Below are 91,495 nucleotides of genomic sequence, written 5' to 3' on the forward strand. Positions count from 1 at the left end.
GGGATGACGTAGATAAGTTCGGGATGACGTAGATAAGTTCGGGACGATGTAGATAAGTTCGGGACGATGTAGATAAGTTCGGGATGACGTAGGGTGTTCAGGATGAGGTGCTTTGGGCGTTTGAGCTACTTTAAGCGAAAGTGATTTGACTTAGAAAAAAATCGTACATAAACTAAACATATTATCAATACAAAAGTTCATAGGTAATCAGGAAATAAGATCACATGACGCAGTTATTTTATTGTGAGTTAAAACAAAGGACTGCAAAATGTATGTGGCAAAAGAAAATCAAAAAAAAATAATCACAATTTGCATCGTAATTTTTCTTGCTACTGTTTCTATAATCACCGGAAAAACACTTGCAAATACGGTTATTCTAACATTTTATCCTACCTGGATTTTACCCTATTTTTATTTTGCTTTAGCAATATCAACGATGATTACCACCGTAATTTCCAGTAAATACCTGAAAAAATCGGAAAAAAAATTTTCCATCATTTTCAAAATTATTGTTCTTTGTTCATTGCTGGTTTTTATTCCAACCCTGAATAGTGGATGGTTGATAGCGCCTTTTTGTATTTCTATTTTACTATTAACCTATACTTCTGTTATTTCACTCATTGCTTGGAATTATGCTTCAGATATTTTTGATATCCAGGAGTTCAAGAAATTTAGCAAAGCAATGCAGGTATCTTCTACCAGCGGAGCTATTGCGGCGGGATTGTTGGTCGGAACGCTTTCTGAAAAGTACAGCTCGTCTAAACTGTTGGGATTAATTTTTCTCGTTGAATTAATGAGCCTGTTTTTTATAAAGCCACTTGCAAAATATGCTGCTTTACGTGTATCTGCTACTCAAAATAATTTAGTCCTTTCCTCTTCAATTAAACAAAGTTCTATATTTAAATATTTGGCATTAATAACATTTACTTCACTGATTGTTGCCACCCTTATTGATTACAATTTAAAGTTAGAGTTAGTGGCTGATATAGACAAAGAAAAAATCGCCCATATTCTCAGTATTATTTTTGTGATCAGTACAACATGTATATTAATAGTTCAATTCTTTCTCCTGGATTACTTCTTTCGCGTTCTGGGTAGCAAGAAAATCATCATTATTTACCCCATAGCGATATTAATTGCAGCCCTCGTGACGGTGTTTCATTTTAATTTTATCTCTATGGCGGTTTTGTTTATCATCAATGATGTATTTGCATATACCACATCTTCTTTATCTAGAAATCTATATCTTAATGTTTTACCGCAGGCGATGAGACTTCTGGATAGGCTAAAATTGAATGGCACGATTACGCCTTTGGCTATGATGAGTTCGTCGCTCATTGTTTTTTGTATCACTTACCTAAGACATAAATCGATGCTGGCTTTGGTATTGGTTATTCTCATCTGTATCTATTCACTTTTTTTAGCAAGAATTCTAATTAATCAATATCGTATCCAACTAAGTCAATCAGTTTATTTGCGTCGCTTTAATCGTGATTTAATCAATATGTCTCCTGTAGATAATAAAGACATGGACGATTCGATAAAACAGGCATTAAATTACCCGGATCCTGAGGCAGTTCTTTTTGGTTTACAACTGTTGTCTAATTATAATTCCTTAAATTTACCTGATTCGTTAATTGATTTATTAACTGGAGATAATCCTGCCATTGTACGAGAGGTCGCTCGAATATTAGCTAGTCGTAGAAACCAACAGCAATTTAAGAAAGCAGGGCAGATTGCCTTTTTAAAATCACAAGACGAAGAAACAAAATGGTATCTTGCTCTTTATTTAATTGAATCGGATGACGAGTATTTTCTCTTTGACACGATGAATAAAGCAATAAATAACACAGGTGTGTCATTAGCAATATGGTGTTTAATTAATGTTAAGCAAGGCGATCTGGAGCAACAAATTAGGGCTCTGCACTCTCTTTTGCAAATGCTTCACTCTCAAGATATTGAACAAAAGAAATGGTTTTTATATGTATTAAACGAAATTACCATGCTCCAGAAAGAAAAGTATTTAATTCAATTTATTAATCAGGACAGTTCCACTTTACAAATTTTAGCTTTGCAGCAAGTAGGGCCTAATCCAAGTGATAATTTATTAGCGTTCATGGTTGACCATTTGGGAGAGCCTAATATTTCCTATGTGCTGAATGCTTGTTTTATTGAAATTGGCGATAGAGTAATTGACCCAATAGAGAGTAAATTTAAAAAAGCGACCGCTTATACTATTAAAATGTCTTGTGTTAGAGCTTTGAGCAGTTTAACCGGTAGTAAAGCTGAGATTTGTCTCATGAATCTGTTATCTACCAGCCAGGACGTGGTAATTAATACGGTGATAGCAAAATACATTGCGTATCGAGGCGTCAAAATTAAAATTAGCCAAGAATTGATTAATTTTTTAATTGAGAAAATGAAAATCGAAGTAGAGTTCTATTCCCAATTATCGGCACAATTAAGCCGTTATAAAAATCCATTAATTCAAGAGGAAATCAATTCTCGCCGTCTGTTTATTAAGAAAAGAGTACTCTATTATACAGCGGCTGTGATTGGTTCTCTTGATATATTGAATAGTATCCCTTTATTAACTTCATTCCGTCCGGATAAAAATCAACAAGCGATTGCCCTTGAGTTAATTGATTCCACGATTGAAAATAGAAAAATTGTTCTGTTTTTAATGGCATTATTTTTAGAGGATAAAAGAAAAGACTTTACAACAAACCTGCCAATGGATGATCCTTGGTTGAGTAAATACATTCAAGATATTGAGAGTAAGAATATGGATTTAATTTATATGCTCACCAGATTAAGAAAAATTGATTTATTCAAAAATCTGGCTGCTGAAACATTGCAAGTACTGGCCGAATGTTGCTCATCAAAAGATATGGCCAGTGGTGAAATTATTTTCAACGAAGGCGATGCTGGCGATGGATTGTATATTATTGATTCCGGTGAGGTCAGTGTTACCAAAAATGGAGTTTTAATCTCCAAATTATCTGAAGGAGCATATTTCGGTGAATTGGCTTTATTAGCGGATATACCAAGGTTTGCCACAATAACCGCGCTCTCTGAAGGGGGACTCTTTTTTATTAACAAACAAGACTTCGATAAAATCACCGATGAGATACCTGAGATTATGAAAAGCATAAACAAACAGGTGATTAACTACCTTATAGCCAATGCAGAACAAGAAGGGATTTAACAACGGAGTTGTAATCTTTTAGAGCCGGTTATTTATTAAAATAACATATCCCGATATTCGTCCTCGCGAGCGGAGTGAAGCAATTGTACAGAATTCTAATGAAATATCGTTTTGGATTGCTTCGCCAAGGCTCGCTACGACGGAATTGAATACTCCATGAACAGTTGCAGATTTAAGACACTGATCAGGTTTACCCCCAACTTAGCTTGGGTACTGAACGGACATTACTGTCCCTTCAGTACCTTGATTGGAAAAGGGGGTAATTCGGTATGGGTCTTTAAAAAGGCGGTGATTTGATTCACATCATTAACTGTAGTTGAAGAATAAATTTTACTGGTGCATGAAGTTTTATGATGGCTATCTGGGATGATCACATAATTACCCTTGTTTTTCACTAAGGAACAAATACAGGATGCTTTGCTCGGATCATTGGGATTAACCACACAAGGACTGTCTAAACAAAATGCCCAGAATCGATCATTGGCACAACTTTTATAGGCTTTTATGGGGAAGTAGCGAGAGCTAACTACTTGTCCTGCTTTTGTTTTGATGATGCCGGTGCATGGTTTAGTTCCTGCAGAATAGCCCGTTTTGACCTTACAAGCACAGGTTGCAAAGCCTGCTTTGCCTGGTAAGGGCTGGCAAACTGCCGTGGTACATAAGGCATAAGTGCTTCTACATACGGTAAAATCAGATGCTGAGGCATGTGAGTTGAAATGAATGCACAGCAGTAAAAAAGTAATTAGAATTTTTTTCAATTTTGAAACTCCGTGTAATTCTTGATTTTCCGGAAAGTGTAACATACCCAAATAGAGTGTTTTAACTAAAATATTTATACTACCTGGCCTGCAGCCCAACCAGAGGACCACGCCCATTGAAAATTATATCCGCCTAACCAACCGGTAACATCTAAAGCCTCTCCAATAAAAAAAAGTCCGGGTACCTCATTCGCTTCCATGGTCTTTGATGAAATCGCATTGCAATCGACGCCACCTATGGTTACTTCCGCAGTGCGATAGCCTTCAGTCCCATTCGGTTTTACCGCCCAGGCATGCATTTGGTGAGCGATAGTTTCTATATCGCGGTTTGAAATTTCTGCAAGTTTTTTTTCTGCCAGATTTTTGGGAATAAATACTTCTATGACCCGTTTGGGTAAATAGAGGGAGAGGATGGAACTTAATTGTTTTTGAGGCATATCCATACGGGCTTCTTTTAATTCTTGCAGAAGGTTTTGTTCCGGTAAAAAATTAATATTAATTACTTCTCCGGGCTGCCAATACGAGGACAATTGTAAGATTGCCGGACCACTTAACCCCCGATGAGTAAATAATATATTCTCGCGAAATTGGTTTCGTTCATTTTGAACATGGCTATCAATACTAATACCCGACAGTCCGGAAAGTTTTTCTTTTTCAATGACATCTAAAGTCAATGGTACAAGACCTGCTCGGGTTGGCCAGACTTTTATTCCAAATTGTTCGGCTACCTTATAAGCGAAAGGACTGGCCCCCATGGTGGGAATGGACAGACCTCCAGTGGCAATTACCAATGATTTGCAGCGAAACTTGCCTTTGCTGCTGTAAATTTTAAACTGTTGATCCTCAGTGCGTTGAATTTTTTCGATGGAGGTGTTGAGATGAATTAATGCACCTCCTAGATGACATTCGGCAACCAGCATATCCACTATATCTTTTGATTTGTTATCACAAAATAATTGACCTAATGTTTTTTCATGAAATGGAATAGCATATTTTTTTACCAGCTCAATGAAGTCCCATTGAGTATAACGGGTTAACGCTGATTTAAAAAAATGAGGATTATGAGAAAAGTATTTGCTTGGTTCAATGTAATAGTTGGTAAAATTACAGCGACCCCCGCCGGACATAAGAATCTTTTTTCCTACTTTGTTCGCATGATCCAAAATGAGAACTTTACGACGGCGTTTACTGGCCTCAATAGCGCACATCAAACCGGCAGCACCAGCTCCAATAACAATAACATCAATTTGTTCCATATCTCATAAAACTCTTAAAAGGGCTGCAGGAAGCTAGGTTGTAAGGGTAAACTAAAACGATAAAGATTTAAATGGGCCTTCTTTTTGTAGGTTCAGGTTCTTGAGGTATTTCTTATTATATTATTATTAATTCAATAAGTTGATATTATAGCCACTTTGGTTGATTTGTATTGACTTTTATGTAGATAATTTGTACAATTTGTTATTCATTAACAACTTATTGAAGAGTACAAATGACTTATCTTAAGCGTCTTTTTGCGATGTTATTGGGTATTACCGTATTACCTGCTCGAGCAATTTATTACGGTTTAGAGTTTGGAGTCGTTGCACTCTTTACTGGATTTACAATATTGTTCGCAGCACCTGTTGTAGCTGCTTATCTGCTTCATAGCATCGGTATTTCATGGTCTTTGAATCTTTTCCTGAGCCTTTTTTTAGCTATTCCAACTGCGGTTGTCGTGGTTCCTGTCGGTCTTGCTGTTGCTGCATTTTACATGATTGCTACCACCATCGTTGATGTCTTTAAGATGGCCTGGCTTGGTTTAGAAAATGGTTTAGTTGATGGTTTGGACGGTTTTCGGCGCACATGGAATAACCAAAACTCTCCTGTGCAGCGTGTTTCCAGTGCTATTTCCAATGCTGTTAGAGCTTATTCCCATAGAATGGAGAGCGTTGCAGATCAAATGAATAATGAAGATGATTATAATTTAATGGCCTTCGTTGATGTGCCAAAACAACCACATGAAGTTCCTGATATGCAGGAAGAACCAATATCGGATTCAGAGGCAAATTTACTAACCGCTGAGGAAATAAAAGCAGCAGAGGAATTGATTAATGAGTTTTCAACTTTAAATATTGCTTTAGCTCCAAGGCTAAAAGAGCAAGTAAATTTACTTTCGGTGAGAACGGCAAGATATAAGGACTTGTCCAGCCTTTTGGATTCAGTCAAGAAAGCATTAATTGCCAATGATCTATCTGAAGTTGAAGATCAACTCGTATATATGGATGTCACCACTCCTATTCTTTTGGTTAAGCAATATCAAACTCCTGATAACAATTGGCATAGTGTTCCTGCTAATAGTTATGTTGGGGATCACGATAATTTTTATCAGGCAGTAAGAGAAAATGCCAGACATCCGTTGAACAGGGACTATGTGGCCAATCCCACTGCATATGAGGGGCTGCCTACCCGTTATCGATGGCATTACCTTACCGCTAATGCTTGTTCTGCACAAGAATTGCATGAAGGGAGTGAAGAAATTCGTACTTTATTAGAAACCCTGCCTGAGCAATTAACAGCAGCGAAACAAAAAGCCTCTAGCCCAGGCTCTTCTCCTCATGCTCTGTTTAGTACTGTTTCTTTACCACAGGTACCCACGGTTAATGAGGATTTATTCCTTCAACCGCCGCGAGAAGCGAGTCTGTTAGGGTAACTAGATGGATAATGATTTAAATGAGCCCGATTTTTGTAGGTGGATACTCCTGACTCAATTTTTATTTGCGCTGAATAAATAATCAAAAAGTTCAGATAATAAATTGTGGGCTTGATTTATCTTGATTGTTATGCGAATTTTTTGTACAATTAGTTTTCCTAAACTACTTTTTGAAGTGTAGAAATGAATTATCTTAAGCGTCTTTTAGCTATGTTATTGGGTGTTACCGTATTACCTGCCCGAGCAATTTATCACGGTTTTGAGTTCGGAGTCGCGGCACTCGCCATTGGTGCTGCTGCCTTGCTGGGAGTGCCTGTTTTTGTTGCTTATTTTCTTCGCGCAATGAGAGCTGCGTGGCCTCTGAATGTTCTTCTGACCACTTTAGCGATTCCTGCTACGGCTGTAGTGGTTGCTCTTGGTCTTGCTTTTGCTGTACCTTACATCATTTATACCACTGCCGTTGATGTCTTTAAAATGGCGTGGTCGGGTTTAAAGAGCGGTTTTGTTGATGGCTTGGATGGTTTTCGACGCATATGGAATAATCAACGCTCGCCAGTAGAGCGAATTTCCAATTATGTAAGAGCCTATTACAATGGGGTTAGCGTAGAAAATCAAATTAATAATGAGGATGCTTTCAATGCGCTGCAAATGAATCTTGTTGATGTGCCACGCCAGCCACTTGAGGTTCCTGATCTGCAAAGTCCGCTCTTACATCACACAGATTTACTAACTCGCGATGAAATAAACGCAGCCGAACAGCTACTAAAGGATGTTGCAACAATAGGCATTCCTTTATCACCAGACCTAAAAGGAAAAGTACAGCTGTTTTCCACGAAAAAAACAAATTACCAGGACTTGTTAACTCGCATGGAGTTAGTGCAGGACGCCTTACTTAACGATAATCCGTCTGCTATTAATGATGAATTAATGTCGATGGAAATTACTACTCCTCTTATTATCTTTAAGCAATATCAAACTCCTGATAACGTCTGGCATAGTGTGCCTGCAAATAGTTATGTAACGGATAGAGAGAATTTGCTCACTTGGCTAAGAGAAAAATCTACTCATCCTCTTAATAATGATGTCATAATGAGTCCTCCTCCTTATGAAGGAATGCCTACACGTTATAAATGGGATGTACTTACTACTAAAAATTGTTTTTTAGCACTGGAATTACAGGAAGGGGCTGCAACAATTCGCGATCTATTAAGTACTTTACCTGCTCAATTAGTAGCAGCGAAACAAAATCCTTCTAGTCCGGGTTCCACTCCTCAGACGCTTTTCCGAACTGATTCATCAGCGATAGGTCAAAAACCACAAGTTGATGAGCAGCTTAACCCCCTTACTGAGCAAGACGCTCTCGTTTTTTAAGATCTTATTTGTTGATCTTGGCCAACCCAACAGTTGACCAAGATCTTCTTTTAGAGGGCGTCATCTCTTGTTGCAATTTACGGAATGGGGGGGAATGGCTGTACTTGGGGATTCATTGAGAGATTTTTCGGGCTGGCGATAATAGCCATCTTTTGTTTTTTGGAAAGTTTTTTAATCTCTCGTTCTAACTGCATTGCTAATAATTTATCATTCCTGACTAACCAGCATTGGGCCATCGCAAGAGGTTTAAAACTTCGCGTGTATTTGCAACCTCCCGTTCCATTAAGGTGTGAACGATAGCGTTTTTCAAGATTATCAGTATACCCGGTGTAATAGCTTTGGTTTTCACAAAGTAAGATATATACCCAATAATCTTTATTCTTCACAATCAATATCCTTAGGGCTTGTTCCCAATAGTTCATCGGTATTTTATAGTAAAATCAATAGTTCTCCATGGTGAGCCAGTATTTCAACGTATAGGATTGATCTAATTACTTTTTAACCTGTACAGAGAGACGAAATACCCTGCATAATAATTTGATGATAAAGACGTACTCTCTTTAATTGACGATCGTTTTCAGCAAAGACTTTATTTTTAACAATAACCCCAAAAGGATTGGCATGAATATTTCATTTATTGGTCTTGGGAAAATGGGCTCCGCTATGGTTGAGCGACTTCTTTATTCTGGTTATGAAGTGACCGTATTTAATAGGACAGCATCAAAAGCTCAACCTCTTATAAAATTGGGGGCCAGACACGCGGATAAGCTTGTTGAGGCCGTTAAGAATGCCGATGTGATAATGAGCTGTCTATTAAACGATCAGGCAGTACTTGACGTGACTAAAGAAGCGGTTCTTCACATGAAACCCAATGCAATTCATGTGTGTTTATCCACCATTTTGCCAGACACCTCTTTAGTGCTGAAAGAATTGCATGAAGCAAGGAATAGCTGCTTTGTCTCCGCTGTCGTTTTGGGCATACCTAAAGTAGCCGAGGAAGGAGGACTGACTTGTTATTGTGCTGGAACGGAAAAAAATCTGGCGGAGGTTCTCCCTCTCTTAAAATCCTTTTCAAAAGATGTAATTACTCTTGGTGATAATATGAAGGCAGCAAATATTATGAAAATTTGCCTCAATTACAGTTTATTGACCACCATTGAACTTATTAGTGAACTGTATGTATTTGCAGAAAAAAGTGGGCTTGATACTGAATGTGTAAAACAGGCATTGCATCAGATTTATGGCCATCCAGCTTTTAAACGTTATATTGATAAAATTTATGAGCAAAATTTTGATGAGGTTAATTTTGATATGGTGGGGGGAAACAAAGACATTACCGTTTTTCAAGAGGCTTTTGCGCGGGCCGGCGTTGTACCTGAGTTAGGTAATGTCATTAAATCCCGATATATTTCCGCTTTAGCGCATGGAATGGAAAATAAAGACTGGAGCGGTATTTATGAAATGGTGCGAAGGCAATCGGGTTTAGAGGGGTGAGCTCAGTTTTACTCTGAGGAGGCATTTACGCCATCTCGAAGCTTACATCAGGATCGATAAGGCTTCGAGACGGAGCAGAGCTCCTCCTCAGCCCGAGCGGATCGAGATACTGCAAGGAAAAATATTTTTAGCCTGACGGCTATGAGACATAGGCACAAGGTGAGTAAGAGACCGCCGCGATCCGTCAGGATGTCACTCAGTGCTTAAGGCGCGTTATTGAAGATCTGGGTTCCATCCTTATTCACTCTAATAGAGGACCCATCGACATTCGTAATTGTTTTTGAACCATCCGGGTTTGTGGTTATTGAGCTACCGTCTTTATTTTTGATAACCACTCCCCCATTAGGACTGGTTATGACTACTGAACCGTCATTTTTTTGCATAATCTTTGTGCCGTCAGGATTAGTTTGAATCACCGTACCGTCGTTATTCATGATGATTTTTGTACCGTCTGAACGGGTTTGGGTAGTAGTCCCATCTGCATTTTGAATAGTAACGGTGTCGTTATGTGGTGTGTCAGTAGGATTTGACTGTATTGGCAGGTTAGGGGCAGGACTATTGCCAGCAAAGAGTACTGTGCTCAAAGGCAATTCTATCAATAACAGTCCTAAAATTAACAGAAACAATTGGATTTTTGTGGATGAGATGAGTTTGTTCATTTCTTAATTCTCTCCATGTAATTAAAAATGCTAAGGAATCCTTTTTACCTAATCCAAGGTATGTATAAATTATACTCCAATTGGTTATTTAATTCCACCTTGTGTTATTTTTTGTGTTCTTTCCTTGTATTTTTAACAGGTTCAGTTCTATTACTACCCACACGTCATCGAACCCCACATTACCCCGAACCGTTTTTACGTCATCCCGAACGAAGTGAGGGTTCTCCCTCGGTGTGGCATGTACTTAGTCACGATAAGCTGAAAATTTATACGGTAAGGTCCAAGATTTTATCAATGACGCTGTTACGTATCGGAGCTATTTGTAGGAGATCCCTCACTTCGTTCGGGATGACGTAGCGTTGTTTGAGGTGCTGCACCCGCAACCTAACCCAAACAGGTAGTTAAATTGAATGATTCAACTACCGAATTTGATTAAAAAAGAATACTGAGGCTATGACATAAAGAAATTGCAACATAGACAATAATGGGAATGCTTTTAATTATTCTATAATTATTATTCACGGCGCTCTCCAATTCTTGTTTTGGAATAAAATTTATTCAAGAATTGTGCCTGATTTACCAAGTTTTAAATAAAAAAGTGAGGCAAGGTGAGTAACATTAATTATATAAAGAGTTTTTCCGGATGCAAACAAGTGGTAGCACCTAGGGGTTTAAAAGATAGCTAACAGTTCCTGGTTGTTATAAAAATTCTCTAAGAATGATTTTCAGAATAGCAATTAAAATCTAATGCTGCCATAATTTGGCAGCTTGTAGATTAATCATGAGGTATTCCAATTTGTCTCGTACGGAACGTTTGTTTGAGCTGATTCAAATTTTACGACGTCATCGTTATCCCATTAGTGGTGCAAAATTGGCTACGGAACTGCATGTTAGCCTTCGCACGCTTTATCGCGATATAGCCACCTTGCAGTCACAGGGAGCTCAGATAGATGGGGAACCTGGTTTGGGTTATGTGTTACGCCCAGGATTTATGTTACCTCCTTTAATGTTCTCTGAAGAAGAAATTGAGGCTCTGGTGCTTGGCTCGCGTTGGGTTGCCGATCGAGCCGATAGCCAGTTAAAATCTGCAGCCTGTAATGCTCTTGCCAAAATTGCCGCTGTTCTTCCGGCAGATCTTCGTCATCAATTAAATGCCACTGCCTTGTTGGTTGGGCCTGGCCAACCTATAGCTGCTGGTGATGAAGAGATAACGACAATCAGACAAGTGATTCGATCAGAAAAAAAATTATTGATCAGTTATAGTGACGTTAAAGAAAATGAAACACAACGGACCATCTGGCCTTTTGCCATAGGTTTTTTTGAACGAGTACGAATTGTTATTGCCTGGTGTGAGTTACGCCAGGAGTTTCGTCATTTTAGAACAGATAGAATAATAAAATTAACGGTTCTGGAAACTCGTTACCCACAACGTCGGCAAACTTTGTTGAAAAAGTGGCGTGAGATTGAAGGCATTCCTAGTCAATAATTAATCATTCACTACTGACATAATCTGTCAGCAGTGTCGTGTAAACTAGCTAAGTTTTCTTAATAAACCTTCTATAAAATCATAGATTTTGGCAGGTTATTATCTTATGCATGGGAGAGTGGGCATGGGTGGAAATTGGTTGGCAATTGCATCTGCAGAACATGTACGTCATGGTCGTCACTTGGGTATTATGCAGGTATGTCATGGAAAAGCCACGCCTTTGCGTCGCATTAAACCCGGAGATTATGTTATTTATTATTCACCTACAGTTATTTTTCGAGGCAAAGACAAATTTCAATCATTTACTGCAATAGGAACGGTGAAGCACGGAGAACCTTATCAAGTGAATATGGGAGAGGGGTTTAGCCCATTTCGGCGAGATGTAACCTGGTGTGTTGCTAATGAAACCCCGATATCAACGCTTCTTAATGTATTGGACTTCACCCGAGAAAGAAACAACTGGGGATATCAGCTGCGATTTGGACTGCTCCAGATTAGTGAACATGATAGGCGGGTTATTGCTTATGCCATGAATGCTTCGCTAGAAACTCTTTAACTAAATGACTTAGAGGATTACGAAAATGATTTACCCTGAACCCAAACTGATTGAGATCGACAGTTTTACTGTGGCGGGATTAAGTGTACGTACGATTAACAAAGATGAGTTTAACCCTCAAACTGCTAAATTGCCCCAGTTGTGGAATGATTTTTTCTCTACAGGTTTAGCTGAAAAAATACCCAATCGTATACCTCAAACTCCTGTTTTTGGGGTGTATTCCAATTATGCTTTGGATGCCGCAGATTTTTACACCGTTACTGCTGGGGTCCGGGTTAGTTCCGAAGTGACGGATTTGAAATTAAATACGATTACTATTCAGACAGGACATTATCTGGTTTTTAAAGATAAGGGACCCATGCCGCAAGTTATCATTAAAACTTGGGAACGAATTTGGACCTATTTTGAAAGCAATCACCAGCATCAACGCTGTTTTGGCACTGATTTCGAGGTCTATCCCGGTTCAGATGAAATTGCTATCCATATCGGAATAATAAATTAATTCAACGAATTAAACTCAGGCTTTATCCATTTATAGAGTCTGAGATCCTGAAAAAGCAACTCACCAGAGTGCCATTCATAAACAGAACTTTAGTGAAGGATGGGGCCAAAAACTTTCCAGCCAATAATGGCTAATAAAATGAATAACAACAAATGACCGCCAACAAGTCCATAGCTGCCACGTGTAAACTCATTTCTATGCCAATAAACACCAAAAATCAACCAAAAAATCATCAGTACCCAAAATAAAACTCCAATAGGCATTTTGCTCTCCTTAGTCGTTTAGTCAAATCAATCAGGTATGTTGTTTCCCATGAAAAATAGTTTATTAATCAAAGTATAGTGTACGTTGCAATAAAAAAGAGGAAAGCACTCATCAAAGAAGAAGCAAATTAGTTTTCTTATTCATAAACGAAGAGCGATAAAAAATAAAATTAATCTATAATATAAATAGTTAGGCTCTAATTTAGTTGCTGCTCATAGGTACTTCTCAATAGCCTGAGGAAATTATGATGTTAGAAGTTACCTACTTTAATGGAAAAAATGATGAATGAAATGGATATTTTGAGATTATTTTATGATGAGATGACAGCTCACAGTATGACTCGTGATATGGTGTTTTTGAGCATCGAGGAGGATGCTGCTGCCAAACTTTCCCAAAAATTAGGGAGGATAGTTCCTGTCATTGAAGTTCAAAAATTAACAGATATTTGCATCGCCAATGAATGGTTAGAACGGACTACTGCAGATCCAAACTATAAATATTTATCATTAACTGAAAATGGATTACAGGTACTTTTAGCTTATTTATATACATAATTCCTTGATTTGTTAAATTTTATTTAAAGATTGTAAATCAAGGGTATAATCTTTAGGCAAAAATCGGTAAAATACATCACTTTTATTCTTTTTTTTGTTGTCACTATGCCAAAACGAACTGATATTAAATCCATCCTTATCCTTGGCGCAGGCCCTATAGTTATTGGCCAAGCCTGTGAGTTTGATTATTCTGGTACTCAAGCAGTACGTGCTTTAAAAGAAGAAGGCTATCGGGTGATATTAGTCAATTCTAATCCTGCAACCATTATGACGGATCCTGAACTTGCGGATGCTACTTATATAGAGCCCATACAATGGAAAGAAGTCGCACGAATTATCGAAATAGAACGCCCCGATGCTCTTTTGCCTACCATGGGTGGTCAAACTGCCTTAAATTGTGCTTTGGATTTGGTGCGGGAAGGGATTTTGGCCAAGTATTCTGTTGAAATGATAGGTGCAACACGAGAAGCCATTGATAAAGCAGAGGATAGAGAAAAATTTCGCCAATTAATGATTCAAATTGGTCTGGATATGCCGCGCTCAGCTATTGCTCATAGTTTGGAAGAGGCGATTCAGGTTCAGGCACGATTGGGCTACCCTGCAATTATTCGTCCTTCCTTCACTATGGGGGGAAGCGGGGGCGGAATTGCATACAATAGAGAAGAGTTTGAAGAAATTTGTACCAGAGGTTTGGAGTTATCACCAACCCATGAACTTTTAATTGATGAGTCAGTTCTCGGTTGGAAAGAATTTGAAATGGAAGTGGTACGGGATAAAAATGATAATTGCATCATCATTTGCACCATAGAAAATATTGATCCTATGGGGGTGCATACCGGGGATTCCATTACTGTTGCACCAGCGCAAACGTTAACGGATAAAGAATATCAACGGATGCGTGATGCAGCAATTAAGGTATTAAGAGCTGTTGGAGTGGATACAGGCGGCTCTAATGTGCAGTTTGCTGTTAACCCTGAAGATGGCCGGATGCTGGTAGTAGAAATGAATCCGCGGGTTTCTCGAAGTTCTGCTTTAGCTTCAAAGGCTACAGGTTTTCCTATTGCCAAAGTTGCGGCTAAATTAGCAGTAGGTTATACCCTGGATGAATTAAAAAATGAAATTACTGGCGGTAAAACTCCGGCATCTTTCGAGCCCAGTATTGATTATGTAGTGACTAAAATACCGCGATTTAATTTTGATAAATTCCCCCAAACTCCTACTACCCTCACCACTCAGATGAAGTCAGTGGGAGAGGTTATGGCTATAGGTTCTAATTTCCAGGAGTCGTTGCAAAAAGCCATTAGAGGTTTAGAAATTGGCCGCAGTGGTTTACATTCCCTTTTTGAAAAAGGGGATATGGCACGCTTGCGAGGCCATTTGCGTGAACCTACGCCTGATAGATTATGGTATGTAGCCGATGCGTTCCGCCAAAAATTATCCCTTGAGGAAATTCATACTGAAAGTCGTATTGATCCTTGGTTTTTGGCTCAGATAGAAGAGCTGGTTCTTTTAGAGCGGTCTGTATTTGGAAAATCCATTCATGAATTAGATAAAACCACTTTGCGCTTATTAAAACGCAGAGGGTTTGCCGACAGTTATTTGGCCAAGCTCATGTATTGCACTGAAGCTCAAGTGCGTGAAAGACGTTTGGAGTTGGGCATTATCCCCGCTTATAAACGGATTGATTCTTGTGCGGGAGAGTTTCCCAGTGATACTGCTTATTTATACTCTTGCTATGAAGGCAGTTGTGAGGCGCGACCAGAGAAGGATAAGAAAAAAATTATTATTCTTGGAGGCGGGCCTAATCGTATTGGTCAGGGGATTGAATTTGACTATTGTTGCGTTCATGCTGCCATGGCACTAAGAGAGGCTGGTTATCAGACCATTATGGTCAATTGTAATCCCGAAACCGTATCAACAGATTTTGATACTTCCGATCGTCTGTATTTTGAACCAGTTACTTTGGAGGACGTTTTATCCATAACCGATGTAGAGCAGCCAGACGGGGTGATCGTGCATTATGGTGGACAAACCCCTTTAAAATTGTCTCGCGCTTTAGAGGCAAACGGCGTAAAAATAATAGGAACTTCTCCAGATGCTATTGATAGAGCTGAGGATAGAGAGCGATTTCAACAGTTGGTTACTGAATTGAAGTTACACCAACCGGATAACGGCACCGTTAGAAGTGAAGCCGAAGCAATAGAATTAGCTAACCGAATTGGTTATCCCCTGGTAGTTAGACCTTCCTACGTATTAGGGGGGCGAGCTATGGAAATCGTCTATCAGGAAGAGGATCTACGTTATTATCTATCGCATGCGGTCTCTGTTTCCAATGACTCTCCGGTTTTATTGGATAAATTTTTAAACGATGCGATTGAAGTGGATATTGATGCAATTTGTGATGGTAAAGAAGTTTTAATCGGCGGCATCATGGAACATATTGAACAGGCGGGCATTCACTCAGGTGATTCTGCCTGTACGTTACCTCCTTTTAGTTTGAGTGTGGTAGTACAACAGGATTTAATAGAGCAAATCCGCCAAATGGCATTGCAATTAGGGGTAATCGGTTTGATCAATGCCCAATTTGCTATTCAGGCTGATGATATTTATGTGTTGGAAGTCAATCCCCGTGCTTCACGGACTGTGCCCTTTGTTTCTAAGGCTACGGGCTTACCTTTGGCTAAAATTGCAGCCTTGTGCAAAGTCGGTATCAGTTTAAAAGAGCAGGGATTAAGTCAGAACAACCAAAACCATATGCCTTCATTTTATTCTATTAAATTACCGGTATTTCCTTTTATCAAGTTTTCTGGAGTAGACTGCATTCTTGGTCCTGAGATGAAATCTACTGGTGAGGTAATGGGTATTGCCAAGCGGTTCGGACAAGCTTATGCTAAAGCTCAGTTGGGCGCGGGTTGTCATATCGCCAAGCGACGACGGGCTTTTGTTTCTGTTCGTGATGCAGATAAAACACGAGTAGGGGAGATAGCAAAGAGATTAATTGAATTGGGTTTTGAAATTTTTTCAACACGTGGGACGGCTTTGGCATTGCAAGCGGCGGGCGTAGATTGCCGGCGAGTCTTTAAAGTCGCTGAGGGAAGACCACATGTGTTGGATTTCATAAAAAATAATGAAATTGATTTTATTGTGAATACAACTGAGGGCAAGCAAGCTATTGCGGATTCTTTTGCGATGAGGCGCTGTGCCTTACAGCATAAGGTTAGTTATACTACGACATTATCAGGAGCTGAGGCAGCTTGTCTTGCTATGAAATATGAAGATAGGGAAACAGTAACTCGATTACAAGATTTACATTAGAGGTGGATATGAGTAAACATCCGATGACCGTATTGGGTGCAGAAGCACTTAAAGAAGAATTGCAACGCTTAAAATTTGTGGATCGTCCTCGCATTGTTGAGGCTATTGCTGTAGCAAGGGCTCATGGTGACTTGAAAGAAAACGCTGAATATCATGCTGCTCGTGAACAGCAAAGCTTTAATGAAGGGCGCATTCAAGAGCTTGAGGCAAAATTGTCGAACGCACAAATAGTCGACATCAGTAAACTGCCAAACAATGGAAAAGTGGTTTTTGGCGCTATAGTTACCGTATGTCATGTGGCAACTGATGCTGAACTGACTTATCAAATTGTTGGCGAAGATGAAGCCAATATTAAACTGAATAAAATATCATACAGTTCACCTATAGGCCGCGCTCTGATTGGTAAAGAATTAGATGATACGGTCACTGTAACCACGCCAGGTGGTTTAGTGGATTATGAAATTATTGATGTGCAGTATAGTTAATTTAATAGTTGGGCGGTAGAGCCCGGTTGTAGCGAAGCGTAATCCGGGCTCAAGGTTTGAATCAGGTTTCGATCCCGGGTTACGGCTGCGCCTTCACCCGGGCTACATCTTGCATCCCTTAGGGTTGAACAACTTCTTGCTGGATCCCACCGACTACCCATTCTTTATTGGTTCCAAATTGACGGAAATGCCAAATTTCATCTAACTGAATGGCCGGGTCGTCATTTTCTTTAATCGTTCCAGTAAAACGAACACTGGCTATAGTGGAATCGAATTGTTTTGAAACATCGAGTAACTCTGCATTTAAATTAATTACTTCTGTTTTATTAGGTGCATCGCCCCGCTCATCCAGTTGCATTTTGATTTCTCCAAATACTTCGGGAGCAGTAAAAGCAGTTAAATCTTGCAGGTTTTTTTGATCATAAGCGGCTTGAAGGCGGATAAAACATACTTTCGCGTCGCGTAAAAAATTCTCGGGAACAAAGCCTGTTGGATATTCTGAAATATTATTATTGCCATAGCTCCCGCTGCTGTTAGCGAAAGGTTGAGTAAAATTGTTAAATGAATTTTGTCTGAATGCGCTGGCACCCGCTGATTGTATGCCAGGCTGCATTCTTCTACGAAAGAAACTGACAATGAAAAATACTGCTGCTCCAAGGATTAGCCAGGTTATTATTCCAGTGCCTAAGCCATGTCCCATGAACAGACTTGCCAGTAAGCCACCTACTAAGAGTCCGCCTAGCATTCCGCCCCATTTATTTCCAGTCGATCTTTGTCCTAACGATGCAGTATTTTGCGCTTTATTCGATGAAAAAAGACTGCTTTGTGAACGTTGGACACCAAAGCTTCTGCCTCCGCCAAAGCGTTTGGCTGATGCTTCATTGACTACCAAACCGAATGACAGCAATGCTATTAGTAAACATGAAAAAAGATTACGCATTTGACTAGCCCCTTCTTTATTAAGTCTCCATAGTATAACCGAACCAAAACGAAGTTGCTTGCGATCTATTATGAATAAGAATCTATTTATTGTGAAAAGAATCGTCAGCATGGATATATACCCAAGCTTTTAGGCCCGAAGCAAGCTGAACGCTAACCCGTTTGTAATCGGCTACTTCATATTTATCCGCTTCTTTTATCTCCTTTTGACTGACATTAAATACCATACCTTTTACTGTATCAGAGGGGTTGCCAGTATAAGTAATAATAGGGTGGGTACTCTCTCCACTGGTGGCGATAACTTTGGGGTCCTTAATTTCAACCGTAGATAATTCAAATCCAGGCAGGATGTCCTTATTTCCTTCCAATTTACGGCCAAAACTGGCAAGTTGTACGGCCTCATATTGTAAGGTCCCATAAGAAAATAACTTTTCAGTAGTATTCGTATTCATGACTAATTACTCATAAAAATAGAAAAGAATATAGTATTTTAACGGTTTTGTTAGGTGGTGTTAATCAATTCATTTAATGGCGTCAACTTAAAGGAACCACGTCACCAGGGTATGCCCCGGATTACGGATTTAATCAGATTTCGATCCCGGGTTTCGGCTGCGCCTTCACCCAGGCTACACTCTACATTCCTTAAGTTGACGCTATTACGTGGATAAGGCTAATTGAACATCTAAACGTTAAATTTTATTACGTGAAATTACTCCAGATTTGTTATACTTGCCCTACCTCATCCGTGATGAAAATAAATAATGCAGCCAGGTCGTAATATTGTTGCCTGTATCATCGGGAATATTCTGGAATGGTATGAATTCAGTTTATTTGCCTATCTGTCCCCCATTATTGCTCATTTGTTTTTCCCTAGTCAAAATGAAGTAATCAGTTTGTTATCGGCGCTTCTAGTATTCGCTGCCGGATTTGTTATTCGTCCCTTAGGGTCAATTTTTCTAGGGCATCTTGGCGATCGTTTTGGACGTGCAAAGACATTAAAAATAACTATTTTTCTCATGTCTATTTCTTCGGTACTAACGGGATTTTTGCCTACCTATCAACAGATTGGAATAGCAGCACCGATATTACTTATGGTGTGTCGTTTACTGCAGGGGTTTTGCATTGGCGGTGAATTTGCAGGATCGATGATTTATTTATCTGAGTCAGCGCCGGGTAAACACCGCGCGCTGATCAGCAGCATGGCTAATAATGGATCCAACATCGGGGTATTAATTGCCGTAGTTGCCTGTACGATCATGAGTGGTTTGCTGAATAATCATGATTTATCCCTCTTTGGTTGGCGTATCCTGTTTATTTCAGGAGGAATATTAGGAATTATTGGGTTATGGCTAAGGCGGGATCTTGCCGAATCAGAAACCTTCCTCCAATTACAAAAAAATATCAAAGAAGCGTACTTTCCCCTAAAGTATGTATTTCGTCACCAACGTCAGCGCATGGTGCATGTCATCTTATTATTATTTATTAGTGCCTGTGGCAGCTATACTTTAATGGGTTATATTTCTACTTATCTCCATGAGTTTTTGGGTTTGTCTCTTAATCAGGCCTATCAGATGCAGACTTTGTTCATTATTTTATCCTTGTTATTTCTGCCTTTTTTTGCTTATATTTCAGATAGAATAGGCAGGAAACCTGTTTTACTTTTCTCAACGGTTGGTTATTTAATTTTTACACTACCCGTTTTTTGGTTTCTTCAATCAGTTCAGGTTTGGTGGGTATTATTGCCTTTGGTTATTTTTTACAGCGCAGAACAGGCAGTAACTCCTGCGGTTATTGTTGAAATGTTTCCGGGAAAAGGACGTTATACTGGCATCTCAATGGGATATAACATTAGTATGGCGTTGGTGGGAGGATTTTCCCCGGCAGTGAACACTTATTTAATTCATTATTTTAATAACAATATGATGGTTGCTTATTACGTTTTCTTTTGCGCTTTTGTTTCGTTGGTTGTTATCTTAAAAAACTTACCTGAAGAGTATGGGGCAAAGAATAGTTTAACAATGGCGTAAATGACTTAGTTCTATGACGGAGTAGAGCAGATTATTGCCTTAAGAAACGTCATCCAGAGCGAAGCGAAGGATCTCTCAAGTTTGGCACATGCCTATTTCAGGAGATCCTTCGTTGCAAACTCCTCAAGATGACGGAAAGCGGCTTAAGTCAGTGGCAGTGCTTCTCAGGTCCACTGCCACGTCATCCAGAGCGAAGCGAAGGATCTCCCAAGTTTGGCACATGCCTATTTCAGGAGATCCCTCGTTGCAAACTCCTCGGGATGACGGAAAGTGGCTTAAGTCAGTGGCCGTGCTCCTCAGGTCCACTGCCACGTCATCCAGAGCGAAGCGAAGGATCTCTCAAGTTCGGCACATGCCTATTTCAGGAGATCCCTCGTTGCAAACTCCTCGAGATGAGGGAAAGCGCAGTGAAGCAGAGGCTTCGGAGAGCCTCTTGGCGTTGAGATGATAAAAACTAAAGACTTAAATTAAATTTCAAGTCATCATCTTCAGCTTTACTCGCAGACACAACTGATTGGAATAAATTATTATGGGGGCTAAATTTTGAAGCCGTGGGATGATAGCGGAGAGGAAAAGCAAAAAAGCGAGTGATTTCGGCAAACAGTCTTTCGTTAAGTTGTTCATCGGGTTTTAGAGAGAGTAATGGTTTTAATCCCTGGTTTAATTTCACAAGAGCCCGCTCAGAAGAGTTTTCTATCATTGCCTCAAGCTGTAACACTTTGGACTTATCGCCGTTCATTAAAAGTGAGAATGCCATCACAATATTCCCATATAAATTACAGTCTTCAACAAAGTGATCTAACTCGGTTATAACACGACAATAGTTGAGTATGCCCTCCAATTCAGCGATAAACTCTTCCTCTGGCGGATTCTGACTAATAAGTTTCTTCAGTAGCTCTTCATTTGTCTGCATTACTTTGGGGTAATCCTTATGAGGATAAGGATGTTCTGTATCATACAAATGATAATATACCTCTAGTAGGGTCATGAGCAGGCTGAGTTTTTTAGATAAGTCCATAACGGCCTGAACATTGTTCCAATCAAGATTTTTAATTGATTCCTCAATTGCCTGAGGACTGAACGCGGATTGATTTAACACTGGAAAAGCCTTAAATAGAGGATGGGGTTTTTCCTTAAAAGAACTAAAATTAATTAAGAGACTCGCCAGAATATGGTACCTATCAAAATATTCATCGACATCGCTTGGGAACTTTCCGTTAATTGCGTTATCGCATATTCTTTGAGCCCAAGTATTAAATTCCTGGGAAAAATTTTCTTTTAAAGAGAATACCTTGTTTAATTGCAGGTATAATTTACTTATATGTCCCATACACGCATACTGTTGATTAAATGAGCGGGCAAATGAAGGCAATTGCTTCACCCACTGGTCAAATGGCATGTCTGCTTGACGCTTAAGAGCCTCATTCATGTTCCAGAGCAAGGATGCTTTATTGTCTTGAATTGAAGTATTTAAAATATCACTGACATTTCGTTTAAATTCCCTCATTTCCTCACAAAATGAAACGTCTTCTGTCGTCAATTGGATGGGTAATTGATTCAGATACATGTCAAAAAATTTATGCCATGCAAGGGGTAAAGGGTAGAACTCTCTTAAGGGCGTAGTGACTTGCTCGTTGCGAAGCAATAAACGAACACAGGCATTAGTATCGTACTCTCTGAATAAATCAAAACGGATCAAATTGTAAATGTATCTGCTTTTTATTGCGGGACTTTGTTTGGCAGATAGAGTATTAAATCGCTCCATTTCTTCCTTACTTGTCCTAAAGCGTAACTCTCGAAAATGTTTGATCCATTGCCTGAGAGTAGTGCGTTTACTTTGTCCTTCTAGCTCTTTTTGCGCAATGATGGAATCCAGCGGTTGTTCTACCCAATTTTTCAGTTCTTCAGCAGTTACTCCTTGTTTCTTTTCGGGTTGTACTGGTATTGAAGCCGAACTTGTACTATTTGCCGATAGCTCACTGTTGTTTTTTTGAACGTGAATTAATACTTCTTTAAATTCATTTAAGGCCTCCTCACGTGATATTCTTTGTTCTCTATCATCACAGAGCATCCTTTCAATTAAATGGGTCAGTTGCTGCTTGGTCGATGGATCAAAATCCATGCGGTCAAATATACCGGCAAGATTAGGTTTTTTTAAATCGGCTAACATCTCTTTATTATTTAATGAATCTCGCGATGGGGCACCAGCGAGCTCGGCTATTGTCACATATAAAGCATATAAATCAGTTTGAGTATTATAGGTGATGGGAGTATGGCTGAGAGCGGCAAGAAGCATTTTACTGTCCCAGACCAACATGTTTCCGTGGCAATATGAGGTACGATAACTATCGTCTTTCATGGTGGTTTTAGCAAAACCCATATCAACGGCGGTGACCGTCCATTTGTTTTCTTTCCACTCGGCCATAATATTTTGTGATTTCAGGTCACAGTGAACAATGATTTTTCCTTCATGTTTTCCTGAGCGTACGGTTTGATGAATTTGCTGGGGAATGTCTTCTAATAAGGCACAAGCAAGAGACAAAAACTGTTCTCCACTTAGTTTGTTAACATAGATGTGCAGCGGAAAACCAGGCGCGCGATTCATGTGTAAGTAAGAGGCGCGTTCTTCTTTTATTAATCCATAACGCATGCCTAAGGTGGGCAAGTGACTTCCTAGATAATGTTCTCTGTTCGCTGCTCGAACAAACCAGTTGGGTTTGTTGGGTTTATCAGGAAGGCCATTTTGATTTGCATAGATCTCTTTGACGACATAGCCCCCCTTGGGATCAAAGACAGGCTCTCCATGGTTTGAAATAATGGATTTAACAACGGATAAAATACAACCGAATTGCCCTCCATCCTCAGCTGTAGGCTCCACGATGTCCAGGCGATATTCTGGTGACTTTAAATCCGGATCAGAATTATCGATGAATTGAAATACAGGTAGCGTTAATGCAAAGGATGATTCTCCCCCCATGCCATCATCTAAGGTATAGACTTCATAAGCGTGTAATCGGCCGGGGTTTGTACCGTGTTCTGATTTCATCAGGGCGACAACGGTTGGGATATTTTTTGATAATGTTGGGTTTAATAGCTGAACTTTAGGCATAATTCTCACTTATAGCTGTATATAAAAAACAAATAGTGGGCAACATCATACCATGTCTGTTCATTCTAATCGATTTTTTCAAACTGTAATTTGGATAAGGTGAAAAAATTTTACACTTTTTGTCGGTTAAAAAAGATACGGAAATGTTACTTTTTTTATTTATTGCATTTACATTGGCTCTTGATATGATGCTTAAGGGTGTTTAATTAAAGGGACGTAATGTATGAGTAAACTAATAAAAATAGCAGTCTTTTCTTTATCTTCTTCACTTGTTTGTGCCAGTCAAGTTACTTTAAAAGGTGAGGTTGACGTTCATATCACTCCTAATAAGCAAACAGGGGGGGTGCAGCAATTGAAATTCCGCTTACCAAAATACGAGTTATCTGCCAGTGCCAAATCTTATTTGCATGACCAGTTAGCGCAATACCCCAAAAACTCAATCAATTCGGCTGCTTTTTCTTCAGAATTACCGTCAAAAGTTAAAGTAGGCATGCAACTGACTCCCGTGTTGGATCAGGGATATCACGGAAGTTGTGTTACCTTTGCCGTAACTGCTGCGTTAGATGCTGCCTTAGGCGCTGGCGATTATATTAGCCAATTATGTAATCTCGAATTAGGCAGTTATTTAGCAATTCATGACAAAATAAATGCAAGTGGCTGGAATGGTTCTTCCGCGCCCTGGGTTCTGCAACAAATCTCTGATTACGGCATTATCAGTCAGAATTATCAAAAACTGAATGGTTGTGCTGGTGTGAGGCAATATCCGTTACATAATGAGACTGATGAAGGAACGCCTATGGCGGAAAGTGAATTCCTCGCCCACAGTATTCCACTGTCTAATTTAATCAGCTGGGAAGCATTATTATCTGATGAGGAATCTTTATCGTCTCAAGTCAATATGAATCAGGTTATTTACCAAATTAAAGAAGAATTGGCCAAAGGTAATCGTCTGAATGTAGGAATGTTGCTGGATATCAATTACGGTGATGCTGGAGCAGTAGGCACTAATCGGGCATTTAATGACACCTGGATGTTAACCCCCGAAATCGTAACCGATGCAATGAACGGTGACATTTATGCGGGACATGAATTAGTCATCACCGGATACGATGATAATCTGGAAGTGACCGATAATAATGGTCATATTAATCGAGGCGTATTTACCTTGCGTAACTCTTGGTCGAGACTGGCCGGAGATTCTGGGGATTATTATGTTTCTTATGACTATCTGAGATTTTTAGCCTTGGAAGTCATGGCCATTCGGATGAAAGCTAAAGCAGCTTAGTAACTGTCATCACGAGGATAAACGTCATCCTGAGGATGAACGCCATGCGAGCAAAACGTTATCCCGAATGTTACAACGTCATCCCGAACGCAGTGAGGGATCTCCTGGCATGAGCACTGTGCCTGGCATTTGGAGGTCCCTCACTGCGTTCGGGATGACGGAATACCGTTCGGGATGACGGTGTACCGCTCGGGGATGACAGTATACTGTCGAGGTGACGTTTTCTGTTACTGGCTTGATGATTCTCAGGGTAAATAATAATAAGGGTTAGGTAACTTAAATCCTTTTTTGGCGTACCCGCCACGAATATCGCTGCACTGATCACCTATTGATGCAATAATTGTATAGCCTTGCTTGCTTATCATTGCTCGTGCCTGTGATTTAAAAGGAATAATTGATGAGGCCGAATATTTATTAGGGCGCAAATAGAGACCAGTCCAATTTTTGTATCCCGCCCTAGCTAAATTTTTTTCAGTTGCGGCGCGCTCTGATTCGGTTCTTCCGGTGACGAAAAACACCTTGACCCCATGATTTATCGCATCTTGATAAAGCGCTAACATGGGCTTTATTACAGGGGAGTCAGCACCCAGGATTTCTTTATGAATCTCTTCACGTGTGCCGGTAAAATCGTGTTTCACCATTTTATCATAATTGGATAAGCTGGTTTCATCGATATCTAATACCAGTGCCAGTTTTTGCTGTTCTTTTTGTTGGGCATTGAATCGCGCTTCTTGAATAATGTATTGATGGGCCTGTTGAATTTTTTTCGTCAGTTCTTGTTGATACAGTCCTGAGTCGTGATAGCGAATCAGCTCTTTTTTAACTAAAGCAAGATTGGGGGGCTCGGAATATATTGGAGCTGAAAAAACAAGGGAAAGACCGAAGGTCATTAAAACGAAAGGCAATATACTTAATCGGCGTTTCATTAGCCATCCATCAAGAGAAAAGTGGTTGCATTATATAAGGATAAATCTGTTTGTCAATTGCTCATGTTGACTTTAACTATTGCAGAAATTATGAGCACCAAACCCTAAAATAGTCATCCCTCTCTTCCTCAGTTATAATAGGCGATTATTATTCCTATGTCGCCATCAATATGCATCTGAAGCAATTGAAATTAGCTGGTTTTAAATCGTTTGTCGATCCCACCGTGGTTCATTTTCCCAGTCAATTGGTGGCTGTTGTTGGCCCTAATGGTTGTGGCAAATCAAACATTATTGACGCCGTGCGTTGGGTTATGGGGGAAAGTTCCGCTAAAAATTTGCGGGGCGAATCCATGACTGATGTCATTTTCAATGGTTCATCTAATCGTAAACCTGTTGGTCAGGCATCAGTTGAGCTGGTATTTGATAATAGTTTAGGCCGCTTGACGGGGCCTTTTGCCAGTTACGGTGAAATTGCGGTGAAGCGGATTGTCACGCGGGATGGGGATTCTTCCTATTATTTAAATGGCAGTCGATGCAGACGCAGGGATATTACCGATATTTTTTTGGGCACCGGGGCTGGGGCTCGAGGTTATTCAATTATTGGTCAAGGGACTATTTCACGCCTGATTGAAGCCAAGCCTGAAGAATTAAGAGCCTTTCTGGAGGAGGCAGCCGGCGTTTCAAAGTATAAAGAGCGACGTCGTGAAACGCTGCAGCGTATCGACCATACACGTGAAAATTTAACTCGGGTTGCAGACATCAGAGAGGAGCTTGATAAACAATTACAGCGCTTGGAACGCCAGGCAAAATCTGCCGAGCGCTATACTTTGCTTAAAGAAGAGGAAAAAATATGTCGTGCGGAAATTCTTGCCCTTAAATGGCAGGAGTTTACGGCGCAACAATTAGTGAAACAACGTGAATTACAGGATTTGGCGGTACGCCATGAACAGCAACAAAGTTTATTGACGGGCTCGACTAAAGAGCGAACGCTTTTAAATGAAAAACTGCAGGATGCAAACGAGCACTCCCAGCAAATCCAGGCGTCCTTCTATCAGTTAGGTACGGAGATTGCGCGTCTCGAAGAAACAATTCAGCAACAAGAGCGCGAAAAGAAACGATTAGAACATGACAGACAACAAATGCAGGAGGATTGGCAGGTTGCTGAGGAGCAATTAAAGCAAGATAAAGAAGCTTTGCAAAACAGCCAGCAGCAGTCCCAACATTTGGAGGAAGGATTAAAACAATACAGGATGCAATTCAAAGAAAAAGAGTTGCTGTGGCAGGAGACTCAAAAGCAGCAGTTACAATGGGAAAGGCGTTGGCAAGAGGTACAAAGTGCCACCAGTACCGTTAAAAGTGAATATCAAGTTGCTCAGATTAAGGCGCAACATTTAGAACAAAGACATCAGCAAACCGTATTAAGGCTTGAAAAGTTAAGTTTGGAACAAACGGCCATTTCTCTGACAGATTTGCAGCAAACGAAACAGGATTTGGAACAAAAACAAGTTAAATTACAGGAAACGCAACAATTTGATGAGGCCCAGTTAAAGCAAGGTAATGAGAATTCGAATCTATTGCGTACTCAATTGCAGGAAACAGAGCAACAACTGCATCAATTGCAGGATGAGTTTCATCGCTTGAATAGTGAGTATGCTGCATTAACCGCTGCGCAAAAAGCTGCCAGACAAGGGAATGCGTTGAATAAGCAACCGATTAAAGAGTGGGTTGATAAACCGAAACTTATGGATATTTTCCAGGTTGACGCAGAATGGCAATCGGTATGTGAAATGGTACTGAATGATGCATTGCACTCTTATGTTCTGGATGACTTCGAAGAGTTATGGCCTCAATGGTCTGCTTGTGAAAGCCAAGGGCAAAGCATTGTGACGATGCGAGCGTTGCTAGGTAAACAGCAATCATATCCCAGACTTGCTGATAAAATTAAAGGAAGCATTCCTGCTTCAGTACCTAATCTGGAGCATATATATACTGCGGAACATCTTGAGCAAGCAATTAGTTGGTTACCTCATCTGGCAGAACACGAATCTATAGTGACTGCGAATGGTTTTTGGATAGGCAAAGGTTGGGTGAAGCTGGCCAATCCAGGAGAGCAGGATGAGCTTGGTTTATTGAGCCGACAACAAAAAATTGTTGAGTTAGCAGGCGTTGTAAGCGAATTGCAACAAAAAATTGAAGAGGTAAGAACTCAGCGCGATCAATGCCACACCCAATTACAGCAAAGTTTAAGTTATATAGAACTCTTCCAACTCAATCTTACTGCCAGTAATGAGGCGCTAAGAGGCAATATTAATGCACTCAATGTCAATGAGAAATCTATACAACATGCCGAAAGGCTTATCGCAACGATGTCCTCAGAAATTGAGGAATTGCATATTTTGTTGGAAGAAACCACAGCAGAACGATTGGAAATCACCGAAAAACTGGAGCTCTTAGAGAATCGCTCAAAAGAGTACGAGCAGCAGCAAATTCAATTTGTTAAGGAAAAAGAAATTTGGCGCGAGGACTTGGAGACCAAAAATAAAGAGATGGAAGAGACTCGTGTTTTATTACACCAGGCAGAAATGGAGTCAGATAGAGAGATCACTAAAACACAACAGTTAACTGATAGAATTCATAGAGAACAAGAACGATTGGATGTATTGCAAGAACGGTTAGAACATTTGGCTCTTCTCTGTTTACAGTCTGCTACACCGGAAACAACATTGCGTGAGCAACTGGCCGAGCAATTGATGAAGCATAACGAAGTGGAAATGCAATTGACTTTAAGCCGTGAACAATTAACGCAATTAAGGAAAGAACTTGAACATCTTGAGCAATTTACTTTAAACTATGACCTTGAAGTGAAGCGTGTGCAAGAACTTATTGCTCAAACGAGAATGCAGGAACAAGAATTGGCTGTCCGGGCAAGTTCTGTACAAGAGTCCCTTGATGAGTCCGATTTACGTGCGCAGCTTTTGTTGGAACATATTCCTGAGGGCACTACTCAAAGCATGCGCGAAGATGAGTTAATTGTCATTTCTGAGAAAATCAAACGTTTGGGGGCAATTAATCTTGCCGCTATTGAGGAGTTTGCTACCGAACAGCAGCGTAAACTTTATCTTGATGAACAATATGAAGATTTAAGTCAGGCTTTAGCTACTCTAGAAACAGCTATTGAAAAGATGGATAAAGAAACCCGCACACGACTTGAAAATACCTTTGATGAAGTGAATACTTCGTTTAAGGCGCTTTTCCCCCGGCTTTTTGGCGGCGGAAGAGCGCAGCTTGAATTGACTTGTGATAATCTGTTAGAAGCTGGTATTGTAGTAATGGCACAACCCCCCGGAAAACGAAACAGTACTATTCATTTGTTGTCCGGTGGCGAGAAAGCCATGACTGCTGTTGCATTGGTGTTTGCGATTTTTCAGTTAAATCCTTCACCATTTTGCATGTTAGATGAAGTGGATGCTCCTTTAGATGACGTAAATGTGGGACGGTTTTGCGATTTGGTAAAAGAGATGTCACAATTCGTACAATTCCTCTTTATTACTCATAATAAGGTGACTATGGAATTGGCAGATCATTTGATTGGGGTAACCATGCGTGAGCCAGGGGTGTCGCGTTTGGTTGCGGTTGATGTGAAAGAAGCTTTGACTATGGAGTAAATGATGCAGGCAAATTGGAGTTTAATTCTTAATGTCCTGTTGTTAATTGGCGTTATAGTGGCTATTGGGCGCTTAATGAAAGCGAGAAAACAGAGCTTAAATTCAGACCGATATCAGCCATCTCTGGGTCAAAAAGAAAAGAGTTTTGATGCGCAGCCTTATAATGATGATATTATTGCGGTGCGCAAGGTGAACGTAGATAATTTGTTTAATATGGAAACTGAGCCTGAGCCTGAGTCCGAATCTGAATCAAAATTATTCATTAAACCGATAATCACCTCGTCGGAGCCGCAGTTAATGCCGAAAGACGAGTTAGTAACAGAATCGAAAGAAGAGCCAAAAGCAGTAGCTTCGTCTACTTTAATGATGTTTTTGTTAGCAAAAGAAAACAGACAGTTTGCAGGATATGAACTCTTACAAACCGTTCTTGCCGCGGGTTTACGTTTTGGAGAAGGGCACTTATTTCATCGCCACCAATTTGCTAATGGTCAGGGGCCGGTTTTATGTAGTTTGGCTGCAGCGACGTCAACAGGGGTTTTTGATTTGCAAAATATAGGTGCTTTTAGCGTGCGTGGTTTATGCTTATTCATGCAAGCCTCAAAGAATCCCAGTATTGATGAAGAGCGTTTTTCTATAATGTTGGAGACGGGAAGACAATTAAGTGAAGGATTGGACGCTCACTTGCTTGATGATCAACGTAAACCACTGACTGAAGAGCGTATTGCCCGTTATCATCGTTTGCTACAAATTGAGCAAAGAGAGCTGGAATTTGCTACGGCTTAAGTAGTCCATATTTCAGGCAAGCCACTAGGTAGCCTGGGTGTGCTGCAACTGGGATAGGCGTAACTCGGCACCTTATTCATTTATAGAACATCAAAGCTCGGTTGCGTAGAGCCGTCTCGTGATTACCTCCACGCCCCGCGACATGTCCGCGGAACGTAGAGGTAGGGCTGGGATGGATTTTCAGAGATATGTATAAGATTAAGCTGCAAGCAGCCAGGCTACGCTTGACTGATCACCACTTTTCTGAAGACTTGCTCTATAAATTAAATCTTTCTTATAGCGATTCATCTTGAACTATGAGCGCTAGTGTTAGTACACTAGACTTTTAGCCTTATCTTAATACTATGAACCTAAATACCATTGCAGCCCTTCTTTCCCAATCGTGTCAGATAAATACTGATATTACCGGTATTTGTACTGATAGTCGCCAAATCAAACCTGGGAATTTATTTATAGCGATTCCGGGGGAACATTTTGATGGCCATAATTTCGTCAAAGAGGTAGAGGCAAAAGGAGCCTTGGCGGCAGTGGTTAATCATTTTATTGAGGGTGTTCAAATTCCCCAATTTATTGTTGCAGATCCATTACTGGCTTTAGCCAAAATTGCAGCGGCCCATCGGCAAGATATTTCTTGCCCAGTGATTGCTCTAACCGGATCTAACGGCAAGACCACGGTCAAAGAAATGATCGCGGCTATTCTGCCTTCTCCGTCGCACGCCACCAAGGGGAATTTAAATAACCATATTGGTGTGCCTTTAAGCGTGTTGGAATTAAATAATCAGCATCGTTATGCGGTTTTTGAATTAGGAGCTAATCATTTAGGGGAAATTGCTCATACTGTGGCCATAGTACATCCTGATGTTACTTTGATTAATAACATTGCTCCGGCACATGTTGAGGGCTTTGGTTCTATTGATGGTGTTGCACGTGCTAAAGGGGAAATTCATCAGGGCTTATCTTCTACAGGAATTGCGGTAGTTAATGATGATGATGCTTATGCTCATTTTTGGGATGATCTACTTGCAGATAAAAGAGTGCTACGTTTTTCCGCAGTTCATATTGCTGATATTTATGCTCAGGACGCAAGATTAGATTCTCATGGTCGTGGGCAGTTTTCTTTAGTGTTACCCAATGGTCGTGCTGATATTGAATTGCAGGTTCCAGGACTACATAATGTGCGCAATGCGTTAGCTGCAGCAGCTTGTTGTTATGCTGTAGGCATTTCGATTAAAGACATCCAAAGAGGTTTAAGTCATTTTGGTGGCGTAAAAGGACGTATGACCATTTTGACTGGTAAAAATCAGGCAACAATTATTGATGATACATATAACGCGAATTTACGATCTGTCTTAACCGGTCTTGAGGTGTTGGCGGCACGCTCAGGAAAAAAAGTCTTTGTATTCGGCGATATGGGTGAGTTGGGAGCATGGGCTACACAACATCACCAAGAAGTAGGTTTGGCTGCGCGTCAATTGGGAATTGATCGGTTATTAAGTTGTGGTTCATACAGTGCATTAGCCTCTGAAGCATTTGGGGACGGAGGGCATCATTGTTCCAGCCAAGAGGAGCTAGCCCAAATTGTACTCAAAGAGTTGACTTCTGATACTACTGTTTTAGTAAAAGGCTCACGTTCCAGCGCTATGGAAAAAATTGTGCATAAACTGCTTAATTGATGTTGAGTGAGTATGATATGCTTGGTCGCTTTTTGCCCCCATCATGGGGTTGCGCTTAATTTTGTGAATTGACCACAGTCTTTATTAACAAGAGGAACAATTATGCTCTATTGGCTAACGCAGTTATTTCAAGGACAGTATCATGCGTTAAGAGTTTTTCAATATCTGACATTTAGATCCATTTTAGCATCTTTAACTGCTCTTATGGTAGGTTTATTGTGCGGCCCATTGATGATCCGATGGCTGCGTGGGTTACAAATTGGTCAGATGGTTCGAGATGATGGGCCTCAAACCCACTTATCAAAAGCAGGAACTCCTACCATGGGGGGAGTTCTAATTTTATTAGCGATTACCGTCAGTTGTTTGCTTTGGTGTGATTTACAGCAATCAAGTTTATGGCTTGTTCTTTTGGTCACTTTAGGTAATGGCCTGGTTGGATGGGTCGATGATTACCGTAAACTCGTATTAAAAAATAGCAAAGGTTTACCAGGCCGCTGGAAATATTTTTGGCAGTCAGTGATTGCCCTTCTGGCCGTGATTTATCTCTACATGAATGCAAGTTTGCCCGTACATACCCAACTGATTCTTCCTTTTTTTAAAACAATAACCTGGGATCTGGGTCTTTTATTTCCTGTGCTTGCTTATTTTGTTATTGTGGGATCCAGTAATGCGGTGAATCTGACGGATGGATTAGATGGTTTGGCCATTATGCCCATAGTCATGGTCGCGGGTGCCTTAGGTATTTTTGCTTATGCTTCCAGTAATGCGTTATATTCTAATTACCTGGCCATACCTTTTGTTCCCAATACCGGTGAGTTAACTATTTTTTGTTCTTCTATAGTGGGCGCGGGTTTAGGCTTTCTTTGGTATAACAGTTATCCTGCGCAAGTTTTTATGGGGGATGTCGGCTCTTTAGCTCTGGGGGCGGCTCTTGGCATAGTCGCTATAGTCGTCAGACAGGAACTTGTGTTATTAATAATGGGAGGTTTGTTTGTTATCGAAACTATTTCCGTTATTTTGCAGGTAGGTTATTTTAAATATACTCACGGCAAGAGACTGTTTCGTATGGCTCCCTTACATCACCATTTTGAATTGAAGGGATGGTCAGAACCTAAGGTAATCGTCAGATTCTGGATTATTACAGTTGTATTTGTGTTATGCGGATTGGCTACTTTAAAACTTCGATAGGCAAGGTGCATTCATGGATCATTCTTTATATTTAGTTGCGGGTTTAGGTAAGACTGGACTTTCTATAGCGCGTTATCTGCATAGAAATAACAAATCGTTTATAGCATTTGATACACGTAAAGAAGCGCCTGGTTTAGCAGAGTTTAATGCCGAATTTCCCAATGTTCCGGTTTATCTGGGACAAATACCAGCAGATGTATTAAGTAAGTTAACTGATATAATTGCCAGCCCTGGATTATCACTTGATACTCCTTTCCTGAAAGAGGCGCGACAAGCAGGTGTGGCCATCTATGGCGACATCGAGTGTCTGGCTCGAGAGGTCAATGCTCCTATAGTTGCGATTACCGGAACTAATGGCAAGTCGACAGTAACTACCCTGGTGGGGGAGATGGCCAAAGCGGCAGGATTCCGTGTGGCTGTTGCGGGAAATATTGGCACTCCGGTATTGGATCTGTTGGATGATGAGCACCAATATGATTTATGGGTTTTAGAGTTATCCAGCTTCCAGCTCGATTTAACGTTCTCTTTGTCACCGGTCGTTGCAACTATTCTCAACGTAACGCCCGACCATTTAGACAGGCATCATACTTTAGAGGCGTACACACAAGCCAAGCAACAAATTTATCATCAGGCAAAAATCGCATTATTTAATCGTGATGATCCTTACACTACTCCAACCGTTCAAGATAATTCCAACCAGCAGTGCATCTCTTTTGGTAAGAGTCGTCCTGCGACTGGAAACTGGGGGCTGATTGACCAAGAGAATAAAACTTATCTGGCCAAAGGCGATGATTGCCTCTTACCTGTAGAGTCTTTATTAATCAAGGGCGTACATAATTGGCTTAATGCCCTGGCCTCATGTGCTTTAGCTGAAGCAGCCGGGATACCCATTCAGCATATAATTAAGGTTTTAAAAACATTTGGGGGATTACCTCATCGTTGTCAATGGATAAGAACTTTAGACGGTGTCGAGTGGATCAATGATTCAAAAGGGACCAATGTGGGGGCGACCATCTCGGCCATTAATGGAATAGGAGGCTCTATGCAAGGAAAAATTGTTCTTATCGCAGGTGGACAAGGGAAGGGAGCGGATTTTCAGGAGCTTGCGCAACCTATTGCAGATTTTGTTCGTTCTATAGTACTGATTGGGGAAGATGCGGATAAAATGGATGCAGCGCTAGCTCATGTGGTGCCTATAGTGCGCGCCTCTTCGCTGGAAGGAGCTGTCACGATGGCGAGAACTCAGGCTAAACCTGGTGATGTCGTTTTGTTATCTCCTGCCTGTGCGAGCTTGGATATGTTTCGCGACTTTAATCATCGAGGTGATGTGTTTGCGTCCTCCGTTGTCGGATTATAAGTACTATGCGACCGAGACATCTAAATCAGCGAGGTAAACCCGTCAGTAAACCAATTTCACTCTATGACAAATGGTTAATAGGAGCAGTTTTTGGTTTGTTGATTATTGGTTTAATGATGGTAGCCTCTAGCTCGGTTATGATTTCTACAAAATATTTTCATCAACCGTTTCATTTTTTGATTAGGCAGGCCTGTTATTTATTTGCAGGTTTGATGGTTGCTTTAGTTGTTATTCGAACCGACAGTAGTTTCTGGGAAAAAATCAGCATGCCCATGCTGATTGTCTGTTTGTTTATGTTGCTTATTGTCTTAATTCCAGGAATTGGACGAACTGTAAACGGCAGTCGACGGTGGTTGGCGTTTGGACCAATAGGGATTCAAGTCTCTGAAATGGCCAAGTTGACCATGATATTTTATCTTTCTGGTTATTTAGTGCGTCAACAAAAAGCAGTAAGCGAGAGTATTGTGGGTTTTATTAAGCCGATGATGATATTGGGCGTTGTGTCAGTATTATTGCTTCTTGAACCTGATTTTGGTGCCACAGTGGTCATTTCAGGCACGGTAATGGCTTTGCTTTTTTTAGCAGGAGTAAAGTTACGCTATTATATTGGTCTGATGTTATTGGTAATCAGTGCGCTTGCCTTATTAGCGGTCTCTTCTCCTTACCGGGTTGCTCGTTTAACTGCATTTTTAGATCCCTGGGCCGATCAATACAACAGTGGTTATCAGCTCACACAATCTTTGATTGCTTTTGGACGGGGCGGATGGTTTGGTTCTGGTTTGGGCGAGAGCATACAGAAGTTGTTGTATTTGCCTGAAGCACATACTGATTTTTTATTTGCGGTATTAGCTGAGGAGCTGGGGCTCGTTGGAATTTTAGTTGTAATGGCTTTATATAGTATACTAGTTATTAGAGGACTTACAATCGGATATACCGCCCATACCCAAGAACGCTTGTTTGCATCGTTTACTGCTTATGGTCTGACCTTCTGGTTGGCTTTGCAAGCTGCGATCAATATGGGAGTAAATGCTGGTTTGTTACCAACAAAAGGATTAACACTGCCATTACTCAGTTATGGTGGTGCCAGTATGGTAATTAATTGTGTGGTCATCGCATTATTATTGCGTATCGATCACGAAAATCGTTGGCAGTCTCTTGGATTGAGAACGCTGGCAGCATAAGGGGGAATTGTGAATAATTCAGGACAATTTGTATTTCCACGGATGGGACATGTAGAGCAAATTCATTTTGTTGGTATTGGTGGGGTCGGTATGTGTGGTATTGCCGAAGTATTGCATAATCAGGGCTACCGCATTACCGGCTCTGATATTGGCGAAAGCGCTACTGTGCAACGCTTGAGATCCTTGGGAATTCAGGTTTATATCGGACACCGGGTAGAAAATATCAAAGGTGCTGATGTGGTGGTTCGCTCTTCAGCGGTTGATATGAATAATCCTGAAATTTCAGCAGCACGGGAATTAATGATTCCGGTAATCCCAAGAGCTGCGATGCTTGCCGAATTAATGAGATTCCGGCATGGGATTGCTATAGCTGGAACTCATGGTAAAACAACAACTACCAGTCTGGTGAGCAGTCTACTGGCTGAAGGGGGATTAGATCCCAGCTTTGTTATTGGTGGTAAATTAAATAGCTGTGGTACTAATGCTCAATTAGGTAAATCAGCCTATTTTGTTGTTGAGGCTGACGAAAGCGATGCTTCCTTCTTGTTTTTAAAACCCATGATGGCAGTGGTTACTAATATAGATGCTGACCACATGGATACTTATGAAGATAGTTTTGATAAGTTAAGAACAACTTTTGTTGAGTTTCTCCATCATTTGCCTTTTTATGGTTTAGCTGTGGTGTGTATTGAAGATGAAGAGATTTGCCGAATTCTCCCGGCCATTCAAAGACCCACTTTAACTTATGGATTCAAAGAAGAAGCGCATTATCGTGCGGTGGATTGGACCCAAAACGAGATGTTAAGTCAGTTTACAGTCATCAGACCGGCACCTCATTTACCATTAACCATCCAGTTTCAGTATCCTGGCCGTCATAATGTACTAAATGCCTTGGCTTCAATTGCTATTGCTACGGAAGTGGGTGTTGATGATGATTCCATTATACGTGGTCTGAAAAAATTTCAGGGGGTAGGGCGTCGTTTCCAGATGTTGGGTGAAAAACAATTTGAGAACGGTTCTGCTATTGTGGTTGATGATTACGGACATCATCCTCAAGAAATTTTATCCACCATCGATGCCTTCAGACGAGTTTGGCCTAATAAGCGTTTAGTCCATGTGTTTCAACCGCATCGTTATACCCGAACTCAATCGTTGCATAGTCAATTTGTTGACGTGTTGAGTCTCGCTGATGAATTATTATTATTTGACATTTATGCGGCAGGTGAAACCGCCATTCCGGGTATCACGAGCGAAAGCCTGGCGGATAAAATCAGGGCTAATGATAAAAAAGTAACTTTGGTGAATGAACAATCGCTTAAAGCACGGCTGGATGAATATATTAAAGATGGTGATGTTATTCTGATGCAAGGTGCTGGAAGTATCGGTCAAATGGCAGTGAACCTGATGAAAAAAATGTGAGAGTCGGCATGAGCATAATGGAGAAAGGCGACGTTGCTAATTTTATTATCAATCAACACGGTTCTGCATCAGCTGCTGATATTGAAGCATTGATTCATTTGGTGCAAACTAAAGTTCGTGAGCAAACAACTATTGAGATGATTCACGAAGTACATATTATTGGAGACTGTTAATGTCTAAATCGGTCAACCTCGTTTTGCTGTACGGTGGAAAATCTGGAGAGCATGAAGTTTCATTAATTTCAGCAGCATCGGTTCTTGCTCATTTGAATGCTGATAAATACAACATCATTCCAGTGGCCATGGATAAAAATGGTCAATTTCATTTGCACCACTACCATGATTTGCTGGCTTATAAAGAGAAGCTTCCTGTAGTAACCGAACATTCAAAACCTTTGGAAAGTTTGCTTATTAATGGGCGTTTATCTGTTGAGGCTGATGTTGTATTCCCCGTAGTGCATGGGCCTTTATATGAAGATGGCTGTTTGCAAGGATTGCTTGAGTTGGCTGATGTGGCGTATGTAGGCTGCGATGTATTAGCTTCTGCTATTGGTATGGATAAGGATATGGCCAGACGATTAGCCTGTATTAATGGTCTTAAATCAGCAAAATATAAATTACTCTCCTGGCACACTAGCGCGAGTGAAAGACATCAATTTTGCAGTGAAGTCGCAGCTGAATTCGGATGGCCACTATTTGTTAAACCTTGTTCTTTAGGTTCCAGTGTCGGGATTCACAAAGCAAAAAATATGGCCGAATTAGTTGCTGCAGTTGATGATGCTTTACGTTACGACGAAGAAATTTTAATCGAAGAATTTATCCAGGGCCGCGAAATTGAGTTAGCCGTATTAGAAAATACGCTCCCTTCTGCCCAGCCAAGAGTCTCTAATGTGGGTGAAATTCGAGTAAACCATCCTGATGGTTTTTATTCTTACACTGCGAAATATTTAGAAAGTGGTCAAACCGATTTAATTATTCCTGCTTCTTTAAGCAATAAGCTGAATGAACGATTAAAACAGGCCGCAGCAGATATTTTTACTCGTTTAAAATGTAAGGGCATGGCTCGAGTAGATTTCTTTGTCAATGATAAGACAGAAGAGATTTATTTTAATGAACTCAATACCCTGCCGGGCTTTACTTCCATCAGTATGTATCCCAAATTATGGCAGGCAACCGGTTTGGCCTATCCTGATTTGCTTGATGAACTGATTAATATTGCTACAACCCATCATCAATGCCGTCAACATTTAGTGACTAATTACCTGTGAGTGAGCATATTAAAAAAAGAGGGAATAACTCAAGTGGCCTTGGTTACACAGGGGTATTGCTGTTATTGATCGTCAGCGCCTTGTTTTTAGCTGGTCGTTTAGGTTATTTGTATCTAGCAGACTCCGAACGCTTTCCTATCACTACGATTAAAGTGGCTGCAAGTTATCAACATGTGACTCATAAGGAGTTAGAAACGGTATTAGCCAAATATTTGGATGCCAGTTTTTTTTCTTTACCGGTTAGCCGATTACAAAATGAATTAAATGCTATTAATTGGGTTGATACTGCCTATGTAGAGCGTGTATGGCCGGATACCTTAAAAATAAAGCTTGTTGAGAAGACTCCTGTCGCAGTGTGGGGGGATGCTTTAATGACTGAAGATGGCAAATTATTTAATCAAGGGGGAATTCCACCCGATTTGAATATACCCAAATTAAAAGGTCCACCATCTCAGCAGTTAGAAGTCTTACAAGTTTATGAAAAATTGAGTAAGATATTATCAGCGTATGGATTAAAAGCGTCTGGATTGCATTTACGCGACAATCAGACGTGGATATTAATCCTGGGTAGCGACATAAAAATATACTTAGGAAAGAAAGAGTTAGAAGCGCGATTGCAGCGTTTTTGTAAAGCATATCCTGCAGTATTTGCTGAAAAGGCAGATCAGTTGGCTAGCGTGGATTTACGGTATCCACGTGGAATGGCAGTGCAGTGGAAACAACAAACGGGACGATAATGGCTAAAAAATCAGAAAAAAATATTATCACTGGATTGGATATTGGCACTTCAAAAATTATTGCCTTAATTGGTGAAGTAACTACCGATGGAGCCATTGAAATCATTGGAATTGGTCGTCATCCTTCTCGCGGATTAAAACGCGGGGTTGTTGTCGATATAGAAGCCACGGTGAACTCTATCCAACGAGCGGTGCAGGAAGCAGAGCTAATGGCGGGCTGTGAAGTAAGAACGGTGTATGCGGGCATTGCTGGCAGTCATATACGCAGTTTAAATTCACACGGTATTGTCGCCATTCGTGATAAAGAGGTATCTCAAGCTGATGTGGAGCGGGTCATTGATGCCGCGAAAGCGGTGGCCATACCCGCTGATCAAAAAATTCTGCATATACTGCCGCAGGAATTTATCATCGATCATCAGGGAAGTATTCGTGAACCCATAGGCATGGCTGGGGTGCGGCTCGAATCTCGAGTGCATATAGTGACTGGGTCAGTCAGTTCTGCGCAAAATATCGTGAAATGCGTGCGTCGCTGTGGCTTAGAGGTTAATGACATCATTCTTGAGCAATTGGCATCAAGTCATGCGGTGCTTACTGAAGATGAGAAAGATCTGGGGGTGTGCCTCATTGATATCGGTGGTGGCACTACCGATATAGCCATATTTTCCGAAGGAGCGATTCAACACACTTCGGTAATACCCATAGCTGGCGATCAGGTAACCAACGACATCGCCATGGCTTTACGCACCCCAACAAAAGCTGCAGAATCAATTAAGATTACTCATGCCTATGCTTTACCCGAGTTAGCCAATGCGAATCAAATGTTGGAAGTTGCCAGCGTCAACGACAGGCCCGGAAGAAAAATTTCCGCTAAAGCATTGTCTGATGTGGTTGCGGCACGATACGAAGAATTATTTTCTCTGGTACGTAATGAGTTACGTCGCAGCGGGTTTGAGGATCGAATGGCCGCAGGTATTGTTTTAACGGGGGGCGCTTCAAATATAAGAGGTGCCATTGAACTTGCTGAACTTTGTTTTGAGATGCCGGTAAGAAAGGGCTGCGCTCATTATGTATCTGGTTTGGCGGAGGCTACTGAAAATCCTTCTTTTGCTACAGGTGTTGGTTTATTGCTTCATGGATTCCAACAGCAGTATGAAGGAAGTTATAATGTGCCTGCAATGAGCGATAATTCCAAGAGCATGTGGTCGCGAATGAAAGAATGGTTTCAAGGCAATTTTTAACGAATTATCTATATTTTTACCAACAGTTTGAAATATACTCAATCACAATGAGTATAAGATCTGGGGTTGCATCGTTATGCAACAAAAACGTATTAAGCAGAGAAAAAGCAGCACACTAGGGGAGACAGGGGTATGTTTGAATTAATGGAAAGCAGCCAACTAGATAATAATGCCGTAATTAAGGTGGTTGGTGTTGGCGGTGGCGGTGGAAACGCTGTTGAACATATGGTTGCTGAAAATATAGATGGCGTCGAATTTATTTGTGCCAATACTGACGCACAAGCATTAAAGGCATCTAATGCCAAAATCCACATTCAATTAGGTGACGAGCTGACTAAAGGTTTAGGTGCTGGTGCCAATCCACAAATTGGTCGTGAGGCAGCAGAAGAAGACCGAGATCACATTAGAGAAATCTTAAGTGGTGCGGACATGGTCTTTATTACTGCCGGAATGGGGGGCGGTACAGGCACAGGAGCGGCTCCGGTTTTTGCAGAAATAGCAAAAGAACTTGGTATTTTGACCGTTGCTGTAGTAACCAAACCTTTTTCTTTCGAAGGCAAACAACGTGCATTGGCCGCTGAAGAGGGTATTCGTCGTCTGGCAGAACATGTGGATTCACTCATTACTATTCCGAATAACAAGCTCTTAAGTGTTTTGGGTAAAAACATTAGCTTACTCAATGCGTTTAAAGCAGCGAACAATGTTTTACTTGGAGCAGTAAAAGGAATATCTGATTTAATTACTCGTCCAGGTTTGATCAACGTCGATTTTGCTGACGTACGTACTGTGATGTCTGAGATGGGCATGGCAATGATGGGTACTGGTAGTGCGGTAGGTGAGCAACGAGCACGTCAGGCCGCTGAAGCAGCTATCGCATCCCCCTTATTAGAAGACGTCAATTTCTCAGGTGCTCGTGGAATATTAGTCAATATTACCGCAGGCCTTGATATGTCAATCGGTGAATTTGAAGAGGTGGGTGACGTTGTTAAAGAATTTATTTCAGATGATGCGACTGTGGTGGTAGGAACAGTAATTGATCCGGAAATGACAGAGGAAATGCGGGTGACTGTAATTGTAACCGGATTAGGTGACGCAAGACAGCGCCATCAACAGCAGCAGCCTCAGCAGGCACAACAACATCATAGAGCACGTTTGATTGAATCCACAAGAAGCGATGGCTCTTTGGATTATCATCAATTAGACAGGCCTGCCGTTATTCGTAAACAAGCGCAAACGGCAACCACGTCTTCAGCAAGTGCTACACCAAAACAAAATAATGATGGTGTTCCAGATGTTGATTATCTTGATATCCCTGCTTTTTTACGTCGTCAAGAGGAAGTCCAGTAACGAGCTATTTGGTGCAGATCGAGCAACTTAGAGGAACAAAAAAGCAAAACATTTTGAGAGACTCTAGTTGCTCAAGCCGCACCGAACCTGATTGTTGATGAGATTTAATAAGTTTCTGTCGGTTTGAAAAAAAATGTATCTTTGCTGAGTGCTTTATTGATTAGGATAATAATAAGTCAAATATTGTGGAAAAAGATAAAAAAATTAGACTAATCAATAAATTGTTGCTAAGATCAAGAGGTTTTTGCGCGCAAAATAAATACAGAAGAAAGGTGAGCACTGAATGACAAAACAAAGAACTCCTAAAAAGGTGATCCAAGCTACGGGTGTTGGATTGCATTCCGGTGAGAAAGTGCTTTTAACCTTGCGCCCGGCCCCTGTGAATACAGGTATCGTTTTTAGAAGAGTCGATCTGTCACCAGTAGTAGAGATCCCTGCATCTTATGAATATGTTGGTGATACCATGCTATGTACTACGTTACATCATGGAACAGTCAAAATTGCTACAGTAGAACATCTTTTATCTGCGTTGGCAGGTTTGGGTATCGATAATGCCTATATTGATGTCAATGCACCCGAATTACCCATTATGGATGGTAGTGCCGCTCCTTTTGTCTTCCTTATTCAATCTGCAGGTATTAAAGAACAGCATGCGGCTAAGAAATACATTCGAATCCTTAAACCCATTCGGGTTGAGGACAACGGAAAATATGTCCAATTTAAACCCCATAACGGATATAAAATTTCATTCACTATTGATTTTGACCATCCTGTATTTAATGACAAGCCGCAAACAGTCAGTTTTGACTTTTCTGGCACCTCTTATGTGAAAGAAGTCTGCCGAGCAAGAACATTTGGATTCCTTTCCGATTATGAAAAATTACGCGAATGTGATTTGGCTAAAGGTGGCAGTTTGGATAACGCCATAGTTGTTGATGATTATCGCGTTCTTAATGAAGATGGTTTACGTTTTGAATCAGAATTTGTTACTCATAAAGTACTGGATGCTATTGGAGATTTATACCTCTTGGGTTCCAGTTTAATTGGAGCATTCGAAGGCTATAAATCAGGTCACGAGTTGAATAACAGGTTATTACGTGAGTTAATGGTAAGACAGGATGCTTGGGAATATACCTATTTTGATACAGAAAATTATTTATCTATCCCACAACCTGATTTTTATCCTGTTGAGGCCTAGCCAAGATTAGGTTAAGAGAGTTCCTCTTCCTCATTATTGTCAAAGTTTATTTTGCATGACTTAAACTCATTGCATGCCAATGAGTTTGATTTTACTGCGCTACTGCGTTGATTTAAAAATAGGATATACATCATCGCATCGCTAATACCTGAAAAACAGATCTCATGAATTAAGATATACTGTGAAACATATCAAAATTAAATGGTTAATCATCAATTTTAGACGCTACGGAGTTGCCGAATGAAACTTAATATAAGACTTTTAACCCTTAGTTTGATTTGTGGTTCTTCAATCAGTTATGCAAGTCCTGATATTACAAAAACGCAACCCAATGACCCACTTCATCTTGATTGGCTAAATACCAGTGTATCACCCGCACAGGATTTTTATGCTTACGCCAATGGTAACTGGCAAAAGAATCATCCTATTCCGGCCGAGTATTCATCCTGGGGTACGTTTAATCTGGTCAATGAGAAAGTTTTGGATATCATTCACCAAATGCTTATAAAAGCCTCGGAAAATAGCAAAGCCAAACCAGGGAGTATAGAACAGAAAGTAGGTGATTTTTATTATAGTGGTATGGATGAAGCAAGTATTAATCGACTGGGCATTACTCCTTTGCAGGCCGAATTTGCTAAAATCGATGCTATTAAGACTTTATCTGATCTGCAACAGGTGCTTACCCATCTGCATCAGATTGGTGTGGATGCTTTGTACGGTTTTGGCAGTATGCAAGACTTTAAAGACAGCAATTTAATGATTGGCGCTTTGGTGCAAAGTGGTCTGGGACTGCCGGATAGGGATTACTATTTGAAAGATAATCCTAAATTCAAGCAGATACGCGAAGCATATGTTGACCACATTACTAAAATGTTTGAGTTGCTAGGCGATAATCCGGACAAGGCAGCAAGCGAAGCAAAAACAGTAATGGATATAGAAACCAAATTAGCCACTGCTTCTATGTCGCAAATTGATCAACGCGATCCGCATGCAATTTATCATATGATGACCCTCGCCGACTTGGAAAAAACAACTCCTAATTTCTCCTGGCCCCAGTTTTTTAAGGCCGTAGGTCAAGAAAAGAATAAAAATATTAATTTGGCCATGCCAGAATTTTTTAAAGCGGCAAATGAACTCTTAAAAACAATTCCTATTGACCAATGGAAAACCTATTTGCGTTGGCACTTACTCGATAGCTTTGCTGCTTATCTATCAAAGCCATTTGTTGACCAGAACTTTAAGATGGTAAGTGCCTTAAATGGCGCAGAAAAAATATTACCTCGCTGGAAACGGGTGGTTAATGTTGAAAATGCGGCTTTGGGATTTGCCATTGGAAAATTGTATGTCGAAAAATATTTTTCCCCTGCTTCTAAAGAAGCGGTCCTGGAGATGCTTAAGAATATCAGAGCGGTTCTTCGCGAAGACATTAATACTCTAAACTGGATGACACCAGAAACTCGCCAAGCCGCACTTAAAAAATTGGATTTGATGGAAGAGCGTGTCGGATATCCTAGCAAGTGGTGGGATTATACCACTTTAAAAGTGGATAGAGGTCCTTATGTATTAAACGTCATCAGAGCAAATGAATTTTTGATCAAGCGTGATCTGAATAAAATCGGTAAACCTATAGACAGAAGTGAATGGGGAATGACGCCACAAACAATCAATGCTTATTATGATCCCTCCATGAATAATCTGAATATACCGGCAGGAATCTTGCAAACACCATTTTTTGATCCCAATGCCCCTGCAGCGTTGAATTATGGATCTATTGGTTTTGTGATGGGGCACGAAATGACTCATGGTTTTGATGATCAGGGGGCAAAATTTGATGGCCACGGTAATTTAAAAAATTGGTGGACCCCCAGTGATTTAGCCAAATTCAATAAAGCCACGGAATGCATTGTTAATCAATTTTCTGGATATGTAGTTGATGGTGATATGCATGTACAAGGAAAGTTGGTTGTGGGTGAGGCTACGGCCGATTTAGGCGGTATTACCATCGCTTATCGAGCATTTCATCGCTCAAAGGAATATAAAAATGCCAAGACCATTAATGGTATGACCCCTGATCAGCAATTCTTTTTAGGCACAGCGCATGTCTGGGCAACGAATATCAGACCTCAGCAACTGCGCAATCAAGTGACTACTGATCCTCACCCTCCTGCTCAATACAGGGTAAATGGAAGCCTAGCAAATATTCCCCAATTTCAACAGGCCTTTAATATTCCGGATCATAGTCCTATGGTTAACGAGAACCGCTGTGTTATTTGGTAAAGTCGTAGCCCGTATTAGCGCAGCGTAATACGGGAATGTCTTTGGCTCAGTGCAGCGACATCCCTGATTACGCTATGCTAATCCAGGCTACAAACCATGTATACAGTGGCTCGTCAGCAACATTTAAGTAAATAGTGTTTAGCGCAGTTTAGGGGCGCTTTCTTCTACATTCTCAAATCCTTGGCGAAAAGCTACTTTAAGTGCGAACAAGGTAATTTTATCTACTTCTTTAACATTTTCTAGAGAGGCTTTATTAATTATATTTTCTAATTTTGTCGCAACTTGTCCTTTTTTTATAGGTTCAATAGCTGCATTATTTTCTGCATCCTCATAAGAGCTACCTACATCCCAGCGTCCCAACTTGCATTCATAAAATCTCCTTTTTAATGTTGAAATACTAACACCGAGAACTTCAGCTGCTTTATGTTGCCGAAACATCGAGACACGCGCTAAATCTGAGGTTGAAAGATGTATTTTATTTTTTCTCTCGTGAGGCTTTTCTATGCCTACAATAGCGGCACTACTTTTTCTCTTGTCGGTACTTTCTTTAGTATGACCAATATTTTTATTTGTCATTTTAGATTCTCCTCAAAAACACAGATGAATAATATAAATTAATATAAATAAATTCAACAAGTTGGCTTGAATTTGGAACTTTATGAAAAAAATTGGCTCAGTAGCGTAGGGCAGTGTCTTGTCCTAATAATGGATTTTAAAGCATGACTAAATCGTAGGGGCACAAGCCAACTACAATGACCACGCAAGATGATGATAAACTTTGCTATAGTTAAATTATTAACAGATAGAAAAGCCAAACATTCTTGAAAACGGACAAGGAATTTAAAAGAAGGGGCTATTATTATGTGTCGAATTGTTGCGTATTTAGGGCGTCCTGCCGTACTCCAGGATATCTTGGTTACTCCTAAAAATTCCATAGTGATGCAAAGTCTTCATGCACGTGAGACTGATTTACGGGTTAATGGAGATGGTTTTGGATTAGGGTGGTATGTTCCTGCGATTAGTCCTGAGCCTGCTTTATTTACGTCTATTTCTCCGGCCTGGAATGACAGAAACTTACTGAATTTAACGGCAAAAACTCAATCCCCCTGTTTTTTTGCTCATGTACGCTCCGCCAGTTCCGGAGGGGTGACCAAATTTAATTGCCATCCCTTTATTCATGGTGAATGGATGTTTATGCATAATGGGGAAATTAACAATTTTGTTTTAGTAAAACGACACATACGCCATTTATTAGACGATGATATCTATGATTGGATACAAGGAGAGACTGATTCAGAACATCTGTTTGCTTTATTTTTACAACTGGCAAAAGGTCGGGATTTAAATCAATTATCTGTTGTCGGAGATGTGTTACAGGAAACATTGCAAAAAATTGCTGAGGTAATCAAAGAGTTCGGCAAAAAAGGCCCCTCTTATTACAATATTTGCATGACTGATGGACAAAGAATAATCGCGACGCGTTACTGCACCCATGAAAAGAAAAAAAATCTTACCTTTCATTATCTTGAAGGATATATTTTCGCCGAAGAAGGTAAATGGTTAAAAGAAGAGGGACCTCCTTCATTCATTATCGTTTCCTCTGAAAAATTTAATGATTTGGCTGAAGGTTGGGAAGATATACCGCCCCAGCATATGATGCTAGTTGACGAAAACAAAATGATCCAATTGCGTCCTTTATAGACATTAGGTTAGACTAGGCAATTAATAAATTGAAGAGATTATGATGACTCAAGAAGAAATGATATGTCGAATCGTTCGTTATATTACACAAAAACCCAGTGCTAAAAAATCCTGCTGCAGATAATGAATGTGAATTTCCCTGCTCTGCTCCAATATAAAAATGAGCAGGTAGTTACTCATTTTTGTCATTTCCACCCCGCGTTTTCCTTGAGCGAGGCGCAACAGCTATTTGAAGATTTATTGGCTTGGATGGGGCTTAGTTGGCAGCGAACTCTACTGGGTAAAAAGACCTATCTTTTTGGTCCCTTACTGATTATGGATGAAATGTGGCATACGTTCATTTTACATACCCAAGACTATTACCACTTTTCAATGACTTATTTTGGCGAGTATGTTCATCATCATGTCGAACCCATTGGCTTTGAGCATGTCCTGGAAGAAGATGAATTAACTGATTTTCTGCAGGACTGCTTTAACTATCTGGATGCTGCATGGGTTGAGCGGCGTTTTTCAGGCGCGCTCGCCTAGATTATTTAAGTAGATGAAAGCTCCATTCAGCATACTCATGCAGAATATTCTTTATAAACCCATATCCGGAGCCTGGGTTTCTCCTGCATCAAGCTCTTCCTGATTACTGGGCTCTGCTGTCGTTTGCGGCCTAGAGGCGAATAAGCCTAGGGTGGTTAAAGGCGACTGCTGGCGAGAATAATTGCGATACAAATATTCAACGTATTTTTTGGCATCGCCAATGTAAACGTCTTGCCAAATATCGCTGTCCTTGTTATCCAGTTGTTCAAAGTCAATTTCATAATACTCTTGCAACCAGGGGATTATAAAATCAGCTTGGTCTTGCCAAGAGAGTTGTAGATATTCAGCTAGCCACTGAAAGTAACGAACGTTTCGTTCCGGTGTTTCATAGTTATAAAAAATATCCCATTTGTATTCCGAAACGCAGTTTTTTATTTGCGATTTTACTTTATCTCTTATCATTGTCGTGTGTTGATCTTGAGGATGTGCAGTAATCTCTTTAATGGACAAACACTCACACACAACGTAATGATAGTCATATAAGGGCTTTATTGTAACCTCAGTAATATCAACATTTAATTTTTTAACTAATTTAGCAAATAATTCCACATCATCAAAAAGGGTATAAAGGCAAGATACCTTTTTTGCAAAGGCCACCCAATTATTGGGTGACATCTCACCAAAAGAATCATCTATCACTAAAGTGATTGGATAATCATAATTAAACCATTGTGATGCGACGTTTTTGACACGCTCTTCAGGAAAATTTGATGTTTTAGCGAGTTTTAAATAGACTAAAAACTCCTCATTACCAACCTTGCCATCAATGAGTTGTTGTTCCAGCGTATCGACTATCTCCATTAATAACGAAGATTTTTCTGCAAAATAAGTAGGAAGTTTATCTAACAGAGTCTCTAAGGAAATCCATTTTTTGTTCGTCTCTATATTCTCAAGCAATGCAACGACGTTCTGATCGAAAGAGGTGGTCAGATTAAATGTTGTCGCAAATTGATAGAGTCGGTTTACCGAGTCTAACTGGCCATTAGCCGTGATCTCAACAAATTGACGGCTTAACAATTCTAACGCTTTGTTTTCTATGCTTGTGGCTGTTGTCCTATTAAACTGACATAAAATTCGATAACTTATTTTAAATACATTGTTTTGAGCTAAATTAATCATTCTATCCAAATCAGCTGAATTTATCACTATTTCAGCTTGTTTCATTAATTCTTTTGTTAAGTCTTCATCGATAAGATTCTGTTCCAACGCCAATAGAACCTCTTTATAGTTACTATTGGTTATACCGCTATGCAGTGAGGTCATTAATTGTTTAATAAAATTTTTTTTAAAGAGGAGTAATGCATTATCTTTTGCGTTTTCAATAGAAAGCTCAATTTTCTTCTGTAAATCAATAGGATAATTGGAATAGCCAGGCACAAATTGATTCGGGTCTTTTACTTTTTGGCCATATAAGGCATAAATTCCTAATGCATGTGTCGAGATGTGTTTTATATGTTCTACTTTGCCAACCTCTTTTAATTCATTATTGATATAATCAGTACAAAGCGTTGTCCACATTTCAACGAGCTCATCATCGCTGTGCACCGGTTCTTTCTGTTCGGTGTTATGGAGGCATGATATTTGATAAATAGGCAAATCAATTCCGAATTTTAGAAATTCGTTTTTAATAAAAATAGCTTGTAACAAGGGAGATAAAGGATGAATGGGATCAACATTTTTTATAGGATCTAACGTATAATAGATATCATCATAGGCAGTTACATCATAAAGAAGCTCCGTGTGTTTCATCCCATTAATCTCAGGCTCAATACCCATTTTATGCTTTCGGATTAACTCTAAAATTTTTTGTTGTTTCTCATCAGTGGTAAGTGTTTCTAATTCAAGATTACGTTTTTTACCTGTTCCTGTTAACGCATTAGTTTCATAAATGGCTTTGAGATCCTTCCAATTAAAATCAAGAATCCTGCCGCCTGCACTGCCAAACAAATCTCCACCTCTCAGCAGTAAAGAGGTTGAGCGATTCACGTTTCCACGTTTACAATAACCTTTAGACGAACGTGTTAATTTATCCAGCGAACGAGCGGTTTTGCGACATTCAAGTTCAGCTGCTGTTTCTGTTTTTTTCCCTTCTTTATCTACTTTTTTGTTACTGAAATTTAAAGATCTGACTAATGCCCTTCCTTCAAGTGCATCCAATCCGCCTTTTGGGATTTCCTGTTGTAATTGTTCATCTGATAATAAAGTTCCATTTCCATATAAAAATGACAGAATTTTATAATCTTCATCCTCTAAAAAAGTATTGATAACCTTGGTGTATACGTTTTCTGTTTCATAATGGGACTTAATTGCTGCCTTGCCCCTCTTAAAAGAATCACCTTGTTTTTCGATGAGACTTTTTATTTCATTAACCAGGGCTGACATCTCTGCAAAAGCCCTAGGATCAAAAGAGGCAATTTTTTGATAAAAATCCAAATAGGATGAATGAAACGTTTCACGAACACGGGTTACGTCTAAACAATCACAATCATGAATCACGAGCTGTTCTGAACATTTGGATGCAGGAGGGTCTACAGAGCGCCACGATAATTTTTCAGCAGTTACTTCCAAGCGTGAATATTTTTTTTCCGCCGTCATATCTTTATTGGCAACACATTCACATAAAAAACGTGCCAGCTCTTCGTCAATCTCTAATACATTGACTAAATAGGCATAAAGCAATAGAGAACTTTGCTCATCCCACAGATCCTCCCCGTCATACAGGCGTGCTGAATCATGAAACAGCATGCTAATTTGAATCAATTTTAAGAGATCATTGGTAATCTCTGGGCCATTCATCTGGCCGTAACGTCTAAAAAAATTGACCATGATTACAGCATATGCTGCGGTTCTGGAGACATGCAGAATACTATGATGGGATCTGGAAGAGCCATTTGGAAAAGGATGGGAATAAATATGTGTATTGACCCAAACTGCATGCAAACTGATGTCATCTTCAAAGCGAATATCTCGCGCTTTAAACATATCAATATTTAATTTTCTCTCTTTGAGAAGAGCTTGAATTTGCGTGTATTGTTGCTGAGTTAACATGGATTATTCTGAACATTGATTTTGTTATGTACAATTGTAGTATTTGCTGCCTTTATGTTCAAGAAATGGTCAATTCGGGGTGCCCCCGTACTCTAGTGACGATTAGCAATAAACATGCTGGTAAAGGGGATAACAGGATTAAAAGAAAGTGCTGGACCTGGAGCTTAACCTACTCACCTTTGGCTAAATGAAGCAATGCCTTTTGCAGCGGCTGATAGGTGCAATGCTCACTTTCACTGATGATCGTTGCTTTGGCTTTTTCTGATAATTCGTGAGACTTGGGTTGAGCGGTTTTTTGATAGGGGGCGGCAGATTCGCTAATGTTTACTTTTATTGAGGAAAGCTGATACATGCCTGCTTCTTTGCGCAACCTGTCGCGTAGTTCGGGGATGGCGTAGCGTAATTGAGAGGCCCAGGCTGCATTAGTGGTCGTTAGAATCAGGCAACCTTTATTAAAACTGCCAACATGGCATACCGAAGCTAAATTAGCGGGAAGCAATTGAGTGACTTTATTAGATAATTCTTCCAATTGCACCGAGCGTTGGCATAGATCCGCAAGTTGTTTATTCAGGCAGCGACTGATAGCGCGCATTTATCTTTGCCTTTTATTTTTATATGAAGTTTTCATTTACTGGTGACCAAAAGTTTGGAGCTATCGCTAAATAAGCTGTTTTGTGTATAGAATAGCAAATTATTGCTAAGTGCAATATCATATTTTTTTAGAACATCTGAAGGTGAGCAATGACGGTAACTAAAACGGACAATACAATCGACAATAATACGATTTATTTCACCAGGTTACACTGGATTATATTTTTTTGGCCCATAGTGGCTTTATGTTTTGTTTTTGCAATTTATGTCCACATTGTTCAACTTCGACAGGTCAGCATGTTTTTAGCCCTGTTTTGTCTCGTTTGGATAGCAATGACCTGGGTGACTTACTATTTTTCATCAATTACGATAAAAAGAAAACAAGTCATTTTACGGACAGGTCTTATAGTAAGGCAAACGGTTGATATCCCTTTAAGTAAAATTGAAACCATAGACATCCGTCAATCCATTTTAGGCAGCCTGATGCGCTATGGTGCATTAATCATTACTGGAACTGGCGGAACACGTCATTTAATCAATTATATTGATAAACCATTGACCTGCAGACGTTACATCGAACAGATGATGAATGAGCCGCATTAGTCGTAACCGTTCACGATCCGCGTTATCCTGAGGAGTTTACGACGAAGGATCTGCTGAATGAGGCACAATGTTTAAGCAAAATGCTAATGCCACATTCAGGAGATCCTTCGCTTCGCTCTGGATGACGAGTTCGCATTTATGGAATTTATTCTTCAGTAGCAGAGTAACCGCATCCTTCCTGTGGACAAAGAATCTGGCGTCCAAATTTTTTGCTTTCCTTGACCGTTAATATTGGCCATGCACATTTAGGGCAGGGCTTATCAATAGGTTCATTCCATAAGGCATAATCACATTTGGGATAGTCCCCACATGAATAGAAAATTTTTCCTTTTCGGGACTTTCTTTGCAGAATCTTTGCGTGATTGCATTTGGGGCAAATCACGCCAGTATCGGCTGGTTTTTCTAAAGGCTCCATATGTTTGCATTGAGGGTAATTACTGCAGCCAATAAATCGACCATAGCGGCCTGCTTTAATATGCAATACGCTATTGCAAAGAGGACAACTTCTGCCTTCAACTACTTCTGGTTCTGCTTTTTCACTGTCTGGACCACCCATGTCTTGGGTGTAATCACATTCCGGATAGCCTGTACAGCCTATAAAACGGCCTCGTTTCCCAAGTCTGATTGAAAGTGGTTTTTGGCATTTGGGACATTTAGTGTCCAATAGTTCTGTAGTGACGTCTTTACGTTGTACTTGTTCATCAGTATTTTGTATTTGTTGAACAAAAGGCCGCCAAAACTCCTCCAGCACTGGAATCCATTCTTTTTCCCCGCGAGCCACAGCATCAAGTGTATCTTCAAGCCCTGCGGTAAATTTATAATCAACATAGCGAGTAAAATAACTGGTCAAAAAACGATTGACTATACGACCCACATCAGTAGGTAAAAATCTTTTCTTATCGACTACCACGTATTCACGTTGCTGTAGCGTGTGGATGATGGAAGCATAAGTAGATGGGCGACCGATATCGTATTCTTCTAATGCCTTAACCAAGGTTGCTTCTGAATATCTTGGCGGTGGTTCGGTAAAATGTTGATTGGCCAGGATATCCAAGACCTTAACTTTTTCACCCACTGAAAATGCAGGTAAAATGGCTCCATCGCTGTCTTCATCTTTGGAATCGTCACGCCCTTCTTCGTAGACCGCCAGGAATCCAGGGAAGGTGACTGTTGAACCATTAGCACGGAAGAGATTGCCTTCGCCGCAACTAAAATCTACCGCAACGGTATCCATTATGGCATCTGCCATCTGGCACGCCAAAGTACGTTTCCAAATTAAACTGTAGAGCTTATATTGGTCAGTAGTTAGCGCTTCTTGTACCATGTCTGGCGAGCGTTTAATGGATGTAGGTCTTATGGCCTCATGCGCTTCTTGAGCGTTCTTGGATTTTGTTTTGTAAACCCTTGGCGTTTTGGGGCAATTATCTTCACCATAACGCAGAGTAATATACTCTCGTATTTCTTCAACGGCTTCGGTAGCCAAGTGTACCGAATCAGTACGCATGTAACTGATCAGACCCACCGTACCGGTACCTATATCGATACCCTCATACAACTGTTGAGCAACCATCATGGATTTGCGCGCGGTAAAGCCTAGTTTTCTGGCAGCTTCCTGTTGCAGGGTAGAGGTGATAAAAGGTGGAGATGGTTTACGTTTTCGTTGTTTTTTTTCAATTTGGGTAACAGATAAGAAACCTTGAGCTTGTTTAATCAGATGATCTCTTACCTCAAGGGCTTGTTCCTGTTGATTAATAGTGAACTGTTGTAATTTCTCATCTTTATAATGAGTTAATCGTGCTTCGAATGGGGTACTTGTATGCGTGCATTGCGCGAGTATTTTCCAATATTCTTGGGATACAAAACGTTCAATTTCTTCTTCTCGCTCCACAATAAGTCTCAGGGCCGGGCTTTGAACACGTCCGGCTGAAAGTCCGCGTCTGATTTTTTTCCACAGCAATGGAGAGAGATTAAAACCTACCAGATAGTCCAAAGCTCGTCTTGCTTGCTGCGCATTGACTAAATCCATCGATATAGTACGTGGGTTGGTTATGGCATCCTGAATAGCTGCTTTGGTGATTTCATTGAAGAAAATGCGATGCACTGCTTTGTCTTTAATTAGATTGCGTTCTTTCATTAACTCATAAATATGCCAGGAAATAGCTTCGCCTTCTCTATCAGGGTCGGTTGCCAGTAAGAGTGAGTCTGATTTTTTTAGCGCTTTTGCTATGGTTTCAATATGCCTTGCGTTTTTTTCAATAGGCGCATAAGTCATGTGAAAGTGTTCATCGGGATTCACTGAACCTTTCCGCGGGGGCAGATCCCGAACGTGGCCATAGGAGGCAAGGACATCATAATCGCTGCCCAGGTACTTTTGAATTGTTTTCGCTTTTGCGGGTGATTCAACAATCACCAAGTGTTTACTCATATGAAATAAACCTTATCCTGTAATGGTTGTATCGATTCTTTGTCATTTCCAGATTAAAGAGGCGAATCGCTACGTATAGTTATCAATGTATTGCCAGCTCATCTTCTGTTCGGTAAAGCACCAAATCAAGGAAGGCCAATTGCTCTTCATTTAAATCGGTTGCTAAAACATTCCTGATAGTCCATTTAGTTTCCTGTAAGGTTACAATTCGTGATTCTGAAAATTGCAATTGGTTGAGGACCGTTTCAAAGACGTCTATATCAATTATATTCCATAATTTCATGCGCACGAGAAATTGATAACTGGCTTTAGTCAGTTTCATTTGTTCTTCGTAAGTAAATATCCGCACTGATTTTTGCTGTGCCGATCTAACATATAATGATTGATCTTCAGCGGGCAAGATATCTTCTTCATTGGTTTCCGCTGATTCTTTATCAACGGACTGATGGCTTTTTTGAAGTTGCGTCAGACTTTTTTCAAATAAATTTAATAACATTTCAAATAAGTTATCTTTCATATTAACACCTCATATAGCCGCCAGGGACTGACCTGATTGTTCCTAGTAATTCTAATTTCGCAAGCTCGCCAGTGACTTGTTCTACACTGCATCCACTGCGCATTATGATTTGATCGACACTAGTCATTTCAAAGCCAATGAACTTTACTAGGTTTTCGTTCCCGCTGGCAAGGGAAAAAATGGGTTTCTCAGCAGTTAACTGATGATGTTCTATTCTTAGTTCATCAAGAACGTCATTAACTGAAGTCACAAGCTTAGCTCCTTGCTGCAATAAGTGATGACAGCCACGAGCTAATGGATTATGAATCGAGCCTGGAATAGCTAAAACATCTCTATTTTGTTCCAGAGCCATTCTTGCTGTGATTAAAGAACCGCTCTTAATTGCTGCCTCAATAACCAAAATGCACAATGATAAACCGCTTATTATACGATTTCTGCGTGGAAAATGTCCAGCGATTGGGGGACTTTTTAATGGAAATTCCGATATTAGCAGCCCATTGTGGGTAATTTGCTCGGCAAGTTTTATATGGCGACGAGGATAAATGCAATCTATTCCTGTTCCTAAAACTGCTATAGTTTGTCCCAGAGCCTCGAGACAACCTATATGGGCTTGGGCATCAATACCTAATGCCAAACCGCTTACAATGGTAAGTGGATAATGAGCCAGTTCTTTAGCGAACTGTTTTGCGTTTTCACTCCCTGTTACTGACGGATTGCGGCTCCCAACAATAGCTAGTTTGGGGCTATCCAGACACGATAACTTGCCTTTTGCATATAAAACTACGGGTGGATCTGCAATTTCTTTTAACAGGGCTGGATAGTTTTTACAGTTCCAGGTTAATAAATGATGATTCTCTCCTGCTTCCTGCCAGTGAAAATCAGCATCGACCTGTTTTAAATCAAAGCCGGCTATTGTTTGAGCCAACAGTGGTGGTAATCCGGCACTCTCCAATTCATGGGCTGAGAGTTGAAACATTTCATGCAAATCAGGCCAGCGCTTTTCCAGTTTACTCACTGTTCGTGGACCAATTTGTTTCATTCGGTTTAATGCAAGGTAATAGCGTAAATTATTCATGGGTTACTTACCACGTCATATAAGTAAACAGGGCGTGTGGAACGAACAATCAAAGCAAAACTGGTTTTGGTGAATACTCGGAAAATCATTGCTTCGCCAATGCGCTCTGGAGGAAGTACTATAGGGATAAGGTGGTGTTTCGGATCTGGAATGACTCGTTCTTTTTTAAATATTCCGAGCACATCACCAGCCTTTAATCCTGATTCAGCGCCTATACTAATTACTGCAACACTACCAATTGCGGATTGACTGTTGCCATCAGGCATTCCATCAGGCAGTTCAATAATGTAACCGTTAACTTGATTGGCTGGCGTTGCTGGCTCGAAATAAAAGTCAAATTCGGGGCTGTCATTAATCAGTACTTTATCATCTATTTTGATGCCTACTCTAATATTGGTTAATAAAATAGTGGCGGGGTCGCCTCCTGCTATTAACTGACCATAACCAACCAGGGCGGCTTTAAAACCTAATATCTTTTTGGTTATTGGATCAATGTAGTTTTTTCCTCCTCTGAATAAGGAATAGGCAATCGTTCCGCCTTCGGGTAATTCTCTGGAGGGATGTAAGCCCTTAACATACACTTCATCCCCTTGGCTTCCCAGCATGTGTTCTCCCATATAGGCCACGACGTAGGGGGCACGAAAAAGAACATTTTCATCCAGAATTAATGATTCATCCAAAAAAGGTTTTATCTGGTCTAAAGGGATTGGTGGTACAGCCTCTTCAATAGGATGGGGGCGAATATTGGGCGACAATTTAATTGTGCCATTAGATAACACTCTAATGTAAGGCCTGCTTTTATAATAATCCAGAATAAGGATGGCCCCCGGGTACAGGCGATTAGGGTTTTTGATGTTGGGGTTCGCGTGCCATAGTTCTTTCCATTCCCAGGGATTTTTCAGGTAACGACTGGCAATATTCCATAAAGTGTCGCCATGCTGAACTACGTATCTGGAAGGGAAATCTGTTCTAAGACTTAATGCATGGTTGGTAGAAGATAAGATCAGACAGAAAAAGAGAAGAAAAAATCTCATGCACCATTCCTTTGTTAAGCAGTGACATCTTGCAGCATTACTGTATATGAGGGATAATATCATGATTATTATGTGGAGAACCAGATAAGCGATGGCTATTCGTAAGATTCTTTATTTACCCGATGAGCGATTAAGAAAAGTTGCAAAAACAGTCGATACTTTTGATGATAAATTGCAAACTTTGATCGATGACATGTTTGATACCATGTATGATGCAAGGGGAGTGGGACTTGCAGCACCCCAAATCGGCGTGAGTATGCGTTTGTCTGTAATCGATATTATTGGTGATAAATCCGAACAACTGGTGATCATTAACCCGGAAATTATTTCTTCCGCCGGTGAGAAAGAGTTTGATGAAGGCTGTTTATCGGTTCCTGGAGCCTATGATACAGTGACTCGGGCTGAGAAAGTCACGGTTAAAGCTCTGGATCGTTTTGGTAAGCCTTTTGAAATCAGTGCTGAGGGTCTTCTTGCAGAATGTTTGCAGCACGAAATTGATCATTTAAATGGTAAATTATTTGTGGATTTGTTATCTCCTTTAAAAAGAGCCATGGCCCGTAGAAAACTGGATAAATTCAAGCGACATCAAGCCAAATCATGAGTGGTTTGAATCTCGTATTTGCCGGGACCCCGGAATTTGGTTTGCCTTGTCTTGATGCATTACTTCAATCTTCGCATCAAATTAAAGCCATCTATACTCAGCCGGATCGTCCAGCAGGACGCGGCCGCAAATTACAGGCTTCTGCTGTCAAAGAATGGGCTGTAGAGCATGAAATTCCCGTTTATCAGCCCCTTAATTTCAAAAACCCAGAGTCTATTGCAGAGCTTGCTCAGTTAAAACCTGATGTGCTGGTTGTCATTGCTTATGGATTGATTTTACCAAAAGCAGTTCTTGAGATTCCCAGACTAGGCTGTATCAATGTTCATGCCTCTTTACTTCCTCGATGGCGCGGGGCATCTCCTATTCAACATGCGGTTTTATATGGTGACAGTGAGTCAGGCGTCACTATTATGCAAATGGATGTGGGAATGGATACTGGCGATATGCTGGCTAAAGCAGTGTGTCCGATTGGCCCCTCAGATACCGCTGGCAGTTTGCATGATCGCTTAGCCCAAATTTCAGTTAAACCTTTGCTCACGACTTTAGATGCATTAGCCAATAATCAGGCTCAACCCGAAGTGCAAAATAATGATTTGGCAACATATGCCGGTAAAATAAATAAAGAGGATGCGCTTATAAATTGGCAGAATTCTGCAGCGGACATTAATAGGCAGATTCGCGCGTTTAATCCCTGGCCTATTGCTTATACTGTTTTAGGTGAGGAGATACTTCGTATCCATCAAGCCCAGATAATGGAAATTGAATGTTCACAAACACCTGGAACAGTAATCAGTATAGACAAAAAAGGGATGCTAGTCGCTACAGGGAATAAAGGGGTGCTGGTAACCAGGATTCAATTTCCTGGAGCTAAAGCAATTTCCGTCGCAGATTGGTTAAACTCAGGTAAAACTCAGTTGCATGCCGGTTTAATATTGCAATGAAAAATAATGAAAGACTTCATGCTCTAAAAATTCTTACGGCCTTATTAGAAGATAAAGCTTCTTTATCTCAGTTGATGCCAGCATCGGCAGACGTCTCTCCCATGACTAAAGAACTGTGCTTTGGCTTTTGCCGTCATTATTTTCGACTGCAGGCCATAGCGGATTGTCTGGTAGAAAAAAAACCTAAAGAGACAGAGGTTTGGGTCGCTTTATTAATTGGTCTTTATCAATTGCATTACATGAATATCCCTGATTATGCCGTAGTTAAAGAAACGGTCGCAGTCCTTGAAAAAATAAAAAAAGGTTGGGCCAAGGGATTGGTTAATGCTGTTTTAAGGAATTTCTGTCGCAAACAGCATGAGATTTTGGCCGCTTTAGCTAATGATCCTGCCTTTGTCTATGGCCAACCTCAAGTGTTACTTCGCCATTTAAAAAATGATTGGCCCAATGATTGGCAGAAAATTGCTGAAGCGAATGATGCTCATCCCCCTATGACTCTAAGAGTTAATTTACGAAAGAATTCGGTAGCCGAGTATCTGGGGGCGTTAAAAAAGGTGAACATAGACGCTGAGGCACATCCGGTAGCGCCACAAGGCATTACTTTAAAGACTCCCTGTGACGTATACAGCCTTCCTGGCTTTGAGGAAGGGAGGGTATCCGTACAGGATGGAGCGGCACAACTGGCGGTGTCTTTATTGTCGTTAAAGCCCGGCCAGCGTGTATTGGATGCTTGTTGTGCTCCTGGAGGAAAAACCTGCCACATTTTGGAATCTGAACCTAATCTTGGGGCTTGCGTAGCTCTGGATGTTGAACCTAAAAGACTCAAAAGAGTCCGTGACAACCTGGAACGATTGCATTTGACAGCTACCTTATTGCAAGGGGATGCTTTATTTCCTGAGCAATGGTGGGACGGGCAACTTTTTGATCGTATTTTATTAGATGCTCCTTGTTCTGCCACGGGAGTTATCAGACGTCATTCGGATATTAAGTTATTACGTACTGATGAAGAAATTATCGCCGTATCTAAAATCCAGCACGCTATGCTGCGTTCTTTATGGCCCTTACTTGCTCCGGGTGGTTTGATGGTATACGCCACTTGTTCGGTTATTGCCGAAGAAAATGAAAAACAAATCGCCGATTTTGCGGCAACACAATCTGATTGTGCCTTGGTAAAAAATCAGGGAGCGTGGGGACGGGCAACAGGCCATGGTCTGCAGATTTTACCTGGGGAACATGGGATGGATGGTTTTTTCTATAGTGTGTTACTTAAGGAAAAAAAATGATAATCAACTGGCCATTAATTATTGTTTTGTTTGGTTTGTCTATTCCCGGTATCGTTATTGCGATGAGGCGGTTAATTTATTTTTTATTGCCCAATAATACGGATGAATTAAAGAAAAGAATGAGCCGTTTTGCAATACTGCAAACCTTGTTTATGGTATTGGTCATGAGTTTTGCTGGTGCGGTTTTGTCTTCACGCACGGGTTTGCATGATCCTTTACTTGAGGCTCTTTTGCTTGGAAAGGCTGGATTAGGAGCCTTTCAGCATATTTTATTGCCTACTTTTTTATATTCTCTTTTATGTTTGCTGGTGTTTCTGGGGCTTTATTATGGCGTGGTGGGAAGTATTCTCGATGATCACAGCTTCAGGGTGATGGCCAATCTTCGCCGTGCTTTGGGAATGGATGGTTGTGTCCTTTATGGTGGTGTTGTAGAAGAGGTCATTGCGCGATGGGGCTTAATGAATTTAATTGCTTTTTTTGCCATGCTTTTTGCCAAACAGCATAACGAGATAATTATTTGGATTGCTATAGTGCTTAGCGGTTTAATGTTTGGTGTGGGGCAAATTCCAGCTTATCTTGCGGCAGGTTGCTTATCTACACGACGTTTGGTTTATTCCATTTTGTCACTCTGTCTCTGGCAGTCTTTAGTCTTTGGTTATTTATTCTGGCAATATGGACTTCTCTCCGCAATATTTGCTCATATGTTATTTCATTTAGGTTGGTCGTTTTACGATAATCGCTGGAAGTAATAAGTGTAGCCCGGCTGCTTGCAGCCGGGAGTGAGTTGAGCCGTAAATTGACAATCCCCCGGTTGCAAGCAACCAGCCTACAAATCATTTATTTTTTCTTATTTAATTTGCAAAAATTCAAAAAGCAATTATATTCATAACACCCTGTTAAGGAATAACTATTCCAAATCCTTCGCGGAAAGCGCCTAAGCCTTAATGAGCGAAGAGATTTTTGAATGATTGTGGATTGTTGTTTTGAACTTTGAAATCCCGGTAGAAAGGGGATTGATGATGCGTGAATAAATTAAAGAACGTGTCGCTCTCAAAGTGTAAAAAAAGTGTAAATTTGTCTCAACTTAATCGTGCCTTAATTTTAAGTATTTATTCTGTGAATAACGAAAATTATAGTAGAAGGTGGAGATATGCCAGATCCATTAAATTCAAGTCATGAGTTTGCTGCTTTGGTGGCTCAATTACATCAGTCACCTCATGATCATGCATTGAAGCAAGCGATGGTTGACGATTTTCCTAAAATGAAAGCGTCGGCTAAATCTCCTTTAGATTTGTATCGTTTAGCTCAAGCTCATTTTCCTTCATCAACTCAATATAAACAGCTGATGAGACAATCTGCTACCCTGGGTTGTACCAATGCCATGTTGGCTATGGCTGAGATATTAGTCAAGTCGAAAGCACCTGCTGACTTAAAAACGGCAGCCCATTATCTGTCTATGATTGAGCGTACGAAAGAGACTGAAATTACAAAAGACTCTTTTATTATCGAACAGGGTCGAGCTTTATTAAAATCTCACCCACAAGTCGCTGCATTAATGAAAACAGAGTTTAAGAGCGATTCTTATAATACCAATCTTCGCTTCTTTACTCAGCCAGAAAGAAACATTCAAACAGACAGAAGCGTTAGACCCGAAGTTGAAATGCACAGTCAGCTTTCTTGCGGCTAATGTTAAGGCGTCAAAAATAGTCTGGATTGGCTCAGTCTAATCCGGGCTACGATTTATCTGTTTTCATTTTTCGACAGATGTGAAACAATTCTTCGTCTTATTATTGGATGCCCTCTTTCATGCCAACAGAGTTTATTTATTTACCTATTGAACACTTGCAGGCAGGTCAATATCAGCCAAGACAGGATTTTAATTCTGTAGCTTTACAAGAATTAGCGCAATCTATAGCCGCGCAAGGATTAATTGAACCTTTGGTAGTCCGTTCTATTGCCAAACAACGTTATGAAATTATTGCCGGAGAAAGACGCTGGCGAGCTGCTAAACTGGCGGGTTTAAAAGAAATTCCCTGCCTGGTGGGTGAGTATACTGATAAGCAAGCTTGTGCGTTGACTTTAATTGAAAATATTCAGCGTCAGGATCTCAATTTAATTGAGGAGGCCAGTGGTTATCGGCGTCTGATGGATGAATTTCATTATCAACAAGATGAGATTGCCGTATTGGTGGGGAAATCACGCAGTCATATTGCAAATATTTTGCGCTTACTCACCTTGACTGAATCCGTTAAAACATTTATTCGTGACCAAATCCTGTCTTTAGGACATGCTCGAGTTCTTGTTGGCTTAAATCCCGAACAGCAAGAATGGTTTGCTAATCAAACCATAGAAGAACAGTGGTCAGTAAGACAGCTGGAGCAAGCGATAAAGTCCTATAAAAATCAATATCAGGAGGTTCCCAAGAACGCCAAAAAAGACAGGGATATTGAGCGATTACAGACGATATTATCAGAGCAGGTAGGTGCACCTGTCCAAATTGTAAACGATAATGAAGAAGGCGGATGGTTACAAGTAAAATTTTTTAATAATGACACCCTTGCAGGGCTTTTGGAGCGCTTGGGCTTAAGATATGATTAAGTCATTAGAATTTATTGTTTATTTACCGTTTTAAGGAATATACCTTGATGAAAAGGACGTTGACTGGCATGTGTTTGTGGGCGTTAGGGTCGATGTCTTCGTCCGGCGCAAGTATGCAGGTTAGTGTGGACAGACTTATTAATCGTTTAAATCCACACGTTAATCTTGGAATAGTAGTTGTCGATTTATCTTCAGGTCAGACGCTTTATAGCCGGAATGCTGAGCGTTTATATATTCCTGCCAGTAACATGAAACTTTTTTCTGAAGCGGCCACTCTAATGGCTCTTGGCCCAGATTATCGCTTTAAAAATCAGTTGAGTACCAGTGCCAACCAATTACAACAAGGTGTTCTTCACGGGAATCTTTATTTACATCTGAGTGGCGATCCATCCTTTACCCGGAATGATTTAAGAACCTTACTTGCTTCGCTTAAAGAGTGGAAAATCACGGCTATTCAAGGAGATGTCGTTATTGATAGCAGCCTGGCTTCAGTTAACGCCTATCCTCCGGGTTGGCTAACGAGCGATTTATCTTATAGTTATGGCGCCCCTATAGCCCCACTCATGCTGGATTCTAATCGGTTGACCGTTACTGTTAATCCCGGAGCCAAGGCAGGAGATCCCGCTATAGTTGAAGTGGAAGATGATAATGAAGGGGCAATTGTTATCAACAATCAAGCTAAAACCGCAGCCAATGCCAAGGGATGTGGAGTTGGTTTTACCCTGGATCAAGAGAATAAATTAACCGTGCGTGGTTGCGTTGCTCTTGGCCAATGGGCAGTGCAGCAGCGTTTGGCGATAAAAAATCCGTTGATGTACGCCCAAGGAATGATTAAAAATCAATTGGCAAAAGCGAATATTCAGCTTGATGGTCAAGTGCATTTAGGCACAGCTCCATCAGGTTCTCTACTTATTGCTACTGAACATTCCAGACCTATTTCCCAACTTATGGCCGATACGTTAAAACCATCCGATAATTTATACGCGGATAGTTTGTATTTGCACACTGCCGCTAAAATTAATGGCTCTCCTGTCAATTGGAATGAAGCGCAACCCGTGATTAAAAACTTTTTGCAGCAACAAACGGGTATTGATTTGAAGAAATCCATTTTTACGGATGGTTCAGGTTTATCTCGTTATAATCTGGTCACTCCAGAACAAACCATATCACTACTTAAGTTTTTATATCAGCGTTTTCCTTTATCTTATGAATACATAGCCGCATTACCCATATCAGGGCGTGACGGTACCTTACAAAAACGCTTCAAAATCCCAACCCAGCAGGGCTTTGTCCGTGCTAAAACGGGGACTATGACCGGAATGAACAGTCTGTCTGGTTATTTATATACAGCTAACGGCCATACTTTGGCTTTTGCGATGTTCATTAACCGACTCCCAGGGAAGTCAGCAGGTCCTGGTCGTCCATTACTCGATGCCTTATGTACTTATTTTCTGCAACAAAGCCCAGTCTCTAGTCGTCTGGCGCGCGTTTTTGCGCCCCATAGCCGTATTAAATTCCAAACCAATCCCACTCAAGGAGAGGTACAAAGAAGTCATCAAGCCAAATGGCGACGTTTGGAATCGTTAATCAGATTGGCTCTTAAGGGGCAGGCAGTGAACGTAGTGTATCGAGGAAATGAACTGATCGTTACCGATAATCAGTCTGATGCCCGTAAGGTATGGGCGGCTTTGCAATCTGTGGCTAAAAAATATCCTTTTGCTGTTGCCCTGTCTTCTAAAGTGTTATCCATTAGTCCGACTGGTAAGCCGATGATGCTGTGGATGCAAACTCCAACAGTGACGAATCAGGAACAGCGATCCTGGATTATTCGTGAGGCGGTATAAGTGAAGCGGCACAGCCATTGACTTAAGCCGCTTTCCGTCATCCCGAGGGGCTTGCGGCGAGCGATCTCCTGAAATAGGCATGAGCTACATTTTGGAGATCCTTCGCTTCGCTCTGGATGACGTTTCTTAAGTCAATGGCCGTGAAGCTAAGCAGGTAATGGTGCGTACTTAGGGAGTTTAGGTTGATGTAGCCTGGGTGCAGCGTAGCGTAACCCAGGAATTGTTGCAGGAACACCCGGGTTACGCCTGCGGCTGCACCCAGGCTATGTCTTTAATATTTTTCAGAGTCCCGGGGTTTGTTCACGACAGGGGAACTCTCGAGCCCTTGACAGTTGCAGCACGTAGACCCTCTAAAGGTAAATGATAACAGACCCTAGATGATGTTTTGGAAAATAGGAGCGATAATTGAGTTTTATGCTGCAAGTTGTTTTGTTGATCTTGTGTTTGTTTTCATCTGCTTTTGCAAGCCCGATCCGCTTTTTAACCGTTAGTGACATTCATTATGGAAGTGAGAATAGCTCAAAAGAAGGAATGGATACTGGTGATGAATTTTTAGAAATAACCTTGAATGAGTTTAAAAAATTAAGTAACGACGTCGATTTCATTCTCTTTTTAGGGGATATACCAACTCATTCATTATTTGTAACCCCGAAGAAAGAAAAATTTGAGCGAACCGTGTTCCACGGTTTATATGAGGCAGATCAAAGCTCAAAACCGATGTTTTACATTACCGGTAATAATGATTCTTTGTTTGGTAATTACCAGCCTTTTGAGTTAGACGGTAAATCGCCTTTAACTTTTGCAACGGATTGGACGGGGGCATGTATTCATTGTGATGGATTAATTATTGATGACTCGCATATGCGTAGCGATGGATATTATTCCAGTTATGTTATTCCTGACAATAAAGACATCCTATTAATCGCCCTTAATTCGACGCAATGGGCGAAAATGCCTATTCTTTTACCTAAATATCCTAATCAGGACCGAGATGCCTCAGCGCAATTGGTATGGCTAGAGGAACAATTAAAAAACCATCATGCCAAACAATTACTCATTGGCATGCATATTCCTCCAGGCTATTCTTACAATGGAAATTTATTTTTACAAGAACGATATATTCAAAGCTTGATCAATTTATTAGAAAAATATCATTCCTCTTATGATCAAGTGACCCTCCTTACCGGGCATACTCATATGGATGAGTTGCGAAAAATCCATTTAAAAGATAATTCTAATTTATATGTGTATTCAACTCCATCCATTGGCCGTAATCATTATAACAATCCAGGGATGAAAATTTTTACTTTAGATAAACAATTGGCAATCAAAAATTACACCACCTACTATACAACTAATTTACATGGCTGGGGACAAGAGCAGTATCAGGCATTAGGCGCTTCAGAAGCTATTTTTCCCAATTGTTCTGATAAGACTTTATCTCAATGCCTGGATGGTTTAAGTGACCAACAAACCTGTAATTTCTTAGAACAGGACTTATTTTATGGGGTAAAAAGTTCGCATGTACCACTGAATGTGTGTCATACGACTTATAGGGTCAATTAGTAAGCCTTATCGTCTCTTTCCACGTCATCTCGAGCGTTAGCGAGAGATCTCCAGAACAGGCACGGTGCTGCATTCAGGAGATCTCTCGCTAACGCTCGAGATGACGTAAGATGAGGCTCGAGATGACGTAGGATGAGCTCGAGATGACGTAGGCGATGCAAAAAGAGTCTGCATCGTGCAGACTCTTTTAAAATCACTTTAGAGGACTAATGAGGTTGACGTTGTTGGGGTGATGTGTGCATTCAGAGTTTGTTGCAAAACAGCAATGTCATCTTCTGAACGGGTTGTTTTTTTGCCAACGAAGAAGTCATAGATAGGGTTGTGGTGGGTTTTTATTAACGCCATATTTTCTGCATCCATAGTGAAGGCGGAGAGTAATCCGTGGATTGTTTCCAGATTTCCCTTTTGGGATTTAAGTGTAAAAACAAGTTGTTTTAATAACTCTCCTTTTTCGCGTCGGGTCGAACTGCTGGATAGACACATGCTTTTGGCATTGGTATATATTTTATTTAGAACATGCGCTACGTCTTCAGGTAACTGCTGTTTTGGCGTTTTAGGGCACTGTTCCCTGGCGAAGAAGGAGTTTTTTTTCAGTAGTTCACAATCATCCTTAATTAATTTTTTCTCTCGATGCGGAGACATGAACTCATAAACGGTACGATATTGTTCCTTGAATCGTACTGCTAATAAGTTATGCATATCCGCTGTTGGATGGATATCATCCCAAAACATATACCCCTCAGAGGGAGAGATTTTGTCTTTTTCATATTCAGGATTTTCTTGGTTTTTTTTAAACTCATCCGATGAAGTATAAGGGGAGTTGAGTTTGTCTTTCTCAAATCCGTGTTGTTCCGGATGTTTATATATTTGCTCAAATTCAGTAGCTATATCAAAAACAGAAAGATTAACAGGGAGGTGCAGATCGCGGTATTTTTTGTTGAGCTCTGTGCATTTTTCGGCTAATTGCACATTAAAATATTCACAGCATTCTGCGGCATTATCTCGTTCTTTTTTGTTTTTAGCCTGAAATCTGGGGGTGTAGCAGAGATTAGGCAGATTAAATAAAACAAAATTTCTATATCCATTTTGAACTAACTTCTCGATATTTTTAATTCGTTCATTAACCGCATTATCTACTTCTTCATGGGTAGGCTTTTGGTTCAGGGTTATTAAATCATTGGCTCCAGACCATTCAATAACTAAAGTTTCAGATTTTTCTAATGGAGAGACATGATATTTTTTATCATCGGCTAAAAGATCATCGCGTTTTTTTTCCAGTGTGGATAATATCAGTCTTGGGAACTCTATTGTGGGATCTAAAGTAAAGTCTTTAGAATAATCATAAGAGGTTAATCCTCCCTCACAGTAGTACCGGGCAAAGCGCGTTCCTTTAAATAAGACGTGCCGATCATTATTTAAACTAAAGGCTTCTTGATTTTCAATGCGAAGGGCGTCATTTGTTAAAAATTCATCACTGATATCCGCATTGTCTTGAGCCTCATGGCCTAAGTTTAGTTTTTTGCGCACATGGCTTATGGTAAATTCTTCTGCAGTAGCCGCACTGACGTAATCTCCCCAAAGATACCCATTGGTAAATCTGCCTTTAGGCGACTTTCCCTTAAGACCACTGAGGAAATCCAATGGAATAAATCCCAAAAGCTTACGCTTATCAAGAGTTCCTCTATCCGACAAGCTATCCCCGAGTACCACTAATTGACGAATCCGTGTCATATAATTCCCCTCATAATTGAAGACAGTAAAATGAGTATAGATAAGGAATTTATTTTTATGGGGCGAAAAGGGAAAATTTTTAATGACTAACGTCAGTTTAGGATAAGGAACTCGATCCGTTCGGCCTGAAGAGGGCTCTAGCCCATAGCCGTCAAGTTAAGGATTCTTGTTGTTAACTACAAATAAGGTGCATGAAAATGTTTTATCCCCGCGTAGGCGGGGATCTATTTTTGCATTAGCATTGTACTAATAATCATGCGGTATATTATTCAGATGGGGTTTCGTCTTCATTGGGGAGATTGCGGATACGTTGAGCCTCGATAACCAGTACTTTGAAGTAATCATAGGACATATAGAAATTTCCCTTGTCTCCAACTTGTTCACCCCATGAATTACGCAAAGTAAATAAGCCTTTATGCTGTCTGCCTTGATCATCAGTAGCAATGGCATCATCATCATAACCGGTAATAATCATTTCATGTCCGCCGAATAATGGACGTAGATAAATATCGCGAGCAATTTCCGGGGTTAAAACCCAGGTATCAAAATTAGCGTTATGAGTTCCAACAGCACCGGCCATACCCAGATCAAAATCTAAAAGCAGAACTCCAAAAGTGACTCTATCCTTTTCATTCAAGGCCACTTTAATATCATTAATGGTTTTCTCGGTATTTGTTCTGTCTAAGGTTGCTTGAAGAACATCAAGGATAGGAGACCAGGTTACTGTTTTATCACCGAGGTTTTCACTCAGTTGGTGGAATTGTTCTGGTGACATTGCCGTATCTTGAGAAGGCATGTCATTGGTAGGGTACTCGGTAAAACCACCACAGCCTTGGTTTTTTTGTTTTTCTTTACTGACTATGCCAAAGGTTTCCATTTGATTTAAAACAAGCCGACCGTAAGAACCATTCCAGCCACTCAGAGTATAGCCATTTTTTTCTAAATACAGTCCGAGTTGTAATTGACATACCTGACTGATGTAATCTCCTTTATTTAAGGCAGCATCTACGGCAGCAGTGTTTGCAAAAGTAACACAGGAGCCAAAGTTACCCTGATTTAAAACAGGTACATCATTCATTCCTAAATCCAGTTTGCTGGGAAGATTGGCTGAAGTAGCGTGTGTCCCCGCTTTATTGATTGCTGCCGTTGTTCTTTGGGTTAGAGCAAGAAGTGCTGAATTTGATAACTGTATTTTAAGTAACTTAATGTGTTGGATGATTGGTTTGGCATTTAAGGTTTTATTTTGAGGTATTTTAAGCGTTTGTTCTAGGGTTCCAACTACTTTGACATCCTGGGCAAATAAATTAGCACTGAGTGCTAAAGATAATAAAAACAGCTTGGGCATACGCATCTGTAATTCTCCGAAGATAGTACTTTTTTGACTACGGATAGCGATGATACTTCATGATTTAAAATTAATCAATATAGATTCTTTATGATCATTTATGCCCTGAGCTAGTTGACCGGGAAATCAAAATAAGTATGAGGATAGGGTTCATTGTTGAGGGTGTAATGCCACCATTCATATAAATAAGGTTTAAATCCATGACGAATCATTAATTGCTGTAATAACAAACGGTTTTCTTTTTGGGCTTTACTCAAATTGGCGTAATGAATATGAGCGCTTTTATCCATACAATCAAAGCGGGTTCCCGTATCAATGGAGCCATCATTAAGATAGTTGGGTGATCGGTCATAGCAGCGTATTAAATGGGTTTTAGCCGTTTTAGATGGACTATTAGATTTAACCAGCGTTAAATCGACAGTACTGCCTCGAGTATGTCCGGAAGAAAGGGCAATGTAATCATGCTTAAATAAATTTTTTTTATTCTCACGTGGGTAGAAAGTAGCTTTTTGGCGTTGATCCGCTGGATCCTGGCTCCATTGATAAAAATAATTAACGGCCTTTTGCGGTCTATAACAATCATAGACTTTCAGCGTGTATCCTTTGGCTTTAATTTCCTGTTGCGCTTTTTTTAATTGTTCTCCGGCTTGGCGGGTTACGATACACACTCCTTTTTTATATCCTGGAATAGGATTGCCAATAAAATTATTGGCAGTAGCATAACGCATGTCCTGAATAATGTCGGGAGCTACTTCGTGAAGGTAAACAAAGCCTTTGGGTAAGGCATGGCAGGCTACATTACCCAGTGCGAGAAGAATAAGAAGCGGAATTTTTTTCATGGTCTATTTTAACAAGAACAAAACTGCTGTTTAGCATGGAATTACATTCCATGTCCAGATTGAGGGGGGCTTTTGACTTATAAAATTCAGCCACCTCGAGGTGGCTGAATTAGAGGATTAAAACAATTTTATTTATTTATAGTGGCGTGTGGTCGCTCCCCACTTCCTCGTTCACAGTTTGCGTTTTTGTATCAGCATTCACTTTTGTCGCGAATAACCCGCCAGGGCCCGTTGTTTGCAGGCTAGTTGCTATACCTAAACCAGGAGGAGCACTTCTTTCCTGGGAGAGAGCATGTGCATCTTCGTCTTGTGCTACACGGGCACGAGGCGCGTGTTCTTTTCCTTCACTTAATTTAGACATAACCCCGTAACTGCCATTCATTGTTTTGGGCCTGTCTGGATTAGACTCGTTTCGCATCGCAATAATCTCAAGCGTTTTAGACGTTCTTGCCGCATTATCAAATGCGTGGTAACTCAAAACTACTACTGCAATAGGAGCAATGATGATGGCTATTACTCCGCCCACGGTACCCAGAGGGCCTGATTTTAATCGCTCCCACCAGTTTATTGGTAAAAAATCCCATGCTTCTGCCATCATTGTGGTTAGTGATTTATGTGCTTGCATGCTTCCTGCTTTGCTTTGATGAAGGTTATCCATTGCAGAATTTTGTTCTTCAGCATAATTCCTGGATGTCCACCACCAGACGGAACCATTTTTTGCTTCAACTTTTGCAGAGGCGCCTTGGTCTACCAGACTGACAATGGATGCGGCACTTTGTAGACCTATTCTATTGTATTCGGCATCTACAGCATTTTTAAGTGCTTGTGCTGATTGCAGAACAGTATCTCCTCCTGTAGCTAAGGCAGAAAGAGCTTCTATAATCTCTCGCATTTCTGGAGAATCTTTTCCAGCTGATAAACTATCTAATATTGCGATACGGCCATTAATTGCTTGGGCGCGTTCATTACCACTTTTACAGCCGCCAATCGATGCTTCTTCAGAGTAGACTGACAAAGCTTGAAAGAGTTTGGAATATTCATGATCGAAATGTAAATTATGAGCCATTAAATTTTTTAAGCCATTTATTACTTTATCTTGAACACTCGCTACTTCTGGAGTTTCTTTATTTTTCCACTCGGCCTTTAGCTCCGCTATCATTGTTTTAGCTTGTTGTCCTGCTGGAGAGTTGGAAAAATAGGAAGGGCGTTGTGGATTGCGGAGATATTCTTTATATTTATCAAATACCTTTGCTATCTTTTCTTGTTCTTCCCCTGTAGAAGTATCGTAAAGGGTATGTAGTAATGCCATCTCTGTCATTAGAGTCGATTCTTCCCTTAACGGGTTGCCCGTGCCGTAGCCCAAGGTATCCCCAAAACCATTGACAGAAATGTTTTGGACAAAACAAAATACGGGATCAGCCCCATTATCGCGTAATTGTCTTACATTATAACGATGTGCTCCACGTAAAATATGATCCGCGCTTTGGGTTTGTAAATTCCCGTTTATATCCCCCAAAGTATCGTTGATCGCCGTGTAACTATTGTAAACAAAGGCTTTGGGTTTGCGCCCATCACCGGACAGATGTTGGGTTAAATGGTACTCTTCTTTAACAGCGACTAATTTAGTGGCTACATCGTTGATGTAAGCATTATCGTCTGCCAGGCCTTTTTTCAAGACTGGGGAAGGAGTACGTATTTGGATACGGGGGTTTTTATTTGCCTCGATACTGCCATCTGCCTTTAAACTATGAGTAATCAATTGGCGGTGAGCGAATTGCTTTCCTTCAAGGCGATCATGGGCGGTATTTTCTGAGCCTGCAATCAAGGTGGCTAAACCCAGTTCGGAGTCAAGATGCAATACATCATTAGGTGTTGCGGTAGTACCCTCAGCAACGTGTTTTATCGTTTCTTTAGCCCCATCAGGATTGGTAACGCCCTTGAGTTGTTCTTGAGTTAAAATAACGCCTGTATGTCTCACTATTTGTTTCATCATGATGCTGTGAGCTTCGGGTAATATTTCTTTGCGGGCCTTATCTAATGATTTGTTTAATTTGGCCATATCCAAAGTGCCGTTTTTCATCGCTCCTTTGAGGGCTTTGGCGTAGGCGTCCATCACTAATTGATTCACTTCAGCCATCGCGGCCTGATGCGCTGCTTCCATTTTGGCTTTAGGTAAGTTAGGAGCTATTTTTTCATAGACCCGGTTAACCAGCGCCAGATGGAAATGGTATTCCTGTTGCAAGGCAATGAGACTGCTTTTAGGTTTTGTGCCGAGCTGCTCCATTATTGCCGTAGCATTTTGGGGAGACCTGGGATTGCCTGCTTCAATTTTCACTAAAGCATTTTTTAGCTTAGTGTCGAAAATACGTTTTAATTCAGGGGTGGTATTGATATCCAGGCTTACGGTAGTGGTGGGCGTCACTTTTTTGCCCACTGCCTGATCCAAGGTTTTTATTTCGTCGGGAAGCTCTATTTTTTCTTTTATTTTTGCCATTATGGCGTTTATTTGTTCGACACTGGGAGTTATATCGATGAGCACTCGTCCTTGGGGATCGAAGGAAAGGGTGTCCCCTTTTCTTGCAGCTTCTGCAAGGGCTATTTTAGCCAATTCACTCATATATATTGCTTGAGCCTGGGCCTCGCGAGTTGTGAGTGGAGCTACCATGATGTCACCTCAGATGCGGCTTTATATTATCTATATTATAGACTTGGATAGCTTAAGAGCAGATTAAGTAATTGTTAACGTTAAATTAAGTGTTGCAGGTAGGGATTAAGTAAGTGAACATGCCCTAAATAATCCCTGAATTCATTAATAATAATCAATGGTCGTTGTGGTAACATCTAAGGGGCCTGGATAATCTGCACTTAAAATAACGGGTTCCACGACGGGGGCGATAGCTACTGGTGCGACAGTTACTTGTCGGTATTGGACGGTGGTACAACAGCAGCCTGCTGTCAGTAAAACAATCCCTAATATGATTATTCCTTTCATCATAAAACCCCATATTATTATATTTATCCAAAGTGTAGATTATGTGGTCAATTATTGCCAATAAGGATAAAAGAGTTATTCCTCTGGTTTTTGTTCATTGGCATAATAAAGAAAGGCTAATATTTGAGCGACAGCGGTATAGAGGGATTGGGGAATTTCTTCGTTGATGCGCACGGCTGCTAATAAAGCAGTCAGCTCTTCGTTTTGTTCCAGGGGGATGCCGTGTTCTTTTGCGGTGGCAATGATCTGTTCGGCAATAGTGCCTTCCCCTTTGGCGGTAACGTAGGGAACACCTGTCCCATCGTAGCGTAGGGCAATGGCCCTGGTTTTATTTTTTTTCATATCCTTATGTCCAATAATCGTAAGTTGGGTACATCAATATGATTATTTTCCAGACCAAGCTGTAATTTCCAGTGATGCAGGTTAAGTCCTGATTTACTAAGCAGCGCTCCTATTTCTTGTTGATATTCATTAAGTATATCGATGGTATCCGGTTTTTGCGCATTAATTTTAATGTCTACATTGTTGCTATATAGCGCTACAGTAGCTTGCATATCTCCCAGGCGGGACAAACTCAACGCAAAAGAAAGGCACCATTTGGATGGTTGCATGGGTTCTGCCTGATGTTGCTTAATCATTAATGGAATCACATCAATAGAGTCCAAGGTTCTGATGGGCAGATCGAGCATGATAAAATACCCCTCCTTACTGCCCTGGGATAAATGATTGATCTGACTGGCGGTAATTCTTGCAAGCACTTGGGTTAATTGCTCTGCCAAAATAGATTGTAATTCTTCAGGAGATTGTTCCAGCAGATAAAGAACTGAATCTTTAGGCAAGGGCTGTGGAATTGCTCCTGGTAAGGGTAAAGGATCTTGTTCTAATAAGGGGGACTCCCGATTGGGCAATAAGCTGCTGTTTTTTTTATTCACAGCAGGTAAGCTCTTTAACAGCCTAAGACATTGTCCTTTAAAATCAGTCCTCAACAGCCGCGGATTCATGCCTCGTTGCCATTTTAATAAAGCGGATTCAAAAAATAATCCGCTTTGATTGATGGCGTACCCTAATTGTTGGGGTAATTCCGCAATAGAAACGAAGTTATTCAAAATACCGGCAATCTGTTGCTGAATGGACTCCGGTAAGTTCTCAAAATGCGCTAATTGACTCAAGGTATTAATCAGGCTTGTGGGAGGAGCCTGTTTGGGCAAGGTCAGTAAGAGGGTATTTTGCAGTATTGAGGAAGAGAGATGGGGGTGCTGTACCTCAAGAACGGTTTGATCGGCATTGGCGATTACTTTTACCTCTAACAATTCTCCAGGAATAAAATGGTGAGAGGATTGGGCATTGAGGTTTTGGCCATTAATATTGATGAGCACTTGATCGTTGGTTAATGCAGTAACGACTACGGTTTTTAAAATTTGGCCAACATAAAGTTCTGTTGCCGGTTTAGCCAATTTTATTTCTTGTACCGGGGTTAATCGAACACTGGGAGATTTATTCATTTCAATGGCCATACACCATCCTTTCGGTTCATTTTGAATGAGTATATACTTCTCTTCTTTGTTATCGGCAAAGTGATGAATTGCTTTATAATTCACCAGGAAAGGACACCAGGATTTGAGCTGGGAACGTCATCATTTTATTAGTTTATGATTTAAAATCATATGGTTATGAATAAGCTGATTTTTTGAAGATACCCGGAGTTCTTCTGGTCATTGCGCAATCTTAATAGGGTGTAGTGATGTTAGATAGAGCCAGTGTAGTTGATGAGCAGTTTCTTAAGCGGGTACTGCGAGCAGATTTTCCAGAACCAAACAGTAGTATAAGTCCAGCGACAGCAGAATTGGATAAAAAAACTGCCCTGGATCTCTTCGATTCTCAAATTAAGTCACGACTTCTTGATTTAATTGCCAGGCAATTAAAAGAAAAAGGCTTGTCTTTTTATACTATTGGCAGCAGCGGTCATGAAGGTAATGCAGTATTGGGGCAGGTATTCAGAACCACGGATATGGCCTTTTTGCATTATCGCAGCGGAGGATTTTATTTACAGCGCGCCAAGCAATTATCCGGAACTGATGGGGTCAAAGACATCTTGTTGTCCCTCGTTGCCGCCGCCTCTGATCCCATTTCTGGGGGGCGACATAAGGTTTTTGGCAGTGTGCCTTTGCATATTCCTCCCCAAACATCGACCATTGCCTCTCATTTGCCCAAGGCCTTAGGCACGGCATTATCTATCACGCGAGCAAAAGAATTAAACCTCCCCAGTAAGCTCGCCGCAGATTCGGTGATTCTTTGCTCCTTTGGCGATGCGTCAACGAATCATGCTTCGACCCAGACTACTTTGAATGCCTGCTCCTGGATAAGCCAGCAAAATTATCCTTTACCTCTAGTGTTTATTTGTGAGGACAATGGCATTGGCATTTCAGTCCCTACTCCGGCTAACTGGATAAAATCTTCTGTCAGTTCGCGGCCAGGACTACATTATATTGCCTGTGATGGATTAAATATTGCGGATGTTTACGCCAAAGCCCAGGAAGCTGAATATTTAGCGCGCATTAAAAAACAACCGGTTTTTTTACATATGAGTTGTGTGCGTCTGCTGGGACATGCCGGTTCTGATATTGAATCGCAATACAATACTCAAGCTGAAATTGAGCATCGGGAAGCTCAAGATCCTTTATTGCATACTGCTCGTATATTATATAAAGAAGGGTGGATGAGTTTGCAGGCTATGGTCGATTTGTATCAGGATAATCGCGCTTTAATTGAAGCAAAGGCTGTTGAAGCCATTCGAGAACCCAGAATGAGCAGCGCTGATGAGGTCATGGCTTCCTTAATACCTACGATAGAAAAAAAAACAAACCTGCCAGTTCCTGATGAGACACAACGAGCTCAAGTGTTTGCCAGTGCTTATAATCAGTTAGGCCAAAAAAGAAACTTGTGCCAACACATTAACTTTGCGTTGACTGACTTGATGATGCAATACCCTAATATGTTGGTTTTTGGTGAAGATGTTGGTAAGAAGGGCGGGGTGTATCGCGTGACTGCTGACCTGCAGGCGCGCTTTGGCCAACGGCGGGTTTTTGATACGCTGCTCGATGAAACTACTATTTTAGGAACGGCAATTGGATTGGCTCATAATGGATTTATTCCGGTTCCGGAGATTCAGTTCTTAGCCTACCTGCATAATGCTGAAGATCAATTAAGAGGTGAAGCATCCACTTTATCGTTTTTTTCCAGCGGGCAATATCAAAATCCTATGGTACTTAGAATCGCCTCTCTTGCTTATCAAAAGGGATTTGGCGGGCATTTTCATAATGATAACTCCTTCGCGGTGCTTCGTGATTTACCGGGGGTGATTGTTGCTTGTCCCTCTAATGGCCCGGATGCCGCCAAAATGCTTCGTACTTGTATGTGTTTGGCCTATAAGGAAGGGCGAGTGGTGGTTTTTCTAGAGCCTATTGCCTTATATATGACTAAGGATTTGCACCGTCCCGGGGATAACGGATGGCTTTTTGATTATCCAGCTCCGCAAGAAATGATTTCTTTGGGTGAAGTGGGGGTTTACGGTGAAGGCGAGACGGTGATTTTGACCTACGCCAATGGTTATTATTTATCTCGCCAGGCGGCCAAAGTAGTGCAGGAAAAATATGGTATTGAGGTAAAAATCGTTGATTTACGTTGGCTGAGTCCTTTACCTAAAGAAGCGATTTTAAAAGAAGTGGCTACGGCAAAGCGCGTTTTAATTGTTGATGAAGGCAGACAAAGCGGCTCGCTAAGTGAAGGGTTGGTGACCTTTTTAATGGAAGAAGCGTCGTCCAATTTGAAAGTCAAACGAATTACAGGCAAAGATTGTTTTATTCCATTAGGCACTGCTTGGCAATATTTATTACCAAGTCAGGAAAGTATAGTAGAGGCGGTAATCGCATTACAGTCAGACAAAAGGGAGACAGAAAGTGGACGACTTGTTATTTCTTGATGAGCAATTGCACGACGATGAGCGCATGATACGAGACAGTGTAGCGCGCTTTGTCAGCAATGACGTAATGCCTTTAATGGCAGAGTCTTTTGAGCATGCCCATTTTCCTCGTGAGCTCATTCAAAAATCTGCCGATCTGGGATTATTGGGTTTAACGTTACCGACGCAATATGGCGGCGCGGAAGCGTCTTATGTAGCATATGGCCTCGTATGCCAAGAGCTGGAGCGGGGTGATAGTGGTTTACGCAGTTTTGTTTCCGTGCAAAGTTCTTTATGCATGTATCCTATTTTTCGTTTTGGTAATGAAGAGCAAAAAATGCGCTTTTTGCCTGCCATGGCTGCCGGCGAAATCATCGGTTGTTTTGGTTTAACCGAACCTGATTCAGGCTCAGATCCCGGAAGTATGCGTACTAATGCGAAAAAAACAGAGGGTGGCTGGATCTTAAATGGTGCCAAAATGTGGATTACCAATGCCCCTATTGCCGATATTGCCATTGTATGGGCCAAGACCGAACAGGGCATTCGTGGGTTTATTGTTGATACTAAATCCAAGGGAATGAGTTGTCCTGAAATTAAATTAAAAATGTCGTTGCGTGCCTCCATCACCGGTGAATTAGTATTCGATAATGTTTTTGTTCCTGATGAAAACCTTTTGCCGGGGTCTGAGAAGGGGTTGGGAGCTGCTTTAAGTTGCCTGAGCCAGGCGCGTTACGGCATTGCCTGGGGAGCAATGGGGGCTGCTATGGATTGTTTTGATATGGCTCGAGGTTATCTGTTAGAGCGCAAACAATTTGATAAACCTTTGGCTTCTTTTCAGTTAATCCAAAAAGATTTAGCGGATATGTACACGGAAATTATCAAAGCTCAGTGCCTTAATTTACAAATAGGCCGCTTGAAAGATCAGGGGCGAGAAAATCCTACCATGATTTCTCTGGCCAAAGGGAATGCATGTCGTGAGGCATTGAAAATTGCACGAAAATGTAGGAACCTAATGGGCGGGAATGGAATAAGTCTTGAGTATCATGTCATCAGACATATGCTTAATTTGGAATCTGTCTTTACTTATGAAGGTACGGATAACGTTCATACCTTGGTATTAGGAAGGCATATCACTGGAATTAATGCTTTTGGTTAAAAGATTTATTGGCTTTTATCGAGTTGGTTCAGGACTTCACAAGATAGAAAATCTAAAAAGTATTTCCTTGCGAGCCAAGTTTTACCGCTGTTAAGTTAAGAATAATGGTAGGTTGGGTCACGACCCAACAAAAAGCTATTGGATAGACCAGGATTCAATGGATAACAATGACGTAGTCCGGGTGAAAGCGAACGCTGTAACCCAATATTCGGCGACCCATCATCCCGGATTACGACTGCATCTCTCCATCCAGGCTACAATGTTGGGTCTAGACCAACCTACATCATTAAACTGCATTTCCCTGACTTAAATGGGCGTGAAGCTAAGTTCCTGCTGCGGGAGTTTCCCGGATGATTTTTTTGTCCTGGAATAAAGCATAAAGTTATTGATGCATAGAAAGGATTCGACTCCAGATTCACTATTCATTTCATTATTAAAGAATATTTTATTTTAATAACGGTTATCTTAAGACAATACAGGAGTTCATATGAATAACGTGAGTTTAAAAAAGGCCTTAATTCTCAGTTTACCCATATTATCTTTTAACATGCATGCTGATGTTTTAGAAAAAAAAGAGGTATTAGCCCAACAGTGCCAGGATTTATCTGTAACCGTAGCTTCTTTGATTTCAAGCCAGGCAAGAACTACTTGCGCAGAAAGACTGGGTATGGCCTCTGTTTTAATTGAAAAAGCAGGGTATTTGATTCTTGATTATGCCTATTCCAGTGCCCAGAACGAGCTGACCCATGCGGTTTCTTCTTTGCGCTATGCTGAGCTGAACAGTTGTAATCGATACATTCAAATATCGCATTCTAAATTTGAAGCGCAAAAAATTAAAAATTCGTTATAAAGAACAAGAGTTATTACTCGAATTGGGATAAATTTTTTCATTCCCGCGCAGGCGGGAAATTTAACTGAAATCTCCTAATCATCCGCATCCGCCTACAGATATCAAGCCACATGCCCGTGGTTAGCTCAAAAATCTGCTAAAATTAATAAATAAAACAATACTTTTTTAAGGCATTAAAATGGTCGATTTAGGTAAGGAACCGGATACCATCGTATCCCCGATGGATGCCTTAGCTGAAGACATGAAGTTAGAAGGCACCTCAAATGATTTGAATCAGAATCAATTTATGGGCGGCGATATGGCAAACTTACTCGGCGACGGAGTACCTGGATATGAGACAACCGGCGTAGACGGCACAGACGACGACATTGCCGAACAACAAGAAGCCTCTATAATCCCAATGACCCCCAGCCCCAAGTTAATACCCTAAACCCTTGTTATTTTCTCTCGATTTAGATATTATTCGCTACCAGTCGGGGCGTAGCGCAGCCTGGTAGCGTACTAGCATGGGGTGCTAGTGGTCGAAGGTTCAAATCCTTCCGTCCCGACCATCAATTCCCCTTTTAAATCAGTAAGTTGTATCTTTGTAGTAAAACTTCTTAAAAATCAAAAATTCTGCTAGGTGTACTTCTGGGTGTACTTTGGTAGTTAGGGTGCTTATTCTTCTTTACACATCTCTAGTAACAGCTTTTATACCATTTCTAAATTTCTTTTTTCTTTTGCCGATATATTTTTAACAAAAGGATGAAATAGGTTAGCAACAATTAAATTTTTGCTTATGGTATAAACAAAAGGGGGAATTGTGCAAAAATTGAAGATGCAGACTCTAGACATTACAGACGACAACATTGAGAAAATAGCAGCCATATTCCCTAACTGTATAACTGAAACAAAAAAGAATGGTGGAGTGGTTCGCGCTATTGATTTTGATCAATTAAAACAAGAATTATCAAAATCTCCTATTGTTGATGGTATTCAAGAACGTTATCAACTAAATTGGCCTGGCAAGCATGAAGCATTAATTCTTGCAAATATCCCTACTTCTAAAACGCTTAGGCCGTGCCGTGAAGAAAGTGTAGATTTTGATAATACTAAGAATTTATTTATTGAGGGCGATAACCTGGATGCTTTGAAGTTATTGCAAGCGTCATATATTAGTAAAATTAAAATGATCTATATTGATCCACCATATAATACAGGCAAAGATTTTGTTTATGTGGATAATTTTAGTTTAAAAGAAAAAGAATATTGCTTGAACTCGGGCCAAGTGAATGAAATTGGAAGTCGAATGATATTAAATACTGAGACTAATGGTAGGTTTCATTCTGATTGGTTAAGTATGATGTATCCCCGCTTAAAATTGGCTAGAAATTTACTTCGAGATGATGGAGTGATCTTTATTTCTATAGATGATAATGAGGTAAATAATTTAAAAAGCCTTTGTGATGAAATATTTGGAAACGAGAATTTTATTAATCAAATTTCTGTTAAATCTAAACCAACAGCAGGTGCAAGTGGCGGAGGTGAAGATATTAGGTTGAAAAAAAATATTGAATACTTGTTGTGCTATTGCAAATCGAAATTGCAATTTGAAAAATTCAATGATGTTTTTGAGAAAAAGAATTTATTCTCTTATATCAAAGAGTATCAGGAAGAAGAAAAAAGTTGGAAATATACACGAATCCTGCTCTCGTTGGGTGAGAAAGAATTTTTTTCGGAGATTTATGATGGGGCTGGAAAACCTATAAAAATATATAAACATGATGATGTGCAAATTGCTACCATTTCCGATCTTTCTAAAAAAGAAGGACTACCAGAAGAAGATATATATATAAAATATTTCGATAAAATTTTTCGAGATACAAATGCCCAGAGTTCAATCAGAGAGAGAGTAATTAACGCAACAGATAGAAATAATACTTTTTACAGTATTGAGTATATTCCCATCAGTGGCAAGAATAAAAATATTAAGACAACACTTTATTACAGAGGTAAAAATAAAGATTTGATTGCATGGCTTCATGATGTTGCCGAGAAAGAAAATGGCACAATTGTAAAAAAAAATAAAATAGGGACTCTCTGGGATGATTTTAATTGGAATAATGTATCTAAGGAAGGAGATATTCAGTTCCCTAATGGTAAAAAACCAATAGCATTTATCCAAAGAATGTTGACTCTGTGCACTAATCCAGATGAGGAAGAAATCATTCTTGATTTTTTTGCCGGTTCATCCTCAACCGCACATGCTGTTATGCAGCTAAATATGGAGGACGGTGGTAATAGAAAATTTATTATGGTTCAACTTCCTGAAAGATGTAATGAGAAATCAGACTTATTTAAATTAGGGTATACAAATATTGCTGAAATAAGCAGGCAACGCATACGCTCTGCTGGTAAAATAATTCAAAGCGAATATATAGATAAAAAAAAGGGCAGATTAATTGATTTAGGCTTTCGTTCATTAAAAATTAATGACTCCAATCTAAAAGAAGTTTACCACCAACCTATGAAACTAACACAAAGCGAGTTATCTGATCAAATTAATAACATTAAGATAAATAGGACACCAGAGGATTTGTTATTTCAAGTTTTAGTTGATTGGGGTATAGATTTAACTTTGCCTATTATGCAAAAGGTAATTTATAACAAGGAAGTATTTTTTATAGAAACAGGAAATACAAATACTTTGATAGTTTGTGTAGAAACTTGCATTAGTGAGGAGTTGGTAAAATCTTTAGCGGCCTATAAACCTGAAAAAATTGTATTTCGTGATGGAGGATTTAGAACTGATAGTTTTAAAATTAATGTAGAGCAAATCTTTAAACATTTATCACCTGAAACTGAAATTAGAATCTTATGAGGTGTCTAAAATAAAGGATATTGCATGAAATTAAAATTTAAAAAACAAGACTATCAAACAGAATCAGTTACTTCTATCGCTGATTGTTTTTTAGGCCAGCCTTACATAGGAGAAGCACAATATTACATTGAGCCAAATGGACTAACACAATTAAAAAATCTCAATGAGAGTGGATTTTGTAATCAAGAAATAATGTTAACTTCTAATCAATTGTTGAAAAACATACAAGCAGTTCAATCGAGACAATATTTACCAATATCACAAGGTTTAGAGCAGGATAGCCAAACTGGTTTTGTACCGAATTTGGTTATTGAAATGGAAACTGGTACGGGCAAAACTTATTGTTATATAAAAACCATTTTTGAATTAAATCGTAGATATGGATGGAGTAAATTTATTATAGTAGTTCCTAGTATAGCGATACGTGAAGGGGTAGCTAAATCTCTAGAAATAACGGCTGAGCATTTTTTGGAGGATTACCAAAAGAGAGTGAATTTTTTTATATATAATTCCAAAACATTGTCTGATTTAGAGAGTTTTTCATCTAATGCTGGGATTCGTGTAATGATCATTAATGTGCACGCTTTCAATGCAACAGGAAAAGATGCCAGGCGAATTCATGAAGAATTAGATGAATTTCAGTCCAGAAAGCCTATTGATGTGATTAAATTAACACGTCCTATTATGATTTTGGATGAGCCTCAGAAAATGGAGGGTGACAAAACGGTTGAATCTTTGAGGACCTTTAATCCTTTGATGATTTTACGTTATTCGGCAACTCATAAAAAAGAATATAATAAAATTTACCGACTTGATGCGTTAGATGCATATCAAAAAAAGTTAGTTAAAAAAATCTCGGTGTGTGGTATTTCAGTTAGAGGCATTCGAGGTAGTAATTCATATCTGTATCTTGAATCTATAGATATCTCACAAGATAAACCACCAGTTGCAAGAATTGAAATGGTAGTAAAGCATAAGACTCTGAAAAGACTCAATCGATTGATAGGCAAAAATGACAATTTATTCGAAATATCAAAGATGGATGCTTATAAGGGATTCCTTGTTGCGGATATAAATGCTAATACACGGACGCTGCATTTTTCAAATGGAGAAGTAATTAAAGTAGGCGAGGTGATTGGCGATCCAGACGAATCAGTGTTAAGACGCATTCAGATCCAAGAAACAATTAAAGCACATTTTGAAAAGGAACAAGATTTATTCCACAAAGGAATTAAGGTTTTGTCTTTGTTCTTTATTGATGAGGTAGCAAAATACCGTTGCTATGATGCACCAGATGGAGATGATCGAGGTGAATATGCCAAGATCTTTGAAGAAGAATATGATAGATATTTGAATCAAATTTTACAGACGGTGGATGGTGACTATAAGAATTATTTAGAGCGAATTGAGTCCTTTAAAACGCATAACGGTTATTTTTCTAAAGATAAAAAGAGCCAACGATTGGTTGATCCACATCTTTTTAAAAAGACTGGTGAAACTGATGACGTAGATGCTTACGATTTAATTTTAAAGGATAAAGAGCGACTATTATCACTGTCCCCTGAAACGTCTCCAGTACGGTTTATTTTTTCTCATTCTGCATTACGTGAGGGATGGGATAACCCCAATGTTTTTGTCATCTGTACTCTGAAACATAGCGACAGTTCTATTTCTCGTCGCCAAGAAGTAGGGCGTGGGATGCGGCTGGCCGTGAATCAACACGGTGAGCGCATGGATGACCCTACTACAGTACATGAAACAAATGTACTAACGGTTGTAACTAATGAAAGTTATGCCGATTTTGTTACTGCTTTACAAAAAGACATTCGAGAGTCGTTGGCTTCAAGACCAAGGGTTGCCGATACGACCTATTTTTTAGGTAAACAATTGAATACAGAAGATGGTACTATTGAGATGAATCGTCAATTAGCTGTGAAACTGGAGAATTATTTATTTGAGAACGAATATGTAAATGAGAGTAATTATCTAACACCCAATTATGTAAATGCTAAAATCGCACACACGCTTGCTCCGCTACCTGAGGAATTAAAACCATATACAGATCAAATTTGGATGCTTTTAGATACCATTCTGAGTGACGATATCAAGCCAGTAATTGAGGATGAGCGTCTATCTAAATTAAACAAACTAAATGCAAACTTCCACAAGAAAGAGTTTCAGTCTCTCTGGAAAAAAATAAATAGGAAAGCTATTTACACAGTACAATTTAATAGCAATGAATTAATTAAAAAAAGTACTATTGCTTTAAACGAAGGACTCAAAGTTGCGAAAATATCCTATGTTATAGAACGCGGGATTCAAAACAAAGATTTCAATACCGATGATCTTGCTCATGGCAAAGCATTTCAATTAAATCGAACTGAAACACCATACGATGGGGTAGTAGATAGATCAGGAGTAAAATATGATTTAATTGGTAAGTTAACCACTGAAACTAATCTAACACGTAAAACAATAGCCCATATTTTACAAGGGATTGATTCAGCTGTATTCGAGCAATATCAGCAGAACCCTGAAGATTTTATTCTAAAGGCAGCAAAGATAATTCAAGAACAAAAAGCCGCTGTTGTCGTGGAACACTTAACTTATGACGCTTTAGCAGGAACCTATGATTCAACTATTTTTACTCATAAAAAAATACGACAAGATCTAAGCAAGGCTGAACCAGTCAAACATCATATTTATGACTATGTTTTTACTGACTCAGACCAAGAACGTAAATTCGTTAAAGAATTAGATAAAAGTGCAGAGGTCATTGTTTATGCTAAGCTGCCTAGAGATTTTTACATCCCGACTCCCGTAGGAAAATATACTCCTGATTGGGCAATAGCATTTAATGAAGGTTCGGTAAAGCATGTATACTTTATTGCTGAGACAAAAGGCTCTTTGGATACCATGGAATTACGGCGTATTGAAGATTACAAAGTTAAATGTGCGCGTAAGTATTTTAAAAAGCTAACCTCTGATCAAGTGAAATACGATGTTATTAATGATTATGATCAGTTGATGCAGCTAGTTCGTTAAAACCAGTATCCGCGTTAGTTATTAAATTTTTAGATTAACAATTTTCATAATATTTTGCTCTTATAGCCCGAGCCGCTGACATTTCCAGGCCATTTATTTCTGAAAACTCAATAAGATATTCTTCTATAAGATTCAGGATAAGATCAGCCTCTTCGGCAATCCCCTTAATTTTATCGAAGAGACCTTGCAGGCTACGTGCAGAAGAAAAATCATTTTTGCTTTGATACATACATTTATGTATCAACCAATTCCTCTTCGGTAAGAAATTGGCTAAAACTTGTTGCAATGATTCGGGAAATATATTCTCTTGATCAACTATTTTAATAGCTTTTCCGAGAGTATAAGAACGGTATTCATCTAAAATCTTATTACCTTGTTCTAAAGGCAAATTATAAGGCTTCTTAACATGCTTTTTCAAAGTGATTGAATGGCTAAGTACATCTTCTAAATGTTGAATCATCCATACAGCTTCTCCTATTAGACAGTATAGAAGCATTTCATCCTGGCTAACAGGCTTCGTTTTAAATGTTGATGACATAATTGACTATGGGCTGATAGTTTAAAAGTCATGATAATGCCTTTTAATTCGGTTGATGGCTATCATTTTTGAACGATAATTCCGTTGCGTCTTTATCCAAGATAAGTTTTAGTAATGTTCAATCGAGAATGACCAAGTTCACGGCTAATAATGGATCTCGCTCGCCTATCAATTTGCTTCTCTTCATGATTGAGTTCTTTTGTAGGTTTTCCACCCGCTATAGGACAGATTAATCCAATTTTTAAAGAATCAAATTCTTTAGTCAATTCGGTATATCGGCGTTGAGCGTATGCATGACGCAGGCCATGCAATTTACAGACGCCCATTAACTTAGTTTGTTGTTGATAATGACCTAAATTTTGCTTATAAGTTCTTTCCGTAGGAATTAGGGACTCACCCCGTCTTATCTGTTGCCAGACTTTTGATAGCCATTTCATTTGTTCATCATTGGTGATTTTAAGCAATCGACCGATACCGCCTTTTGTCCAACTGGGTTTGATATGCAAACAATCACCATGCCATGCTTCACTGACTACAAATTTCATGGATTCTTCCCTACGTAGACCAAAAAGCATTTGTGCTTCCAGTGAAAGGCGTATGTGCGGATCGGTACATAAGTCTAAATCGATATGGTGGATGGCTTTATTTTGAGTAGGAATATAAGTGCGCTTATCAATTTGATAGGAGTCATTACCAGTTTTAACCAGTTTAGGCTTATCCAGAAAATAAGCGAGTTTACGCAGTTTGGACATGTAATTTTTGATAGTTGCTGGACTCTTGCCTTGTTTTTTCCAATGTTCAACAAGCACATAAATATGTTTGGGCTTTAGGCCATTTAAATGGCTAACTTTAAAACCCAATTCATGCAGATCTTTCATGCAACGATTAATCATATGCTTCATATCCGCCTTACTGGCATAGGAATAACCCTGCATTTGTTTAATTAATTGGTGTACCGAGTAAAGTGCACTGCGCAGTTTATTGCTCATTGAGATAACTCCAAAGTGTGGTACGGGATTTCAGACCCATTTCATCCATGATGAGTAAGGACAAACGGTAATGGGATATTTGAGATGATAGTTGTGAACTTAATTGTTGGGCATAAAGATAACGCCAGCATTTCTTACTGGGTAACTTTGAGGACTTCATCGCTTTTTGCCAGCTAAAACAGATAGCTCTATAACCATGAGTGGTAATAAGACATCCGTTTCCTTGGGTTAATGTATTAAAATCCTGTATAAGCTTTATTTGGGCTTCGGAGCGAATAGGAATCTTCCTATCCTTGCTGTTAAAAGTGATTTCTCGTGTCAGTAGTAATTCATGCTCTTGGATATGTACTCCTGGCAAAATGCGCATGGCTTCGCTCAAGGTCAAGCCAAAATGAATTTGAAAACCTAAAAGGATTTTGGCAATGGGATCATTGATCTTATCAAGCAAATCAGCAGAAGTTTTTCGAGTTTTCTTCTTAATTTTTTTAGTTTGCAAACCAAGACTGTGATTATCAATATTTTCAGCAGTATGACCCACATGGTTTAGAAATTTTCGGATGATGGTCATGTAATTCATAAGGGTCGAAGGTTTAACCTTTTTCTTATGCCAATGTTGAATCAGGTGTTGCAAATGGATGGAAGTCAAACCCGGCCAATTGGATGGCGCAAGGCCAAGAACAAAGAGATCCTCAATCATCCTAAGAATAACAAAGCGACGGTATTTTTTGCCACGAGGGCTACCGCTATTATCATGATCCAGATACTGGCTTGCTATTTGTCTTAAAGAGTGTTTGCGCATAATTTTATTCAATCAATTTATTTGCCCTGTCTTTGGTTTAGTGTTAATCGAGCGATTCACTCAAAGAGGATATCCAGCTTGCGCTGCAAGGCTCGAAATGGTGGGACAAATCAAGGTTAATGATTATTGTGGTACAACGGTTTTTTAGTGGTTTATCTCCTTATTGTTTAAATACAAAAACGCACGGCAATCCAACAGCAGCTGCCGCTGATCCATGGTTAATAAAGAAGTGATTATTAACTTATCTACCCGATGGTAGCCTATCCTAGAACTACAGATTCCCGACTAGACGTCCAGCCACAGGTTAAGGGATGAGAATGGCTTAGCATAAGACCCGAGGGTTTCGCCTGAGTTGCACAGGCTCATCAGTTATGCTTATGAAAAATTTAGCAAAGGTGAGATCTTGGGGCAATAGGTTTAAGAGGAATATTTTGTTCAATCCTGTGGTGTGGGATTGGATTTTATTTGTTAATTGTTTGATTTTAAATTTGAATTTTAAGGAAGTTTGTCTGCGTCACTGCATAAGTGATGCAGTGACGCACAATGAAACCACCTTCAAATATAAGTTAGGTCATTAAACAAATAAAACATTTGTATGTTGAGAAGTTATTCTTAAGGGTTTTATTATGTTGAAAATAGGCATTATAAGGAGGAAATAATAGGTATTTTCATATATAGTTACCTTAAATTGCAGATTAGTTAAATTCGCATTAATGTGCGATTTGATGTCATTTTGTTAATATATAACACTATTTGTATTGCTTATGTATATACAAGGAGCTACAATTAAAGTGAAGCTAAATAATTTAATTATTAGTAATAGGATTTTGCTCAAGCTAAAAAGCAAGCATAATGTTGATGTCAATGAAATTGAGGAATGTTTCTTAAACAGGACAAAAGGTTTGCTTATAGATACTAGACTTAATCATAAGACAACACCGCCAACTTATTGGTTTATCTCAAGTACGAATGTTGGACGAGAACTTAAGATAGTATACATTGAGTTACCGGATGGACGATATGAAATTAAATCAGCTTATGCTCCCAACCCTACAGAGGTGAGAATTTATGCACAATACGCATGATGAAAAATATGAGGCTGCTTGGGAAAATGGTGACTATGGAGCATCAGAGGAGTTTGTCCAAAAAGCAGCAAATGAAATTGAGAGAAATCTTGATGATAAATTAGGATTGCAAATAATTTCTATTAGACTACAAAAAGATTTAATAGAAAAATTAAAAATATTAGCGAAAGAAAGTGGTCTAGGATATCAACCTTTTATTCGATTGTTATTAACTAAATATGTTTGTGAACAATCAGAAAAATCAAATATTTTTTCAGAAATACAAAATGATAAATCGAAAGATATAAATTATATCATTGAAAAATCTAAATTCTAATTCAATTACAACAATACATTTTAGAATATGTGGGGTCTATTTTGACCCTATATATTTATCTTTAGTTATGAGTTTATATTAATAACTTAATGTACTTAGATAATTGAATGCTTTATTAGATTGCTTTTATCTTTTTTCAGCTTTTATTATTTTTGAGTATTGCCAAGCCAATTTTTTTGACCTAACCAACTTGCAGGATAAGGCCAGTAAGCTCCTGACTGATTAGCTTCTGTTAACTGTTTTTGCAGTCTATCCATGATCAGTACAAAAAGGTTCTCATCAGGGTCAATTTGCTGAAATTTCTTCCATGCTTCAGCTTTATAGCTGGGTAGAGGATAGACTTCCCAGAATTGTTCGAATTTTTGGTATAGCTCTTTTAGGTTATTGCCGGGTTTCGGCGTGAAATCTGGTTTTGACAAATAGGCTGGTTTTCCGGTTTTCATTGATTTCAGATTCTCTGGTGGTGCTGACTGGTTCTGTTCTACTTGTGTGGGCGAGCTATTTTCAGGCTGAGATTTAGTTTCAATATCTACAGGTTCATATGGGTTAGCCAGAAGGCATTTCACAATGAGGTTTTTGGTTGTGGAACGAATTTCTATAATGCCTTGACGAGCTAGTGATTTAATTACGCGTTTCATTTGTTGGTGACTAGGGCAGCCTGTTTTTACGCCTTTGATTGGTGCGACATAAAGTGTTTCTCTAAGCGATTGGTAGCTGATTTTTCGTTTAATGCCGACCATGAATGTCTTTCTGTCCATGTAGGGACGGATGCCCATGAGATAGACCACTCTTTGCATGAGAGGGATTTCACTGAGTGCGTCCAGTTCGTAGGTGGTGACGAATAAGAAATCCATTTTTACTCCTGTTTTAACCTTCTATTTTTATTTCAATTGATATCAAACGCTATCAATCGATGACATTTAGATAACCAAGATGCATTAAACTTGATTCATTCTAGGAAATTGGTGGAGAGTGTCAATAGGGGAAATAGGTTTGATAGTAAATGATATTAAATGAACCTTTTATTTTTTTATTGAGAAGTTTTTTGCATTGGTAATTGGTTATTTTTGTTCAAAATTGTTTAAAAATTTTTTACTTCGCGCGCGTAAACACATAAAAAACAGATTTTGGAGTTATGAGGTGGGTCGGCCTGGAGAATTTTGCTTTGTCTGGTTTTTAGATTCGACAGGTTATTTCTCCTTGCTAGTACTGAATCTTCCTATGTCGGGTTTGTGCCGGGTTGATGTGTCGGGTTAAGGTCGGCCTTGTTTTGGACGGATTTAGGCTCATTGATTTTGGGAGTTAAAAAATTGTGGTGAAAGTTTAGTTTAATGGTTATCTATTGATGATGTTTATTTAAATCGGAGTGTTTGTCAAAGGTTTTTTCTACCTGTTATTGATTGAATATATATGAAGTTATTTTCAAACTGTGACAAATTGTCAGGGTTTAATTTAATCAAAATCAGACAAAGTCTTACCATTTATTTAAATTTGGTAAGACTTTGTCTGATTTTGAGATGGAAGATAAATTGTAAATAAATTTTGAGTAGATCGGGGGAACGTTTATGCGCAAAGATTTAATCGAATCGGCTTGGGCTTTTTGCGTTCGGCATTCACAAATACTCTGCTTTTTTTAAAGTTTAAATAGAAATTCTTTCGTTCAGCTTGAGTCTTGGTCTGTGTCTGTTCGATAATGTAAATTCGTAACACTTGTTCGGTATTTTCATTCATGCTGGTTATCTCATCCCCGCATTTTTCCCACTTACTGACCGCGGTATGTGATTCATGAACCACTGTTTTGCCAAATTCTCGTAGGGGCATAGAAAAATAAGAGCGAATGAATTTAACTTGATTGCCAGTTAATCTTTCTTCCTGAATTGCTAATTTTTTTATTAACTCATCAGCAATGTATTGGACATCAATTTTTGGAAGCCATTCTTCATTGAACTTAATCATTTCTACGTTTTCTAATTCGATAAGAAAGCCTAAGCCTTTATATAAAAACAGTGGTTCGATTTTTGTTTTCATCCTTTAGCCTAAGTGAAAGTTCATTATCCTAATAAGTACGGTATAGGTAGTTAGTAACGATTAATCTTATGCTGAATAAAATTTTTTGTAAACTAAGTTTACTTTGGCTGTTATTAAAAATAAGATTGACCTCTTATTAGAGGCTATTAGAGAAGGAAAGTGGTTTTTATTAAATATATTTAAAAATCATATTGTTATATTTAAAAAATCATGGAGCATGTCTTTCTTGTTCTCTTTGGATAATGAAAGGATCTGTCCCTGTCTTTGTAAAGGAAGCCAGTATTTGGATTTAAACGTTATCATATTAGTGTAAAAATTTTATGTGATAGCATGTGCACTCATTTATGGCAAGTAATTGTAGCTAAGGTAGGCGATAAGAAATGAAGAAGATAATAAATTTAAAGACAATGAGTTATGTTGTTTTCACATTTTGCTTTTTAATTTTTTTGTATCAGGTAATAAGTGCTAATTATAAATTTTCCCTAGTCTGGTTTGTCGGAATTCTCACCCTAACGCTATTTCTAATAAGTTCTAACAATGAAAATGAACAAGGAGAGTCACTCATTCGGTTTTTTAAAGCCTTTGGAGTAGTTGCCACTTTTTATCTAGGGGGGCAAGAGTTAGAGCAAATTAGAACTAACGGAAATCAAAGTCTTCAAGCCAACATATTAAATTTGAAGATAACCGAGAGTAAGCTTGAGAATGAAACGTTTGCAGCGATGTTAAATACATTAGCATCACCTCAGCTAGAAGTTAGAGTTGGGGGAATCTATGCTTTAGAAAATTTGGCTCGAACCAATAAAGATTTTTATTGGCCAGTCCTTCATACGTTAATATCATATGTAAAAAACCATCGCTCTATTGATTCTAATGACAAAAGATTGCCATATAATGAAAAGATTCAAACTGATATTCAAGCAATCTTAAATTTTGTAGTCGAAGGAGAATATGACATGCCTCATACCACTTCTGATAGTCTTGATTTATCGCATATTCATTTGGTAAATGTGGACTTATCTAGAGGTAAGTTAGCTTATGTTAATTTTGAGGGCAGTATATTAGAAAATATAGATTTTAATGGAGCTGATCTGACCGAGGCGAATTTTAGAAATTCTAATCTTAGCAATGTGCATTTTTCCAATGCCGATTTAACTCAGTCAAATTTTACTAATGCCAAATTAACTCGAGTAGATTTTCTTGCTGCCAATTTGGAGTCTAGTAAATTTGGGAAGGCTAATTTTATTGATGGAAAGAAAAATTACACTTGGCTTTTTTCTGATGTCAAATTAGCGGGTGCAAATTTTTGTCTTGGGTTTGATACAGAAAAAAGAGATTCGATATTTGAATGTGCCTCAGGACTAAAGTGTAATGATTTTAAACTTTCTAAATTATTTAATACTACTAAGCTTCCGGAGGAGTTAACTTCTTGTAATTTTGTAATAAATCAAGATCCGAATGAGTTAAAAATCCGTGAAGCAATAAAGAGTGGGAATTTAGCTGCTATCCCAAGCTCGATTGGAGGCAGAGTTATTTATAAACGTATTCCTTCTGTATAAAACTTAAAAATGCAATTTATAGAGCTATATTGTATT

73 protein-coding genes, 1 tRNA gene and 1 pseudogene are annotated in these 91,495 nt (G+C 39.8%); 47 read left to right on the plus strand and 28 right to left on the minus strand.

The features are described 5' to 3' along the window. Nucleotides 1-268 precede the first annotated feature (268 nt). Nucleotides 269-3,208 carry a cyclic nucleotide-binding domain-containing protein gene (locus tag LOX96_RS11640; protein WP_250422060.1) on the plus strand — a complete coding sequence of 980 codons (2,940 nt, stop codon included), beginning with the start codon at nt 269-271 and terminating at the stop codon, nt 3,206-3,208. Between the two features lie 224 nt (nt 3,209-3,432). Here the strand turns inward: LOX96_RS11640 and LOX96_RS11645 are convergent, their stop codons facing one another. Next, nucleotides 3,433-3,966 carry a hypothetical protein gene (locus LOX96_RS11645; RefSeq protein WP_250422059.1) on the minus strand — a complete coding sequence of 178 codons (534 nt, stop codon included), beginning with the start codon at nt 3,964-3,966 and terminating at the stop codon, nt 3,433-3,435. Nucleotides 3,967-4,040: 74 nt separating this feature from the next. After that, complete coding sequence (locus LOX96_RS11650; RefSeq protein WP_250422058.1) at nt 4,041-5,222, minus strand: BaiN/RdsA family NAD(P)/FAD-dependent oxidoreductase; 1,182 nt, start codon at nt 5,220-5,222, stop codon at nt 4,041-4,043. A gap of 233 nt (nt 5,223-5,455) precedes the next feature. Between LOX96_RS11650 and LOX96_RS11655 the strand changes: the two genes are divergently transcribed. Next, a complete protein-coding gene (locus tag LOX96_RS11655) occupies nt 5,456-6,655 on the plus strand; it encodes a hypothetical protein (protein ID WP_250422057.1) in 1,200 nt (399 codons plus the stop codon). Nucleotides 6,656-6,838: 183 nt separating this feature from the next. Continuing rightward, nucleotides 6,839-8,026: a hypothetical protein gene (locus LOX96_RS11660; RefSeq protein WP_250422056.1), complete on the plus strand. Its 1,188-nt coding sequence runs from the start codon at nt 6,839-6,841 to the stop codon at nt 8,024-8,026. A 77-nt stretch (nt 8,027-8,103) separates the two neighbouring features. On the opposite strand, the gene LOX96_RS11665 is transcribed toward LOX96_RS11660, so the two are convergent. Then, on the minus strand, nt 8,104-8,412 hold the full coding sequence (locus tag LOX96_RS11665) for a GIY-YIG nuclease family protein (RefSeq protein ID WP_250422055.1): 309 nt from the start codon (nt 8,410-8,412) through the stop codon (nt 8,104-8,106). A gap of 235 nt (nt 8,413-8,647) precedes the next feature. Here LOX96_RS11665 and LOX96_RS11670 point away from each other — a divergent pair, with 235 nt between their 5' ends. Further along, a complete protein-coding gene (locus LOX96_RS11670; RefSeq protein WP_250422054.1) occupies nt 8,648-9,520 on the plus strand; it encodes an NAD(P)-dependent oxidoreductase in 873 nt (290 codons plus the stop codon). Between the two features lie 203 nt (nt 9,521-9,723). Here LOX96_RS11670 and LOX96_RS11675 read toward each other — a convergent pair whose 3' ends face one another. Next, entirely contained in the window at nt 9,724-10,179 is a 456-nt protein-coding gene (locus tag LOX96_RS11675; RefSeq protein ID WP_250422053.1) for a T-complex 10 C-terminal domain-containing protein, read from the minus strand. Between the two features lie 781 nt (nt 10,180-10,960). Between LOX96_RS11675 and LOX96_RS11680 the strand changes: the two genes are divergently transcribed. The 3 genes from LOX96_RS11680 to LOX96_RS11690 all read left to right on the plus strand — a co-directional run bounded on the left by LOX96_RS11680 (nt 10,961) and on the right by LOX96_RS11690 (nt 12,723). Next, nucleotides 10,961-11,665 carry a helix-turn-helix transcriptional regulator gene (locus LOX96_RS11680; RefSeq protein ID WP_250422052.1) on the plus strand — a complete coding sequence of 235 codons (705 nt, stop codon included), beginning with the start codon at nt 10,961-10,963 and terminating at the stop codon, nt 11,663-11,665. A 124-nt stretch (nt 11,666-11,789) separates the two neighbouring features. Further along, entirely contained in the window at nt 11,790-12,221 is a 432-nt protein-coding gene (locus LOX96_RS11685) for an EVE domain-containing protein (RefSeq protein ID WP_250422050.1), read from the plus strand. A 25-nt stretch (nt 12,222-12,246) separates the two neighbouring features. Further along, complete coding sequence (locus LOX96_RS11690) at nt 12,247-12,723, plus strand: GyrI-like domain-containing protein (protein WP_250422048.1); 477 nt, start codon at nt 12,247-12,249, stop codon at nt 12,721-12,723. A gap of 89 nt (nt 12,724-12,812) precedes the next feature. Here the strand turns inward: LOX96_RS11690 and LOX96_RS11695 are convergent, their stop codons facing one another. Further along, on the minus strand, nt 12,813-12,986 hold the full coding sequence (locus LOX96_RS11695) for a hypothetical protein (RefSeq protein WP_250422046.1): 174 nt from the start codon (nt 12,984-12,986) through the stop codon (nt 12,813-12,815). Between the two features lie 282 nt (nt 12,987-13,268). Between LOX96_RS11695 and LOX96_RS11700 the strand changes: the two genes are divergently transcribed. From LOX96_RS11700 to greA, 3 genes are all read left to right on the plus strand, one after another. Beyond that, nucleotides 13,269-13,541 carry a hypothetical protein gene (locus tag LOX96_RS11700; RefSeq protein WP_250422063.1) on the plus strand — a complete coding sequence of 91 codons (273 nt, stop codon included), beginning with the start codon at nt 13,269-13,271 and terminating at the stop codon, nt 13,539-13,541. Nucleotides 13,542-13,646: 105 nt separating this feature from the next. Next, nucleotides 13,647-16,856 carry a carbamoyl-phosphate synthase large subunit gene (gene carB, locus LOX96_RS11705; protein WP_250422044.1) on the plus strand — a complete coding sequence of 1,070 codons (3,210 nt, stop codon included), beginning with the start codon at nt 13,647-13,649 and terminating at the stop codon, nt 16,854-16,856. Between the two features lie 8 nt (nt 16,857-16,864). Further along, nucleotides 16,865-17,341, plus strand: coding sequence for a transcription elongation factor GreA (gene greA, locus LOX96_RS11710; protein WP_250422043.1), 477 nt, complete (start codon nt 16,865-16,867; stop codon nt 17,339-17,341). Nucleotides 17,342-17,459: 118 nt separating this feature from the next. Here greA and LOX96_RS11715 read toward each other — a convergent pair whose 3' ends face one another. Both LOX96_RS11715 and LOX96_RS11720 read right to left on the minus strand, forming a co-directional pair. Beyond that, nucleotides 17,460-18,281, minus strand: coding sequence for a Tim44 domain-containing protein (locus LOX96_RS11715; RefSeq protein WP_250422041.1), 822 nt, complete (start codon nt 18,279-18,281; stop codon nt 17,460-17,462). Nucleotides 18,282-18,363: 82 nt separating this feature from the next. Continuing rightward, nucleotides 18,364-18,732 carry a gamma-glutamylcyclotransferase family protein gene (locus LOX96_RS11720; protein ID WP_250422039.1) on the minus strand — a complete coding sequence of 123 codons (369 nt, stop codon included), beginning with the start codon at nt 18,730-18,732 and terminating at the stop codon, nt 18,364-18,366. A 309-nt stretch (nt 18,733-19,041) separates the two neighbouring features. Here LOX96_RS11720 and LOX96_RS11725 point away from each other — a divergent pair, with 309 nt between their 5' ends. After that, on the plus strand, nt 19,042-20,307 hold the full coding sequence (locus LOX96_RS11725) for an MFS transporter (RefSeq protein ID WP_250422038.1): 1,266 nt from the start codon (nt 19,042-19,044) through the stop codon (nt 20,305-20,307). A gap of 454 nt (nt 20,308-20,761) precedes the next feature. On the opposite strand, the gene LOX96_RS11730 is transcribed toward LOX96_RS11725, so the two are convergent. Beyond that, nucleotides 20,762-23,416 (minus strand): protein kinase domain-containing protein, encoded by a 2,655-nt coding sequence (locus tag LOX96_RS11730; protein WP_250422036.1) that lies wholly within the window; start codon nt 23,414-23,416, stop codon nt 20,762-20,764. Nucleotides 23,417-23,639: 223 nt separating this feature from the next. Between LOX96_RS11730 and LOX96_RS11735 the strand changes: the two genes are divergently transcribed. After that, complete coding sequence (locus tag LOX96_RS11735) at nt 23,640-24,701, plus strand: C1 family peptidase (RefSeq protein ID WP_250422035.1); 1,062 nt, start codon at nt 23,640-23,642, stop codon at nt 24,699-24,701. Between the two features lie 245 nt (nt 24,702-24,946). On the opposite strand, the gene LOX96_RS11740 is transcribed toward LOX96_RS11735, so the two are convergent. Next, nucleotides 24,947-25,627, minus strand: coding sequence for an HAD family acid phosphatase (locus LOX96_RS11740; RefSeq protein ID WP_250422034.1), 681 nt, complete (start codon nt 25,625-25,627; stop codon nt 24,947-24,949). Between the two features lie 170 nt (nt 25,628-25,797). Between LOX96_RS11740 and smc the strand changes: the two genes are divergently transcribed. The 14 genes and pseudogenes from smc to LOX96_RS11810 all read left to right on the plus strand — a co-directional run bounded on the left by smc (nt 25,798) and on the right by LOX96_RS11810 (nt 44,957). Further along, entirely contained in the window at nt 25,798-29,292 is a 3,495-nt protein-coding gene (gene smc, locus LOX96_RS11745) for a chromosome segregation protein SMC (protein WP_250422033.1), read from the plus strand. Between the two features lie 3 nt (nt 29,293-29,295). Further along, nucleotides 29,296-30,075: a cell division protein ZipA C-terminal FtsZ-binding domain-containing protein gene (locus tag LOX96_RS11750; protein WP_250422062.1), complete on the plus strand. Its 780-nt coding sequence runs from the start codon at nt 29,296-29,298 to the stop codon at nt 30,073-30,075. A 344-nt stretch (nt 30,076-30,419) separates the two neighbouring features. After that, nucleotides 30,420-31,748, plus strand: coding sequence for a UDP-N-acetylmuramoyl-tripeptide--D-alanyl-D-alanine ligase (locus tag LOX96_RS11755; protein WP_250422032.1), 1,329 nt, complete (start codon nt 30,420-30,422; stop codon nt 31,746-31,748). Nucleotides 31,749-31,850: 102 nt separating this feature from the next. After that, nucleotides 31,851-32,936, plus strand: a complete 1,086-nt coding sequence (gene mraY / locus LOX96_RS11760; protein WP_250422031.1) for a phospho-N-acetylmuramoyl-pentapeptide-transferase — start codon at nt 31,851-31,853, stop codon at nt 32,934-32,936. 13 nt (nt 32,937-32,949) lie between these two features. After that, the gene (gene murD, locus LOX96_RS11765; protein WP_250422030.1) at nt 32,950-34,293 is read left to right on the plus strand and encodes a UDP-N-acetylmuramoyl-L-alanine--D-glutamate ligase; all 1,344 of its coding nucleotides are present in this window, start codon (nt 32,950-32,952) and stop codon (nt 34,291-34,293) included. Nucleotides 34,294-34,298: 5 nt separating this feature from the next. Then, nucleotides 34,299-35,474: a putative lipid II flippase FtsW gene (ftsW, locus tag LOX96_RS11770; RefSeq protein WP_250422029.1), complete on the plus strand. Its 1,176-nt coding sequence runs from the start codon at nt 34,299-34,301 to the stop codon at nt 35,472-35,474. A 9-nt stretch (nt 35,475-35,483) separates the two neighbouring features. Continuing rightward, on the plus strand, nt 35,484-36,893 hold the full coding sequence (gene murC / locus LOX96_RS11775; RefSeq protein WP_250422028.1) for a UDP-N-acetylmuramate--L-alanine ligase: 1,410 nt from the start codon (nt 35,484-35,486) through the stop codon (nt 36,891-36,893). A gap of 35 nt (nt 36,894-36,928) precedes the next feature. Further along, nucleotides 36,929-37,066, plus strand: a pseudogene (locus LOX96_RS11780) (UDP-N-acetylmuramate dehydrogenase); the annotation flags it as partial. Beyond that, nucleotides 37,066-38,160, plus strand: coding sequence for a D-alanine--D-alanine ligase family protein (locus LOX96_RS11785; protein WP_250422026.1), 1,095 nt, complete (start codon nt 37,066-37,068; stop codon nt 38,158-38,160). The pseudogene LOX96_RS11780 and the gene LOX96_RS11785, both read left to right, overlap by 1 nt. Beyond that, nucleotides 38,157-38,897, plus strand: coding sequence for a cell division protein FtsQ/DivIB (locus LOX96_RS11790; RefSeq protein ID WP_250422025.1), 741 nt, complete (start codon nt 38,157-38,159; stop codon nt 38,895-38,897). Before LOX96_RS11785 ends, LOX96_RS11790 begins: the two co-directional genes overlap by 4 nt. Next, complete coding sequence (ftsA, locus tag LOX96_RS11795; RefSeq protein WP_250422024.1) at nt 38,897-40,135, plus strand: cell division protein FtsA; 1,239 nt, start codon at nt 38,897-38,899, stop codon at nt 40,133-40,135. Before LOX96_RS11790 ends, ftsA begins: the two co-directional genes overlap by 1 nt. A gap of 132 nt (nt 40,136-40,267) precedes the next feature. After that, the gene (ftsZ, locus tag LOX96_RS11800) at nt 40,268-41,482 is read left to right on the plus strand and encodes a cell division protein FtsZ (protein ID WP_250422023.1); all 1,215 of its coding nucleotides are present in this window, start codon (nt 40,268-40,270) and stop codon (nt 41,480-41,482) included. 283 nt (nt 41,483-41,765) lie between these two features. Further along, nucleotides 41,766-42,680: a UDP-3-O-acyl-N-acetylglucosamine deacetylase gene (gene lpxC, locus LOX96_RS11805; protein WP_250422022.1), complete on the plus strand. Its 915-nt coding sequence runs from the start codon at nt 41,766-41,768 to the stop codon at nt 42,678-42,680. A 240-nt stretch (nt 42,681-42,920) separates the two neighbouring features. Continuing rightward, nucleotides 42,921-44,957: a M13 family metallopeptidase gene (locus LOX96_RS11810; protein ID WP_250422021.1), complete on the plus strand. Its 2,037-nt coding sequence runs from the start codon at nt 42,921-42,923 to the stop codon at nt 44,955-44,957. A 138-nt stretch (nt 44,958-45,095) separates the two neighbouring features. Here LOX96_RS11810 and LOX96_RS11815 read toward each other — a convergent pair whose 3' ends face one another. Then, nucleotides 45,096-45,533 (minus strand): RWP-RK domain-containing protein, encoded by a 438-nt coding sequence (locus LOX96_RS11815; protein WP_250422020.1) that lies wholly within the window; start codon nt 45,531-45,533, stop codon nt 45,096-45,098. A 285-nt stretch (nt 45,534-45,818) separates the two neighbouring features. Here LOX96_RS11815 and LOX96_RS11820 point away from each other — a divergent pair, with 285 nt between their 5' ends. Beyond that, nucleotides 45,819-46,658 carry a class II glutamine amidotransferase gene (locus LOX96_RS11820; RefSeq protein ID WP_250422019.1) on the plus strand — a complete coding sequence of 280 codons (840 nt, stop codon included), beginning with the start codon at nt 45,819-45,821 and terminating at the stop codon, nt 46,656-46,658. A gap of 123 nt (nt 46,659-46,781) precedes the next feature. Further along, nucleotides 46,782-47,186 (plus strand): glycine-rich domain-containing protein, encoded by a 405-nt coding sequence (locus LOX96_RS11825; protein ID WP_250422018.1) that lies wholly within the window; start codon nt 46,782-46,784, stop codon nt 47,184-47,186. Nucleotides 47,187-47,237: 51 nt separating this feature from the next. On the opposite strand, the gene LOX96_RS11830 is transcribed toward LOX96_RS11825, so the two are convergent. Together LOX96_RS11830 and LOX96_RS11835 are read right to left on the minus strand one after the other, a co-directional pair. Then, complete coding sequence (locus LOX96_RS11830) at nt 47,238-50,294, minus strand: SidE phosphodiesterase domain-containing protein (protein ID WP_250422017.1); 3,057 nt, start codon at nt 50,292-50,294, stop codon at nt 47,238-47,240. Between the two features lie 169 nt (nt 50,295-50,463). Continuing rightward, nucleotides 50,464-50,886 (minus strand): DciA family protein, encoded by a 423-nt coding sequence (locus LOX96_RS11835; RefSeq protein ID WP_250422016.1) that lies wholly within the window; start codon nt 50,884-50,886, stop codon nt 50,464-50,466. A gap of 149 nt (nt 50,887-51,035) precedes the next feature. Here LOX96_RS11835 and LOX96_RS11840 point away from each other — a divergent pair, with 149 nt between their 5' ends. Then, complete coding sequence (locus LOX96_RS11840; protein WP_250422015.1) at nt 51,036-51,488, plus strand: PH domain-containing protein; 453 nt, start codon at nt 51,036-51,038, stop codon at nt 51,486-51,488. Between the two features lie 145 nt (nt 51,489-51,633). Here LOX96_RS11840 and topA read toward each other — a convergent pair whose 3' ends face one another. From topA to LOX96_RS11860, 4 genes are all read right to left on the minus strand, one after another. Further along, entirely contained in the window at nt 51,634-53,913 is a 2,280-nt protein-coding gene (gene topA / locus LOX96_RS11845; protein WP_250422014.1) for a type I DNA topoisomerase, read from the minus strand. Nucleotides 53,914-53,995: 82 nt separating this feature from the next. Next, nucleotides 53,996-54,430, minus strand: coding sequence for a DUF494 family protein (locus LOX96_RS11850; RefSeq protein WP_250422013.1), 435 nt, complete (start codon nt 54,428-54,430; stop codon nt 53,996-53,998). A 1-nt stretch (nt 54,431) separates the two neighbouring features. Further along, a complete protein-coding gene (dprA, locus tag LOX96_RS11855; RefSeq protein ID WP_250422012.1) occupies nt 54,432-55,505 on the minus strand; it encodes a DNA-processing protein DprA in 1,074 nt (357 codons plus the stop codon). Further along, nucleotides 55,502-56,539 (minus strand): LysM peptidoglycan-binding domain-containing protein, encoded by a 1,038-nt coding sequence (locus LOX96_RS11860; protein ID WP_250422011.1) that lies wholly within the window; start codon nt 56,537-56,539, stop codon nt 55,502-55,504. Before LOX96_RS11860 ends, dprA begins: the two co-directional genes overlap by 4 nt. Nucleotides 56,540-56,630: 91 nt before the next feature. On the opposite strand from LOX96_RS11860, the gene def reads away from it, so the two are divergent. The 8 genes from def (at nt 56,631) to LOX96_RS11900 (ending at nt 65,372) form a co-directional block, all read left to right on the plus strand. Beyond that, a complete protein-coding gene (def, locus tag LOX96_RS11865) occupies nt 56,631-57,140 on the plus strand; it encodes a peptide deformylase (RefSeq protein WP_250422010.1) in 510 nt (169 codons plus the stop codon). After that, complete coding sequence (fmt, locus tag LOX96_RS11870; RefSeq protein WP_250422009.1) at nt 57,137-58,081, plus strand: methionyl-tRNA formyltransferase; 945 nt, start codon at nt 57,137-57,139, stop codon at nt 58,079-58,081. Before def ends, fmt begins: the two co-directional genes overlap by 4 nt. Next, nucleotides 58,078-59,364 carry a 16S rRNA (cytosine(967)-C(5))-methyltransferase RsmB gene (gene rsmB / locus LOX96_RS11875; RefSeq protein ID WP_250422008.1) on the plus strand — a complete coding sequence of 429 codons (1,287 nt, stop codon included), beginning with the start codon at nt 58,078-58,080 and terminating at the stop codon, nt 59,362-59,364. The genes fmt and rsmB overlap by 4 nt, the downstream gene beginning before the upstream one ends. Then, on the plus strand, nt 59,361-60,113 hold the full coding sequence (locus LOX96_RS11880; protein ID WP_250422007.1) for a CPBP family glutamic-type intramembrane protease: 753 nt from the start codon (nt 59,361-59,363) through the stop codon (nt 60,111-60,113). Before rsmB ends, LOX96_RS11880 begins: the two co-directional genes overlap by 4 nt. A 401-nt stretch (nt 60,114-60,514) precedes the next feature. Further along, nucleotides 60,515-61,051, plus strand: a complete 537-nt coding sequence (locus LOX96_RS11885) for a hypothetical protein (RefSeq protein WP_250422005.1) — start codon at nt 60,515-60,517, stop codon at nt 61,049-61,051. Between the two features lie 119 nt (nt 61,052-61,170). Next, nucleotides 61,171-61,962, plus strand: coding sequence for a ParB/RepB/Spo0J family partition protein (locus LOX96_RS11890; RefSeq protein ID WP_250422003.1), 792 nt, complete (start codon nt 61,171-61,173; stop codon nt 61,960-61,962). Between the two features lie 47 nt (nt 61,963-62,009). Next, nucleotides 62,010-63,806 carry a D-alanyl-D-alanine carboxypeptidase/D-alanyl-D-alanine endopeptidase gene (gene dacB / locus LOX96_RS11895; RefSeq protein ID WP_250422002.1) on the plus strand — a complete coding sequence of 599 codons (1,797 nt, stop codon included), beginning with the start codon at nt 62,010-62,012 and terminating at the stop codon, nt 63,804-63,806. A gap of 414 nt (nt 63,807-64,220) precedes the next feature. Then, complete coding sequence (locus tag LOX96_RS11900; RefSeq protein ID WP_348645843.1) at nt 64,221-65,372, plus strand: metallophosphoesterase; 1,152 nt, start codon at nt 64,221-64,223, stop codon at nt 65,370-65,372. Nucleotides 65,373-65,570: 198 nt separating this feature from the next. Here the strand turns inward: LOX96_RS11900 and LOX96_RS11905 are convergent, their stop codons facing one another. The 7 genes from LOX96_RS11905 to fliK all read right to left on the minus strand — a co-directional run bounded on the left by LOX96_RS11905 (nt 65,571) and on the right by fliK (nt 73,877). Beyond that, the gene (locus tag LOX96_RS11905; RefSeq protein WP_250421998.1) at nt 65,571-67,103 is read right to left on the minus strand and encodes an SGNH/GDSL hydrolase family protein; all 1,533 of its coding nucleotides are present in this window, start codon (nt 67,101-67,103) and stop codon (nt 65,571-65,573) included. Between the two features lie 265 nt (nt 67,104-67,368). Next, nucleotides 67,369-68,454: a C1 family peptidase gene (locus LOX96_RS11910; RefSeq protein WP_250421997.1), complete on the minus strand. Its 1,086-nt coding sequence runs from the start codon at nt 68,452-68,454 to the stop codon at nt 67,369-67,371. Nucleotides 68,455-68,558: 104 nt separating this feature from the next. Further along, nucleotides 68,559-69,287 carry a M15 family metallopeptidase gene (locus LOX96_RS11915; RefSeq protein ID WP_250421996.1) on the minus strand — a complete coding sequence of 243 codons (729 nt, stop codon included), beginning with the start codon at nt 69,285-69,287 and terminating at the stop codon, nt 68,559-68,561. A gap of 136 nt (nt 69,288-69,423) precedes the next feature. Further along, nucleotides 69,424-71,952, minus strand: a complete 2,529-nt coding sequence (locus tag LOX96_RS11920) for a hypothetical protein (protein WP_250421995.1) — start codon at nt 71,950-71,952, stop codon at nt 69,424-69,426. Nucleotides 71,953-72,096: 144 nt separating this feature from the next. Next, nucleotides 72,097-72,282: a hypothetical protein gene (locus LOX96_RS11925; protein ID WP_250421994.1), complete on the minus strand. Its 186-nt coding sequence runs from the start codon at nt 72,280-72,282 to the stop codon at nt 72,097-72,099. 72 nt (nt 72,283-72,354) lie between these two features. Beyond that, nucleotides 72,355-72,621 carry an EscU/YscU/HrcU family type III secretion system export apparatus switch protein gene (locus tag LOX96_RS11930; RefSeq protein ID WP_250421993.1) on the minus strand — a complete coding sequence of 89 codons (267 nt, stop codon included), beginning with the start codon at nt 72,619-72,621 and terminating at the stop codon, nt 72,355-72,357. After that, nucleotides 72,618-73,877, minus strand: coding sequence for a flagellar hook-length control protein FliK (gene fliK / locus LOX96_RS11935; protein ID WP_250421992.1), 1,260 nt, complete (start codon nt 73,875-73,877; stop codon nt 72,618-72,620). The genes LOX96_RS11930 and fliK overlap by 4 nt, the downstream gene beginning before the upstream one ends. 143 nt (nt 73,878-74,020) lie before the next feature. On the opposite strand from fliK, the gene LOX96_RS11940 reads away from it, so the two are divergent. The 7 genes from LOX96_RS11940 to LOX96_RS11970 all read left to right on the plus strand — a co-directional run bounded on the left by LOX96_RS11940 (nt 74,021) and on the right by LOX96_RS11970 (nt 84,148). Beyond that, a complete protein-coding gene (locus LOX96_RS11940) occupies nt 74,021-76,258 on the plus strand; it encodes a dehydrogenase E1 component subunit alpha/beta (RefSeq protein ID WP_250421991.1) in 2,238 nt (745 codons plus the stop codon). Further along, nucleotides 76,236-77,393, plus strand: a complete 1,158-nt coding sequence (locus tag LOX96_RS11945) for an acyl-CoA dehydrogenase family protein (protein WP_250421989.1) — start codon at nt 76,236-76,238, stop codon at nt 77,391-77,393. The genes LOX96_RS11940 and LOX96_RS11945 overlap by 23 nt, the downstream gene beginning before the upstream one ends. A 487-nt stretch (nt 77,394-77,880) precedes the next feature. Continuing rightward, nucleotides 77,881-78,243 carry a hypothetical protein gene (locus LOX96_RS11950; protein ID WP_250421988.1) on the plus strand — a complete coding sequence of 121 codons (363 nt, stop codon included), beginning with the start codon at nt 77,881-77,883 and terminating at the stop codon, nt 78,241-78,243. 220 nt (nt 78,244-78,463) lie between these two features. Beyond that, nucleotides 78,464-78,673: a hypothetical protein gene (locus LOX96_RS11955; protein ID WP_250421987.1), complete on the plus strand. Its 210-nt coding sequence runs from the start codon at nt 78,464-78,466 to the stop codon at nt 78,671-78,673. 44 nt (nt 78,674-78,717) lie between these two features. Beyond that, a tRNA-Pro gene (locus tag LOX96_RS11960) sits at nt 78,718-78,794 on the plus strand. Nucleotides 78,795-79,045: 251 nt separating this feature from the next. Beyond that, nucleotides 79,046-81,103 (plus strand): site-specific DNA-methyltransferase, encoded by a 2,058-nt coding sequence (locus LOX96_RS11965; protein WP_250421986.1) that lies wholly within the window; start codon nt 79,046-79,048, stop codon nt 81,101-81,103. A gap of 24 nt (nt 81,104-81,127) precedes the next feature. Then, entirely contained in the window at nt 81,128-84,148 is a 3,021-nt protein-coding gene (locus LOX96_RS11970) for a type III restriction-modification system endonuclease (RefSeq protein WP_250421985.1), read from the plus strand. A gap of 34 nt (nt 84,149-84,182) precedes the next feature. On the opposite strand, the gene LOX96_RS11975 is transcribed toward LOX96_RS11970, so the two are convergent. From LOX96_RS11975 to LOX96_RS11985, 3 genes are all read right to left on the minus strand, one after another. Beyond that, nucleotides 84,183-84,608: a hypothetical protein gene (locus LOX96_RS11975; RefSeq protein WP_147292365.1), complete on the minus strand. Its 426-nt coding sequence runs from the start codon at nt 84,606-84,608 to the stop codon at nt 84,183-84,185. Between the two features lie 170 nt (nt 84,609-84,778). Then, nucleotides 84,779-85,675, minus strand: coding sequence for a phage integrase N-terminal domain-containing protein (locus LOX96_RS11980; protein WP_045106969.1), 897 nt, complete (start codon nt 85,673-85,675; stop codon nt 84,779-84,781). Beyond that, complete coding sequence (locus tag LOX96_RS11985) at nt 85,665-86,474, minus strand: phage integrase N-terminal domain-containing protein (protein ID WP_250421984.1); 810 nt, start codon at nt 86,472-86,474, stop codon at nt 85,665-85,667. Before LOX96_RS11985 ends, LOX96_RS11980 begins: the two co-directional genes overlap by 11 nt. A 791-nt stretch (nt 86,475-87,265) precedes the next feature. On the opposite strand from LOX96_RS11985, the gene LOX96_RS11990 reads away from it, so the two are divergent. Both LOX96_RS11990 and LOX96_RS11995 read left to right on the plus strand, forming a co-directional pair. Next, entirely contained in the window at nt 87,266-87,559 is a 294-nt protein-coding gene (locus LOX96_RS11990; RefSeq protein ID WP_197541144.1) for a hypothetical protein, read from the plus strand. Then, nucleotides 87,543-87,875, plus strand: coding sequence for a CopG family antitoxin (locus tag LOX96_RS11995; protein WP_045106966.1), 333 nt, complete (start codon nt 87,543-87,545; stop codon nt 87,873-87,875). Before LOX96_RS11990 ends, LOX96_RS11995 begins: the two co-directional genes overlap by 17 nt. A gap of 146 nt (nt 87,876-88,021) precedes the next feature. Here LOX96_RS11995 and LOX96_RS12000 read toward each other — a convergent pair whose 3' ends face one another. Next, a complete protein-coding gene (locus LOX96_RS12000) occupies nt 88,022-88,729 on the minus strand; it encodes a Vir protein (RefSeq protein ID WP_250421983.1) in 708 nt (235 codons plus the stop codon). A gap of 709 nt (nt 88,730-89,438) precedes the next feature. Next, nucleotides 89,439-89,903 carry a hypothetical protein gene (locus tag LOX96_RS12005; RefSeq protein ID WP_045106964.1) on the minus strand — a complete coding sequence of 155 codons (465 nt, stop codon included), beginning with the start codon at nt 89,901-89,903 and terminating at the stop codon, nt 89,439-89,441. A gap of 380 nt (nt 89,904-90,283) precedes the next feature. Here LOX96_RS12005 and LOX96_RS12010 point away from each other — a divergent pair, with 380 nt between their 5' ends. Continuing rightward, nucleotides 90,284-91,459 carry a pentapeptide repeat-containing protein gene (locus tag LOX96_RS12010; protein WP_052673728.1) on the plus strand — a complete coding sequence of 392 codons (1,176 nt, stop codon included), beginning with the start codon at nt 90,284-90,286 and terminating at the stop codon, nt 91,457-91,459. Nucleotides 91,460-91,495 lie beyond the last annotated feature (36 nt).

It is taken from the genome of Legionella maioricensis, assembly GCF_023618015.1.
GTDB classification, from domain to species: Bacteria; Pseudomonadota; Gammaproteobacteria; order Legionellales; family Legionellaceae; genus Legionella; species Legionella maioricensis.

Excerpts from the sequence above, each read along its gene's own strand:
- LOX96_RS11840 (WP_250422015.1), top strand. The coding sequence starts at position 51,036 with ATGACGGTAACTAAAACGGACAATACAATCGACAATAATACGATTTAT.
- LOX96_RS11755 (WP_250422032.1), top strand. The coding sequence starts at position 30,420 with ATGAACCTAAATACCATTGCAGCCCTTCTTTCCCAATCGTGTCAGATA.
- LOX96_RS11985 (WP_250421984.1), bottom strand. The coding sequence starts at position 86,474 with ATGCGCAAACACTCTTTAAGACAAATAGCAAGCCAGTATCTGGATCAT.
- dacB (WP_250422002.1), top strand. The coding sequence starts at position 62,010 with ATGAAAAGGACGTTGACTGGCATGTGTTTGTGGGCGTTAGGGTCGATG.
- LOX96_RS11835 (WP_250422016.1), bottom strand. The coding sequence starts at position 50,886 with ATGCGCGCTATCAGTCGCTGCCTGAATAAACAACTTGCGGATCTATGC.
- def (WP_250422010.1), top strand. The coding sequence starts at position 56,631 with ATGGCTATTCGTAAGATTCTTTATTTACCCGATGAGCGATTAAGAAAA.
- LOX96_RS11900 (WP_348645843.1), top strand. The coding sequence starts at position 64,221 with ATGCTGCAAGTTGTTTTGTTGATCTTGTGTTTGTTTTCATCTGCTTTT.
- LOX96_RS11820 (WP_250422019.1), top strand. The coding sequence starts at position 45,819 with ATGTGTCGAATTGTTGCGTATTTAGGGCGTCCTGCCGTACTCCAGGAT.
- LOX96_RS11950 (WP_250421988.1), top strand. The coding sequence starts at position 77,881 with ATGAATAACGTGAGTTTAAAAAAGGCCTTAATTCTCAGTTTACCCATA.
- smc (WP_250422033.1), top strand. The coding sequence starts at position 25,798 with ATGCATCTGAAGCAATTGAAATTAGCTGGTTTTAAATCGTTTGTCGAT.
- dprA (WP_250422012.1), bottom strand. The coding sequence starts at position 55,505 with ATGAATAATTTACGCTATTACCTTGCATTAAACCGAATGAAACAAATT.
- LOX96_RS11825 (WP_250422018.1), top strand. The coding sequence starts at position 46,782 with ATGAATGTGAATTTCCCTGCTCTGCTCCAATATAAAAATGAGCAGGTA.
- LOX96_RS11730 (WP_250422036.1), bottom strand. The coding sequence starts at position 23,416 with ATGCCTAAAGTTCAGCTATTAAACCCAACATTATCAAAAAATATCCCA.
- LOX96_RS11880 (WP_250422007.1), top strand. The coding sequence starts at position 59,361 with ATGATAATCAACTGGCCATTAATTATTGTTTTGTTTGGTTTGTCTATT.
- LOX96_RS11680 (WP_250422052.1), top strand. The coding sequence starts at position 10,961 with ATGAGGTATTCCAATTTGTCTCGTACGGAACGTTTGTTTGAGCTGATT.
- LOX96_RS11670 (WP_250422054.1), top strand. The coding sequence starts at position 8,648 with ATGAATATTTCATTTATTGGTCTTGGGAAAATGGGCTCCGCTATGGTT.
- LOX96_RS11980 (WP_045106969.1), bottom strand. The coding sequence starts at position 85,675 with ATGAGCAATAAACTGCGCAGTGCACTTTACTCGGTACACCAATTAATT.
- LOX96_RS11955 (WP_250421987.1), top strand. The coding sequence starts at position 78,464 with ATGGATGCCTTAGCTGAAGACATGAAGTTAGAAGGCACCTCAAATGAT.
- LOX96_RS11995 (WP_045106966.1), top strand. The coding sequence starts at position 87,543 with ATGCACAATACGCATGATGAAAAATATGAGGCTGCTTGGGAAAATGGT.
- LOX96_RS11740 (WP_250422034.1), bottom strand. The coding sequence starts at position 25,627 with ATGAAACGCCGATTAAGTATATTGCCTTTCGTTTTAATGACCTTCGGT.
- fmt (WP_250422009.1), top strand. The coding sequence starts at position 57,137 with ATGAGTGGTTTGAATCTCGTATTTGCCGGGACCCCGGAATTTGGTTTG.
- LOX96_RS11885 (WP_250422005.1), top strand. The coding sequence starts at position 60,515 with ATGCCAGATCCATTAAATTCAAGTCATGAGTTTGCTGCTTTGGTGGCT.
- rsmB (WP_250422008.1), top strand. The coding sequence starts at position 58,078 with ATGAAAAATAATGAAAGACTTCATGCTCTAAAAATTCTTACGGCCTTA.
- LOX96_RS12000 (WP_250421983.1), bottom strand. The coding sequence starts at position 88,729 with ATGGATTTCTTATTCGTCACCACCTACGAACTGGACGCACTCAGTGAA.
- topA (WP_250422014.1), bottom strand. The coding sequence starts at position 53,913 with ATGAGTAAACACTTGGTGATTGTTGAATCACCCGCAAAAGCGAAAACA.
- LOX96_RS11650 (WP_250422058.1), bottom strand. The coding sequence starts at position 5,222 with ATGGAACAAATTGATGTTATTGTTATTGGAGCTGGTGCTGCCGGTTTG.
- LOX96_RS11785 (WP_250422026.1), top strand. The coding sequence starts at position 37,066 with ATGTCTAAATCGGTCAACCTCGTTTTGCTGTACGGTGGAAAATCTGGA.
- LOX96_RS11810 (WP_250422021.1), top strand. The coding sequence starts at position 42,921 with ATGAAACTTAATATAAGACTTTTAACCCTTAGTTTGATTTGTGGTTCT.
- ftsA (WP_250422024.1), top strand. The coding sequence starts at position 38,897 with ATGGCTAAAAAATCAGAAAAAAATATTATCACTGGATTGGATATTGGC.
- LOX96_RS11735 (WP_250422035.1), top strand. The coding sequence starts at position 23,640 with ATGAGTAAACTAATAAAAATAGCAGTCTTTTCTTTATCTTCTTCACTT.
- LOX96_RS11690 (WP_250422048.1), top strand. The coding sequence starts at position 12,247 with ATGATTTACCCTGAACCCAAACTGATTGAGATCGACAGTTTTACTGTG.
- lpxC (WP_250422022.1), top strand. The coding sequence starts at position 41,766 with ATGACAAAACAAAGAACTCCTAAAAAGGTGATCCAAGCTACGGGTGTT.
- LOX96_RS11715 (WP_250422041.1), bottom strand. The coding sequence starts at position 18,281 with ATGCGTAATCTTTTTTCATGTTTACTAATAGCATTGCTGTCATTCGGT.
- LOX96_RS11920 (WP_250421995.1), bottom strand. The coding sequence starts at position 71,952 with ATGGTAGCTCCACTCACAACTCGCGAGGCCCAGGCTCAAGCAATATAT.
- mraY (WP_250422031.1), top strand. The coding sequence starts at position 31,851 with ATGCTCTATTGGCTAACGCAGTTATTTCAAGGACAGTATCATGCGTTA.
- LOX96_RS11905 (WP_250421998.1), bottom strand. The coding sequence starts at position 67,103 with ATGACACGGATTCGTCAATTAGTGGTACTCGGGGATAGCTTGTCGGAT.
- LOX96_RS11890 (WP_250422003.1), top strand. The coding sequence starts at position 61,171 with ATGCCAACAGAGTTTATTTATTTACCTATTGAACACTTGCAGGCAGGT.
- carB (WP_250422044.1), top strand. The coding sequence starts at position 13,647 with ATGCCAAAACGAACTGATATTAAATCCATCCTTATCCTTGGCGCAGGC.
- LOX96_RS11660 (WP_250422056.1), top strand. The coding sequence starts at position 6,839 with ATGAATTATCTTAAGCGTCTTTTAGCTATGTTATTGGGTGTTACCGTA.
- LOX96_RS11910 (WP_250421997.1), bottom strand. The coding sequence starts at position 68,454 with ATGCGTATGCCCAAGCTGTTTTTATTATCTTTAGCACTCAGTGCTAAT.
- LOX96_RS11685 (WP_250422050.1), top strand. The coding sequence starts at position 11,790 with ATGGGTGGAAATTGGTTGGCAATTGCATCTGCAGAACATGTACGTCAT.
- LOX96_RS11815 (WP_250422020.1), bottom strand. The coding sequence starts at position 45,533 with ATGACAAATAAAAATATTGGTCATACTAAAGAAAGTACCGACAAGAGA.
- LOX96_RS11700 (WP_250422063.1), top strand. The coding sequence starts at position 13,269 with ATGAATGAAATGGATATTTTGAGATTATTTTATGATGAGATGACAGCT.
- LOX96_RS11750 (WP_250422062.1), top strand. The coding sequence starts at position 29,296 with ATGCAGGCAAATTGGAGTTTAATTCTTAATGTCCTGTTGTTAATTGGC.
- LOX96_RS11640 (WP_250422060.1), top strand. The coding sequence starts at position 269 with ATGTATGTGGCAAAAGAAAATCAAAAAAAAATAATCACAATTTGCATC.
- LOX96_RS11940 (WP_250421991.1), top strand. The coding sequence starts at position 74,021 with ATGTTAGATAGAGCCAGTGTAGTTGATGAGCAGTTTCTTAAGCGGGTA.
- ftsZ (WP_250422023.1), top strand. The coding sequence starts at position 40,268 with ATGTTTGAATTAATGGAAAGCAGCCAACTAGATAATAATGCCGTAATT.
- LOX96_RS11830 (WP_250422017.1), bottom strand. The coding sequence starts at position 50,294 with ATGTTAACTCAGCAACAATACACGCAAATTCAAGCTCTTCTCAAAGAG.
- LOX96_RS11655 (WP_250422057.1), top strand. The coding sequence starts at position 5,456 with ATGACTTATCTTAAGCGTCTTTTTGCGATGTTATTGGGTATTACCGTA.
- LOX96_RS11675 (WP_250422053.1), bottom strand. The coding sequence starts at position 10,179 with ATGAACAAACTCATCTCATCCACAAAAATCCAATTGTTTCTGTTAATT.
- LOX96_RS11930 (WP_250421993.1), bottom strand. The coding sequence starts at position 72,621 with ATGAAAAAAAATAAAACCAGGGCCATTGCCCTACGCTACGATGGGACA.
- LOX96_RS11915 (WP_250421996.1), bottom strand. The coding sequence starts at position 69,287 with ATGAAAAAAATTCCGCTTCTTATTCTTCTCGCACTGGGTAATGTAGCC.
- LOX96_RS11850 (WP_250422013.1), bottom strand. The coding sequence starts at position 54,430 with ATGAAAGATAACTTATTTGAAATGTTATTAAATTTATTTGAAAAAAGT.
- LOX96_RS12005 (WP_045106964.1), bottom strand. The coding sequence starts at position 89,903 with ATGAAAACAAAAATCGAACCACTGTTTTTATATAAAGGCTTAGGCTTT.
- murD (WP_250422030.1), top strand. The coding sequence starts at position 32,950 with ATGGATCATTCTTTATATTTAGTTGCGGGTTTAGGTAAGACTGGACTT.
- ftsW (WP_250422029.1), top strand. The coding sequence starts at position 34,299 with ATGCGACCGAGACATCTAAATCAGCGAGGTAAACCCGTCAGTAAACCA.
- LOX96_RS11975 (WP_147292365.1), bottom strand. The coding sequence starts at position 84,608 with ATGATTCAACATTTAGAAGATGTACTTAGCCATTCAATCACTTTGAAA.
- LOX96_RS11925 (WP_250421994.1), bottom strand. The coding sequence starts at position 72,282 with ATGATGAAAGGAATAATCATATTAGGGATTGTTTTACTGACAGCAGGC.
- LOX96_RS11970 (WP_250421985.1), top strand. The coding sequence starts at position 81,128 with ATGAAATTAAAATTTAAAAAACAAGACTATCAAACAGAATCAGTTACT.
- LOX96_RS11725 (WP_250422038.1), top strand. The coding sequence starts at position 19,042 with ATGCAGCCAGGTCGTAATATTGTTGCCTGTATCATCGGGAATATTCTG.
- LOX96_RS12010 (WP_052673728.1), top strand. The coding sequence starts at position 90,284 with ATGAAGAAGATAATAAATTTAAAGACAATGAGTTATGTTGTTTTCACA.
- greA (WP_250422043.1), top strand. The coding sequence starts at position 16,865 with ATGAGTAAACATCCGATGACCGTATTGGGTGCAGAAGCACTTAAAGAA.
- LOX96_RS11695 (WP_250422046.1), bottom strand. The coding sequence starts at position 12,986 with ATGCCTATTGGAGTTTTATTTTGGGTACTGATGATTTTTTGGTTGATT.
- LOX96_RS11860 (WP_250422011.1), bottom strand. The coding sequence starts at position 56,539 with ATGAGATTTTTTCTTCTCTTTTTCTGTCTGATCTTATCTTCTACCAAC.
- LOX96_RS11720 (WP_250422039.1), bottom strand. The coding sequence starts at position 18,732 with ATGAATACGAATACTACTGAAAAGTTATTTTCTTATGGGACCTTACAA.